Annotated in this window: 109 protein-coding genes, 1 tRNA gene and 1 pseudogene (2 of these 111 running past the window's edge); 46 read left to right on the top strand and 65 right to left on the bottom strand. The window is 59.1% G+C overall.

The features are described from left to right. Window positions 1-1,976, top strand: partial view of a TonB-dependent hemoglobin/transferrin/lactoferrin family receptor gene (locus ACQZ63_RS15720; protein ID WP_113556418.1) — the 3' portion only. Its footprint begins 265 nt before the window's first position; the window shows 1,976 of its 2,241 coding nt (coding positions 266-2,241); its start codon lies off the left edge, out of view; the stop codon is at window positions 1,974-1,976. A gap of 55 nt (window positions 1,977-2,031) precedes the next feature. Here the strand turns inward: ACQZ63_RS15720 and ACQZ63_RS15715 are convergent, their stop codons facing one another. Continuing rightward, a complete protein-coding gene (locus tag ACQZ63_RS15715) occupies window positions 2,032-2,928 on the bottom strand; it encodes an extensin-like domain-containing protein (protein WP_111796046.1) in 897 nt (298 codons plus the stop codon). Window positions 2,929-3,210: 282 nt separating this feature from the next. Between ACQZ63_RS15715 and ACQZ63_RS15710 the strand changes: the two genes are divergently transcribed. Then, entirely contained in the window at window positions 3,211-5,400 is a 2,190-nt protein-coding gene (locus tag ACQZ63_RS15710) for an anthranilate synthase (RefSeq protein ID WP_113556419.1), read from the top strand. Between the two features lie 76 nt (window positions 5,401-5,476). Here the strand turns inward: ACQZ63_RS15710 and ACQZ63_RS15705 are convergent, their stop codons facing one another. Continuing rightward, window positions 5,477-6,421 (bottom strand): HD-GYP domain-containing protein, encoded by a 945-nt coding sequence (locus tag ACQZ63_RS15705; protein WP_113556420.1) that lies wholly within the window; start codon window positions 6,419-6,421, stop codon window positions 5,477-5,479. Window positions 6,422-6,697: 276 nt separating this feature from the next. Between ACQZ63_RS15705 and ade the strand changes: the two genes are divergently transcribed. Further along, complete coding sequence (ade, locus tag ACQZ63_RS15700) at window positions 6,698-8,392, top strand: adenine deaminase (RefSeq protein ID WP_113556421.1); 1,695 nt, start codon at window positions 6,698-6,700, stop codon at window positions 8,390-8,392. Between the two features lie 253 nt (window positions 8,393-8,645). Here the strand turns inward: ade and aac(6') are convergent, their stop codons facing one another. Further along, window positions 8,646-9,101 carry an aminoglycoside 6'-N-acetyltransferase gene (aac(6'), locus tag ACQZ63_RS15695; RefSeq protein WP_041694482.1) on the bottom strand — a complete coding sequence of 152 codons (456 nt, stop codon included), beginning with the start codon at window positions 9,099-9,101 and terminating at the stop codon, window positions 8,646-8,648. Further along, a complete protein-coding gene (gene bglA, locus ACQZ63_RS15690) occupies window positions 9,098-10,762 on the bottom strand; it encodes a beta-galactosidase BglA (protein WP_113556422.1) in 1,665 nt (554 codons plus the stop codon). The genes aac(6') and bglA overlap by 4 nt, the downstream gene beginning before the upstream one ends. A gap of 155 nt (window positions 10,763-10,917) precedes the next feature. Here bglA and ACQZ63_RS15685 point away from each other — a divergent pair, with 155 nt between their 5' ends. Both ACQZ63_RS15685 and ACQZ63_RS15680 read left to right on the top strand, forming a co-directional pair. Next, the gene (locus ACQZ63_RS15685) at window positions 10,918-11,838 is read left to right on the top strand and encodes a sugar kinase (RefSeq protein WP_162763677.1); all 921 of its coding nucleotides are present in this window, start codon (window positions 10,918-10,920) and stop codon (window positions 11,836-11,838) included. A gap of 209 nt (window positions 11,839-12,047) precedes the next feature. After that, window positions 12,048-13,097, top strand: a complete 1,050-nt coding sequence (locus ACQZ63_RS15680; protein ID WP_013636642.1) for a bifunctional monoglucosyl/glucuronosyl diacylglycerol synthase — start codon at window positions 12,048-12,050, stop codon at window positions 13,095-13,097. 190 nt (window positions 13,098-13,287) lie between these two features. Here ACQZ63_RS15680 and ACQZ63_RS15675 read toward each other — a convergent pair whose 3' ends face one another. The 4 genes from ACQZ63_RS15675 to ACQZ63_RS15660 form a co-directional block, all read right to left on the bottom strand. Next, the gene (locus tag ACQZ63_RS15675; RefSeq protein ID WP_111783611.1) at window positions 13,288-13,896 is read right to left on the bottom strand and encodes a DUF2026 family protein; all 609 of its coding nucleotides are present in this window, start codon (window positions 13,894-13,896) and stop codon (window positions 13,288-13,290) included. 206 nt (window positions 13,897-14,102) lie between these two features. Further along, window positions 14,103-15,533, bottom strand: coding sequence for a ribosome biogenesis GTPase Der (gene der / locus ACQZ63_RS15670; protein WP_003513631.1), 1,431 nt, complete (start codon window positions 15,531-15,533; stop codon window positions 14,103-14,105). Window positions 15,534-15,566: 33 nt separating this feature from the next. After that, complete coding sequence (locus ACQZ63_RS15665) at window positions 15,567-16,238, bottom strand: tetratricopeptide repeat protein (protein ID WP_003513632.1); 672 nt, start codon at window positions 16,236-16,238, stop codon at window positions 15,567-15,569. A gap of 154 nt (window positions 16,239-16,392) precedes the next feature. Then, on the bottom strand, window positions 16,393-16,977 hold the full coding sequence (locus tag ACQZ63_RS15660) for an NnrU family protein (RefSeq protein WP_065659129.1): 585 nt from the start codon (window positions 16,975-16,977) through the stop codon (window positions 16,393-16,395). 151 nt (window positions 16,978-17,128) lie between these two features. On the opposite strand from ACQZ63_RS15660, the gene ACQZ63_RS15655 reads away from it, so the two are divergent. After that, entirely contained in the window at window positions 17,129-18,112 is a 984-nt protein-coding gene (locus ACQZ63_RS15655) for a polysaccharide deacetylase family protein (RefSeq protein WP_113556424.1), read from the top strand. 55 nt (window positions 18,113-18,167) lie between these two features. Here the strand turns inward: ACQZ63_RS15655 and sbmA are convergent, their stop codons facing one another. The 4 genes from sbmA to ACQZ63_RS15635 all read right to left on the bottom strand — a co-directional run bounded on the left by sbmA (window position 18,168) and on the right by ACQZ63_RS15635 (window position 22,798). Further along, the gene (gene sbmA / locus ACQZ63_RS15650; protein ID WP_003513636.1) at window positions 18,168-19,436 is read right to left on the bottom strand and encodes a peptide antibiotic transporter SbmA; all 1,269 of its coding nucleotides are present in this window, start codon (window positions 19,434-19,436) and stop codon (window positions 18,168-18,170) included. A gap of 192 nt (window positions 19,437-19,628) precedes the next feature. Continuing rightward, entirely contained in the window at window positions 19,629-20,819 is a 1,191-nt protein-coding gene (locus ACQZ63_RS15645; RefSeq protein WP_080797951.1) for an MFS transporter, read from the bottom strand. A gap of 110 nt (window positions 20,820-20,929) precedes the next feature. Further along, window positions 20,930-21,682 carry a type I methionyl aminopeptidase gene (map, locus tag ACQZ63_RS15640; protein WP_003513640.1) on the bottom strand — a complete coding sequence of 251 codons (753 nt, stop codon included), beginning with the start codon at window positions 21,680-21,682 and terminating at the stop codon, window positions 20,930-20,932. Between the two features lie 54 nt (window positions 21,683-21,736). Next, window positions 21,737-22,798 (bottom strand): LLM class flavin-dependent oxidoreductase, encoded by a 1,062-nt coding sequence (locus ACQZ63_RS15635; protein WP_113556439.1) that lies wholly within the window; start codon window positions 22,796-22,798, stop codon window positions 21,737-21,739. A gap of 232 nt (window positions 22,799-23,030) precedes the next feature. Between ACQZ63_RS15635 and ACQZ63_RS15630 the strand changes: the two genes are divergently transcribed. From ACQZ63_RS15630 to ACQZ63_RS15610, 5 genes are all read left to right on the top strand, one after another. Further along, on the top strand, window positions 23,031-23,807 hold the full coding sequence (locus tag ACQZ63_RS15630) for a 3-hydroxybutyrate dehydrogenase (RefSeq protein ID WP_025594214.1): 777 nt from the start codon (window positions 23,031-23,033) through the stop codon (window positions 23,805-23,807). A gap of 124 nt (window positions 23,808-23,931) precedes the next feature. Next, window positions 23,932-25,401 (top strand): xanthine dehydrogenase small subunit, encoded by a 1,470-nt coding sequence (xdhA, locus tag ACQZ63_RS15625; RefSeq protein ID WP_448799313.1) that lies wholly within the window; start codon window positions 23,932-23,934, stop codon window positions 25,399-25,401. A 3-nt stretch (window positions 25,402-25,404) separates the two neighbouring features. After that, on the top strand, window positions 25,405-27,744 hold the full coding sequence (xdhB, locus tag ACQZ63_RS15620) for a xanthine dehydrogenase molybdopterin binding subunit (protein WP_162763676.1): 2,340 nt from the start codon (window positions 25,405-25,407) through the stop codon (window positions 27,742-27,744). 11 nt (window positions 27,745-27,755) lie between these two features. Further along, window positions 27,756-28,604 carry a xanthine dehydrogenase accessory protein XdhC gene (xdhC, locus tag ACQZ63_RS15615; RefSeq protein ID WP_113556426.1) on the top strand — a complete coding sequence of 283 codons (849 nt, stop codon included), beginning with the start codon at window positions 27,756-27,758 and terminating at the stop codon, window positions 28,602-28,604. A gap of 238 nt (window positions 28,605-28,842) precedes the next feature. Then, window positions 28,843-29,769, top strand: a complete 927-nt coding sequence (locus ACQZ63_RS15610; protein WP_003513655.1) for a LysR substrate-binding domain-containing protein — start codon at window positions 28,843-28,845, stop codon at window positions 29,767-29,769. On the opposite strand, the gene ACQZ63_RS15605 is transcribed toward ACQZ63_RS15610, so the two are convergent. Beyond that, the gene (locus ACQZ63_RS15605; RefSeq protein ID WP_003513656.1) at window positions 29,745-30,083 is read right to left on the bottom strand and encodes a hypothetical protein; all 339 of its coding nucleotides are present in this window, start codon (window positions 30,081-30,083) and stop codon (window positions 29,745-29,747) included. The two genes, ACQZ63_RS15610 and ACQZ63_RS15605, sit on opposite strands and share 25 nt — an antisense overlap. A 557-nt stretch (window positions 30,084-30,640) precedes the next feature. Between ACQZ63_RS15605 and puuD the strand changes: the two genes are divergently transcribed. The 3 genes from puuD to ACQZ63_RS15590 all read left to right on the top strand — a co-directional run bounded on the left by puuD (window position 30,641) and on the right by ACQZ63_RS15590 (window position 34,142). Next, a complete protein-coding gene (puuD, locus tag ACQZ63_RS15600; protein WP_025594222.1) occupies window positions 30,641-31,903 on the top strand; it encodes a urate hydroxylase PuuD in 1,263 nt (420 codons plus the stop codon). Continuing rightward, complete coding sequence (guaD, locus tag ACQZ63_RS15595) at window positions 31,900-33,210, top strand: guanine deaminase (RefSeq protein WP_025594223.1); 1,311 nt, start codon at window positions 31,900-31,902, stop codon at window positions 33,208-33,210. The genes puuD and guaD overlap by 4 nt, the downstream gene beginning before the upstream one ends. A gap of 209 nt (window positions 33,211-33,419) precedes the next feature. After that, window positions 33,420-34,142, top strand: coding sequence for a sulfite exporter TauE/SafE family protein (locus ACQZ63_RS15590; RefSeq protein WP_083807297.1), 723 nt, complete (start codon window positions 33,420-33,422; stop codon window positions 34,140-34,142). Between the two features lie 19 nt (window positions 34,143-34,161). On the opposite strand, the gene ACQZ63_RS15585 is transcribed toward ACQZ63_RS15590, so the two are convergent. Beyond that, a complete protein-coding gene (locus tag ACQZ63_RS15585) occupies window positions 34,162-34,776 on the bottom strand; it encodes a hypothetical protein (RefSeq protein ID WP_233284924.1) in 615 nt (204 codons plus the stop codon). 148 nt (window positions 34,777-34,924) lie between these two features. Here ACQZ63_RS15585 and ACQZ63_RS15580 point away from each other — a divergent pair, with 148 nt between their 5' ends. Further along, window positions 34,925-36,058 carry an alpha-hydroxy acid oxidase gene (locus ACQZ63_RS15580; RefSeq protein WP_065659120.1) on the top strand — a complete coding sequence of 378 codons (1,134 nt, stop codon included), beginning with the start codon at window positions 34,925-34,927 and terminating at the stop codon, window positions 36,056-36,058. A 203-nt stretch (window positions 36,059-36,261) separates the two neighbouring features. Here ACQZ63_RS15580 and ACQZ63_RS15575 read toward each other — a convergent pair whose 3' ends face one another. Then, entirely contained in the window at window positions 36,262-36,606 is a 345-nt protein-coding gene (locus ACQZ63_RS15575; RefSeq protein WP_025594230.1) for a DMT family transporter, read from the bottom strand. Next, window positions 36,603-37,187 (bottom strand): TetR/AcrR family transcriptional regulator, encoded by a 585-nt coding sequence (locus ACQZ63_RS15570; protein WP_019565160.1) that lies wholly within the window; start codon window positions 37,185-37,187, stop codon window positions 36,603-36,605. Before ACQZ63_RS15570 ends, ACQZ63_RS15575 begins: the two co-directional genes overlap by 4 nt. 190 nt (window positions 37,188-37,377) lie before the next feature. Between ACQZ63_RS15570 and ACQZ63_RS15565 the strand changes: the two genes are divergently transcribed. Continuing rightward, window positions 37,378-38,655 (top strand): D-alanyl-D-alanine carboxypeptidase, encoded by a 1,278-nt coding sequence (locus ACQZ63_RS15565; RefSeq protein ID WP_065659118.1) that lies wholly within the window; start codon window positions 37,378-37,380, stop codon window positions 38,653-38,655. A 3-nt stretch (window positions 38,656-38,658) separates the two neighbouring features. On the opposite strand, the gene ACQZ63_RS15560 is transcribed toward ACQZ63_RS15565, so the two are convergent. The 9 genes from ACQZ63_RS15560 to ACQZ63_RS15520 all read right to left on the bottom strand — a co-directional run bounded on the left by ACQZ63_RS15560 (window position 38,659) and on the right by ACQZ63_RS15520 (window position 44,625). Beyond that, a complete protein-coding gene (locus tag ACQZ63_RS15560) occupies window positions 38,659-39,402 on the bottom strand; it encodes a metallophosphoesterase family protein (protein ID WP_003513672.1) in 744 nt (247 codons plus the stop codon). A 5-nt stretch (window positions 39,403-39,407) separates the two neighbouring features. Further along, the gene (gene uraH / locus ACQZ63_RS15555) at window positions 39,408-39,764 is read right to left on the bottom strand and encodes a hydroxyisourate hydrolase (RefSeq protein ID WP_003513673.1); all 357 of its coding nucleotides are present in this window, start codon (window positions 39,762-39,764) and stop codon (window positions 39,408-39,410) included. After that, window positions 39,761-40,261 (bottom strand): ureidoglycolate lyase, encoded by a 501-nt coding sequence (locus ACQZ63_RS15550; protein WP_113157358.1) that lies wholly within the window; start codon window positions 40,259-40,261, stop codon window positions 39,761-39,763. The genes uraH and ACQZ63_RS15550 overlap by 4 nt, the downstream gene beginning before the upstream one ends. A 3-nt stretch (window positions 40,262-40,264) precedes the next feature. Further along, entirely contained in the window at window positions 40,265-40,627 is a 363-nt protein-coding gene (locus tag ACQZ63_RS15545) for a HepT-like ribonuclease domain-containing protein (protein ID WP_019565156.1), read from the bottom strand. Next, window positions 40,624-40,914 carry a nucleotidyltransferase family protein gene (locus tag ACQZ63_RS15540; RefSeq protein ID WP_003513679.1) on the bottom strand — a complete coding sequence of 97 codons (291 nt, stop codon included), beginning with the start codon at window positions 40,912-40,914 and terminating at the stop codon, window positions 40,624-40,626. The genes ACQZ63_RS15545 and ACQZ63_RS15540 overlap by 4 nt, the downstream gene beginning before the upstream one ends. Before the next feature lie 53 nt (window positions 40,915-40,967). Continuing rightward, window positions 40,968-41,465: a 2-oxo-4-hydroxy-4-carboxy-5-ureidoimidazoline decarboxylase gene (uraD, locus tag ACQZ63_RS15535; protein ID WP_112682163.1), complete on the bottom strand. Its 498-nt coding sequence runs from the start codon at window positions 41,463-41,465 to the stop codon at window positions 40,968-40,970. Beyond that, window positions 41,465-42,388 carry an allantoinase PuuE gene (gene puuE, locus ACQZ63_RS15530; RefSeq protein ID WP_003513682.1) on the bottom strand — a complete coding sequence of 308 codons (924 nt, stop codon included), beginning with the start codon at window positions 42,386-42,388 and terminating at the stop codon, window positions 41,465-41,467. The genes uraD and puuE overlap by 1 nt, the downstream gene beginning before the upstream one ends. Window positions 42,389-42,597: 209 nt before the next feature. Next, window positions 42,598-43,305: a DUF1045 domain-containing protein gene (locus ACQZ63_RS15525; protein WP_003513684.1), complete on the bottom strand. Its 708-nt coding sequence runs from the start codon at window positions 43,303-43,305 to the stop codon at window positions 42,598-42,600. A gap of 93 nt (window positions 43,306-43,398) precedes the next feature. Next, window positions 43,399-44,625, bottom strand: coding sequence for an NAD(P)/FAD-dependent oxidoreductase (locus tag ACQZ63_RS15520; RefSeq protein WP_113556427.1), 1,227 nt, complete (start codon window positions 44,623-44,625; stop codon window positions 43,399-43,401). Between ACQZ63_RS15520 and mnmD the strand changes: the two genes are divergently transcribed. Next, entirely contained in the window at window positions 44,624-45,367 is a 744-nt protein-coding gene (mnmD, locus tag ACQZ63_RS15515; protein WP_112752047.1) for a tRNA (5-methylaminomethyl-2-thiouridine)(34)-methyltransferase MnmD, read from the top strand. The genes ACQZ63_RS15520 and mnmD overlap by 2 nt on opposite strands. A 33-nt stretch (window positions 45,368-45,400) precedes the next feature. Here mnmD and ACQZ63_RS15510 read toward each other — a convergent pair whose 3' ends face one another. Next, window positions 45,401-49,099, bottom strand: coding sequence for a response regulator (locus tag ACQZ63_RS15510; RefSeq protein WP_113556428.1), 3,699 nt, complete (start codon window positions 49,097-49,099; stop codon window positions 45,401-45,403). Between the two features lie 465 nt (window positions 49,100-49,564). On the opposite strand from ACQZ63_RS15510, the gene ACQZ63_RS15505 reads away from it, so the two are divergent. Then, window positions 49,565-51,043 (top strand): DEAD/DEAH box helicase, encoded by a 1,479-nt coding sequence (locus tag ACQZ63_RS15505; protein WP_003513690.1) that lies wholly within the window; start codon window positions 49,565-49,567, stop codon window positions 51,041-51,043. An 86-nt stretch (window positions 51,044-51,129) separates the two neighbouring features. Here the strand turns inward: ACQZ63_RS15505 and ACQZ63_RS15500 are convergent, their stop codons facing one another. The 4 genes from ACQZ63_RS15500 to ACQZ63_RS15485 all read right to left on the bottom strand — a co-directional run bounded on the left by ACQZ63_RS15500 (window position 51,130) and on the right by ACQZ63_RS15485 (window position 54,425). Further along, window positions 51,130-52,038 carry an EamA family transporter gene (locus ACQZ63_RS15500; protein WP_113556429.1) on the bottom strand — a complete coding sequence of 303 codons (909 nt, stop codon included), beginning with the start codon at window positions 52,036-52,038 and terminating at the stop codon, window positions 51,130-51,132. A 163-nt stretch (window positions 52,039-52,201) separates the two neighbouring features. Next, complete coding sequence (locus tag ACQZ63_RS15495; protein ID WP_019565150.1) at window positions 52,202-52,597, bottom strand: DoxX family protein; 396 nt, start codon at window positions 52,595-52,597, stop codon at window positions 52,202-52,204. 235 nt (window positions 52,598-52,832) lie between these two features. Beyond that, on the bottom strand, window positions 52,833-53,450 hold the full coding sequence (locus tag ACQZ63_RS15490) for a L,D-transpeptidase (RefSeq protein ID WP_003513696.1): 618 nt from the start codon (window positions 53,448-53,450) through the stop codon (window positions 52,833-52,835). 78 nt (window positions 53,451-53,528) lie between these two features. Then, the gene (locus ACQZ63_RS15485) at window positions 53,529-54,425 is read right to left on the bottom strand and encodes a DMT family transporter (RefSeq protein WP_113556431.1); all 897 of its coding nucleotides are present in this window, start codon (window positions 54,423-54,425) and stop codon (window positions 53,529-53,531) included. 483 nt (window positions 54,426-54,908) lie between these two features. Here ACQZ63_RS15485 and ACQZ63_RS15480 point away from each other — a divergent pair, with 483 nt between their 5' ends. From ACQZ63_RS15480 to ACQZ63_RS15450, 7 genes are all read left to right on the top strand, one after another. Then, window positions 54,909-56,318: a circularly permuted type 2 ATP-grasp protein gene (locus ACQZ63_RS15480; protein WP_003513699.1), complete on the top strand. Its 1,410-nt coding sequence runs from the start codon at window positions 54,909-54,911 to the stop codon at window positions 56,316-56,318. A 3-nt stretch (window positions 56,319-56,321) separates the two neighbouring features. Further along, window positions 56,322-57,263, top strand: a complete 942-nt coding sequence (locus ACQZ63_RS15475; protein WP_003513700.1) for an alpha-E domain-containing protein — start codon at window positions 56,322-56,324, stop codon at window positions 57,261-57,263. Window positions 57,264-57,284: 21 nt separating this feature from the next. Beyond that, window positions 57,285-58,100, top strand: coding sequence for a transglutaminase family protein (locus ACQZ63_RS15470; protein ID WP_003513702.1), 816 nt, complete (start codon window positions 57,285-57,287; stop codon window positions 58,098-58,100). Between the two features lie 4 nt (window positions 58,101-58,104). After that, a complete protein-coding gene (locus ACQZ63_RS15465) occupies window positions 58,105-58,701 on the top strand; it encodes a class I SAM-dependent methyltransferase (protein WP_111790641.1) in 597 nt (198 codons plus the stop codon). A gap of 82 nt (window positions 58,702-58,783) precedes the next feature. Then, a complete protein-coding gene (locus tag ACQZ63_RS15460) occupies window positions 58,784-59,248 on the top strand; it encodes a GNAT family N-acetyltransferase (protein ID WP_065702270.1) in 465 nt (154 codons plus the stop codon). 40 nt (window positions 59,249-59,288) lie between these two features. After that, the gene (locus tag ACQZ63_RS15455) at window positions 59,289-59,699 is read left to right on the top strand and encodes a VOC family protein (RefSeq protein WP_112154087.1); all 411 of its coding nucleotides are present in this window, start codon (window positions 59,289-59,291) and stop codon (window positions 59,697-59,699) included. A 24-nt stretch (window positions 59,700-59,723) separates the two neighbouring features. Next, a complete protein-coding gene (locus tag ACQZ63_RS15450) occupies window positions 59,724-60,356 on the top strand; it encodes a histidine phosphatase family protein (protein WP_448799312.1) in 633 nt (210 codons plus the stop codon). A 62-nt stretch (window positions 60,357-60,418) separates the two neighbouring features. Here the strand turns inward: ACQZ63_RS15450 and araD1 are convergent, their stop codons facing one another. The 4 genes from araD1 to chvE all read right to left on the bottom strand — a co-directional run bounded on the left by araD1 (window position 60,419) and on the right by chvE (window position 65,416). After that, entirely contained in the window at window positions 60,419-61,414 is a 996-nt protein-coding gene (gene araD1, locus ACQZ63_RS15445; protein WP_111783628.1) for a 2-keto-3-deoxy-L-arabinonate dehydratase AraD1, read from the bottom strand. A gap of 115 nt (window positions 61,415-61,529) precedes the next feature. Beyond that, complete coding sequence (gene gguB, locus ACQZ63_RS15440; protein ID WP_003513714.1) at window positions 61,530-62,726, bottom strand: sugar ABC transporter permease GguB; 1,197 nt, start codon at window positions 62,724-62,726, stop codon at window positions 61,530-61,532. Further along, entirely contained in the window at window positions 62,723-64,261 is a 1,539-nt protein-coding gene (gene gguA / locus ACQZ63_RS15435) for a sugar ABC transporter ATP-binding protein GguA (protein WP_003513716.1), read from the bottom strand. The genes gguB and gguA overlap by 4 nt, the downstream gene beginning before the upstream one ends. A gap of 90 nt (window positions 64,262-64,351) precedes the next feature. Then, on the bottom strand, window positions 64,352-65,416 hold the full coding sequence (gene chvE, locus ACQZ63_RS15430; RefSeq protein ID WP_003513717.1) for a sugar ABC transporter substrate-binding protein ChvE: 1,065 nt from the start codon (window positions 65,414-65,416) through the stop codon (window positions 64,352-64,354). A gap of 254 nt (window positions 65,417-65,670) precedes the next feature. Between chvE and ACQZ63_RS15425 the strand changes: the two genes are divergently transcribed. Beyond that, window positions 65,671-66,675 carry a LysR family transcriptional regulator gene (locus tag ACQZ63_RS15425; RefSeq protein ID WP_003513718.1) on the top strand — a complete coding sequence of 335 codons (1,005 nt, stop codon included), beginning with the start codon at window positions 65,671-65,673 and terminating at the stop codon, window positions 66,673-66,675. Between the two features lie 74 nt (window positions 66,676-66,749). Next, window positions 66,750-67,226 carry a hypothetical protein gene (locus ACQZ63_RS15420; RefSeq protein WP_111798817.1) on the top strand — a complete coding sequence of 159 codons (477 nt, stop codon included), beginning with the start codon at window positions 66,750-66,752 and terminating at the stop codon, window positions 67,224-67,226. 35 nt (window positions 67,227-67,261) lie between these two features. Here ACQZ63_RS15420 and ACQZ63_RS15415 read toward each other — a convergent pair whose 3' ends face one another. After that, on the bottom strand, window positions 67,262-67,540 hold the full coding sequence (locus tag ACQZ63_RS15415; RefSeq protein ID WP_019565143.1) for a hypothetical protein: 279 nt from the start codon (window positions 67,538-67,540) through the stop codon (window positions 67,262-67,264). Between the two features lie 193 nt (window positions 67,541-67,733). Then, window positions 67,734-68,240 (bottom strand): MarR family winged helix-turn-helix transcriptional regulator, encoded by a 507-nt coding sequence (locus ACQZ63_RS15410; RefSeq protein ID WP_003513721.1) that lies wholly within the window; start codon window positions 68,238-68,240, stop codon window positions 67,734-67,736. A 522-nt stretch (window positions 68,241-68,762) separates the two neighbouring features. Between ACQZ63_RS15410 and ACQZ63_RS15405 the strand changes: the two genes are divergently transcribed. Further along, window positions 68,763-68,839 (top strand) — tRNA-Arg (locus ACQZ63_RS15405). Window positions 68,840-69,116: 277 nt separating this feature from the next. After that, on the top strand, window positions 69,117-69,356 hold the full coding sequence (locus ACQZ63_RS15400) for a hypothetical protein (RefSeq protein ID WP_025594288.1): 240 nt from the start codon (window positions 69,117-69,119) through the stop codon (window positions 69,354-69,356). A 153-nt stretch (window positions 69,357-69,509) separates the two neighbouring features. On the opposite strand, the gene ACQZ63_RS15395 is transcribed toward ACQZ63_RS15400, so the two are convergent. The 7 genes from ACQZ63_RS15395 to uppW all read right to left on the bottom strand — a co-directional run bounded on the left by ACQZ63_RS15395 (window position 69,510) and on the right by uppW (window position 77,437). Further along, on the bottom strand, window positions 69,510-71,459 hold the full coding sequence (locus ACQZ63_RS15395) for a methyl-accepting chemotaxis protein (protein WP_448799311.1): 1,950 nt from the start codon (window positions 71,457-71,459) through the stop codon (window positions 69,510-69,512). Window positions 71,460-71,886: 427 nt separating this feature from the next. Further along, window positions 71,887-72,801 (bottom strand): homocysteine S-methyltransferase family protein, encoded by a 915-nt coding sequence (locus tag ACQZ63_RS15390; protein WP_065662173.1) that lies wholly within the window; start codon window positions 72,799-72,801, stop codon window positions 71,887-71,889. A 20-nt stretch (window positions 72,802-72,821) separates the two neighbouring features. Then, window positions 72,822-73,511: an ABC transporter permease gene (locus tag ACQZ63_RS15385; RefSeq protein WP_013636681.1), complete on the bottom strand. Its 690-nt coding sequence runs from the start codon at window positions 73,509-73,511 to the stop codon at window positions 72,822-72,824. Between the two features lie 12 nt (window positions 73,512-73,523). After that, window positions 73,524-74,246, bottom strand: coding sequence for an ABC transporter permease (locus ACQZ63_RS15380; protein WP_013636682.1), 723 nt, complete (start codon window positions 74,244-74,246; stop codon window positions 73,524-73,526). A gap of 22 nt (window positions 74,247-74,268) precedes the next feature. Further along, a complete protein-coding gene (locus tag ACQZ63_RS15375) occupies window positions 74,269-75,039 on the bottom strand; it encodes a transporter substrate-binding domain-containing protein (RefSeq protein WP_003513835.1) in 771 nt (256 codons plus the stop codon). Window positions 75,040-75,083: 44 nt separating this feature from the next. Then, on the bottom strand, window positions 75,084-75,860 hold the full coding sequence (locus ACQZ63_RS15370; protein ID WP_013636684.1) for an ABC transporter ATP-binding protein: 777 nt from the start codon (window positions 75,858-75,860) through the stop codon (window positions 75,084-75,086). A 161-nt stretch (window positions 75,861-76,021) separates the two neighbouring features. Then, a complete protein-coding gene (uppW, locus tag ACQZ63_RS15365; RefSeq protein ID WP_111790624.1) occupies window positions 76,022-77,437 on the bottom strand; it encodes a Wzy-type polysaccharide biosynthesis protein UppW in 1,416 nt (471 codons plus the stop codon). Between the two features lie 512 nt (window positions 77,438-77,949). On the opposite strand from uppW, the gene ACQZ63_RS15360 reads away from it, so the two are divergent. Next, a complete protein-coding gene (locus ACQZ63_RS15360) occupies window positions 77,950-79,020 on the top strand; it encodes a hypothetical protein (RefSeq protein ID WP_038492918.1) in 1,071 nt (356 codons plus the stop codon). A 37-nt stretch (window positions 79,021-79,057) separates the two neighbouring features. Here the strand turns inward: ACQZ63_RS15360 and uppG are convergent, their stop codons facing one another. Further along, entirely contained in the window at window positions 79,058-80,137 is a 1,080-nt protein-coding gene (gene uppG / locus ACQZ63_RS15355) for a polysaccharide biosynthesis glycosyltransferase UppG (RefSeq protein ID WP_111784092.1), read from the bottom strand. Between the two features lie 2 nt (window positions 80,138-80,139). After that, window positions 80,140-81,210, bottom strand: coding sequence for a polysaccharide biosynthesis UDP-hexose transferase UppI (gene uppI / locus ACQZ63_RS15350; RefSeq protein WP_113556480.1), 1,071 nt, complete (start codon window positions 81,208-81,210; stop codon window positions 80,140-80,142). Between the two features lie 280 nt (window positions 81,211-81,490). On the opposite strand from uppI, the gene uppH reads away from it, so the two are divergent. Next, window positions 81,491-82,402 carry a polysaccharide biosynthesis endo-1,4-beta-xylanase UppH gene (uppH, locus tag ACQZ63_RS15345; protein WP_013636689.1) on the top strand — a complete coding sequence of 304 codons (912 nt, stop codon included), beginning with the start codon at window positions 81,491-81,493 and terminating at the stop codon, window positions 82,400-82,402. Window positions 82,403-82,410: 8 nt separating this feature from the next. Further along, window positions 82,411-83,355, top strand: coding sequence for a polysaccharide biosynthesis UDP-hexose transferase UppJ (gene uppJ, locus ACQZ63_RS15340; protein WP_113157369.1), 945 nt, complete (start codon window positions 82,411-82,413; stop codon window positions 83,353-83,355). 530 nt (window positions 83,356-83,885) lie between these two features. On the opposite strand, the gene uppL is transcribed toward uppJ, so the two are convergent. Continuing rightward, window positions 83,886-84,701 carry a polysaccharide biosynthesis UDP-hexose transferase UppL gene (gene uppL, locus ACQZ63_RS15335; RefSeq protein WP_034502051.1) on the bottom strand — a complete coding sequence of 272 codons (816 nt, stop codon included), beginning with the start codon at window positions 84,699-84,701 and terminating at the stop codon, window positions 83,886-83,888. 240 nt (window positions 84,702-84,941) lie between these two features. On the opposite strand from uppL, the gene ACQZ63_RS15330 reads away from it, so the two are divergent. Beyond that, entirely contained in the window at window positions 84,942-85,151 is a 210-nt protein-coding gene (locus tag ACQZ63_RS15330; RefSeq protein WP_003513853.1) for a hypothetical protein, read from the top strand. 16 nt (window positions 85,152-85,167) lie between these two features. On the opposite strand, the gene uppM is transcribed toward ACQZ63_RS15330, so the two are convergent. After that, window positions 85,168-86,787, bottom strand: coding sequence for a polysaccharide biosynthesis protein UppM (gene uppM / locus ACQZ63_RS15325; RefSeq protein WP_448799310.1), 1,620 nt, complete (start codon window positions 86,785-86,787; stop codon window positions 85,168-85,170). 259 nt (window positions 86,788-87,046) lie between these two features. On the opposite strand from uppM, the gene uppO reads away from it, so the two are divergent. From uppO to ACQZ63_RS15310, 3 genes are all read left to right on the top strand, one after another. After that, window positions 87,047-88,462: a polysaccharide biosynthesis phosphomannomutase UppO gene (gene uppO / locus ACQZ63_RS15320; protein ID WP_113556496.1), complete on the top strand. Its 1,416-nt coding sequence runs from the start codon at window positions 87,047-87,049 to the stop codon at window positions 88,460-88,462. 135 nt (window positions 88,463-88,597) lie between these two features. Continuing rightward, window positions 88,598-88,999 carry a group II truncated hemoglobin gene (locus ACQZ63_RS15315; RefSeq protein ID WP_013636696.1) on the top strand — a complete coding sequence of 134 codons (402 nt, stop codon included), beginning with the start codon at window positions 88,598-88,600 and terminating at the stop codon, window positions 88,997-88,999. Beyond that, entirely contained in the window at window positions 88,996-89,361 is a 366-nt protein-coding gene (locus ACQZ63_RS15310; protein ID WP_019565130.1) for a DUF423 domain-containing protein, read from the top strand. The genes ACQZ63_RS15315 and ACQZ63_RS15310 overlap by 4 nt, the downstream gene beginning before the upstream one ends. Window positions 89,362-89,368: 7 nt before the next feature. Here ACQZ63_RS15310 and ACQZ63_RS15305 read toward each other — a convergent pair whose 3' ends face one another. The 3 genes and pseudogenes from ACQZ63_RS15305 to ACQZ63_RS15295 all read right to left on the bottom strand — a co-directional run bounded on the left by ACQZ63_RS15305 (window position 89,369) and on the right by ACQZ63_RS15295 (window position 90,856). Then, complete coding sequence (locus ACQZ63_RS15305; RefSeq protein ID WP_113556481.1) at window positions 89,369-89,656, bottom strand: hypothetical protein; 288 nt, start codon at window positions 89,654-89,656, stop codon at window positions 89,369-89,371. Further along, a pseudogene (locus tag ACQZ63_RS15300) lies at window positions 89,637-89,960 on the bottom strand (DUF2325 domain-containing protein); the annotation flags it as partial. The gene ACQZ63_RS15305 and the pseudogene ACQZ63_RS15300, both read right to left, overlap by 20 nt. A 254-nt stretch (window positions 89,961-90,214) precedes the next feature. Next, entirely contained in the window at window positions 90,215-90,856 is a 642-nt protein-coding gene (locus tag ACQZ63_RS15295; protein WP_003513869.1) for a TetR family transcriptional regulator C-terminal domain-containing protein, read from the bottom strand. 262 nt (window positions 90,857-91,118) lie between these two features. On the opposite strand from ACQZ63_RS15295, the gene ACQZ63_RS15290 reads away from it, so the two are divergent. The 10 genes from ACQZ63_RS15290 (at window position 91,119) to ACQZ63_RS15245 (ending at window position 103,769) form a co-directional block, all read left to right on the top strand. After that, the gene (locus ACQZ63_RS15290) at window positions 91,119-92,366 is read left to right on the top strand and encodes a Zn-dependent hydrolase (RefSeq protein WP_113157371.1); all 1,248 of its coding nucleotides are present in this window, start codon (window positions 91,119-91,121) and stop codon (window positions 92,364-92,366) included. Further along, window positions 92,363-93,820: a dihydropyrimidinase gene (gene hydA, locus ACQZ63_RS15285; protein WP_013636700.1), complete on the top strand. Its 1,458-nt coding sequence runs from the start codon at window positions 92,363-92,365 to the stop codon at window positions 93,818-93,820. Before ACQZ63_RS15290 ends, hydA begins: the two co-directional genes overlap by 4 nt. Continuing rightward, a complete protein-coding gene (locus ACQZ63_RS15280) occupies window positions 93,817-94,260 on the top strand; it encodes an NUDIX hydrolase (protein WP_162763682.1) in 444 nt (147 codons plus the stop codon). The genes hydA and ACQZ63_RS15280 overlap by 4 nt, the downstream gene beginning before the upstream one ends. Continuing rightward, window positions 94,257-95,051, top strand: a complete 795-nt coding sequence (locus tag ACQZ63_RS15275) for an ABC transporter ATP-binding protein (protein ID WP_111804598.1) — start codon at window positions 94,257-94,259, stop codon at window positions 95,049-95,051. Before ACQZ63_RS15280 ends, ACQZ63_RS15275 begins: the two co-directional genes overlap by 4 nt. Before the next feature lie 42 nt (window positions 95,052-95,093). Further along, window positions 95,094-95,969 (top strand): ABC transporter permease, encoded by an 876-nt coding sequence (locus ACQZ63_RS15270; protein WP_025594316.1) that lies wholly within the window; start codon window positions 95,094-95,096, stop codon window positions 95,967-95,969. Continuing rightward, complete coding sequence (locus ACQZ63_RS15265; protein WP_013636703.1) at window positions 95,966-96,838, top strand: ABC transporter permease; 873 nt, start codon at window positions 95,966-95,968, stop codon at window positions 96,836-96,838. Before ACQZ63_RS15270 ends, ACQZ63_RS15265 begins: the two co-directional genes overlap by 4 nt. A gap of 21 nt (window positions 96,839-96,859) precedes the next feature. Next, entirely contained in the window at window positions 96,860-97,852 is a 993-nt protein-coding gene (locus ACQZ63_RS15260; RefSeq protein WP_113556482.1) for an ABC transporter substrate-binding protein, read from the top strand. Between the two features lie 365 nt (window positions 97,853-98,217). Further along, complete coding sequence (locus ACQZ63_RS15255) at window positions 98,218-99,411, top strand: efflux RND transporter periplasmic adaptor subunit (RefSeq protein WP_003513881.1); 1,194 nt, start codon at window positions 98,218-98,220, stop codon at window positions 99,409-99,411. A 13-nt stretch (window positions 99,412-99,424) separates the two neighbouring features. Beyond that, window positions 99,425-102,745, top strand: a complete 3,321-nt coding sequence (locus ACQZ63_RS15250; RefSeq protein ID WP_038491998.1) for an efflux RND transporter permease subunit — start codon at window positions 99,425-99,427, stop codon at window positions 102,743-102,745. A 334-nt stretch (window positions 102,746-103,079) separates the two neighbouring features. Further along, window positions 103,080-103,769 carry a Crp/Fnr family transcriptional regulator gene (locus tag ACQZ63_RS15245; RefSeq protein WP_019565122.1) on the top strand — a complete coding sequence of 230 codons (690 nt, stop codon included), beginning with the start codon at window positions 103,080-103,082 and terminating at the stop codon, window positions 103,767-103,769. A gap of 74 nt (window positions 103,770-103,843) precedes the next feature. Here ACQZ63_RS15245 and aidB read toward each other — a convergent pair whose 3' ends face one another. The 15 genes from aidB to ACQZ63_RS15170 form a co-directional block, all read right to left on the bottom strand. Next, complete coding sequence (gene aidB, locus ACQZ63_RS15240; protein WP_113556483.1) at window positions 103,844-104,668, bottom strand: AidB family quorum-quenching N-acyl homoserine lactonase; 825 nt, start codon at window positions 104,666-104,668, stop codon at window positions 103,844-103,846. A gap of 3 nt (window positions 104,669-104,671) precedes the next feature. Beyond that, window positions 104,672-105,283: an urease accessory protein UreG gene (gene ureG, locus ACQZ63_RS15235; protein WP_013636707.1), complete on the bottom strand. Its 612-nt coding sequence runs from the start codon at window positions 105,281-105,283 to the stop codon at window positions 104,672-104,674. Window positions 105,284-105,389: 106 nt separating this feature from the next. Further along, window positions 105,390-106,061 carry an urease accessory protein UreF gene (locus tag ACQZ63_RS15230; protein ID WP_162693343.1) on the bottom strand — a complete coding sequence of 224 codons (672 nt, stop codon included), beginning with the start codon at window positions 106,059-106,061 and terminating at the stop codon, window positions 105,390-105,392. A 3-nt stretch (window positions 106,062-106,064) separates the two neighbouring features. Beyond that, the gene (ureE, locus tag ACQZ63_RS15225; protein WP_026330756.1) at window positions 106,065-106,565 is read right to left on the bottom strand and encodes an urease accessory protein UreE; all 501 of its coding nucleotides are present in this window, start codon (window positions 106,563-106,565) and stop codon (window positions 106,065-106,067) included. Between the two features lie 150 nt (window positions 106,566-106,715). Further along, on the bottom strand, window positions 106,716-107,252 hold the full coding sequence (locus ACQZ63_RS15220) for a peroxiredoxin (protein ID WP_013636710.1): 537 nt from the start codon (window positions 107,250-107,252) through the stop codon (window positions 106,716-106,718). 168 nt (window positions 107,253-107,420) lie between these two features. Beyond that, window positions 107,421-108,089 carry a TIGR02117 family protein gene (locus ACQZ63_RS15215; protein WP_162696504.1) on the bottom strand — a complete coding sequence of 223 codons (669 nt, stop codon included), beginning with the start codon at window positions 108,087-108,089 and terminating at the stop codon, window positions 107,421-107,423. Window positions 108,090-108,098: 9 nt separating this feature from the next. Further along, window positions 108,099-109,808: an urease subunit alpha gene (gene ureC / locus ACQZ63_RS15210; protein WP_013636712.1), complete on the bottom strand. Its 1,710-nt coding sequence runs from the start codon at window positions 109,806-109,808 to the stop codon at window positions 108,099-108,101. A 4-nt stretch (window positions 109,809-109,812) separates the two neighbouring features. Beyond that, complete coding sequence (locus ACQZ63_RS15205) at window positions 109,813-110,457, bottom strand: Urease operon accessory protein (RefSeq protein ID WP_448799309.1); 645 nt, start codon at window positions 110,455-110,457, stop codon at window positions 109,813-109,815. A 5-nt stretch (window positions 110,458-110,462) separates the two neighbouring features. Further along, window positions 110,463-110,873: a lysozyme inhibitor LprI family protein gene (locus ACQZ63_RS15200; protein WP_111804650.1), complete on the bottom strand. Its 411-nt coding sequence runs from the start codon at window positions 110,871-110,873 to the stop codon at window positions 110,463-110,465. A gap of 9 nt (window positions 110,874-110,882) precedes the next feature. Next, on the bottom strand, window positions 110,883-111,239 hold the full coding sequence (locus ACQZ63_RS15195) for a GFA family protein (protein ID WP_113556485.1): 357 nt from the start codon (window positions 111,237-111,239) through the stop codon (window positions 110,883-110,885). A 1-nt stretch (window position 111,240) separates the two neighbouring features. Next, the gene (locus ACQZ63_RS15190) at window positions 111,241-111,546 is read right to left on the bottom strand and encodes an urease subunit beta (protein WP_003491734.1); all 306 of its coding nucleotides are present in this window, start codon (window positions 111,544-111,546) and stop codon (window positions 111,241-111,243) included. 20 nt (window positions 111,547-111,566) lie between these two features. After that, window positions 111,567-111,824 (bottom strand): DUF1272 domain-containing protein, encoded by a 258-nt coding sequence (locus ACQZ63_RS15185; protein WP_112497129.1) that lies wholly within the window; start codon window positions 111,822-111,824, stop codon window positions 111,567-111,569. A gap of 10 nt (window positions 111,825-111,834) precedes the next feature. Further along, a complete protein-coding gene (locus ACQZ63_RS15180) occupies window positions 111,835-112,137 on the bottom strand; it encodes an urease subunit gamma (RefSeq protein ID WP_003513909.1) in 303 nt (100 codons plus the stop codon). Window positions 112,138-112,246: 109 nt separating this feature from the next. Next, entirely contained in the window at window positions 112,247-113,098 is an 852-nt protein-coding gene (locus ACQZ63_RS15175) for an urease accessory protein UreD (protein WP_003513912.1), read from the bottom strand. Then, window positions 113,005-113,603, bottom strand: partial view of a CE1 family esterase gene (locus ACQZ63_RS15170; protein ID WP_019565111.1) — the final stretch only. The gene runs 655 nt beyond the window's last position; 599 of the gene's 1,254 nt are visible here — the last part of the coding sequence; its start codon lies beyond the right edge, outside the window — the gene reads right to left on this strand; its stop codon occupies window positions 113,005-113,007. The genes ACQZ63_RS15175 and ACQZ63_RS15170 overlap by 94 nt, the downstream gene beginning before the upstream one ends.

The raw sequence follows: 113,603 nt of genomic DNA, 5'->3' as shown, positions 1-113,603 counted from the left end.
TCGATTATGTGGATGCCAAGCCCGGCAGGCCCGGCGGCCTGTTCATTCGCGGTCTGGGCGGCGCCCGTGTCGTGACCCTGATCGACAATATTCCCGTTCCCTTCTTCAACAATTTCGCCCGTCAGGGACAGGCCACGACGACCCTGAGTGATACCAGTTCGAGCTTTGATTTTTCATCGCTTTCCACGGTTGACGTTGTACGCGGCGCCGATTCCAGCCGCATCGGTTCCGGCGCCCTTGGCGGCGCACTCGTTCTGCGCACGCTTGAGCCGGAAGACCTGATCGGTGAAGGCAAGGACTGGGGCGGTGTTGCCAAGACCACCTATGACAGCGAGGACAGAAGCGTCGGCGGATCGCTCGCCGTTGCAAAGAAGATCGAAAACACCTCGGTTCTGTTCCAGGGCTCCTACAAGCGCGGCAACGAAACGGACAATAAGGGCTTCGCCGATATCTACGGAACCCGCCGCACCAAGCCCAACCCGGCAGATACCTACGAAAGCAACCTGATGTTCAAGATCCGCCAGGATCTGGAAGGCGGCCACCGCATCGGACTTACGGCCGAGCGTTATTCATTGAGAGATCGCAGCGACATGCGAACCCTGCAAGGCGTCAGCGTATCGGGATCGACTTACCGGATTGGTGACTACAGCGGCTACGAGGTTACGGAGCGCGACCGCGTATCGCTTGATTACGAATATGAAGCGCCGTCGACAGACAGCCTGATCGATGCAGCCAATCTGTCGCTCTACTGGACGCGCCTCTCCAAGGAATCCGGCGCTGGCAACCGGCTGACCAACAACTCGCTCTATATCCGCGAAGACAGCATGCGCAACAGCGCTTTCGGCATCGTCGGCGGCCTTGAATCCGGCTTCGAACTCGGCGGCGTGCAGCACACCGTGCGCTTCGGCGGCAACGCCATGACAACCGATTTCAGCCAGGCACTTTATGCCAACACAGGCGGAGTGACCTCATCGTCACAGTCGGACATGCCTGACGTGAGCGGCAAGAGCCTTGGCCTCTATCTCGATGACGAAATCGCGTTTGGAAACGGTTTCCGGCTGACCCCCGGCCTGCGCTTCGATTCCTACGATTACGATCCGGATGGCTCGGTATCCAGCAACAGCGGTTACAACACCTTCGGCCTGCCAAGCGGCAATAGCGGTTCGCGCTTCTCGCCGAAGCTGCTCGCGACATACGACGTGACACCGGAATTGCAGCTCTTCGCACAATGGTCGATGGCCTATCGCGCTCCGACCATCAACGAGCTTTATCTGAACTTCTCGAATATCAGCTCGGGTTATGCCGTGGTCGGCAACTCCGCGCTCAACCCCGAAACCAGCAACGGCTTTGAAATCGGCGCCAATTACGCATCCGGCGATCTGACGGGGAGCCTGACGCTGTTCCACAACAAGTACAAGAACTTCATCGAGCAATACACGACCTCGACGACGCTGTTCCCCGGCTTCGGCGGCAGGGGCAACGGATCGCTCTTCACCTATCGCAACCGCAACAATGTTGAAATCTCCGGCGTGGAAGCCAAGGTCCGTAAGGAACTCGCAAACGGCTTCTTCGCCCATGCGTCGCTTGCTTATGCTTATGGCAAAGACACAGACAGCAACGAATTCATCCGCACGGTGGCGCCGTTCAAGTCCGTCCTCGGCGTCGGCTACGCACAGGAGACTTGGGGCACGGAATTCACCGGCATCTTCTCCTCGCATATGCGTGACGACAAGGTGGCCACAACCTACGACGCACCCGGTTACGGCATCTTCAACCTGACCGGCTGGTGGGAGCCGGAACAGACCAAGGGCCTGCGTATTCAGGCCGGCGTCTACAACCTGTTCGACAAGCAATACTGGAACGCCGTCGGCGTTCGTGACGTCAACCCCAATGCCGTCAGTACCGTCAACCAGCCTGTCGACTTCTATACGGAAGCGGGACGCACCTTCAAAATCTCTCTGACCCAGAAATTCTAAACCCGGTCGGAACGTCATCTTCAGTCGGGGCGGCCTTCGGGTCGCCCCCTTTTTATCAGCGGCAGTAGAGATAACCTCCCTTTCGCTCCAGCACGTCGAGATGCAGGTGATCCTGATGGGTCGCGTCACTGCCGGGGGAAAGAACGGTGCGGAAGAACAGGCAGGCGGCGGCTGTAATCGTCCGCTGGAAGGCACCTTCCACCGTTCCATCCTCGCCGCGCGGCTTCATCACCAGCGGATCGCCCTTGTCAAAGGAAATGGTGGAAATATCGACAGCATTGCCCTTGGCATGTTCGGAAATCTTGCCGGTTTCGGCACTGTTGCGGTTGCGGCAAATATAGGTCGAGGCATTGGCAATCGCCGTTACCTTTTTGTCCGGCAGGGCGAGAGCCGCAGCCGGCAGCATCATCTCCTTTGTCCAGCGCGATAGCGCAAGGGCAGTTTCGCAGCGCATGGTGCCAGATGGTTCAAGCTTGATGCCCGGCAGCACCACGGAAAGCTCGATCGGCGCTTCGATACCGCACCCCTGCTCTTCGTCGCGGATCGGCTCGAGCTCTTTGAATTCCGCGCCGATTTCCTTCAATGCGCCAAGGCAGGCCTGAAGCTCTGCCGGGTCTTCCGGCTTCACAGGCTCCGGCGGTTTTTCCTCGGGTTTCGTTGCTTCGACAGCCGGAGCTACCGTCTCACCGCCGTTTTGCCCCTTGTCGTCTTTCTTCTTGTCCTCGGCACCCTTCCCTTCCGCGTCGGATTTTCCTTCTTCAGGCGGTTGCGGCTTGGGGGTCGGTTTCGGTGTGTCTTCGGGCGTTTGCGCGCCCTTATCGGCCGGCTTTTCCGTTGTGGCAGGTGCTTGCTGTTCGCCAGGCTTCGGCTGTGGCACCGGCACCTGTGGCGGCGGTTCGGAAGCGGAAATAAGGGCGAGACTCGTCATCAGAAGACACAGGCGATGAAGCATTTTCCGGGGCACTCCTGACTGTTTCGGCAGGACAGGAACGCAACTCGCGCCGGTAAGGTTCATTCCGTCGCCGGAATCCGCTTGCCAAGGCGAATTGTGCAGGCTAACAATTTTCCCATGAACATCGTGTCTATGAACATTGCTAACTGGTGGTGGAGCAGCTTTACGCGGCCTTGACCAGTCATGTCTTCAGACAAAGTCCAAGCCGCCCGAATTTTCAGGCGGCTTTTTTGTTATTCTGCCGCCTGTCATCGGGCCTGAAAAACGGGAAGTGCGAAAGAAATGGTAACGATCATTCAGGATGACGGAGCGGAAACCTACGAGACGAAAGGCGGCATAAAGGTCAGCCGAAAGCGTCGCGCCGCCGAATATGCCAGCGCCATCGACAACTACATCGAAAAGCTCGATGCCCATCGCGGCGCGGTTTTCTCGTCCAACTACGAATATCCGGGCCGCTACACGCGCTGGGATACGGCCATCATCGATCCGCCGCTCGGCATTTCCTGCTTCGGTCGCCAGATGTGGATCGAAGCCTATAACGGCCGCGGCGAAGTGCTGCTCGACCTCATCACCGAAAAGCTGAAGGCGACGCCCGATCTGACGCTGGGCGCATCCTCCGTCCGCCGTCTCGACCTCACGGTCAACGAGCCGGACCGCGTCTTTACAGAAGAAGAACGCTCGAAAATCCCGACCGTCTTCACGGCGCTGCGCGCCATCGTCGACCTGTTCTATTCGAATGCGGATTCGGCCATCGGCCTGTTCGGCGCCTTCGGTTACGATCTCGCTTTCCAGTTCGACGCGATCAAGCTTTCGCTCGCGCGCCCGGAAGACCAGCGCGACATGGTGCTGTATCTGCCCGACGAAATTCTCGTCGTGGACCATTATTCCGCCAAGGCCTGGATCGACCGTTACGATTTCGAGAAGGACGGTGTAACGACGGACGGCAGGTCCTCAGAGATCGCGCCCGATCCCTTCAAGACCACCGACACGATCCCGCCCAAGGGCGATCACCGTCCAGGCGAATATTCCGAGCTGGTGGTGAAGGCCAAGGAAAGCTTCCGACGCGGCGATCTGTTCGAGGTCGTTCCCGGCCAGAAGTTCATGGAGCGCTGCGAAAGCAATCCATCGGCGATCTCCCGCCGCCTGAAGGCGATCAACCCTTCGCCCTATTCCTTCTTCATCAATCTCGGTCATCAGGAATATCTGGTCGGTGCTTCGCCGGAAATGTTCGTGCGCGTCTCCGGCCGTCGCATTGAGACCTGCCCGATTTCAGGCACCATCAAGCGTGGCGACGACCCGATTGCCGACAGCGAGCAGATCCTGAAGCTGCTGAATTCGAAGAAGGACGAGTCCGAACTGACCATGTGCTCGGATGTGGACCGCAACGACAAGAGCCGCGTCTGCGAGCCGGGTTCGGTGAAGGTCATCGGCCGCCGCCAGATCGAGATGTATTCGCGCCTCATCCACACGGTCGACCACATCGAGGGCCGTCTGCGCGACGACATGGATGCCTTCGATGGCTTCCTCAGCCACGCCTGGGCCGTCACCGTCACCGGCGCACCGAAGCTCTGGGCCATGCGCTTCATTGAAAGCCATGAAAAGAGCCCGCGCGCCTGGTATGGCGGTGCAATCGGCATGGTCGGTTTCAACGGCGACATGAATACCGGGCTTACGCTGCGCACCATCCGTATCAAGGATGGCATCGCGGAAGTCCGCGCCGGTGCGACGCTTCTCAATGATTCCAATCCGCAGGAAGAAGAAGCCGAAACCGAACTGAAGGCATCCGCCATGATCGCGGCCATTCGCGATGCAAAAGCCACAAACTCGGCCGCCACCAAGCGCGATGCCGCCAAGGTCGGTACCGGCGTCAAAATCCTGCTGGTCGATCACGAAGACAGTTTCGTGCACACGCTGGCGAATTATTTCCGTCAGACGGGTGCCACAGTTTCCACCGTCAGAACGCCGGTCGCAGCGGAGGTCTTCGACCGCTTCCAGCCCGATCTCGTCGTGCTTTCGCCCGGACCGGGCAGCCCGACGGATTTCGACTGCAAGGCGACGATCAAGGCCGCCCGCGCCCGCGAGCTGCCGATCTTCGGCGTGTGCCTCGGTCTTCAGGCGCTGGCGGAAGCCTATGGCGGCGAACTTCGCCAACTTGCGGTACCAATGCACGGCAAGCCCTCACGCATCCGCGTGCTGGAGCCAGGCCTGGTCTTCTCCGGTCTCGGCAAGGAAGTGACCGTCGGTCGCTACCACTCGATCTTCGCCGACCCTTCCACCCTTCCGCGTGATTTCATCATCACCGCTGAAAGTGAAGACGGCACGATCATGGGCATCGAACACGCCAAGGAACCGGTAGCCGCCGTGCAGTTCCACCCGGAATCGATCATGACTCTCGGCCAGGATGCCGGCATGCGCATGATCGAGAACGTCGTGGTGCATCTGACCCGCAAGGCGAAAACCAAGGCAGCGTAAACATCCTGCATCGGCGGCGTCACTTCGGCGCCGCCGGGCAAGCCTCAAACAGCGCGACTTCGAGATCGCTTGCTGCCTAGCTACGCGGCAGCGATGTGGAAATGCACAGCGCGAATTTCTTCAAAAGTTGCATGTCGAAGTGGCCTTCCCGGCGCAACATCCACGTCAGCGCTTCGTTTGCCGTCCACGGCTTCTTGTAGGGCCGAACCGAGGTTACGGCGTCATAGACATCGCAGATCGCCGCAATGCGCGCGTAAAGACTGATCTCGTTTCCGGCGCAGCCGCTGGGATAACCGCCGCCATCAATGCGCTCGTGATGATTGAAGCAGACATCCAGAACCATGGCCGGCATCTGCTGGTTGCGAGACAAGATATCCCGGCCAAACGTTGGATGAAGATTGATGATTTCCCGCTCGGTGGCGCTTAAACCTTCCGCCTTGTTGAGGATCGACGAAGGAATTTCCACCTTGCCGATATCGTGCAGCAGGCCGCTGATGCCGAGCAGATCGACCGTTTCCTTGTCCAGCCCGAGATAATTGCCAAAATGGATCATCAACCCGCTGACGGAAACCGAATGTACGAAGGTCGTCTCGTCCTTCGACTTCAACCGGGTAACGCCGATGAAAATCGCCGGGTTCGACTGGACCGCATCGGAAATCTTGCCGGCCGCCGCTGTCATGCCCTTGAGCGACACGCAGCCACCGGCTTCGGCAACGGCAAATGTCTCGGCAATGGCATCGGCGGCGGAGCGCACGGCATGGGTGATGGCAGCCATGGTTTCGGGGCCATTGTTTAATCGCGGCGGGACGTTTCCAGAGTACGGCCTACCCTCGACATCGTTTCCCCTGGCCGTATTGATGATGATGCTTTCAGCGCCGCTCAATTTCAATTGACGCATCAACTCTTCATGGCGCAGAAGAAATCGATATCGCTGCAAAAATTCGCTGTTCGAAAGCGCTCCCTCGACCGCTTCGATAAACATGCCAACCGTCAATTGCTGGGTAGAAATTCGTTTGAGCATCAGACGCTTTTATTTTCCTTCCCGGGAATGGTAACCTCCGCTGGCAAATGCTGAAAAGACCGGAACCAACCGGTATCCCTGCAAGGGTAAGTTACGCATTCCTAACATTGTTCAATTTTGGAACTTAAACATAAGATAGCACGAATATGAAAATTTTTTACTCTGGATATATTTAAAACGCAAAGAATCAATTCGATTAAGTCAAGAAACAACCTAAGAATGTAAATACTGAAAATTCTCGCGAACGACGTAAACCAGGAGCCGAAGAAAAGCCGCATGAATTCGAAACTTGAAACGCGCATCGATCAGGGTACGGGCCGTGAACCGGCAGATATAGTTCTCAAGGGCGGACGATTCTTCGACCTCGTAACTGGAGAACTTGTTGCCTCCGACATCGCCATCTGCGGCGATACCATCGTTGGAACTTGCGAAAGCTACAAGGGTCGCCGGGAAATCGACATTTCCGGGAAAATCGTCGTTCCAGGTTTCATCGATACCCATCTCCACATCGAATCATCGCTGGTCACGCCGCACGAATTCGACCGCTGCGTTCTGCCCTACGGCGTTACCACCGCCATCTGCGACCCGCATGAGATCGCCAATGTTCTGGGCGCGGAGGGGCTTCGGTTCTTCCTGGACAGTTCCATGGAAACCATCATGGACATCCGCGTGCAGCTCTCGTCCTGCGTGCCCGCAACCCATCTGGAAACCTCGGGCGCCGATCTGCCGATCGAAAAACTGCTGCCGTTCCGTGATCATCCGAAGGTTATCGGCCTTGCCGAATTCATGAATTTTCCGGGTGTCATCCACAAAGACCCGGTATGCATGGCAAAACTCGAAGCCTTTCAGGGACAGCATATCGACGGACACGCGCCGCTTCTGTCGGGAACGGCGCTGAACGGATATCTGGCAGCCGGCATCCGCACCGAACATGAGTGCACCAGTGCTGCCGAGGCTTTGGAAAAGATCCGCAAGGGCGTGCATATTCTCGTGCGCGAAGGCTCGGTCTCAAAAGACCTGCACGCCCTGATGCCTGTTATCACCGAGCGTCTGTCGCCTTATCTTGCGCTTTGCACCGATGACCGCAACCCCCTCGACATCGCCGAACAGGGTCATCTCGATTATATGATCCGCACTGCAATCGCCAACGGCGTGGAACCGCTCGCCATCTACCGCGCCGCCTCGATTTCCGCCGCAAAGGCCTTCGGCCTGCGCGATCGCGGTCTTATCGCACCGGGCTGGCGCGCCGACCTCGTGGTGATCGACACCTTGCAGAACTGCAAGGCCGGCATGGTCTTCTCCGGCGGCCGTATCGTCGATGACGCGCTGTTTGCCACCCGCAAGCCGGTCGCGCCCGTCGGTCTTGACAGCGTCAAGGCAAGACCCGTGCTCGCCGCCCATTTCGGCGTGCCGGTCGCGCAAGGCGAGACCCCGGTGATGGGCGTGCTCCCCGGCAAGATCATCACCGAACATCGCCGCTACACGCTGCCGACGGACGGCAACCAGACGACTGTCGATCTCGCAAACGACATCATCAAGGTCGCCGTCATCGAGCGCCATGGCAAGAACGGCAACCACGCCAACGGCTTCGTGCAGGGCTTCGGGCTGAAGAAGGGCGCCATCGCCTCCACTGTGGGTCATGACAGCCACAATATCTGCGTTGTCGGCGTTAACGAGGACGACATGGCGCTGGCCGCCAACCGGCTCGGCGAAATCAAGGGCGGTTTCGTGGTGGTCGAAGACGGCAAGGTGACGGGCGAGATTGCGCTCCCGGTTGCCGGGTTGATGAGCCTCGAACCTTACGAAACGGTGCGAGACACGCTCCACACCCTGCGAAAGGCAGCCTATGCGCTCGGCACGACGCTCGAGGAGCCCTTCCTGCAGGTGGCTTTCCTGCCGCTACCCGTCATCCCGCACCTGAAGATTTCCGACATGGGCATGGTGGATGTGGATCGGTTTGCACTGATCTGACGATGGAGTTTATCGGCTGGAAACAGCGTAATCTGCTTATGCCGCGTTTCTGAGACGGCGCGAGCCGTCTCAGGTTTTCGTTTCTGCAGGCCACGTCACGTAATAATATTTGCCCGCGACCCTGCCAAAATAGGCGTGGCGCAAGTTCCCGGAATAAGCATAAAAGAGCCGAGCGACGTCCGCATGAAAATGCCGGTTCAGACAAGGCGAAACGGACGGATTGCTAAATCGGCTGACTTACAGCATCGGCAAGTCATGAATGCGATGGCAGCAGCTTGCGGAAATAAACCACCCGTTCGGTCTCCTCAAACCCCAGCGCCGCGTGCATGCGGTGTGAATCGACATTGGCAATATCGGCATCGGAGGCAAGCTCGCTCACACCCTTGCTGATCGCCCATCGAGTGACCTCGGCGATCAATGCCGCGGCAACGCCCTGACCGCGGAATTCCTCCTCCACATAAACGCCTTCGAGAAACGCAACAGGCGATGTATCGCATCCGTTGACATAATCCCGCCGGAGGCTGACGTCGGCAAAACCAATCGCCATTCCGACCAGATCATAGGCAATGAAACCGGCGTCGTTGTCGGAGAGGTTCTGCAATTCCGCCCTGTGTTCGGCAACAGAGGCATCGGGCCATAAACGGTGGCGCAAAAGGGACCAGTCATCCAGAAATGCTGCGGCGTCCCTGATGGAAAATTGCAGGCTCAAGCGACGACCCCGCAAAACACGTCCAACCCCTCAAGCTTCACGATTCCGGCGTCGAACAGCGGCTCAAAACCCGGCATCGGCAGGATATCCGTGACCTCCATACCCTTCGGGACAGGAAATTCCACCGCCTCACGGGTCAGGTTGAAAACGAACAGTAGTTTTTCGTCACCCTTGTGGCGCGTGAAGGCCAGCACATCGAGATTGGTCTTGATGAAGTCCATATCGCCGTCGCGCAATGCTCCATGGGTTTTGCGGAAGGACAAGACCGCGCGGTAGTGGTTAAGAACCGAGTCCGGCCTGCGCTCCTGCGCATCCGCCGCCTGCATGGCGTGGACATAGGGCACCGGCAGCCACGGCTTTTCCGCGCTTGAAAAACCCGCATTCGGCTTGCCGGTTTCCCACACCATCGGCGTGCGGCACCCGTCACGCCCCTTGAAGGCGGGCCAGAAGCGAATGCCGTAGGGGTCACGCAAATCCTCGAAGGCCAGTTCGGCCTCGGTCAGGCCCAGCTCCTCACCCTGATACAGACATATCGAGCCCCGTAGGCTGGCGAGAACGCAGATGGCGAGCTTCGCAACCCGCGTCTGCTCCTCGGAGCCTTCGGAAAACCGGCTCAGATGGCGCACCACATCGTGGTTGGAAAAAGCCCAGCACACCCAGCCATCCGTCACCACCTTGCCAAAGGTCTCAACCGAGCCCCGCAGGTGTTTTGCGCTGAAATCCGGGCCAAGCAGATCGAAGGTATAGCACATGTTGAGTTTGTCGTTGCCGGATGTGTAGGCCGCGACCGTCTTCAGCGAGCGTGCGCCGTCCCCCACCTCGCCCACGGTGGCGCGGCCCTCATATTCATCGAGAAGCGCGCGGAAGCGCTGGAGGAAGGCCACGTTTTCCGGCCGCGTCTTGTCGTAGAGATGATCCTGCATGCCGTAAGGATTGACGTCGGACGCATCGAGACCAAAGCTTTCGTCGTCCAAAAGCGGCGGGTTGTCGCGCAACAGCTTGTCGTGGAAATAGTGATTGACGGTATCGAGACGAAAACCGTCCACGCCGCGATCGAGCCAGAACCGTACGGTTTCCAGAAGCGCATCCTGAACATCCGGATTGTGAAAATTGAGATCCGGCTGCGAGGCGAGAAAGCTGTGCATGTAATATTGCTTGCGCACGCCATCCCATTCCCATGCCGGCCCGCCGAAAACGGAAAGCCAGTTGGTGGGCGCCGTGCCATCCGGTTTGGGATTGGCCCAGACATACCAGTCCGCCTTGCTGTTGATGCGGCTTGCACGGCTGTCCACGAACCAGGGATGCTTGTCGGATGTATGCGAAATCACCTGGTCGATGATGACTTTCAGCCCCAGCCGGTGCGCCTCGGCCATCAATGCATCGAAATCGGCAAGCGTGCCGAACATCGGATCGACATTGCAATAATCGGATACGTCATAGCCCATATCGGCCATGGGAGAGGTGAAGAAAGGCGAGAGCCAGATGGCATCGACGCCGAGCGAGGCGATGTAGGACAGCCGCTTCGTCACCCCGGCAAGATCGCCGTAACCGTCGCCGGTCGTATCCTGAAAGGATCGCGGATATACCTGATAGATCACCGCCCCCTTCCACCAGTCCGATTGCGCTTGGGATTTGTGGACCGGGGCATGGGTTGTCGGCATGAGCGATCTCCTGATGAGGGTTGGTCCGAGAATATAAAGCAGCTGTCCCTGCGTAAACCGGAACTTCGCAAATGCCCAAAATCACCTCGAAGCGGGCTTGTCAGGCACCTCCTGTCGTCGTAATCCCGAAGGTAAAGCAAGTGGAGGATGACGGCGTGGGCGGACGATTTCTGTCGATTGGCGAATGTATGGTGGAACTGTCGCAGGCCGGAAACGGGCTGCTGCGCAAGGGTTTTGCCGGTGATACCTTCAATACGGCATGGTATGCACGTGCCTGCCTGCCAGAAGACTGGTCCGTCGATTATTTCACGGCACTCGGCGACGATCCTCTTTCGCAGGACATGCTGGCCTTCATTGCAGATGCCGGTATCGGCACGGAAAAAATCCGCCGCATCAAGGGCGGCACACCCGGCCTTTACCTCATCAACCTCAAGGATGGTGAGCGCACCTTCAGCTATTGGCGCAACGCCGCCGCAGCAAGGCAACTCGCAGCAGATGCGGACCACCTGCGCAAGACGGTGGAAAGCGCCGACGTCATCTATTTTTCTGGCATCACGCTCGCCATTCTCGCCTCGCCGCACGATGTAGATACTTTCCTTGCGGAACTGCGCCGCGCCAAGGCAGCGGGCAAGCCCGTGGTCTTCGACCCGAACATCCGCCCGCGCCTCTGGTCCGACAAGGACACGATGCTGGAGACGATTACCAACGGCGCACGCGCCGCAACGCTGGTAATGCCAAGTTTCGATGACGAAGCCAGCCATTTCGGTGACACATCCGTCGAGGCCACAATCGAGCGTTACCGTGCGCTCGGCGTCGCCAACATCGTCGTCAAGGATGGCGCAAAGGGTGCGACACTCGATTTCAGCGGCGCACGCAGCCACGCTCCGGCGGTAGAAGCCGTGGATGTGGTGGATACGACAAGTGCAGGCGACAGTTTCAACGGCGCGTTTCTCGCCCGATATGTAGCCGGCAGTTCGCCGCATGACGCCGCCGTCTTTGCCGCACGGGCAGCGGCAACCGTCATCGGCCATCACGGCGCGCTGATCAGCCCCGAGCTTCTTCCGCTGGTCGGATGATGCCAGACGGAACCGGCTTCCTGATACCTGTGCTTGTCACAGGGATGACCAGGAGAGCGCATTACGGACAGAGCAAGCTTGTGTGTGCCAAGGACACTTATCTACCCTCATCCGCCCTGACATGATCCTGTAACACGCACGCCGCATATACGGGCGGAAGCCGGGTGGTGGGGAATCGCCCGCGCGCAGTCGAGCAGGATCGGTGTTTCATGACGAGAATCACGATTGTCACAGATGCCTGGCACCCGCAGGTCAACGGCGTGGTTCGTTCCATCGAAAATACCAATACGGAACTCGCGCGGCTGGGCGTGGATGTGCACATGGTGACACCGCAGAGTTTCTACAGCATCCCCTGCCCGACCTATCCGGAAATCCGCCTGTCAGTCGCCGGCTATCGCCGTGTCGCGGCGGAGATTGAAAAAAGCCAGCCCTCCTTCGTGCACATCGCCACCGAGGGTCCGCTGGGTTTCATGGCGCGGCGCTGGTGCGTGAAGAACAGGATGCGTTTTTCCACCAGCTATCACACCCGCTTTCCCGAATATGTCGCGGCGCGCTTCCCCATCCCGGAAAGCTGGCTTTACGCTTTCGTGCGCTGGTTTCACAATGGCGGCAACACCTGCATGGTGGCGACGCCAAGCCTCGAGACCGAGCTTGAGGCCCGCGGGGTTCGCAACTTGAAGCGCTGGAGCCGCGGCATCGATGCCGAACTGTTCCATCCACGTCCGAAAACGTCGCTGCCTTTCGATCTGCCGAGACCGATCTTCATGACGGTCGGTCGTGTGGCGGTGGAAAAAAACCTGCCTGAATTCCTCGACCTCGAGCTGCCCGGATCGAAGGTCGTGATCGGCGATGGCCCGGCGCGCCATGAATTGCAGGAAAAATATCCGGACGTGCTGTTTACCGGCATCAAGACCGGGGAAGAACTCGCGGCTGCCTATGCGCAGGCCGATGTCTTCGTTTTCCCGTCCAAGACCGACACATTCGGCAACACCATTCTGGAAGCGCTGGCGAGCGGTGTGCCGGTGGCCGCCTTCCCCGTTACCGGGCCGATCGATATTCTCGGCGGCAATCCCGGGGCAGGCGCGCTGAATGACAATCTTCGCGACGCGTGTCTTGCAGCGCTCCATTGTTCATCGCAGGAGGCCCTGGCGCTTTCCAAAAGCTACAGCTGGGAAAAGGCATCGCGGCAATTCCTCGACAACGTCATTCACGCCGCCGGAAAATCCCTGCCGCTTTTGTCCCGCTCACGACTTGCCTGACGTGGAGACACATTGATCCCCGACATTTTATCGGGGAACGGTGGACGAAACAAAGCAGGAGTGTCACAAGACGATCTGGACGCGACCGCCGTTATCTTTAGAACGGGGTCGGGCTGCTGATTGACGTCAGGCGGCTGCCGCGAGATCACGCTGGCCGTCCTAATTTCACAAAGACTTATCCCGTCTCAGATCACCACGCGCCGACGAGCGCCTGGCCGGAAAGCGGCACCGTCCGCGCCTTGCCGTTCCGCTCCGTGACCGAAAGCGACGGGGACATCTGTTTCGGCGACTTGCGGAACCAGTTCGCGGCGACGCTCGCCAGATCGCCAATCATCGCCTGCTTATGCCAGTCGGCAAAACGCCGCGCGGTGGCTTCCGGCTCGGAGCGGTAGAAGAAATCGCCGGAATGATCGAGATCGTTGATAGAAGCCGCCATGGCCGATAGCGGACGCTGAAACATCTTCGGGGGCACGGAAAGTTCGCGTGCGCTCTGCGAAAAAGCGGGCGCCATGAAATCGATCGCCCATCCCTCCGCTTCGACCCAGCAATGGAAATTATCGCCAGCGCCCGTTACGTAACCATCGTCACGATGGTCCGCAAAAAGCATGACCGTTCCACCAAGATTATAAGCGGCAAGCCCGCCCTTCGGCACAGCTTTCACCTTGTAATGCTGCTGAAGGATGAAGGCGCCGAAGGTGCTGAAATACATGCAGGCCGTAGCCGGGTCGGCATTGTCGTTGACGAGCAGGCTGTTGATGACGCGGTAAATCCGGTGATAGTCGGTCTGCTTGATCAACATGGTTTTTTACTCGCCGGTTTTATGGTTATCGGAAGGCAACGGGAGAGACCGGTTCACCGTCGATCTCGATATTGGTGAGACCTCTGCCCCACGCAACGTCATCCTCGGGCTTGTCCCGAGGATCTACCTCCCGAGTCGCAAAATCGAAAGTTTGCAGATTCTCGGGACTAGCGCGAGAATAACGGAGGGAGGTTTTCAGCAGCCGATTACCGCCTCTTCTTCGCCTTGCTCTCGAACGGATTATCGGAGCCACGATAATGCACGCGGATCGGCACGCCCGGCATGTCGAAATCCTTGCGCAGACCGTTCACCAGATACCGCGTATAGCTCTCCGGAATGGCTTCCGGTCGGGTGCAGGAAATCATGAAGGCCGGCGGTCGCGCCTTTACCTGCGTCATGTATTTCAGCTTGAGGCGGCGGCCGGAAACGGCCGGCGGCGGATGCTGCGTGGTCTGCGCATCGAGCCAGCGGTTGAGCTTGGCGGTCGAGATGCGGCGGTTCCAGATCTTGTCGGTATCGATGATGTTCTGCATCAACCGGTCAAGGCCATAGCCCGTCTGGCCGGACATCGGCACGGCGCGAATGCCGCGGGCCTGCGGCAGAAGCCGCTCGGTCTTTTCACGCAGATCGGCCAGAAACGCCTGCGGATCTTCAACCAGATCCCATTTGTTGAAGGCAAGCACGGCGGCGCGGCCTTCGCGGATAACGAGATCGACCAGCTGCAGGTCCTGCTTTTCGAACGGAATGGTGCTGTCGAACACGATCACCACCGTTTCGGCGAAACGAATGGAGCGCAGGGAATCCGCGACCGAGAGCTTCTCCAGCTTCTCCGTTACCCTGGCCTTGCGGCGCATGCCGGCCGTGTCGAACATCTTGATGGTGCGGCCGCGCCAGTCCCACTCGACGGAAATACTGTCGCGGGTAATGCCCGCTTCCGGGCCGGTTAGCAGGCGGTCTTCACCAAGGAAACGGTTGATGAGGGTGGACTTGCCCGCATTCGGTCGGCCGATGATGGCGACACGCAGCGGCTTGGTCTCGTCATAAACAGGCTCTTCTTCTTCCTCTTCCTCGCTGCCTGGCTCAGTGCGCGGAAGAACGATATCGGTCTCCGCCTCATCCACTTCAGGCGGGAAGGCGACGTCTTCGCCGATCGCCTCGACGATGGCGTCGCGCAGGTCGATCATGCCCTGGCCATGTTCGGCCGAGATGGCGCACGGATCGCCAAGACCGAGCGTAAAGGCATCGTAGAAGCCCGCATCGGAACCGCGCGCCTCGGACTTGTTGGCCACCAGAACCACCGGCTTGCCACGACGGCGCAGCATTTCGGCCAGCGTTTCATCGGCGGGCGTCAGGCCTGCCTTGGCGTCAACGACAAAAAGCGTCACATCGGCTTCGTCGATCGCCGCTTCGGTCTGCGCCCACATGCGGCCCTGAAGCGTCTCCGGCCCGGATTGCTCCAGACCAGCGGTATCGATGATGGTGAAACGAAGGTCGACAAGCTTCGCGTCGCCGGGGCGGCGGTCACGGGTCACGCCCGGCGTATCGTCGACAAGCGCCAGCTTCTTTCCGACCAGACGGTTGAAAAGCGTGGACTTGCCGACATTGGGGCGCCCGACTATGGCGACGGTGAAGCTCATTGATTGTTAATCCTTGGAGGTGGGAAAGCCGTGTTAGACAGCTTTGCCCGAAGCAGTGATATTGTCGAGCATGATCTGCGCGCGGTTCGTCACATTGCGTGGCGCCTGCGCGTCGCTGACGATCTGCTCGAACCATTGTTTGGCCTTGGCGAAATCGCCAGCCTTGTAGGCGGCAAGACCAAGGGCTTCGCGAGCCGATGCACGCATGGTCTGGCCTTCGCCGCTCAATGGCTCCGCTAGTGCAACGACCTGATCATACGTGCCGTTGTCAACCAGCAGCCACGCCGCGCGCACCTTCGCCGTATCGCGGAAGACCTGCGGGGCAGACGTGTCGTTGCCGATCGCGGTGAAGGCAGCGATGGCGCCGGCCGCATCGCCCTTCTGCGAAAGCAGCGTCGCAGAACGGAACTTCGCCAGTACCGGATAATTGCCATGACCGGAGGTTTCAAGATCGGCAAAGGCCTTCAGCGCTTCGTCCGTCTTGTTGTCGGAAGCAAGCTTCAGCGCCGCAATGAACTGGTCGCCGGAATTGGAAGCGCGGCTGGTGTTCCAGTATTCGTAGATGCCAGCACCGGCGGCGCCCACAACCACGAGAACGGCGGCGCCAACGACCACGATACCGTAGCGGCCCCAGAAACGGGAAAGCTGCTCGGAACGGATCTGCTCGTTCACTTCGCGGATAAAGGTATCATTTTCGTTTGCCATCAAATTCTCCGTTACCCGCGCGGAGATCGTCGCCGATCCATCCGTTCGCAGACATACCAAGCCGCTTACCCGGGTCAGCAAAAGTCCGGCCGACGGGTCATGGTCGGCCTTCTAGCCTATTTTGCCTGATATGTAAGGGGGAAACGTTGATTTCCTACATGGCGATGGGCTGAACGCCGATCAACCATTCGTGCAGTTTCAGGATGAAAGCGCCCCAGAGAACGATGCCGCCGACGATGGCCACCAGATCGTAACGGCCCGAGACGAAGGGACGGACCACTTTTTCACCCGCTCTTTCCCGGCGCTTCAGCGAAATCCGCATCACCACACCCCAGGCGAGGAACGATGCAAAGAGAAGAATCGAAGAGGTCTCTCCATTCGCCAGAAGATGGGCGAGCGCCCAGATCTTGACCGCCAGAATGAGCGGATGTTTTGTTCTGGTTGCGATGTGGCCAGCCGGGATGAGGCTGGCGATAAGACAGATCATCGCGGGCAGCATCAGGGTCACGGCGAGGTGGCTCGTCCAGACCGGCGGGTTCCACAGAACGCCGGTTTCCTGTCGCGCCTCGCCAAACGCATAGATGACGAGACCGAGCGTTACGAGGCTTGCGAGAGAATAGACGCCCTTGAACGGTCCTTCTCCCATCTTCGCGATCATCTGCGCGCGAAATTGCGGCGCAAACACCTTCAAAAGATGCGTCAGGAAAAACAAGGCAAGACAGAGTACGAGAAAAAGCATGGAACACGGTCCCCCGGTGGAACGGAATGCGGCCTCATTACCGCGACGCAGAAAAGGAATTAGGCTGAAAGACGTAAAAAAGCCAGTTTATTCAAAGCTTCGCCTTATTCCACACGCAAAAGGCAGCGGTGTTTCACATGACGGATGCCTGATGTTTCGCCCATTGACTGCTTTTTCCCTGTCGCTCTGCCTTGCCCTTCCCGCTTTTGCCGAAAATGCGGAGAAGCCGAAGCAGCTCGTCATCGTTTCTTTCGACGGTGCGGGCGACAATTCGCTGTGGGAAAGAAGTCGGGCGACGGCGAAGGAGGTCGGCGCGCATTTCACCTATTTCCTTGCCTGCACGCTGGTGATGGACCGTAAGACCAGCGCCAAGACCTATCAGGGCCCCGGCCAGAAGGCCGGGCGCTCCAATGTCGGATTTGGCCAGTCGCCGGAAGAGGTGGAGACGCGGCTGCGCAACATCTGGTCGGCCTATCGCGAAGGCCACGAAATCGGCAATCACACCTGCGGACATTTCGATGGCGGCCAATGGACCGCCGAGCAATGGGACGGCGAGTTCACCACCTTCACCAGCACGCTGGAAAATGCCTGGCAGATGATTGGCAAGAAGGGTGAGGAACCCGAAGGCTGGCGCGACATGGTGAAAAACATCGACGGTTTCCGCGCGCCCTATCTTTCGCAGGGGCCGGCGCTGACCGCAGCCCAGAAGAAACACGGCTTCGTTTATGACGCCACCAGCATCACCAAGGGGCCGGAATGGCCGGTGGAGCGCGACGGCATCGAACATTTCGGTCTGCCGCTGGTTCCGGAAGGCCCCGGCAATCGCCCGATCATCGCCATGGACTACAACCTCTTCATCCGCCACTCCATCGGCATCGAGACGCCGGACCGCGCGCAGGAATTCGAGGACCGCGCCTATGCGGCGTTCCGCACCGCTTTCGACAAGCAGTATAATGGCGAACGCATCCCTCTGCAGATGGGCTTCCATTTCGTGAAGATGAATGGCGGCGCCTATTGGAACGCCTATGAGCGGCTGCTGCGCGAAGTCTGCCGCAGCGACGATGTCGCCTGCGTGAGTTACGCCGAGGCCATGCCGATCATCAAGGCGCGCAGGAAGCAGAAGACCGAGGGCTAAGGTCCCCGGATACAATGCAAAAGGGCGGCCAGTCGGCCGCCCTTTTTGTTTTCCGTCAGGGCTTGTTGGCCGCCAGCTCTCCGGCTTCCGCTTCCCGCTGAAGATAACGCTCGTCGATTTCAGGCAGTGGCTTGTCATCGATCGCGGCCTCGAAAGCCACAAGACGTTTGTGGATGGACAGCAGCTCGATGATCGTGGTCCAGGAATTGACCAGATACTGGAACGAATTACTGACCTGACCGAAAGCCGTGGCGATCTGCTGGTAGATACCATAGGTGATCTTGCCCGCCACGATGGTGGGAACAAGCATCAGGAGCAGGAACACGGCATCGGCCTGAATGTAGAAATACCGCGCGACGTTGAAGTAGAGGTAGTGCCAATACATGCGGAAATAGTTTTTCCGCACATTGGAGTAAAGCTCCTTGACAGTCGGCGGCTGGGCGCGGTCGGCGTGATCCTCACCGTAGACCAGTTCCTTGCGATAGGCCGCTTCGACACGCTGGTTGCGGAAATTCAGGCCGGGCAGCTTGATGCCGACCGTCGCCAGAAGCACGGTGCCGAACACGGACCAGACAATCGCCAGCCAGAACAGCGCGTGCGGCACTTCGCCAAGGATCGGCAATTCGGAGACGTAGGACGACAGCGCAAACAGGATCGGCAGAAACACAACAAGCGTCATGACCGAATTGATCAGGGTAATACCCAATCCCTCCAGCGTGGAGGAGAACCGCATCGTATCTTCCTGAACGCGCTGCGAGGCACCTTCGATGTGGCGCAGCTTTTCCCATTTTGACATGTAGAAGTCGTTCATCGCGGTGCGCCAGCGGAAGATATAATGGCTGGTGAAGAAATCCGTGAGGATCGACACAGCCATGCTGAGAAAGGCGATCTTGGCGAAGACAATCTGAAGACTGTAAAAATCCCAGACTTCGATACCCGGCTGTTTGGACAGCGCATTTTGCAGGAGATCGCCGAAAGGCCGCCGGAAATTGTTGATGACGACGGAAATCTGAACGCCGAAATAGGTCACCGCGATAATCAGCAGCGATCCCCATATGGACCAGAACTTCCAAGGGTGATCCTTGGCGAGAACGGTCCAGACAGCCCCGAACAACACCAGGCACAATGCCAGATAGGCGTAGAAGAACAGATTGGCGGGAACCAGAAAATAGCTCAGATCGTAAGGTTCTTGCTCGGGCATCACGTAGCCCCAAGACCTGCCTAGCCCTTCAACGATGAAGTACCATCCAAGAATGGCGACAAAAGCCCAGACGATGGCGGAGGTGAAGAACAATTTAGGTTTGGGAAAGAAAGAATGAAACACGTTTCGAACTCACGCGCGTTTGAAGTCGGCCATTATTGGCGAAGCACTAGATGGCCCGAACCTAGGGCAGAAATTTGTGCACAGCAACGAAGAAGCGACGACCTTAACAAGATGTAAGGCGCAAACGGCGGATCGATCCCGCAAGGAACCCCTGAAATCGCCCCTTGTGAGGCGCAATATGCCCGGGCGGATTTAGCGCCGCTGCTCCGTGGCGAGAACCGGCAGCATCAGGAGAATGCTGGCGACAAGCACGGCAGAGGCGAGAATACTTGGTGCAGTAAAACTTCCCGTCACCTCGGCAATCCAGCCGGCGGCGAGTGGTCCGACGATCTGTCCAGTACCGAAGGCTGCCGTCATCAGGGCAAAGGCGCGGCGTGGGCTTGGGCCTGCAAATTCCCGGCCCAGCTGAAGGCCATAGGCGGTGATGACCATGAAGGTCAGCCCCAGAAGCAGACCGCCGGCAAGCACGCCCGGAACGGGTGGCAGCATGACGGAAGCGAAGACGCCGACGGCTTCCACAGCAAGCACGATCACGAAAGCGCGCTTCAGCCCTTGCGATTTCAAGACCGGCTTCCAGAGGAAAAGCGAAATGGCGGCGGCACATCCCGTCACGAACCAGGCCAGAAATTCCACGAAAGCGCCAGCAGCAGCCATGCGGGCAATCGCAACAATGAAGGTGGCGGTGATGACGTAACCGAAGCCGAACAGCCCATAGGCGAGCGTCGTCAGAAAGAGCGGCTTCGTCCATTTGAGCGGCGGCTCCGACAGCGCAGAGGCATGCCGGGGTGGCCCGGCGGGCATCACCCGCCAGACGAGAAGAAACGTAGCGAAGGAAAAGACGGCACCGGCAATCCACTCCTCCCGCCAGGAGGCACCGCCGCCATCAAAAACGACGCCGATGAGATAGACCACAAGCGAGGAAATCGCGATGCCGGCACCGACGCCGCCATAATGCAGCGCCTGAATATGGTCCTTGCCAGCTTTCATGGCGTGGCCGATGACGATCTGCGACGTGAAGATCATGGTCATCGCACTGGCAACGCCGGCGAAAAACCGGATCAGGGTGAAGGCCGCAACGGAGTTGAAGGCGGCCATGGCAAGCAGCAACGCGCCCGTGGAAAACAAGCCACAAAGGGCGACCAGCCGTTCGCGTCCCGAGCCCCAGGAATAGGCGGCGAGAACCGCCCCCGCGAGATAACCGGCGAAATTTCCAGCCGCGACGATACCCGCATCCCCCGCCGATAGCGGAACATCAGCCATCATGCCGGGAAGAATGGGGGTGAAGGAAAAACGGCCGAAGCCCATGGCGGACGCCATCATCAAGGCGCCGGCGAAACCGAGTGCAGTCAGATGTTTGGGGGAAAGTGGCTTGTCGATGCTCATGTACGGCTTATCGCAACCGCACTGCCACGGAACAAGCGAGTTATTTTGATCGGCAGCATAAGCCGTCTTTATTGGTACGAGATGCGAGATCCCGTCGCCTGCGCATCCCCTCACTCAACCAGCGTCAGCACCAGCGGGCCGTTCTTCGTAGCAACCACGGTATGTTCATACTGCACGGTCGGCGCGCTCGGATCGCTATAGAGCGTCCACGGATCGTCGTCGCCATCTTCGGCCCAATAGGCACCCGTCGACAGGAAGGGTTCAACGGTGAAGACCATGCCCTCCTGCATGATGCGCCGCTCACCCTTGTCCGGCCAGGTCGCCAGTTCCTTCGGCTCCTCATGCAGGGAGCGGCCGATGCCGTGGCTCGCCAGATTGGTGATCAGCGTGTAGCGGTTCTTTTTTGCAAAGGACCCGATGGCATTGCCGATATCGGCAAAGGGCCGACCGGTTTTCACCTGCTGCAAGCCCGTCCACATGGCGCGCTTGCCATCGCGGCACAGCCGCTCGATCTCCTTTTTTACCGGCGGCACGGCGAAAGACGAACCCGTATCGCCGAAGAAACCGCTCTTCACCGCCGAGACATCGATATTGACGAGATCGCCCGCCTTGATGATGCGCGGGCCAGGAATGCCATGCGCAACCTCTTCGTTGACGCTGATGCAGGTCGCGCCGGGAAACTGGTAGCAGAACTCCGGCGCCGATTGCGCGTCGTTATCCTCCAGTACCTTTCGGCCGATCGCATCCAGTTCGGCCGTGGTGATACCGGGTTCCAGCGCATCCGCCATGGTCTGCATGGCCACGGCGCAGATGCGACCGATATCCTTTAGCAAAACCAGTTCTTCGTCGGTGGAGATGACCATGTTTCTGTCCGTCGTTCTAAATGGCGGGTCTGAAGACGCCCGCCTTGGTAATAATCAGGCCGTGGCTTCCACCGGATCGGCACTCCCCGTCAATTCTTTTCTGACAACAGGCGCGACTTTCGTACCATAAAGCTCGATGCCGCGCATGATCTGGTCATGCGGCATCAGGCCGATTGCCATCTGCAACAGGAAACGGTCGTTCTTGAAAACGCCGTGCGCCTTGATGATCTTTTCCGCCACCAGCTCAGGTTCGCCAAGGAAGAGGTTGCCCTCCGGCCCACGCGCCGCATCGAAATGCGCGCGGTTTGTCGGACCCCAGCCGCGCTCGCGGCCGATGCGGTTCATCACCTCTGCCTGCGGTCCGTAAAACTGGTCCGCCGCCTTATCGGTGGTGTCGGCAATGAAGCCGTGCACGTTGATGCTGGTGCGCAGCCTGGTCTTTTCCTGCCCCGCCCGGCGTGCAGCTTCGTGATAGAGATCGAACAGCGGCGCGAAACGGCGATATTCGCCGCCGATGATGGCAAGCGCCACCGGCAGCCCCATGGCGCCGGCCCGCGCCACCGATTGCGGCGTGCCGCCAACCGCGATCCAGACCGGCAGACGCTCCTGAAGAGGACGCGGATAGACCCCGCGCCCATTGATGGCCGGATGTTTGGTGCCGGACCAGGTGACGATTTCGTTCTCGCGCAGCGCCAAGAGCAGGTCGAGCTTTTCCGCAAACAGCACGTCATAGTCTTCGAGGTCGTAACCGAACAGGGGGTAAGATTCGATGAAGGAACCGCGCCCGGCCATGATTTCGGCACGGCCGTTCGACAGGAGATCGACGGTGGAGAATTGCTGGAAGACCCGGACCGGATCATCCGAACTCAGAACCGAGACAGCGCTCGTCAGGCGGATATTCTTCGTCTTGACCGCCGCCGCCGCAAGCACGGTGGAGGGTGAGGACGCGACATAGTCCGGGCGGTGATGTTCACCCAGCCCAAACACATCCAGTCCGACCTGATCGGCAAGCTCGATTTCCTCAAGCAGTTCGCGCAGCCGGCGCGCACCTTCCGGCCCACGGCCATCGGCGGGGTTGGGATTGACATCCGCAAAAGTGTAAAGACCGAGTTCCATAGACGATACCTCTGTTTGATTGTCTGAGAGATAGGCACGGACGGCCCTCCAGACAAATGCAAAATCTGGCGTAAAATCTGGATGCTTAGCTTCGAAAAAGTGGATGGGCGCCGGCGCATTATGCCCCATGCCGGCCTCCCCCGAAATCGCGCCCGAAATCGCGATTGCCAGCCCGCCCCCTTTGGGCATAACCTGCTTAAATATGTGCGAAGTAATGCAAAAAGGGGAAAGCATGCATCGGACAGTTATCGTGACAGGCTCCACAAGTGGCATCGGCCTTGGCATCGCACAGAGATTTGCGAGGGAGGGCGCGAATATCGTGCTGAATGGCTTCGGCGACGAAGACGAAATTGAAAAACTCCGCCTCTTGCTGGAAGCCGAAAGTGGCGGGCGTGTGCTCTACCACCCGGCAGATATGACGAAACCGGACGAGATTGCCGATCTCATCAATTCCGCGCATGAAAAGCTTGGTTCGGTCGATGTGCTCGTCAACAATGCCGGCATTCAGCATATCGCTCCGATCGAGGAGTTTCCGACGGAAAAGTGGGATTGGATCATCGCCATCAATCTGACCAGTTCCTTCCATACGATGCGCGTTGCGATACCCCTGATGAAGAAGGCCGGCAAAGGCCGTATCATCAACATTGCCTCTGCCCACGGTCTCGTCGCCTCGCCGTTCAAATCGGCCTATGTGGCAGCCAAGCACGGCATCATGGGCCTGACGAAGACGGCGGCGCTCGAGCTTGCGCAGACGGGCGTCACCGTCAACGCCATCTGTCCCGGTTATGTGCTGACGCCGCTCGTCGAAAAGCAGATACCGGAAATGGCCAAGGTGCGCGGCATCAGCGAAGAGGCGGTGAAGAACGACGTGATGCTGGAATTGCAGGCGACAAAGCAATTCGTCACCATTGATGACGTGGCGGCAGCGGCGCTGTTTCTGGCAAGCGATGCCGCCAGCAACATTACCGGCACGCATATTTCCGTCGATGGCGGCTGGACAGCGCAATAATCGATGACATCTCTTTCCGTTTTGGAAACAATGAATTGCCAAAACGGAAATCGATATGCGCGCGCGGGCGTGCATAGATAGCAGATTGGGAACCGGCTCAACCGGACAAAAAGCAAGGCAGTGCATGAACGACGCGATCAGCTTCATCCTCAACAGCGAAACCATTTCGCTTAAGGGTTTCGGACCAACAGACACGCTTCTCGATTATCTCCGCCTTCAAAGACGGCTGACCGGGACGAAAGAAGGCTGTGCTGAAGGTGACTGCGGCGCCTGCACGGTGCTGGTCGGGCGGCTTGTTGATGGCTCGCTGCGTTATGAAAGCGTCAATGCCTGCATCCGCTTTTTGGGCTCGCTGCATGCAACCCATATCGTGACGGTAGAGCATCTGGCCGGCCGCGATGGCACGCTTCACCCCGTGCAGCAGGCAATGGTGGATTTCCACGGTTCCCAATGCGGTTTCTGCACGCCGGGCTTCATCATGTCGCTCTACGGCCTGTGGCTTGCCAGCGAAAACCCGTCCCGCGCCGATATTGAAAAGGCACTGCAAGGCAATCTCTGTCGATGCACGGGTTACGAGCCGATTGTACGGGCTGCCGAAAAGATTGCAGCCGCCCGCCCGAGTGCGCTGTTCGACCCGCTGCAACGCGACCGCACCGATATCATGGCAAGGCTCTGGGCGATCCGCGCCAATGAAACCATTACGGTTACCCGCGGCGAAGATCGGACCATCATCCCGGCAACGCTTGCTGAATTGACCGATATCTATGCCGCCGAGCCGAAGGCTACCATCGTTGCCGGTTCCACTGATGTCGGCCTGTGGGTGACAAAGCAGATGCGGGCGCTTAACCCTGTCATCTTCATCAACAACCTCGGTGATCTGCAGGGTATTGCCGTGGATGAGAACGGCGTGACGCTCGGTGCAGGTGTCACCTACAGCCAGGCCTTCAAGACCATTGCAGAACATTTCCCGCCGCTTGCCCGGCTGTTCGATCGTCTTGGCGGCGAACAGGTGCGCAATATGGGAACCATCGGCGGCAACATCGCCAACGGTTCGCCCATCGGCGACACGCCCCCGGCCCTGATCGCGCTCGGCGCCACGCTCACCTTGCGCTCGTCTTCCGGCAGCCGCACCTTTCCGCTGGAAAGCTATTTCATCGATTATGGCAAACAGGACCGGCTGAGCGGCGAATTCGTCGAAAAGCTTTTCATTCCGTTCCAGACGCCGGGAAGTCACTACGCCGTCTACAAGATTTCCAAGCGCCGGGACGAGGATATCTCCGCTCTCTGCGCCGCCTTCCATCTGGCGCTCGACGCCGATGGCACGGTTGAAGACATCCGCATCGCCTTTGGCGGTATGGCCGGCACGCCGAAACGCGCCGCGCATCTGGAGGCAGCACTTCTCGGCAAGCCCTGGTCTCAGGAAACGATCGATGCGGCGCGCGATGCGCTGGACGATGATTTCACCCCGCTAACCGACTGGCGCGCCACCGCCGAATATCGGCAACTGACGGCCAAGAACCTGCTGACGCGGTTTTTCCTCGAGACATCAGGGGAAAAGCAGGAACTTGCCCGCTTCTCGCTGGAGGAGGCTTGAACCATGGACACGACAAGCTTCGATAAGACCAAGACCGAAATCGACGGCCCTGTACACGCCTCGCTCAGGCACGATTCTGCCCATAAACATGTGACGGGCAGCGCCGAATATATCGACGATATTCCCGAACCCGCCGGCCTCGTTCACGGTGCGCTTGGCCTTTCCGACCGGGCCCATGCCGAAATCGTCTCGATGGACCTTTCGGAAGTGGAAGCTGCGCCGGGCGTGTTATGGGTGATGACAGGTAAAGACGTGCCCGGCGAAAACGACGTCTCCTCCGGCGGGCGTCATGACGAGCCGCTGCTGGCCGAAACGAAGGTTGAATTTCACGGCCAGCCGATCTTCGCGGTCTTCGCTGAAAGCCGCGATATTGCCCGCAAGGCCGCCCGCAGGGCGAAAATCGTCTACAAGGACCTGCCGCATTTCACCGATATCGACACGGCGATTGAAAATGGCGGTGCGCTCGTCATCGATCCGATGACGCTGAAGCGTGGCGATGCGAAGCTCGAAATGGACGTGGCACCCCGCCGCCTGACCGGCACGATGCGGATCGGCGGGCAGGAGCATTTTTATCTTGAAAGCCACATCGCCATGGCCGTGCCGGGCGAGGACGATGAGGTGACGCTGTGGAGCTCCACCCAGCATCCGAGCGAAATCCAGCACATTGTCAGCCACATCCTTCAGGTGCCATCCAATGCCGTCACGGTGCAGGTGCGGCGCATGGGCGGCGGTTTCGGCGGCAAGGAAACCCAGGGAAACCAGTTCGCAGCCCTTTGCGCCATTGCCGCCAAGAAGCTGAACCGGGCCGTGAAAATCCGCCCCGACCGCGACGAAGACATGACCGCCACCGGCAAACGCCACGATTTCCGCGTCGATTACGAGCTAGGCTTCGATGAGGAAGGCCGCATCCACGCCGTCGACGCCACCTATGCCGCCCGCTGCGGCTTTTCCTCCGACCTGTCCGGCCCGGTAACCGACCGCGCGCTGTTTCACGCCGATTCCAGCTATTTCTATCCGCATGTGCATCTGACCTCCCGGCCGCTCAAAACCCATACCGTCTCCAACACCGCCTTTCGCGGTTTCGGCGGCCCGCAGGGCATGCTCGGTGCTGAGCGTTTCATCGAGGAAATCGCCTATGCCGTCGGCAAGGACCCGCTCGATGTCCGCAAGCTCAATTTCTACGGCGAAACCGGTTCGGGCCGCACCACGACCCCCTATCATCAGGAGGTCGAGGACAACGTCATCGCCCGCGTCGTCGAGGAACTGGAAGCATCCAGCAAATACCGCGCGCGCAGGCAAGCAATTGTCGAGTTCAACAAGACCAGCCCGATCATCCGCAAGGGCATTGCGCTCACCCCTGTCAAGTTCGGCATCTCCTTCACCATGACCGCCTTCAATCAGGCGGGCGCGCTGGTGCATATCTATAATGACGGTTCGATCCACCTGAACCATGGCGGCACCGAAATGGGCCAGGGCCTCTACACCAAGGTGGCGCAGGTGGTGGCCGATGCCTTCCAGGTGGATATTGGCCGGGTGAAAATCACCGCCACGACCACGGGCAAGGTGCCCAATACGTCGGCCACGGCCGCCTCGTCCGGTACGGACCTTAATGGCATGGCCGCCTATGACGCCGCCCGCCAGATCCGGGAAAGGCTCATCAAATTCGCCGCCGAGAACTGGAACGTGCCGGAAGAAGAGGTTGTCTTCCTGCCAAACCGGGTGCGCATCGGGCTTGAGGAAATCGCCTTCAACGATTTCATCAAACGAGCCTATTTCGCCCGCGTCCAGCTTTCCGCCGCCGGTTTTTACAAGACCCCGAAAATCCATTGGGATCGTGCCGCAGGCCGCGGCACGCCGTTTTATTATTTCGCCTATGGCGCGGCCTGTTCGGAAGTGTCGATCGATACACTGACCGGCGAATACATGATGGAACGCACCGATATTCTCCACGATGTCGGCAAGTCGCTGAACCCGGCCATCGATATCGGCCAGGTGGAAGGCGCCTTCGTGCAGGGCATGGGCTGGCTGACGACGGAGGAATTATGGTGGGACGGCAAGGGGCGGCTGCGCACCCACGCTCCCTCCACCTACAAGATCCCGCTTGCCTCCGACCGGCCGAAGATTTTCAACGTTCAACTGGCGGAATGGTCGGAAAACGCCGAGCCCACCATCGGCCGCTCCAAGGCCGTGGGCGAACCGCCTTTCATGCTGGCGATCTCGGTTCTCGAAGCACTCTCCATGGCCGTCGCGTCCATCGCCGACTACAAGGTCTGCCCACGCCTCGATGCGCCGGCAACGCCCGAGCGGGTGCTGATGGCGGTGGAACGGTTGAAGAAGGTGTGAGGGGAGACACAATGACGTCCCTCTCCCGCTTCCTCGCCAGCTCCGGACCTGCAATCCTCGTGGAAATCGAGGCCGTGAAAGGGTCATCGCCGCGCGAGGCGGGAACCTTCATGCTGGTAAGCCGGAAGGCGCTGTGGGAGACCATCGGCGGCGGGCAGTTCGAATATATGGCGATAGACCATTCCCATGCCATGTTGAAGAACGGTACGACCGAAGACGGCATGGATATTCCGCTCGGCCCCGAAATCGGCCAATGCTGCGGCGGCCGCACCTTGCTCCGCTTCCGGCTGGTAACGCCGGACATCGCGGCAGCACTCGAGGCAAGGCTTAAGGCTGAAACCGAGCAGCAGCCGGCCGTCTTCATTTTCGGGGCGGGCCATGTCGGCAAGGCGCTGGCAGATGCTCTGTCGCTTCTGCCTTTGACACTGACCGTGGTGGAAACCCGTGAAAACGAGTTGCGCGATCTTTCAGCCGGTGTCTTATCCGTGCTGACCCCCATGCCGGAAGCGCTGATCGCGAAAATTCCCGCAAACGGCGCTGCGATCATCGTCACCCACGATCACGCACTCGATTTCCTGATTGCAAAGGAAGCGCTTGCCCGCGACGATCTCGCTTATGTCGGCATGATCGGCTCGAAAACCAAACGCGCCACCTTCGCCCATTGGCTGGAGCGAGAGGGAGAACCCGCTACCCGCCTTCAAAAACTCATCCTGCCGATCGGTGGAAGTAGCGTCAAGGACAAGCGCCCCGCCGTCATAGCGGCCCTTGTGGCAGCCGAGTTGCTGCAAGCATTTTCCGCTGCCGAAACCCGTCGCACCGAAAATCAGCGCGGCCATCCTCAAGACCAAGATCACGCCTGATCCCGTCGGGCAGGCTTTCATCTACCAGATTGTCCGGTCGAAGGCTTTCAAGGGAAAACCGTTCCGCGGTCCGCAGACCCGCGCGCAGGCGGGACCACGCGCGCAAGAGTGCTGTGCGCATGTTCGTCTCCATTTAAAAAATGTCAGAAGCTCAGTTGATGAATTGAGCTAAAAATGCTCTGTTTTCAGGATAAAAACCAATGAAACCTTTGGCAGTTGGCATAAAGAGAACTTATCCATGAAAATGTCCCGCCAGTTCCCCCTGAATGCCCTGCGCGTGTTCGAAGCCGCCGCCCGGCATCTCAGCTTCACCAAGGCCGGTGAGGAACTGGGCATGACGCAGACGGCGGTCAGCTATCAGGTGAAACTGCTGGAAGAGAATGTTGGCGAGCCGCTCTTCATCAGAAAGGCGCGGCAGGTTGTGTTGACCGAGGCCGGGCAGAAACTGGCGCCGAAAGTTGCGGAAGCCTTCAACACTTTACGGGAGGCCGTCGACAATGTCCGTGACACCTCTGACACCACCCTGACCATTCACTCCACCGCGACTTTCGCATCGCGCTGGCTTTCGCGGCATCTGGGCGCTTTCCAGCTTGAACATCCCTCGATCGCCGTGCGGCTCGACACATCAAGCGCATTGATCGATTTCACGCAGTCCGATTGCGATGTCGCCATCCGCTGGAGCAGCGACGATGGCAAAGGACTGATCTATCATCAGTTGCTGCGGGGCGTTTACACGCCGATGCTGCATCCGAACCTCGCCGAAAGCATCGGCGGATTGAAAAAGCCGGAGGATCTTCTGCGCCTGCGTATCATCGATCCGGGTGACATCTGGTGGAGCCAATGGTTCCGGGAAGTCGGCATCGAAAATCCGGGCCTCGACCGTTATCCGCGCAGCCGCCTCAGCGTGCAGGCTTTCGAAGCCGCAGCGGCAATTGCCAGCCAGGGGGTAGCCATGCTCACCCCTGAACTTTATGCGGACGAGATTGCCCTCGGCCGCCTTTATCAGCCCTTCGAGCACCTCAGCAACGAAGGTAAGAACTACTGGCTCGTCTACCCTGAAAACCGCAGGAACATTCGCAAGATAAGGCTGTTTCGCGACTGGATACTGAAGCGGATCGACGAAAACCGGCCGCAAACATCTCAATACCCCATATCAGGCGCATAAAAGCAGCGCGGCGTGTCCTCGTCCGGGAACAGACAGAGATGATATTCTCCATCCTCGGATCGTCTTGCCTCACGCTGCGACCAGCTGAAGACATGGCGCCGCGTCACCAGACGATGATCGCCGGGCGCAAGCGAGACCTCGTAACCATCCTGCGTGACACGAACACTTCGCGTAGGGATCATCTGGCAATCGCCGGTTTCGGCGTCGCCATTGCAGCAGTAGCTTTCATATTTGAACCCCTTGTGGGATTCATGCGCAAGCGCCGTGGCGTTGAACGCCATCAGCAGGAAAAGAACTGTCAGAACAAGGCGCATCGGCACGGTCTCCGTTGAAAACAACGGCGGCTGCCGGAAGGTCATTGCGTCACTTCATTCAAAATCCAAGCATCAACGCATACCCGGACGCAACGGCACCGGGAACTGCAACACCTGCCCCTGATCTGCCCCCCGCCCCCAGGGTTCGCAGCACCCGCTTTCGGAATGAACCGCCAGCGAAAACATGTCATTGAAGCCCTGCGCCTCTGACCGAAAACCGGAAAGAACATGCGCAACATAAATGTGTCAGAGTGCCCTTCGAAGCGTCCATTCGGACGCAGGTCGCTCCAAGGCCCCGCAGCCCAATAGTTTTGCACATCAGCAGACTGCTCAACGGATAATAGCTGAGTCGCGTTAGCCAGCTAAGCACAAACTCAGCGGCAGGACGGCTCCTTGACGATTGGGCGGGGCCGGAAGCGGGGCGTCGCCGCGCCTGCGCCAAAGTTGTGGACACGAGCGCACGGGATTGTGAACAATCATAGTGCGGTGTTTGCTTTTCCCTTTCCTAACGGTCAAATTTCTCGCAAGGTGCGCTGCACAAGGATCAGGGGAACCGAATGTACGAATATGCCATTGCGTGGGAATGGATGGCCTTTGCCGTCCGCTGGCTCCACGTCATCACCGCCATCGCCTGGATCGGCTCGTCCTTCTATTTCATCGCGCTCGATCTTGGGCTGGTCAAACGGCCGCATCTGCCGCCGGGGGCCTATGGCGAGGAGTGGCAGGTGCATGGCGGCGGCTTTTACCACATCCAGAAATATCTGGTCGCCCCGGCCCAGATGCCCGAACACCTGACATGGTTCAAATGGGAAAGCTACGTCACCTGGCTGTCCGGCTTCGCCATGCTGTGCATCGTTTATTACGGCGGCGCCGACCTTTTCCTCATCGACCATTCGGTGCTGGCGCTCACCCAGTTCCAGGCCATCTGTCTGTCGCTGGCATCGCTTGCTGTCGGCTGGCTGTTTTACGATTTCCTCTGCAAATCGCCGCTTGGCAACAATACCTGGGGCCTGATGGTGGTGCTTTACGTCGCGCTGGTGGCGATGGCGTGGGGCTATACGCAGGTCTTCACCGGCCGCGCCGCCTTCCTGCATCTCGGCGCTTTTACCGCCACCATCATGTCGGCGAATGTGTTCTTCATCATCATTCCCAATCAGAAGATCGTCGTTGCCGACCTGATCGCCGGGCGCACGCCGGACCCGAAATATGGCCGCATCGCCAAACAGCGCTCGTTGCACAACAACTACCTGACGCTGCCCGTCATCTTCTTCATGCTGTCGAACCATTATCCGCTGGCCTTTGCGACCGAGTTCAACTGGATCATCGCAGCACTTGTCTTCCTGATGGGCGTCACCATCCGCCACTGGTTCAACACCACCCATGCCCGCAAGGGCAAGCCGACATGGACCTGGCTGCTGACCGCGCTCATCTTCATCGTCATCATGTGGCTTTCCACCGTGCCGAAGGTGCTGACCGGCGAAGAAGAACAGAAGGCGGCAACGCTTTCGCCGATGCAGCAGCAATTCGTCAGCGACGCCCATTTCGCGAGCGCCCGCGATGTCGTTCAAGGTCGCTGTTCCATGTGCCACGCCGCCGAGCCGGTGTGGGAAGGCGTGCCCTTCACGCCGAAATCTGTGAAGCTCGAAACCGACGCGCAGATCGCCGCACACGCCCGCGAAATCTATTTGCAAGCCGGCCGCAGCCATGCCATGCCTCCCGGCAACATCACCGCCATCACCCCGCAGGAGCGCAAAGTGCTGACCGCATGGTATGAAAGCGCCGTTTCCGCGGGCAAAGACGCCAAGGAAAAAACCGAATGAGCATGGTTCTGCTGCGTGGCCGCCTGTTAAGCTTCCGCCGCGCGCCGCTCGCAATCGACGATACGCAAAGCTATCTCTACATCGAGGATGGCGGCCTGCTTATCGAAAACGGCAAGATCGCCGCCATTGGCGACTATGCCGATATTCGCAAGCAGGCACCTGATGACATTGAGGAGAAGGACCACCGCCCTCATCTCATCGTGCCGGGCTTGATCGACATGCACCTGCATTTCCCGCAGATGCAGGTCATCGGCTCCTATGCCGCCAACCTTCTGGAATGGCTGAATACCTATACTTTCCCGGAAGAATGCCGTTTCGTCGAAAGCGCGCATGCCCAGCGCATCGCCACACATTTTTACGATGAGCTTCTGCGCCACGGCACCACCACGGCTGTCGCCTATTGCTCCGTGCACAAGACCTCAGCCGATGCGTTTTTCACTGAGGCCCTGAAGCGCGGCATGCTGATGGTGGGCGGCAAGGTGATGATGGACCGCAACGCCCCGCAGGGCCTGCTGGACACGCCGGAAACCTCCTATGACGAGACCCGGGCCGTCATCGCCGACTGGCACGGCAAGGGCCGCAACCACGTCGCCATCACGCCCCGTTTCGCCATCACCTCTACGCCGAAACAGATGGAAGCAGCCCAGGCGCTGGCGCAGGAATTTCCCGATCTCTTCATCCAGACGCATCTTTCCGAAAATCTGGACGAGATCAAATATACCTGCGAGCTCTACCCGGAAGCGACCGATTACACCGACATCTATGTGCGTTACGGCCTGATGGGCAACAAGACCCTGCTCGGCCACGCCATCCACCTCTCGGAACGTGAGGCGGACGTGCTGTCGGAAACCGGTGCAGTCGCCGTGCATTGCCCCACATCGAACCTCTTCATCGGCTCCGGCCTCTTCCCGATGAAAAAGCTGCAACGGCGCGAAAAGCCGGTGCGCATCGCAGTCGCGACCGATATCGGCGGCGGATCGAGCTATTCCATGCTGCGCACCATGGATGAGGCCTACAAGATCCAGCAATTGCTGGGCGAACGCCTGAACCCGCTGGAAAGCTGGTATCTGATGACGCGCGGCAACGCCGAAGCGCTTTCCATGGTCGACCGCATCGGCACGCTGGACGCAGGCACGGATGCCGACATCACGGTTCTCAACGCCTCTTCCACGCCCGCCATGGCGCTGAAGATGGAAGTGGTGAAAAGCCTGACCGAAGAACTGTTCCTGATGCTGACCATGGGCGACGACCGCACCGTCGTCGAAACCTACGTGGCCGGCAAGGCGATGAAAAGCGCGCTTGCATAGTTCGGTTTAGGCCGAAACATCAGGTCGTCGCCTCATCTATATCAGTACATATTGAAACGAGCGGGCGTCGCCTGTTTTTCTCTCGCCGCCGGGAAAAGAAACAGGCCGCACTCGCCCGTTTCATATGATCGCCTGACAGCCCAAGTCAGCCGAAATGCGAATGACCTCTGGAGTGCGCCGTGCCGGATTTTGAGACAACTACAACGCTCATGATTGTCGCGACATTCATCGTCGCGGGCGTCGTCAAGGGCGTCACCGGCATGGGCCTGCCGACCGTTGCCATGGGCGTTCTCGGCCTTTTCATGCCGCCGGTCGTTGCCGCTGGCCTGCTCATTCTGCCCTCCTTCATCACCAATATCTGGCAATTGCTGGCCGGACCCGATTTCAAGGCGGTCGTCTCGCGACTATGGCCGATGATGATCGCCATTGCCGTCGGCACGCTTCTCGGCATCCGGCTGATGACATCAGGCACCGGCGTCTGGACTACCTCGACACTCGGATTATGCCTCGCGGCTTACGCAGCCTACAGCCTTCTTGCAAAGCCCTTCGCCGTTCCCGCAAGGCTGGAACCGAAACTCTCCCCGGCCGTCGGGCTGGCGACCGGCCTTCTGACCGGCGGCACCGGAATTTTCGTGGTCCCCGCCGTGCCCTATATCCAGTCGCTTGGCTTCAGCCGCGACGATCTCGTGCAGGCGCTTGGCCTGTCCTTCACCGTTTCCACCGTTGCGCTCGCCGCCGGCCTTGCCTCTCAGGACGCCTTCCGCGTCGAGCACATGTCGCTTTCCGCACTCGCCGTCCTGCCAGCGCTTCTCGGCATGTGGCTTGGTCAGAATATCCGCCGCATCGTCACTCCCGCGACATTCAGGCGCTGGTTCCTAATCTGCCTCCTATTGCTTGGGGCTGAGCTGTTTTTGCGAGCATTCTGGAGCTGATTCAAGCGCAGTCGAACCGTCACCGCTTCAGAGGCGCAATCAAATTATAGGCGACAATTTCTTCGTCTTCCGTCCCCTCATCGTAAATCTTCGCCACCGTGGCGCGCAGATCCGGCGAATAAACCGCTGTCCATCGTTCTTCCTCTTTGCCGTTTTTACGAATGTCGTAGGTCACATAAAACACCTCGTAATTGCAGAATTTAATCGGAAAGGCGCGCCGCTTCGTAACTGCAAGGGTCAGTGACCACTTATCCTCGATTTTGGTAGTTTCGAGGGGCAGAAATTCAAAAGTGCGTCGAGCGCCAACTTTCAGAGGCCAGAATGCTTCCAGATTTGACGTAAAGTGCTGGCTGTAATTGCCGTCATCGCCCGAACGCGCCAGCTCGATTAACCCCCGAAAGAGAAAAAGCCTCTGTTTGCCTGCGCCTTGAAAATCATTCTCCACCAAGACGATCGGTCCGGATCGCCTGAATTCGCTGCGCACCTGACCGTGGGCAAGAACAAACTCATCTCCATCATTTTTACCGGAGGGGCACTCGGCGGCGAAAACAATCGCGGGCGAAATAAGAACTGCGATAAATAATCTGAGTAAATAATTTAACATATTAAAATAAGCTATTATTTGAGAAACCATCTGAATTATTATCGAAATACAGTATATTTCAAGCATAATTCCTAGCCATTTGCGAGTGCAAAAAGCACTGCTGCAAAGACGATTGCCATCGCGTAAACGCGATTACCATGTTATGTGAAGCCATCATTCAAATGTGAAGGCTTTATCCATGGGCAAAATCCTCACCATAGCGGACCTGAAGAAACAGGCTCAGCGCCGTGTGCCGAAGATGTTTTTCGACTATGCCGATAGCGGCGCCTGGACGGAAGGCACCTACCGCGCCAATGAGGAGGATTTTTCCAAGATAAAGCTACGCCAGCGTGTGCTGGTGGATATGACCGACCGGTCGCTCGCCACCGAAATGATCGGCCAGAAGGTTTCGATGCCGGTGGCGCTCTCCCCCACTGGACTAACCGGCATGCAGCATGCCGATGGCGAGATGCTGGCGGCAAAAGCGGCGGAAGAATTCGGCGTCCCTTTCACGCTTTCCACCATGAGCATCTGCTCCATCGAGGATGTCGCCTCCGTCACCTCCAAACCTTTCTGGTTCCAGCTTTACGTGATGAAGGACCGGGATTTCGTCAATAATCTGATCGACCGGGCGAAGGCAGCGGGATGCTCGGCGCTGGTGCTGACGCTCGACCTGCAAATTCTCGGCCAGCGCCACAAGGACCTGCGCAACGGCCTCTCCGCCCCGCCGAAATTCACCCCGAAACACATCTGGCAGATGGCCACACGGCCGAAATGGTGCCTCGACATGCTGCGCACCCAGCGCCGCAGCTTCGGCAATATCGTCGGCCACGCCAAGAACGTCTCCGACCTCTCGTCGCTCTCCTCCTGGACGGCCGAGCAATTCGATCCGCGCCTGTCGTGGAAGGATGTCGAATGGATAAAGGAGCGTTGGGGCGGCAAGCTCATACTCAAGGGCATCCTTGACGAGGAAGATGCGCGCGCCTCGCTCGATACCGGCGCGGACGCCATCATCGTCTCCAACCACGGCGGTCGCCAGCTCGACGGCGCGCATTCCTCGATCGCCATGCTGCCGAGGATCGTCGATGCCGTTGGCGACAGGGTGGAGGTACATATGGACGGCGGCATTCGCTCCGGCCAGGACGTGCTGAAGGCAGTAGCACTCGGCGCCAAGGGAACCTACATCGGCCGCCCGTTCCTCTACGGCCTCGGCGCGGATGGCAAGCAGGGCGTGACGACGGCGCTCGAGATCATCCGCAAGGAAATGGATATCAGCATGGCGCTTTGCGGGAAGCGGCTGATTACGGACGTCGATCGCAGCATTCTGGCGTGATGGTGACGACACAGCATACAACGTAAAGATCGAAGCCGATGCTTCGGTAAGAATATCGCCTTTACGCCGCCTCCCTCATTTCTGTGCTTGTCACAGGGATCCAGCGAGCCCAAGCCCTTGGGCTGAAAGGACTATTCTCGTCGCGCAGACGCGCGCCGGCTGGATTCCTGTGACAAGCACAGGAATGAGGTGGAGAAGTCCGCTCAATGCCCCACCGTCTTCGAAAACACATTCACGATCACCACCCCGGTCACGATGAACCCAAGACCAACCACCGCGGCAATATCGAGCGTCTGGCGGAACACGAAATAGCCAATGCCGGAAATGAGCACTATGCCAAGCCCGCTCCAGATAGCATAGGCAACGCCGACCGGCAGCGCCCGGAGCGTGAACGACAGGAGATAAAAGGCCGCACCGTAAAAAAGCGCCATCAGCACCGTCGGCAACAGCTTGGTGAATTGCTGCGATTGCTGCAGAAAGGAAGTTGCGATGACCTCGCAGACGATAGCCGCGACAAGCGCCCCATAAGTCAAAACAGCCGCGTTCATCGTTCCACTTCCTTTTTCGTCTGGGCGATCATCCGGGCCCTCAGAGCCGCCCTGTCGCCACCCGCTTTGCCGTCGTCGGCGAGTAGATCGGCAAACCAGATGCCGTCAGCCGCAAGCCGCACCATCTCCAGGACCACCCCGTCATCCGTTTCTTTATGACGGGCAAGGCGCCCCTCAATCCAGCTGTTCCACATGCGCCGAAGCGACGGTTCACCGACCATGGAAACCGAGATCGCTGCCCATTGCCTGCCCGAATCCCTGCCCCGATCCGAGAAAACCGCGTTCACATAGGCCCTTGTGAAGCTCCCAAAAGCTTCACAATCCTGTGAGATGAGGTCGTCGATCTCAGTGTCCAGAGCCGCCAGAAGGTCAGTCATCACCGCTTCCAGCAGCACCTGCTTGGAGGGAAAATGATGAAACAACCCACCCTTCGTCACCCCGGCGGCATCGGCCACAGCCTGCACGGAAAGCGCCGCAACCCCCTGCTCGGCAGCGAGTTTCGCCGCACAATCGAGAAGATTGCGGCGCACGATCTCAGGCTGCTTTTTGCGTTCATGTGCATTTGTCATGGTCGCAAACATACCGGATGGTTGGTTTCTTTGCAAGGAAATTGTGAGGGCGACGGCCGACTTGAATTTCATACTTAATTAAGCATGAAAGCGATCTCTAAAGTTTTAGCGGTTTTGTTGCCGGAAAGTGTCAGTAAAACTTCGCCCATCGCGGCGATCGAACATAAAGGGGTGGACCATGTCGGGAACGATCAAACGGGGAATGGCGGGCGCATGGGTATTCGCACTCGCCTTCTTTTGCGCGATCCTCTCATTGCAGGCATCGCCTGCGCAGGCCGGTTATGCCCATTTCATCATGGATGCCAATACCGGCAAGGTCCTCGCCGCGCAGAACGCCGATGTGCTGAACCACCCGGCATCGCTGACCAAGATGATGACGCTCTATATGACCTTCGAGGCGTTGCACGCCGGCCGGATTCGCTGGGACCAGAAGATAAGGATGTCCAGGAACGGCGCAGCCGTCATCCCCTCGAAGCTTTATGTGCGTGAGGGCCAGACGTTTACGGTGCGCGAAGCCGTCTACGGCATGATCGTCAAATCCGCCAATGACATGGCGGAAGGCATGGGTGACCATCTCGGTGGGTCCGAGGCGCAATTTGCGCAGATGATGACCCGTAAGGCCCGCCAGCTTGGCATGACCAAGACGGTTTTCCGCAACGCCTCCGGCCTGCCCAGCAAATCGCAGGTGACGACAGCGCGCGACATGGCGAAACTCGGCCTTGCGTTGCAGCGCGACTTTCCGAAAGAATACGGCCTCTTTGCCATGGAATCCTTCAGCTTCCGGGGCAAGCGCATCCGTGGCCACAATAATCTGATGTATCGCTATCAGGGCATGGACGGCATCAAGACCGGTTACACCAATGCGTCGGGCTTTAACCTCGTCAGCGCCATCAATCACAATGGCCGCCGTGTCGTTGGCGTCGTGCTGGGCGGCAAGACCGCGCGCAGCCGCGATGCGCAGATGGCTGCTCTGCTGGACAAGGCGATGCCGCAGGCCTCGAGAAGCCGTAATACCGAACAGCTGGTGGCAAGCGCCAATGTCAGCCGCACCTTCGACGTGCCACCCGCAGCCGTCCCTCCGGCAGCCGTACCACTACCGATGTTTGCCGAGCGTCGCGCCGATCCGATCGCCATGCAGATCGCCACGGCGAACAGCCAGATGGCAGATATGATCCAGGTCTCTGCCATTCCGAGGCCCGCACCCGCTGCAAAAATGACCGGCCAACGCAGCCGCTGGGAAGTGCAGATCGCCGCCACCGACAGCGAAGCTGCCGCCCGCTCGCTGCTCGCCAATGCGCGCTCCAACATCGCCGGCAGCTACTCCGGCATCGCGCCCTATACCGAAGCGGTGCAAAGCGGATCGGCAACGCTCTACCGCGCCCGCTTTACCGGCTTTGAAGACCAGTCCTCGGCGGTTTCCGCCTGTAAGGAGTTGAAGGCGCAGTCTTATGCCTGCGTTGTCATGAACAGCGAAGGGTGAGTTCTACCGCTTGAGCCAACCGTTTTCCAACGCATCGGCCAGATACGGAATGCCGTTGACCTTCGCCATCTCGGCCATGGCAAGATTATCGTAGCGTATCTGCCGGAAATAGACCTGCCAGCCGCGTGCGGTTTCTTCGAGCACGGCATAGCTGGCAAGCGGATGACCGACTTCGACATGATGGTCGAACGGCGTGCCATCCTTCCAGCCGGGGCAGCCGACGCTGCCAGGATTGACGATCAGGCGGCCATCGGAGAGCTGCACGGTGCGGGCGATATGTGTGTGGCCGCACAACATCAGCGGTTGGGTGATGCCATCAGCCATGGCCTCGATTTCGGAAAGCGGTCGCAATTTCAGCACCCCTTCCGTCGAAAGCGTTTCCAGCCAGTATTCCAGATCACCGCGCGGCGAGCCGTGGCAGCAATAGGCGACGTCCTTGAAAACCATGCTGAACGGCAGGGTGTGCAGCCAGTCCAGATGCGCGGCGGTCAGCTGCGCATGCGCCGGCCTCTCCCAGCTGCCCATCTCCTCCGGCGCGCGCTCGATCAATTCGCGATCATGATTGCCGAGAACGCTGGGTATCCAGTTGCCAACCAGCACATCGCCGGTAAAACCCGCTTCCAGCGGACCACTGAAGCAATCACCGAGATTGACGATGTCCTTGATGCCAAGCCTCGCGATATCCTCAAGCACGGCCTCCAGTGCGGCGCAGTTTCCATGAATATCGGCAATGGCGGCAAAGATCATGGCGGTCAGCTTCCTCGATAGGTAGAGTAACTATAGGGCGAAAGCAGAAGCGGCACATGGTAATGGCCGCTCTCGTCGGCAATGCCGAAACGGATGGGGATGATGTCGAGAAACGCGGGTTCCGCCAGGGTGACGCCCTTGCCACGCAGATAATCGCCCGCATGGAAAACCAGCTCGTATTCCCCTGCCTTGAAACTGTCGCCCACAAGTAGCGGCCCGCCATCAACGCGGCCATCGCTATTGGTCTTAACCGTCTTAATCTTCTCGCGACGATCACCCGAGAGCCGGTAAAGCTCGATCGTCAGCCCCTCGGCGGGCGTGCCATGGGCGGCATCGAGGACGTGAGTGGTCAAACCGGTCATAGGCTGGGCTCCGCGATCATGTAGGGCGCATCGAAAAAATGCTCTTCCAGATTGTTGCCCGGCCCCTCGCGATCGGCAACCAGAAAATCCGAAATCGCCTGCAACGGCATCAACGGGTAATGCCAGACGTTGCGGCGGTAGTTCACGCCCTGATCGCCGCCCGCCAGAAAAGCCTGCGGCCGACCAGGCTTACCGCTCTCGTCCTCGGCAACGACGACAAGGAAAGGCCTGCCGGACAGCGGCGAGAAACTCTGGCTGCCGAGCGGATGCCGCTCCATCATCTCGATTGTATGGGGAAAGGTACGCGGCTGTCCGCGGAAAATATTGAGGATGATGCGCGCACCCTCGCCCGCTACCTCGGGTGCCGCAAGCGCATGATGCCGCTCGGTCTGGCCGCCATTGATGTGGCGCATGGAAGAGGGTGTGATTTCGATCACATCACCGAAGGATGCGAACGCCTCTTTGGTGAGAGGCTTGATCTCGAGAAAATCAGTCAAATGTCATTCACCTTGGGCATGCCAGTTTCGGAGGAGTGAGAGACGCGCCTGCAAATCCGGAATGCTCTGCGTTATCGTTTTCCAGACCACCGAGAGTTCCGCCCGGAAATAATCATGCACGATCAAATTGCGCATACCCTTCATCTTTATCCAGGGGATTTCCGGGTGCTGCTGTAAAAACGCGGGGTAATACTTGTCCAGTTTTGCGACCGCCTCGCCAATCAGGGCAAGGCACATCATCACCGCCATCTGGGTTCGCGTATCGGAAGAAAAAGTGGCCTCATCCATATCCTGAATGAAATCCCGTATTCGGGAGGCGGCAACATCCATCTCCTTCAGGTAGAGCAGAAGTCGATCCGTACTCATACTGCTTTGGCTTCCATCAGAACACGCGCCCGGATATCCGAGTGCAGGCCGCCTGAGGTGACGACGTCAACCTCGACACCGAGGATAGTCTTCAGTTCCTCCAGCAATCCGCCAAGATCAAACAGCGTCGTGCCCGGCAACGCATCCACCAGAATATCCAGATCGCTGTCCGGCCTGTCTTCGCCACGGGCGACGGAACCGAACACGCGCGGGTTTGCCGCGTTGAAGCGCTTCGTTGCTTCGCGGATCGCTTCCCTGTTCTTTTCCAGCACCTCGGAGGGTCTCATGGCCTCAATCTCCAGATAGCACGAGTATAGCGGAACGACCGCCGCTCGCCAATTCAGCCCTCGGGCAGCATCGAGGAAAGGCGCAGCCAGGCGATCTTTTCCACCTGCGCCGTCGCCGTCGCAAATTCTGTCGCCGCATCATTGCCGATACGCGTCTCGAAGGCGGAGAGAATATCGTGCCTGTTCAGCCCCTTGACCGCAATGATGAACGGAAAGCCGAATTTTTGCGTATAGGCAGAGTTCAGCTCGGAAAAGCGCGCGTGCTCCTCCGGCGAAAGCCGGTCAAGCCCTGCGCCCGCCTGTTCATTGCGGCTATCGGCGGTCAACTCACCTGCGATTGCGAGCTTGCCGGCAAGATCAGGATGCGCGCGCAAAACACCCAGCCGTTCCGCTTCGGAGGCGGCACGAAACTGCGCGCATAATGCGCCATGAACCGCCTTCGCCGTTAACTCCAGACCTGCGCCTCCGACATCATAGGCCCGTTCGGCGATAAAAGGCGAATGTTCGAACACACCGCCGAAACGGCTGACAAATTCATCCCGCGTCAGCATCAGAGCGTTCCCGGCTTGTGGTTTTCATGCCAGTGACGAGCGATCTCGATACGCTGCGGGATCCACACCTTTTCATGGCCCAGCACATATTCGATGAAACGGCGAAGGGCTGCGGCGCGGCCGGGACGGCCGACGAGACGGCAATGCAGGCCGACGCTCATCATCTTCGGCGCGCCTTCAAGCCCTTCCTGATAAAGAACGTCGAAAGCGTCTTTCAGATAGGCGAAGAACTGGTCGCCGGAATTGAAACCCTGCGGCGTGGCGAAACGCATATCATTGGTGTCGAGCGTGTAGGGAATGATCAGGAACGGTTCATCCTGCAATCCCTTCACCCAATAGGGCAGATCGTCGGCATAGGAATCGGACGAATAGAGAAAACCACCCTCTTCCATGACGAGACGCAACGTATTGTCGGAAGGCTTGCCCTGATACATGCCAAAGGGGCGCTCGCCCGTCAGCTCCGTATGCAGGCGCACGGCTTCGGCAATATGCTTGCGCTCTTCCTCCTCGGAAAAATCCTTGTATTCCAGCCAGCGATAACCGTGGCTGGCGATTTCCCAACCCGCTTCCTTCATTGCCGCAACGGCTTGCGGGTTGCGCGCCATGGCAGCGGTCACGCCATAAACAGTTGTGGTGACGCCGAGATCGGTGAACATGCGCCACAGCCGCCAGAAACCGGCGCGTGAGCCATATTCGTAGATCGATTCCATGTTCAGGTTGCGCTGGCCGGGCCAGGGCTGCGCACCGACGATTTCCGACAGCAGCGATTCCGACGCCTTGTCGTTGTCGAGAATGCAGCTTTCGCCGCCCTCTTCGTAGTTGATGACGAATTGCACGGCGATGCGTGCGCCGCCCGGCCATTTCGGATCGGGACTGTTGCGGCCGTAGCCCACCAGATTGCGGGAGTAATTCTCGGAAATCATTCAGCCACCCAAAACACCTCTCCCGAAGCGGAACCCGCTTCTGGAAGACATGAGCAAAACAACCATCCGAAGGTGTCTGCCCGGAACGGGTAAACACGACACGCTTCAGACATGCGATGCACGGACGGTAGCATCCGCATTCGGAATGTCGAGAGCAATTTTGCCGACATTCCGATGCTTTTTTGTGTACGATTTCTGTGGGGCGCTTCTCAGGCGATCTTTCGGGCGGAAACACGACCCATGGGATGCAGCGAATGCACCCGGAAAGGCGCGCCGGGTTCATCCTCGATGAAAAGCGCAAGGCTGGAAAATGACAGAGGCCGAGTGAGCAGCGGCTCGAAAACCTTGCGCACGGCACGCTCGATCCTCTGGCTGCTGGAAGGCTCGACACCGCCCGTCAGCGACATCTGAAAACGGAACTCGTCCATCACATGCGGACTGCCCCAGCGATGCAGATTGGTCAGCTGCGAAGCCGAAAGCCGGTCGGGATCCGCCCGCTCGATTTCCGCCTCGGAGAGCGGCGCGCGGTAGCGGTCGAATTCCTGCACCACACGGGCTGCGAAAAAATTCAGCACTTCGCAGGGGCGCTCGGGAACGAGGCTGAAGACATTGTCATGCCGCGCCACTATAAGTTGTGGCAGCGTGAAGGGGTCCTGCCTGCCGGAAAAATACATCAGGTCGCGTAACAAGGCGGCCTCGGAATGACCTTCGGCAAGACGGAACGGGGCCTTTATGGTGCCGTGGAAACCATAACGGCGCGGCAGGGCAGTATGGTAGGAAATCTCCTGCATGCCGAGATCGATCGTGCCCGGCGGCTCCACCGCATGGCCTGAATAGGCATCGCGTCCCAGCCACGCGGCAGCCGCCTGCGTCAGCGGGTCGTTGGGGGAAGGCGTGAAATGGATGGCGTATCGCATGCGCTATCACCTCGCCGCAAATGCGGCCAAACGGGGCTCTTTGCAGGCCAGCAAGTAAGCGATTTGCGTGACAGATTAACGACGTGGACCAAACTAATCAGAAGTTTCTAAAGTCCGGACGGCAATACTCACGTGTTCTTGAAGGCGAAAACCGGAAGGCACGTCCGGCGTGTGGCCACACACGGCCTGCAACGCAGCATCTGCAAGACAGTGGGCAAGGCCGAAGCTGACCTTGAAGCCGCCCGATAACGCCACGAGCCGCGGATATTCGGAAATTATACCCACCATCGGGTCCCGTCCAACCGCCTTCGGCCGCAGCCCGGCCCAGCGTTCGAGCACCGGCGCACGGCTAAGCGACGGCACCACGGCGCATGCATCCGCGAGCAATTTTTCCAGCTTTTCGTCGGTGCTGAATGGATCGGAAAAACAATCTTCGCTGGTACTGCCGATGGCGACGGTGCCATCCTCATGCGGCACGATGTAGAGGCCGTTCAGAAACACGACCGGCATGGCCGGATCGGCCGCAGCATCCAGAAGGGCGGCCTGCCCCTTCACCGCCTGTCCAAGCACAATGCCGGGTTCCAGACCGATGGCATCGCGGATCAGCGCGAAGGAACCATGGCCGTTCGCGACGATCACATGATCAAAGGCGACCTCGTCGCCCGACGACAGCACCGCCCGCCCTTTATCCGGATCGAGCGAGACGACGCGGCACTGTTCCGCCACCCGCACATGCCGGGCGTTGCGGAGGAAAGCCGACAGAAGGGCGATCATCGCCCGGGGAGAAACCCTTGCAGCCAGCGTATCCAGCACGAAGCCCGCTTGTCCCGCCGCATCGTCCACCCATCCGGCAACGGAAGGGCTGTCACCGACATGCCAGTGGAACCGGCGCCCGTCTGAAACCCAGTTTTCCCCGGCATCCCGCTCGTGCCGTGCGGCAATGCTGCGCAAATGTGGTTTCGGCAGGGGAATGATCCGGCCGCAGCGCCGGTAACCGGCGGAAAGCCCGGTCTCGGCTTCCAACTCGGCGATCTGTTTTTCCAGCGCAACGAGAGCGTCGAACTGGAATTGCTTCTTGTCCGACCAGCGGTCCGGCATATGCGGCATCAGTGCGCCCAACAGCCCGCCGCTTGCACCATCTCCAAGACGGCCCGCTTCCAGCAGCAGGGCGTTTATGCCCATCCTCTCTGCCTTGACGGCAGCCCACAGCCCCATAATGCCGCCACCGACGATGAGGAGCGGCACCGAGCCAGGCAATCTTGGCGCTCGCAATCTTGGTGATTGACCAGATTCGAAAGCGGGACTATCGGCATTAGTCATGACACATTCCAAGGAAAACACCGCAGATATCGGTTCGGCAGCCGACAATCCGCCCGCCGCGCTCGACTGGCGTGAGGGGGATATGCCCTATTCGCTAGCCTTTGACGATCATTTTTATTGCCAGACGGATGGCAGGCTGGAATGCGGCCATGTCTTTCTGTCCGGAAACGGCCTGCCGCAGCGCTGGCTTGAGCGAGAGAGCATCTTCCGCATCGGCGAACTTGGCTTCGGCACCGGTCTCAATCTCTGCGAGACCTGGCGTCAATGGAAAGAGGTGCGCAACGGTCACTCCAAGCTGCATTTCATGTCCTTCGAACTCTACCCGATGAAGGCGGACGAGATCGACCGGGCGCTTTCCCGCTGGCCGGAAGTTGATACCGAACGCAAGGCACTGGTCGCCCGCTGGCCGGCGGACCCGAAAGGCGAGGTCGATATCGAACTGGACGACCAGACGCGCCTGACAGTGGTGTGCGGCGAAGCGCTCACCGGCATTTCCGGCAGAAGCGAAGGCTTCGACGCCTGGTTTCTGGACGGTTTCGCCCCTGCCCGCAATCCCGACATGTGGTCGCTGGAAATCATGCAGACGCTGTTCGGCAAAACGGTACCGGGGGGCACATTCGCCACCTATGCCGCCGCTGGCTTCGTCCGCCGCAACCTCATCGCCGCCGGTTTTGAACTGGAGCGCCGCAAAGGGTTTGCCGGAAAGCGTGAGATGCTGTGCGGCACCAAGCCATCCCACTGAGACGGCTCCCACAGCAGCAACCGGCCTTAACTGTCAGGCGGTCGGCACGTCGCGGCGTGGCATCGCTTCTCCCAGCCATTGCGCGATCTTGTCCTCGAGAATTTCGGGGCTGATGGGCTTCGACAGATAATCATCCATGCCTGCTGCGATGCAGAGCTCGCGGTCCGCGTCCTGTGTATGCGCGGTAACGCCGATGATCGGAACATGCCGGCCGTCGGCAGCCGCCTGTTCGGCGGCGCGGATTGCCATTGTCGCCTGATGCCCGTTCATCACCGGCATCGACACATCCATAAGGATGACGGCGGGATTGTGCTCCTCCCACGCCTGAACGGCCTTCTTGCCATTGCCGACGATCAGGAACCGCAAACCCGCCTGCTGCAAGATCTGGGTAAAGACGATCTGGTTGACGTCGTTGTCCTCGGCCACCAGCACATCCACAAGGCAGGGTCGGCGCCGGCCTGGAACCGTCGTCGGCGGTGACACAACCCGCCGCTTCTTGTCCGTCGGGCCATTGTCTGGCCGCACCGGCGCATCGCTGCCGCCTGACCCCATCCCCTGCGAATCCTGCCGGGCGCGTTTCTGCCGCACATCCCGCACCACATCAAACAGGGTGGAACGCAACAGACGCGCCCGCGCCGGCTTCATCAGATGCGCCTGCACGCTGAGATCGGTGAAAAGGCTCTCGTCACCCACGACATCCATAGACGTCAGGAACACGATGGCGATATCGTCGAAACGACTATCCGCCCTGATCCGCTCGACCACATCCAGCCCGTTCATAACAGGCATGTGATAATCGAGAATGATGGCGTCGATGGCAAAATCGAGGGATGCAGCCTCCTGCAGCACGGCAATGCCTGATGGCCCGTCCTGCACAGCATGGCCGTCGATTCCCCATGTCTTCAGCTGCTCCGTCAATATGCGGCGATTGACGTCGTTATCGTCGATGACGAGTACGCGTATATCCTCGATCGCCATGGCAAGAAGCGGAGCGTCGCGCCGCTTTTCCGTAACGTGAAACGGAATATTGACCTCGAAGGTCGATCCCTTGCCGACTTCGCTCACCACATTGATCGTACCGTCGAAAAGACCGACAAGACCGACCGTGATCGCCAGTCCCAATCCCGTTCCCTCGTGCCGCCGCGTCGCTGAGCCGTCGACCTGGCTGAATTTGTCGAAGATGGTTTCGAGCTTGTCTGCAGGAATGCCGATGCCGCTATCTTCGACGCGCAGCGACAGAATGGTCTCCGACGCTTCCGCCGACTGCGCCGAAAGTTCGATCAGCACATGCCCCATTTCCGTGAACTTGACGGCGTTTCCGACAAGATTGGTGACGACCTGGCGGAACCGCCCGGCGTCCCCCATGACCTTGCCGAAAACCGACGGATCGATCCGGACGACCAGCTCTATGTTCTTTTCCAGCGCCGCTGAGGACAGGAGGGAAACCACATCCTCCACCGCTTCCGCCGGATCGAAAGGCACGCTGCGCAGCTTCATCTGCCCGGCCTCGATCTTGGAGAAGTCGAGAATGTCGTTGATGATCGTCAGTAGCGCATTGCCGGATTTGACGATGATATCGGTGAAGGTTTTCTGGCGCGTATCCAGATTGGATTTGGCCAGAAGTTCCGCCATGCCGAGCACGCCATTCATCGGCGTGCGGATTTCATGGCTCATATTGGCAAGGAATTCAGATTTGGCGCGATCTGCCGCTTCCGCGCGGGAAAGCAGCCGCTGCAACTCCTCCTCGCGCATCTTCATCTCGGTGACGTCGGTGACGATGATGAGCCAGTAATTGCCGGAACTGTTGGTCGCTTCCAGATTGAGCCACGTCTTTCCGGCAATATGGATCAGCCAGGAGAACGGCCTGTTGGCGGCTATGTGCTCTCTCCAGGCGGTCAGCGTCGCGGCCGCCTCCTCTTTGGTGCCAAAATCTCCGCGCCCGGCACAATGGGCAAAGAACCCCGACCAGTTGCAGCCCTTTTCCAACAGCTGCGGCGGCACGTCGAACATTCGCGCCACAGCCTCGTTGGACATGATGATGGTTCCCTGCTCGACCAGCACCAGCCCCTGCGCCATGGCGCGCGTGGCGCCCTGCATATATTCGCCGACACGCTCAAGTTCGGCCTTTGCCTCACTGATCTCGGCGTCGCGCATGCGCACGTCGGTCACATCGGCATAGGTGCTGAGGATTTTTCCGCCGTCGAGGCGGGTCTTGGAAATGACGGTGACCTTGCCGCTTTTGCTGCGCACCTCGCGCGGCGTGAAGACCTTGTCGTTGAGCAGCCGTTCTGCGCGCTGGTTGTAGAGCTCCTCGAAGGGTATATCGCCATAGTCATAAAGGCCGCTTTCGAAATTCGCCTCCATGAATTCGCGATAGCTTTTGCCGACAAGCGACTTCTCGCCGCCGATTTCGCCCCATAACGTGTCGAAGCACGGATTGACATATTCGATGACGAGATCCGCGTTGAGGAGTAGTACGCCAACCGGCAGGGCATGAAGAACCATTTCGAACTGGCGATGCAGCGCTTCGGCCTGCGCCTGCGCCGCGATCAGCGCATTTTCCCGCTCCTTCAGCAGGCTGACATCTGTGACTGAACCCACCAGATAATATTCGTCATCGGGCGTCGTGACCCGGCCGAGCCGGGTTATGACCGGAACGGCGCCGCCATCCGAAAGCGGAATGGTTCCCGTCTTTTCAATCGCCTCTCCGGTTTGCAGGATATGCTCGTTTTCCCGCTGGAACTCTGCGCCCTCCTCCGGAAACATCTCGCATTCGGTCTTGCCCAAATAGTCGGCGAGGCTGCCGCCCCGGAACTTCTCAAAGGCCGCATTGGCAAAGGTCAGCCGCCTGTCCTGATCCCGCAGGAACACGCCCACGGGCAATTGCTCAAGCGCGGCGCGCAGCAGCCAGGTCTCGCGAATCTGCTTGCTAAGCAGGGTCTCATGCGCCTTGAACTCCGTCACATCGACGCGAAGCCCCACCAGCATGCCGTTTTCCAGCCGCTTGTTGACCATACGCACCCACCGGCCATCGGCAAACTGCTCCACCCTTTCGAGATAGGGCAGGGAAAAATCCCGCAACTGCTTCTGCAGCCATGCCTGGTAATCCGGATCGTCCGATTTCACGCTGCGGTAGCCGCTCGAGAAATAGACCGCCTCCATCAGCGTCTCAAGCCGGGTGCCGGGCTTTAGCTGGAGGTTGAAATCACTGTAGAATTCCACGAAACGCGCATTGCAATAGACGAGCCGGTTTTCACGGTCATAAATTACGATACCGGCATCGATGAGGTCGATAACGCCGCTGTCGAACAGCAGGTCGGCGCTGCCGCCGTCCGAAACACCCTTCACGACAGAGGGCGCCTCTTCGAACACCTCAAACAGGAACAGACTGCCGTCATCGCCGGTGAAACGTTCGCAACGCAGCTTGTAAGGCCCTGAAGACGCTGCACCATGGCATGAAATCACTTCGTCCGTGGCAAAGACCAGCGAGCGGCGCTCCCTGTCCTCGCGCTCGGCATCGCGAATATCGGCGGAAAGGGCAAGGCTGGTGTGGCCCGTGAACGCGGCGGGCGGACGCCCCATGACCCGGCCATAGGCTGCATTGACCATGAGGTAGCGAAGCTCGCTGTCCTTGATGCACGCGGGCAAATCCAGGGCGGCGATGGCCCCGTAAGCTTTTTCCAGCAACCCGCATCCTTGGGTCAAGCGATACTCCACACCGTGCAGTTCCATCCTTGTCGAATCAAATATTTCCAGACGTCGTTGCAAAAACGTTATGTGAGAAAACCGCTATTTGCTATGTGCGGAATGGTCGCTTTACCCTTTTTTAACCATAATTATTCGCAAGCCTCCGCGCCTCGCCGGCAATCGCCAGCCTGCCTTCTGCATGGCAGCCATGCGCCGCGGGACGGCAGCGTTACAAAACTATTGCTTGACTTTACGCCATAAAACGCCCACATGCCGGTCAAGCTTTCACCTTCGGCAGCCGCGTGAGCTGCAGCACATGACCAAGATGACTTGGCCCGCATGAAGGAAAAGCGCAACGAATACAGAAGACGGCGTTTTGCCGCACTGATGCGCAGAAAGTTATTCCAACCCACAAGTTCCCAATTCACGCGGGGTTCTTGACGCCGAAACCGCCGGACAGCAGCAACTGCTCCGGACGATTGGTTTTTGGCGCCCCGAAAGGCATTACTATTGACCAGTTTTAGCGAACTCGGCCTCTCTGAAAAGATTGTGGCCAGCGTTACCCAGCTCGGCTACACAACCCCCACCCCCATTCAGGCAAAGGCCATTCCGCTGCTGCTTGAAGGCCGTGATCTCATCGGCCTCGCACAGACCGGCACGGGCAAGACGGCAGCATTCGGCCTGCCCATCATCGAAATGCTGATGAAGCAAGCCGACCGCCCGGCAAACCGCACCACCCGCACCCTCATCCTCGCACCGACCCGCGAACTGGTGAACCAGATCGGCGAAAACCTGCGCTCCTTCGTGAAGAAGACGCCGCTGCGCATCAATCAGGTTGTCGGCGGCGCGTCGATCAACAAGCAGCAGCTTCAGCTCGAAAAAGGCACGGACGTCCTGGTGGCGACACCCGGCCGCCTGCTGGACCTCATCGCCCGCAACGCGATCTCGCTTTCCAAGGTCACCTATCTGGTGCTTGATGAAGCCGACCAGATGCTCGATCTGGGCTTCATTCACGATCTGCGCAAGATTTCCAAGATGGTTCCGGCCAAGCGCCAGACCCTGCTGTTTTCGGCAACGATGCCGAAGGCGATTTCCGAGCTTGCCAGCAACTTCCTGACGGACCCGATCAAGGTCGAGGTAACACCTCCGGGCAAGGCCGCCGACAAGGTCGAGCAGTACGTGCATTTCGTCGCCGGCAAGAACGACAAGACTGACCTTCTCAAGAAGTCGCTCAACGAAAACCCGGATGGCCGCTCTATCGTTTTCCTGCGCACCAAGCACGGCGCGGAAAAGCTCTACAAGCATCTGGAACATATCGGCTTCAAGGTCGCTTCCATCCACGGCAACAAGAGCCAGGGCCAGCGCGAGCGGGCACTGAAGGGCTTCAAGGACGGTGAGATCAAGGTTCTGGTCGCAACCGACGTTGCTGCCCGCGGCATCGATATTCCGGCCGTGACGCACGTCTTCAACTACGACCTGCCGGAAGTGCCCGACGCCTATGTCCACCGCATCGGCCGTACCGCCCGTGCCGGCCGCGACGGCATTGCCATCGCGTTCTGCGCACCGGACGAAACACGTCTGCTGCACGATATCGAAAAGCTGATGAAGATCGATATCCCGGTTGCATCCGGTGAACGTCCAGCCGGTCTTGCCAGCCCGACGCGCCCGAACAACAACAACCGTGGTCGCAACAACAATGGCGGCCAGCCGCGTGGACCCCGCGAAGGCGGACGCCACAATGGCGAGCCCCGTCCCTCGCGTCACCACGCCCCGCGTGATGCGGACAACGATCTGGAAGTCACGTCAGACTTCAAGCGCGTGAAGACGGCGGAAGGTGACGCAGGTCGCCCGGCCGGCCCTCGCAAGCAGCGCCGCCCTGCCCGCAAGCCCGGCGGCAGCGGTGGCAACCGTCACGCACCTGCTGGCGGCAACGGTCAGGAAAAGCGCGCTTCCGGCAACGGAAACGGCAATCGCGGCCGTAACCGCTAAGTAACTCTGCGCGAGCCGATTACTCGGTATCGCGTGTCTACCTTCAAACCCCGCAAGCGCAGGCTTGCGGGGTTTTCTTTTTGCTCTCAACCGCCCTGCGCCAAAGACCGGCGCCGCGACGGCAGGGTCATGGCCAGCACCCCGGCAATCACGCAGACAAGACCCACCCACATGGCAGGCGTCGGCACTTCTCCAAGAAACACCATGCCAATGGCGACACCGATCGGAACCCGCAGATACGCCTGCGACGTGGTACCGACCGAACCGAGCGTCTGCATCAGCCGGAAATAGACCATGAAGGCGAGCGCCGTTGAAAAGACGCTGAGGCACACAAGTGCGGTGAGCGACGCCGGAGATGGCGACAATGTCCAGGGCCGGTCAACGATCACGCTCACCGGCAACAGAAGCACGGCGCCGCAGATCAGCGAGCCGGCGGCAGGCATGACGGGATCGAGACCCCTGAAGTTTTTGCTGAAGATGGCGGCACAGGCGTAGGAAAAGGCTGCAGTCAGCACGGCAATCTGGCTCCACAGCGCCTCACCCGCCTCGTTCAACGCATCCAGACCGATGATGAGACAGACACCTGTCATTCCCGCAACGGTGCCGAACAGCTTGCGCCCGCTGACCTGCTCATGCCGGATGATCAGCGCGGTGAGAAGAAAGGTGAAGATCGGCGTCGTCGCATTGAGGATGACGGCGAGACCGGCATCGATGCTCTGCTCCGCCCACGCGATCAGCGTGAAAGGCAATACGCTGTTGATGCAGGCCTGAACGAAGAAGAGCCGCCATGTGGCGAAATCCCGCGGCAACCGCAGCCCGCGCAGGCGAATGACCGCCAGCAGCAACAGACCGGCAATCAGGGTTCTTGCCGCAATGAAGGTCAGCGGTGGTATGGTTTCCACCCCGATCTTGATGAAAGTGTAGGATGCGGCCCACAGAGTGGACAACAGGGCAAGCAGCAGCAATTCGCGGGCGATAGGGTTTTGACTGGTCACGGATCAATTTTCCAACTGCGTTCAGGATGAACCGTTCCTAACCCGAAAACAAGCACCTATGCTTCGGTGACGGCCGAAGTTTCCAACGCTTCAAAAGCATGAAGCCCCGCACGGTACCAGCCATGCGGGGCTTCAATGACAGACCGGTGATTGCAGCGGCCGATCAGGCCCGGCGTTCATCCACCGAGAAAGCACCCGGACCGGCAAACACGAGATAAAGGAAGATGAAGCAGAACAGGATCGCGGCGTCGCCCCCATTGAGAGCGGGGAAGAAGCTCTTAGGCCCGTGCGCAATGAAATAGGCAACAGCCATCTGGCCAGACAGGATGAAGGCAACCGGACGCGTGAAAAGGCCGACCAGCACGAGAATGCCGCCAACGGCTTCCAGAAGCGCCGCCACCAGCAGCATCGTCGGCAGGGAGCCGTCCATCTGTGATGCCGGGAAACCGAACAGCTTCTGCGTTCCATGCGAAATGAAAAGCAGCGCCGTCATGATGCGCAGCGCCCCGAGTGCCTGCGGGCGGTAGCGGGAGAGATTGTCTAAAATTGCCATGTTCATGTGTCCCCGTTGAAGTGGTGCGACGCTCGATACAGCGCAATCATGCCTTTATGGATACACGTCTCGAACACCGAAAATCACATTTCCGATATAGCAGAACTCCCTTAAATACATAAAGGGAGTCATTCTACACATGGTTGATTTTCCACCATAAAACTGGACTCATGTGGAAAAAATAAACCCAAGGATACAGGCATTTTTTCGAGTGGCAAAGGCGGAAAAATCCGCCTCTCCGTCAGGCCTGCAACACCACGACCCTGGAGCCAACCGGCACGCGGCTGTAAAGATCGATGATGTCGTGGTTCAGCATCCGGATACAGCCGCTTGACATGGCGTGGCCGATGGATTGCGGCTGGTTGGTGCCGTGCAGACGGAACATGGTGTCGTTGCCGCCGCGATAGAGGTAGAGCGCTCGCGCGCCGAGCGGGTTGTTCGGCCCCCCCTCCATGCCGCCGGCGTATTTCAGATTGCGCGGATCACGGCGCATCATGTTTGCGGTCGGCGTCCAGGAAGGCCATTCCGACTTCCGGCCGATATAGGCGTCGCCCTTCAGCGCAAGGCCCTGGCGACCGACGCCGACGCCGTAACGCATTGCCCGTCCATCGCCCAGTACGTAGTAAAGACGCCGCGCGGGCGTATCCACAATCACGGTTCCAGCCGGATGCGCGGTATCGTATGCCACTTCCTGCCGGCGCAGCTCGGGCTTCACCTTGTCGAGATGCATTTCCGGAAGCGGAAACTTCTCGTCCGGCTTCGCCGCATAATTAAGCCTCTGCTGCCCGATGCCGGAACTTGCGCAGCCGGCCAGCAACAGCGGCAATCCGAACAGAACACCACGACGTGAAATAGACATGTAACCCCCGCCAAATCTCTAGATTAACGAGAGGTATAATTTTATGGTTAACAAATCTCTAATATGAGGTTGTAGGAATTAACGTGCCTCAACCGGCGCTGCGGGCCGGCGGTTGGCCAGATACACCCCCGTTACCGCCAGGACCGTGCCGGCAATCATGGCCGGCGTCAGCGTTTCCCCGAAGAGCAGGGCCGCTTCCAGGGCGGCAAGCGGTGGCACGAGATAGATCAGCGAGGCAGCGCGCGAGACCTGCCCGCGCCGGATGAGATAGAGCAGCAGAGCCACCGCACCGATGGAGATCGCGCCCACCGACCAGACGAGCGTGGCGGCAAGCCCGAGGCCCCAGTCCACATGACCATCCTCCAGCAACAGCGCGAAGGGAACGGTGACGATGAGGGCGCCGACATATTGCAGCGTGGCGACCGCCATGATGTTTCCGCCATGGACGTATTTCTTCTGGTAGAGGGTGCCATAGGTCACGGACGTCATGCCCAGCACATTCACCGCCACGGCATAAAGCGGCACGGAAAGGCCGAGCGCGCCTGACGCCATGACCTTCGGCAGCACGGCGATGGCAATGCCGACAAAGCCGAGAAGCAAGCCGGCACGCTGCACCGGAGAGATCTTTTCGCCGATCATGTAACGGGCGGCAACCGCCGTCATCAACGGCTGCAAACCGGCAATAATGCCGCCGATCGCCGCCGGCACGCCCTGCCCTATCGCCCACCAGATCATGCCAAGGTAAAGGCCGTGCAGGAACACGCCGGACAAGATTGCCCGGAAAACATCGATGCGCCGTTCAGGCCATTGAATGGAGGAAAACCGGCAGATCGCCCACAATATCGCACCCGCCAACAGGTAACGCAGACAGAGGAAGGTCAGCGGACCAGTATAATAAACGGCATATTTCGCGGTGACCCAGCCGGTCGACCAGAGAAAGACGAAGATGGCCGGAGCCAGACGGTCGAGCGACATGGGAACTTCCCCTGTGCCGCGTGATGCCCCGCAACCGGACATGGGCCCGGGACATAAGGCATGCGGCGAATTGACATTTTTACGACTTGAAGCAACCGGTGAACTACCCGGCCGGATCTCGGCGCGCACCCCTTGGCGAAACACAGCCGTCCAAGCTAGCCGGTATCCCCATCCCCGCAAAAGGTCAAAAGTGTTTTGGTGATCGCATCTTTCAGATTTTCTGATGCCACACCCAAAACCCATCAACCGAAAGCGAACGAACAAAATTTGTGCATTCGCCCACGGCGCACACAGTGCCACCACCCCGTTCCACCCCACCTTGCCCTGCAACCAATTTGCCAATGCCGCATTTATAGGCTGAAAGCGAAAAAACGCTTCTTTTTTAAAACTCTAGGGCGGTAAAAAATCTTCACGGAGGCCTCCGCATAGTTCTTGCATTGCATTTGTCGTTGTATTCATATGGCAAAAAAGGGGACATCGAAGTTGGCATTTGACGAAATGATAAATGCGGACAACGCGCCGCGAAGCCCATATGAAAACTATAACGAGTGGTACAGCCGGCAGGACAGGGCACACCTGATCCAGAAGTCTAAAGACGCGGAAAACATCTTTCGAAAAACCGGCATTACTTTCGCAGTCTACGGCCACGCCGACAGTTCAGAAAAACTGATCCCCTTCGATATCATTCCGCGCATCATTTCCGGGCGCGAGTGGCGCAAACTGGCCCAGGGTATCGAACAGCGCGTTCTCGCTCTCAACGCTTTCCTCGACGATATCTACCACAAGCAGGAAATCATTCGCGCCGGGCGCATTCCTCGCGAAATCATTGAGAAGAACGTCGCATTCCTCCCGGAAATGATCGGTTTCACGCCACCCGGCGGCGTTTATACCCACATTGTCGGCACGGATATCGTCCGCACCGGCGAAGACCAGTTCTATGTTCTGGAAGACAACGCCCGCACGCCTTCAGGTGTCAGCTACATGCTGGAAAACCGTGAAACGATGATGCAGATGTTCCCGGAACTCTTCCATGAAAACCGGGTGCAGCGGGTGGAGGACTACCCCTATCAGCTGCGCCAATCGCTCGCCTCGCTTGCACCCCCCGGCTGCACCGGCAAGCCGCGCGTCGCGGTGCTGACCCCCGGCATCTACAATTCCGCCTATTACGAACATTCCTTCCTGGCCGACATGATGGGCGTGGAGCTGGTGGAAGGGTCCGACCTGCGCGTCATGGACGGCAAGGTCAAGATGCGCACTACCCGTGGCTACGAGGCCATCGACGTGCTTTACCGCCGCGTCGACGACGACTTCCTTGATCCGCTCACCTTCCGGCCGGATTCGGCGCTCGGCGTACCCGGCATCATGGATGTCTACCGCGCCGGCAACATCACCATCGCCAATGCGCCGGGCACCGGCATTTCCGACGACAAGGCAATCTATTCCTACATGCCTGAAATCGTCGAGTTCTACACCGGCCGCAAGCCGCTTCTGGAAAACGTGCCGACATGGCGCTGTTCGGAGCCGGACAGCCTGAAATACGTTCTCGACAACCTTGCCGAACTGGTCGTCAAGGAAGTTCATGGTTCGGGCGGTTACGGCATGCTGGTCGGTCCCACCGCGTCGAAAAAGGAACGGGCGCTTTTTGCCGAAAAGCTGAAAGCCCGCCCCTCCAATTACATCGCGCAGCCCACGCTGTCGCTTTCCACCGTGCCGATCATGGTGAAAAACGGCATCGCGCCGCGCCATGTCGATCTGCGTCCTTATGTGCTGGTTTCAGACAAGGTGAAGATCATTCCCGGCGGACTGACCCGTGTTGCCCTCAAGCAGGGCTCGCTGGTGGTCAATTCCAGCCAGGGCGGCGGCACCAAGGATACATGGGTACTGGAGGACTAAGCCATGCTGGGCAGAACGGCAAACGGGCTCTACTGGATGTTCCGGTATATTGAGCGCGCTGAAAACATCGCCCGGCTTATCGATGCGGGCCTGCGCGTTTCCCTGACGCGCAGCGGCAGCGGCGATGAGGACTGGGACGGCGTGTTGCAGAGTGCCGGCGTGCACGAAGCCTTTCTCGAAACGCGCGAGAAGGTGACGGCGGCCAATGCGATCGATTATCTCCTGCGGGACAAGGCAAACCCTTCGAGCGTCATGTCCTGCATCGAGGCAGGCCGCAACAATGCCCGCATGGTGCGCACCGCGCTGACGCGCGAGACATGGGAAGCCACCAACGAATTCTGGATCGAGCTGAAGAACATCCTCGGCCGCAAGCTCAGCCATGCCGAACTGCCGCAGACCATCGATGTCATCAAGCATCGCGCCGGTCTGGTGCGCGGCGCCTTCCACGGCTCGATGCTGCGCAACGATCTCTATAATTTCTCCCGCATCGGCACCTTCATCGAGCGCGCCGACAACACCGCCCGCATTCTCGACGTAAAATATTACGTGCTGCTGCCGGCCGTGGCGCATGTCGGCTCCTCGCTGGACAACGCCCAATGGGAATCCATCCTGCGCTCGGTCTCGGCGCACCGCTCCTATGGCTGGGTCTATGATGCGGAATACAAGCCCGCCAACATTGCCGACTTCCTCATTCTCAACGGCCGCATGCCGCGCTCGCTCGCCTATTGCTATGAGAAGATCACCAGCAACCTCAATTACATAGCTGAGGATTACGGTGAAAAGCACAAGGCGCATGAAACGGCGGAAAGCATTCGCGACAGTCTGCGCAAGACGACGATCGATCGCGTCATGGATGAAGGCCTGCACGAGTTTCTGGAGAGATTTGTCAACCGGAACGGGCAGCTGGGGCAGGAAATCATGGAAGGCTACCGCTTTTATCTGTAAGCGCGTGGACGGGGACAGCTTATGCGTCTGAAAATCACCCATACGACCGAATATGTCTATGACGAGCCGATGCCTTATGCATTGCAGCGGCTGCGCCTGACGCCACAGACCGGCCCGTGCCAGACGGTGGAGGACTGGGATGTATCGGTCGACGGCGCCACCGTCGAAGTGAGCTATGACGACCATTTCGGCAACCGTGTCGCACTGGTCGAGACCGAAGGCCCGCAACGCAGGGTCAAGGTCGTGGCTGGTGGCCTCGTCATAACCGAAGACAGGGCCGGCATGGTCGGCCCCCACACCGGCAGTGCGCCGCTATGGCTCTTCCTGCGCGAGACGCCGCTGACGAAGCCCGGCAAACTCGTGCGCGAACTGGCGAAGGCCAGCACCGGCAACAGCGAGCTAGAGCGCCTGCACGACCTGATGGAGAAGATCAACAGCAAGGTGGAATATGTGCCGGGTTCGACCGACACCGAAACCACCGCCGAACTGGCACTCGAAGCCGGCAAGGGCGTCTGCCAGGACCATGCCCATATCCTCATTTCCGCCGCCCGGCTGATGGGCCTGCCCGCCCGCTATGTTTCCGGTTATCTGATGATGGAAGACGTGGCGGAGCAGACGGCAACCCATGCCTGGGCCGAGGTGCATCTGCAGGGCCTCGGCTGGGTTGGCTTTGACGCCGCCAACAATATCTGCCCTGACGATCGCTACGTGCGCATTGCCCTTGGCCTCTGCTACCGCGACTGCGCGCCGATATCGGGCATGCGGATCGGCCCGGCCGGCGAAACGCTGAACGTTTCGGTGACCGTGCAGCAATCGCAGAGCCAATCGCAAAGCTGAGACAATGGCCGGCAGAGACGACGAAACGATCGGCTTTTATACGGATAATGCCGGAGCCTATACGTCGAGAGGGCAAACGGCGGACCTTCCCCATCTGGAAAAATTCCTGACGCGCCTGCCCAAAGGCGCGACCATCCTCGAACTGGGGTGCGGTGGCGGGCAGGACAGTGAATTCATGCTCGCTGCAGGCTTCGACGTGCGCCCGACGGACGGCACACCCGAAATCGCCAAGGCGGCCGAAACTCGGCTCGGCATTCCCGTCGCAACATTGCTGTTCGAAGATATCGGCGACGTGGAGACCTATGGCGGCGTGTGGGCCAATGCCTGCCTGTTGCATGTGCCGCGCCCTGCCCTTTCCGGCATCATCCGCCGCATCCATACGGCGCTGAAACATGCCGGTGTTTTTTACGCCAGCTTCAAGGCCGGGGAAGCGGAAGGCCGCGACACGTTCGGCCGCTATTACAACTATCCTTCGAAAACCTGGCTTGAGGACCTGTACGGGCATTTCGCCTGGGCAGGGGTGGAAATAGAAGCACGGCACGGCAGCGGTTACGACAAGCTGCCAACCGACTGGCTGCATGTGATGGCAACGAAACCCTGATCCGCTTTCAACAACCTGTGGGTTGCGAAAGCCCGCCGTGACCGGTTAAATCGCCGCAGCAACCGATCAGGGAGAGGGCTTTTTGTACAGTATTTCCGACTATCGCGACTGCCAGTCCCATGGACCCATCATTGCGGAACGGGTCTGGACGGCATGGTGGCAGGATAGTGGCCTCCAGGTCGGCGATGTGGCTGAACATCTGAAGGATATGGTGAACCCCCATGCCCTGCCGACCGGCTTCGTCGCCCATGACGACAAGGGTTACGTCGGCTCCGCCTTTCTTATCCATTGCGATCTGGAGGAGCGGCCACAATATCTGCCATGGGTTGCCGCACTCTGGGTGGAGGAAAACAGCAGACGCTCAGGTGTCGCCCGGGCGCTGATGCAGGCCGCAACACAACGGGCCGCCGAACTTGGTCACGACATCAGCTACCTGTGCTGCCAGCGCCGTCTCGAAACCTATTATACGAACTGCGGCTGGACCGTTCTGGAACGTGGTGTTGGCAAGCACGACCTGACGGTGCTGACCTACAGCACGAAAACATAGACTGTCCGCTATATCCGTTGCCGGACATCGGGGAGGAACCATGAAACCGCCAGCCGCCCTTATGGAAACGGCGATCTACGCCGACGATCTCGACGCCGCCGAGGCCTTTTATCGCGATGTCTTCGGGCTGGAGGTGGTGCGCAGGCTGCCGGGCCAGTTCGTGTTCTTCAAATGTGGCCGGCAGATGCTGCTGGTCTTCGATCCGCAACAATCGCGCACGGCCACCCCCGACAATCCGATCCCGCGCCACGGCGCCACCGGACAAGGCCATTTCTGTTTTTATGCGAAAGACAAGTCGGAAGTGGACGACTGGAAAGCCCGCTTCGAGGAGCTTGGAATTCTCATCGAACACTATCACCGCTGGCCGAATGACAGCTATTCCGTCTACATCCGCGACCCGGCCGGCAATTCCGTGGAGGTGGGCGAAGGCAGGCTGTGGGGGTTCGAGTGAGCCCCAGATACCCGGAAGAAAACTATGAAGAACATTTTTGTCGTCACGCACACCCAGTCCGTCCATCATGTCGAGAACAAGGTTGGTGGCTGGTATGATACCGAACTGACACCCAAGGGAAAAGCCGATGCGCAGGCGACGGCCGAGAAACTTGTGGCCTTGATCGGCAACGCATCAGTCGAAATCTTCAGTTCCGATCTTCTGCGGGCCTCCCAGACTGCGGCAATCATTGCTGAACACCTCAAGTCCCCTTTTGAAACCACGGATGGCCTGCGGGAAATCAGCTACGGTTCGGCGGGTGGTATGCCGCAGGAATGGCTCGACGCTCGTCAGATACCGGCCCCCCATCACGACCGGATGGATCATCGTGGCGGAATTGCTGATGGCGAAACGAGACGAGAGTTGGCCGAAAGAGTGTACCGCGCCGTGGACACGATTATATCGCGCCCTTGCCCCACGCAGATCATCGTTACCCATGGCTTCGCTCTTACCTTCGTCATCGCGGCATGGATCAAAATGCCGATCGATAGCGTCGGTTATGTCAGCTTTCCGACGTCTTCCGGCAGCATTACGCACCTAAGACAAGACGATTACTGGCAAAACCGCGGCGTTATCGCTTTGGCGGATGTGTCCCACCTGAAGACAAGCCGGGGATGACGTCGAGAGGGGGACGCTGAGCGACCCCCTCCCTCAACCGTTTAACGTGCAGCCCCGGTAGATCAGATCTGCCGAACCGTGATTTCTTCTTCCGCATTAACCGCAAGCGGGTTCCTCAGCGGCAGGCCGAAACCAGCGGCCTCGATCTCGAACACGTCACCCGCTTCCGGCTTGATGCCCTCCGCAAAAGAGAGCGTCGCGGTGCCGAACATGTGCACATGGACGTCACCAGGTGCGCGGAACAGGCCGTATTTGAAGTGGTGATATTCGAGGTTCGCGAAGGTGTGGGACATGTTGTCCTCACCCGAAACAAACGGCTTTTCGAAAATGACCTTGTCGCCACGACGGATGCGCGAGGTGCCGCGAATATCCGACGGCGCAACGCCGACGCGGATTTCCGGGCCGAAGCTTGCCGGGCGCAACTTCGAATGGGCGAGGTAGAGATAGTTGATCCGCTCGGTGACGTGATCGGAAAATTCGTTCGACACGGCAAAGCCGATGCGCACGGGTTCGCCCTTGTCGGAGATCACGTAGATGCCGGCCATTTCTGGCTCTTCGCCGCCATCAAGCGCGAAGGACGGAGAGGTGAGAGCAGCACCGGGTGCCGCTGCGACATAGCCGTTGCCCTTGTAGAACCACTCGGGTTGAACGCCCTTTTCGCCAGCCTTCGGCTTGCCATTTTCCAGACCCATGCGGAACATCTTCATGGAATCCGTCAGGCTTTCCTCGGCGGCTTCCGTGGTCTTCTTGTGCATGCTGTCGCGGGTAGCAGCAGAGCCGAGATGGGTCAGGCCCGTGCCTGTCAGATGCAGATGCGCCGGATCGGGATGGGTGATCGGCGGCAGAAAGCGACCTTCAGCGTAAGCCTTTTCAAGATCGACGGCATCGCCGAGACCATGGGCGGACACAACATCGGCAAGGCTCTTGCCACTATTGGCAGCTTCCATGGCCAGCGCGTAAACCGATTGAGCGCCGTTGACGGCGTGCGCCTGTCCGCCTTCTTCGCGAACGGCGACGGTGATTTTGCCACTGGCATCCTTGATCTGTGAAATGAGCACGGGATTTCCTTCCTGCGGCGCAACGCGCCTTATCTTCTTCGGCGCGTTGCGCCTTCACCTTATGAAAGTGGCCGGAAACCGGCCACTTTTTTGACTTGCTATATTGGCTGGGCAATCAGCCCTTGTTCTTGTTGTAGACGTCGAAGAACACGGCAGCGAGCAGCACGAGGCCCTTGACCATCTGCTGGAAGTCGATGCCGAGGCCGACGATCGACATGCCGTTGTTCATGACGCCCATGATGAAGGCACCGATAACAGCACCGGTGATCTTGCCAACGCCGCCGGAGGCCGAAGCACCGCCAATGAAGCAGGCCGCGATCACATCAAGCTCGAAGCCAACGCCTGCCTTCGGCGTTGCCGAGTTGAGGCGTGTCGCGATGATCATGCCGGCCAGACCGGCCAGTACACCCATGTTGACGAAGGTTAGGAAGCTCAGGCGTTCGGTGTTGATACCGGAAAGCTTGGTCGCCTTCTCGTTGCCGCCCATGGCGTAAACGCGGCGGCCAATGGTCGTGCGGCGCGTCACGAAGCTGTAAAGCGCAATCAGAACCAGCATCACGATCAGGACGTTAGGCAGGCCACGATAGGTGGACAGCTGGTAGCCAAGGAACAGAATAGCGCCTGAGATGAGCAGGTTCTGCACAATGAAGAAACCGAACGGCTCCACGTCGATGCCGTGCTTCACGTTCACCACGCGACGGCGCCACGCCAGATAGAACAGCACGACCGTAATCACCAATGTCAGGATCATCGACGTCGTGTTCAGACCTTCGATGCCACCGATATCAGGCAGGAAGCCGGTGCTGATGATCTGGAAATCCGTCGGGAACGGGCCGATGTTTTTGCCGCCGAGCACAAAAAGCGTGAGGCCGCGGAACACAAGCATGCCCGCCAGCGTCACGATGAACGACGGGATGCGATGATAGGCGATCCAGTAACCCTGGGCAGCACCGATGATGCCGCCGATGACAAGACAAATCAGCGCCGCGAGAAACGGGTTCATGCCCCACTGCACAGTCAATATGGCCGCAATCGCGCCGACGAAGGCGACGATGGAACCGACCGAAAGGTCGATATGTCCGGCCACGATGACCAGCAGCATGCCAAGCGCCATGATGACGATGAACGAGTTCTGCAGGATGAGGTTGGTCAGGTTAACGGGCCGGAACAGAATGCCGCCGGTGTAGAACTGGAAGAAAACCATGATAGCGACGAGCGCGATCAGCATGCCGTATTCGCGGATATTGGAGCGAATATACGACCCGACCGAGATGACGTTGCTTTCTTCGTTTGTGGTGTTTGCCGAACTCATGAGTTCTTCTCCCCTGAGCGCATGATAGCGCGCATGATGCTTTCCTGGCTCGCCTCTCCCTTCGGCAATTCAGCGACGATGCGGCCTTCGTTCATGACGTAGATGCGGTCGCAATTGCCGAGCAATTCAGGCATTTCCGATGAGATCATCAGAACGCCTTTGCCGTCGGCAGCGAGCTGGTTGATGATGGTGTAGATTTCGTATTTCGCGCCAACGTCGATACCGCGTGTCGGCTCGTCGAGGATCAGGACATCAGGATTGGAGAAGAGCCACTTGGAAAGCACGACCTTCTGCTGGTTGCCGCCCGAAAGATTGACCGTTTCCTGAAAGATGCCTGAAGAGCGGATGCGAAGGCGTGTGCGGAAATCGCTCGCCACCTTCATTTCCTTGATGTCGTCGATGACGCTGGCCTTCGACACGCCGGCCAGATTGGCAAGCGTGGTGTTGTGCAGAATATTGTCGTTGAGCACCAGACCGAGATGTTTGCGGTCTTCGGTCACATAGGCAAGGCCGGCATCGATTGCCTTGCGAACGGTGCTGACATCCACGGGCTTGCCGTCGATCAGAACGTCGCCGGTGATCTTGTGCCCGTAGGACTTGCCGAACACGCTCATGGCGAATTCCGTGCGCCCTGCCCCCATCAGCCCGGCAATGCCAACGACTTCGCCCTTGCGCACGGTGACGTTGATGTCGTGCAGGACCTTCCGGTCGCGGTGCTGCTGGTGATAGGCGTTCCAGTTCTTCACTTCGAGAATGGTCTCGCCGATCGGCACGTCGCGCGGCGGATAACGATCTTCTAGATCGCGTCCCACCATGTTGCGAATGATGACGTCCTCGCTGATTTCTTCCTGATGACAGTCGAGCGTCTTCACCGTCATGCCGTCGCGCAGCACGGTGATCTGGTCGGCCACCTTGCGCACTTCGTTAAGCTTGTGGGTGATGATGATCGACGTCATGCCCTGCTTGCGGAACTCGATCAAAAGGTTGAGCAGAGCCTCGGAATCGCTCTCGTTGAGCGAGGCGGTCGGCTCATCAAGGATGAGAAGCTTCACGCTCTTCGACAACGCCTTGGCGATTTCGACCAGCTGCTGCTTGCCGACGCCGATATCCGTAATCAGCGTCTCCGGCGATTCCTTCAGGCCCACCTTCTTCAGAAGTTCGCGGGTACGGTTGAAGGTCTGCTGCCAGTTGATCACGCCGCCCGAAGCGACCTCGTTGCCAAGGAAAATATTTTCGGCAATCGACAGGAGCGGCACAAGCGCAAGCTCCTGATGAATGATGATGATACCAATATCTTCGCTGTCGTTGATGGCGCGAAAATTTCGCACAGCACCTTCATAGTGGATCTCGCCCTCATAGGTGCCAGCGGGATAAACACCGGAAAGGACCTTCATCAAGGTCGACTTTCCAGCGCCGTTCTCGCCAACGAGCGCGTGGATCTCACCTTCCTTTACCTTAAGGTTGACGTTCTCAAGCGCTTTTACGCCCGGAAACGTCTTGGTGATGTTCCGCATTTCGAGAATGGTATTGGCCATATCGCAATCCAGCGCCCGATTAATTCAGGCGTTTTTATTTTTATGGAAAAACGGGGACGGCGCCAAGCCATCCCCGCATGTGTTGCAGGCTTATTTCAGCTGGTCTGCGGTGTAGTAACCACCGTCGACGAGAACCTGCTTGTAGTTGTCCTTGGTCACGGCAACCGGCTTGAGCAGGTAGGACGGAACAACCTTGACGCCATTTTCATACGTCTTGGTGTCGTTCACCTCAGGCTCTTTGCCCTGCAGAACGGCGTTGACCATGCCAACAGTAACCTTCGCGAGTTCGCGAGTGTCCTTGAAGATGGTCGAATACTGTTCGCCAGCAATGATCGACTTGACCGACGGAACTTCAGCGTCCTGACCGGAAACGACCGGCAGCGGCTGGTCCTTCGTGCCATAACCAACGCCCTTCAGCGAGGAGATGATGCCGATGGACAGACCGTCATAGGGCGACAGAACAGCGTCAACCTTTGCGTCCGTGTAATAAGCCGACAGGAGGTTATCCATGCGAGCCTGGGCCGTTGCCGGATCCCAACGCAGCGTACCGACCTTGTCCATGCCCATCTGGCCCGACTTTACGACCAGCTTGCCGCTGTCGATGTAAGGCTTCAGAACCGACATCGCGCCATCGTAGAAGAAGAAGGCGTTGTTGTCGTCAGGAGAACCGCCGAACAGCTCGATGTTGAACGGACCCTTGCCGTCCTTCAGGCCAAGCTTGTCGACGATCGAAGTTGCCTGCAGAACGCCAACCTGGAAGTTGTCGAAAGTGGCGTAGTAGCTGACGTCGCCGCTGTTGCGGATGAGACGGTCATAAGCGATGACCTTGATGCCCTGCTGACCAGCCTGCTTCAGAACGTCCGACAGGGTCGTGCCGTCGATCGAAGCAATCACGAGGACCTTAACGCCCTTGGTGACCATGTTTTCGATCTGGGAAAGCTGATTCGGAATATCGTCGTCGGCGTATTGCAGATCGGTCGTGTAACCGGCTTCCTGCAGCTGCTTGACGATATTGTTGCCGTCATCGATCCAGCGCGCGGAAGACTTTGTCGGCATGGCGATACCGACAGAACCCTTGTCCTGCGCGAAAGCCGGCGCTGCAAAGGAAGCAGCACCGATGGCACAAGCCGCCATCAGCGAAATAATGGACTTCATTAACTCTCTCCCTTGAACCCTCTTTGGTACCCGCTTGTTGCGTTGCACCATAAAATTCATGCCATCAGAGGAAGAAGCCGCATTGCGCCCGTTCCGATCTCGCAACTGCGAAATGGAACAGATGCCGCTCCTCCCCGGCATTCCGCAAATTGTTCTGAATCCATATAACTGTCAAATAGAATAAATCAGTTTACGTATATCAATTATGATATATTAAATCGATACAATAACCATTGAGGGGTATAAGCCGGCGAATGAGCAACCAAAAAGTGTATGAGCAGACGCAAACAGCGGATGCGCTCTTCGTCTTCGAAGACAACCCTTTGCTGCGCGCCGGCTTGAAGATGAGCCACCTGCGCATGCTGGTCATGATCGAGGAGCACGGGCAGGTCAGCGCCGCCGCCGCCGCCATGAACATGACGCAGCCGGCGGCATCGCGCATGCTCTCGGAAATGGAAGCAATCGTCAAAAGCCCGCTCTGTCAGAGAGCGTCGCGTGGTGTGGTGCTGACCAAGTTCGGCGAGGCGCTGGCGCGGCGCGCCCGCACCATATTGCTGGAGCTGCGTGAGGCGAGCCGCGAACTCAACCAGATGAAATCCGGCAGCGGCGGATCGGTTTATATCGGCGCCGTCACCGCGCCGGCCATCAGCCTGGTCGTGCCCGCCATAAGACGGGCGATGGACACCTATCCCGGTATCGAGATCAACGTGCAGGTGGAAAGTAGCAACGTGCTGGCGCGGGAACTTCTGGCCGCACGTCACGATTTCATCATCGGCCGCATCCCCGATGATTTCGACCCCGGCCTGTTCTCCATCCATGAAATTGGCATCGAGCGCGCCTGCCTGGTGGTTCGCGAGGGCCATCCCCTGCTCCACGGCGAGCCCGTGACATTGCAGGATCTGTCCGGTTACGACTGGGTCTTCCAGCCGCCCGGCGCGCTTTTGCGCAGAACGATGGAAGACGTATTCCTTACTCACGGCGTCGCCATGCCGCGCAACGTCATCAACACGCCATCCGTGGTGCTGACGCTTGCCCTTATCTGCAACACGGATGCAATTGCGCCAATCGCGCAGGACATGGCCGAGTTCGTGGCCGGTCAGCAGGCCGATATCGGCCGCACCCGCATCCTGCCGACGGATTTCGAGCTTGTCGTCAAGCCCTACAGCATCATCACCACCAAAGGCCGCGTTTTGCCGCCCAGCGCCCGGCTGCTCTACGATCTGGTTCTGGATGAAAGCCGCAAACTGACGGGCTTTTGAGGAAGGCAAGCCAGACGCCAACTTCATTGTATATAGAGGCCGGATTTATCGGGACTTGCCCAGGGAATAGCCGCATGCTTTTCGGACAATCCGTCTTCGAGTCGGTCGTTGAAAGACTGAGACAGGAAAAAGAAGACGAGAGCGCGGAGCCGACGCCGCCCACCGGTCATCGTATTGTGGGTTTCAGCTCTGGCTTCGTCGTGGATACCTATCCGGATGCACCGCAACCGGGAAACGCCAGTCTCGACGCCTATCTGGCCTTTCTGCCGGAGCCCGTTGCGCTTGCCGAGCCCCAGCCGGAACCCCAACCCGAACCCATGCCGGCCCATCTCGAAAAGACCTCGCTCGCGGATGTTTCAGCAGAACTGGCCATCCATGAAACCGACACCGCCGCAACGCTTGCGGAAAAGCGCCGCGCCTTCGCAAGGCTCAATCATCCCGACGGAGTGAGACCGGAATTCCGGCACAATGCGACGCTGCGCATGACAGCGGCAAATCTCCTGATTGACCAGGCGATCCGGATGCTGCGAACCCGTGAACATTTCCAGTAGAGGCAGGTAGCGGTTTTACGCCCGGAAAGCTCGCCTCAGCCGGCGTCGTTTCTATCCGTGGGTGCGCTTTCCACTGGCTCGTCTGAATCGTCCCTGGCCGCGTCAGCCTTGCCTCCAGCGTTCTCCTCGCTGGCGGGCTTGAACTTCAGCAACAACTCATAGGCCGCATAGACCGCCACGCCGCCGACAACCGTGCCCCAGAAAAATTCGCGATTGACGAATTCGATGACGGACCAGGCGGCGCAGAAGCCGACGATGAGCAATCTGACCCACAAGCGGCGATAAAGCGGATGGCTCGTATCGATAATCAGCATGGCGTTCCCGTTTCGGGCCTCTCCAGAACATTGCGCAGTTGCGGCATGACGCGCGCCAAAGGCGTTGGCACGTCCAAGGCGTCTTGGCCGTTTCGCAGGAAAATTGCAACGCAAATCGACCCCCTACCAATCAGACCCTCGTGAAAGGGAGAGGCAGGGGATTGCCGACCGGCTTGACCGATACCGCTACCGCTCAGTCCCGCAGGCGTCCAAGCAGGGCCAGCAGCTGGTCACGGGCTTTTTTGCCGCCGATCCGGTCGATCAGCTTTTCCTCGCGGTCACGCCATGCATCGGAAAGGCGCTCAAGAAGGCTGCTGCCCTCATCCGTCATGTCGAGGAAATGAACGCGCCTGTCCTCTTCCGACCTGCGGCGGACAAGCAATCCCTTGCTTTCCATGCTATCGACGATCGCGACGAAATTGGCACGCTGTATGCCAAGTGCCTCGGCCACATCGCTCTGCTTGAGGCCCGGATTGCCGCCGACTATGACGAGAACGGAAAAATCGGCCGGCCGCAATCCCATCTCCGCCAGCACGTCGGAAAAGCCGTTTGCCACGGCAAGTTGCGAGTGCCTCAAATGATAACCGATCGCGGTCGTCAACAATCCATAGTCGATAGCGTTTAAATGTTCCGCCTGCGTGCCGCCGCTTTCGGCCTTTTCCGCCCGTGGCCCGTTGCTATGTGCCAATTGCAAAGCCATCCGATCCCCCGCCTGATTCGTTCCTTAACCCTGCCGGAATGATAACCGACAACAGGACTAAACTGTATCCCAAATAAATGTAGATGATACTAATATTGTATAATAATTTGACAGTTAATACCCATTGCGACAACCCCTGTCTCGTAATCACCATCGGGCGCAAAAGAAAAGTATGATTATTTACCCACCGATTTTTAGGGTCAGAAACCGCCTCCCCCGCCTAGTTTGAAAGGCAATACGACAATCAACCCGCCTGTGTACAAAAGCGCCAGGACAGCCGCTGGATGCGGACGTAAAATACTACTTAAAAGGGAAACGCCTTATCAGGAAGAAACGCAATACCGCAAACAACATACCGCCCTGCTATCGCAAACATGCAGACAGCAGCCCTCGCAGCAACCCAGGCTCTCCCCCACACCGGAAAACAGGCCCCATTTCGTAAATCTTTGATTTTTAGACATTGATGCGGAAAGAAAGCTGGGGTATGAACCAACCGCTGCACGCGATTCAAGCGTGACCGCTGCACCCGTAGCTCAGCTGGATAGAGTGTTGGATTCCGATTCCAAAGGTCACAGGTTCGAATCCTGTCGGGTGCGCCATTTTATTGCAGAGTACGGAATAAAGAACGACCTCGAAAACACTGAGCCGAATATAACGGACGCTCAGCGTTGAGTTCGTAAGCATGTAATTGGGAAGCTCGGCCCATCGTAACGACTTCAACCTGTTACGTGTAAAACTCTTCCGTTCGCGTCGAAATTCACCCAATGCTTCCAATAGTACTGTAGAACTTTGGCGGCCCCAAAAACGGGGCGTAACACCATGTTGAATCTCTTATATAACTAGAACATTTAAAGAACAAACGAGAGTGCACGAGATATGTCAGACGCTGAAAAGATTATTGTAGTGCAGTTCAAAAAGGGACGCGGGGGCATTGTGCCGGGCGAAATGCGGCAGGCTTCCAATGCGGCGTCCGCCGAAAAGATAGCGAGCGCCATGGCATCGCGCCACATCGGCGTTGCGGCTTATGCTGTTACCGTCGACGAGGAAAGCGGCAGCATGACAAACCCGCGCCTGCTGGTCTCACATGGGCAGATTTCCGATTTGATGCCAGACTGATTTACCGACGCGGCGGCACGCGCCTCCTTCAGCCATGCCGCGCAAGCAATCGGACCCTGCGCGGCATGTTTTTAAATCACGGCCCGGATGTCAGGCCCGCAAGCCTTGCGTCATCTCCGGGCGTGGATCGGCATGATGCCAATCGTATGGCGATCAAAACTCCTGCCAGTCGTCCTTTGACGTATCGACAGCAGCGTTACCGGAGAATGCGGATGCAATCTTGCGGCCAAGCGCGCGTACGGGGGATGCCACGTATCTGTCGTTGCCGCCGGCATTGCGAACCGGAGCGGGCTGGCTCTTCTGCTGATAGGCGGTATCGGCGAGCTTGAACTGCGCGAGAAGCTGGTTGAGCGAAGCTACCTCCTTGGCCAGATTGTGGCTGGCGGCGTTGGTCTCTTCCACCATGGCAGCATTTTTCTGCGTGTCCTGGTCCATCTGGTTGACCGCGGTATTGATCTGCTGGAGGCCGGAGGATTGCTCCTGCGCGGATTCCACGATGGAGACGACGTGCCGGTTGATTTCCTGCACTTCCGATACGATCGTCGCCAGTGCCTTGCCGGTGTCGCCCACCAGCTGAACGCCCTGCTGCACCTGATCGTTCGAGGTGGTGATCAGCGCCTTGATTTCCTTGGCCGCATTGGCGGAGCGTTGCGCCAGTTCGCGCACCTCCTGCGCGACAACGGCAAAGCCCTTGCCCGCCTCGCCCGCACGCGCAGCTTCCACGCCGGCATTCAGCGCAAGAAGGTTGGTCTGGAAGGCGATTTCGTCGATCACGCCGATGATGTTGCTGATCTCGTTAGCGGATTTGGAGATCTGCTCCATGGCGACCACGGCACGGCGTACCACTTCGCCGGATTGTTCGGCACCTGCCTTGGCGCGGCTGACGATCAGGCCGGCCTCCTGCGCTCGCTTGGTGGAATCCTTCACTGTCGTGGTGATCTCTTCCAGAGCGGCAGCGGTTTCTTCCACGGCTGCTGCCTGCTGTTCGGTACGCTTGGCCAGATCGTCGGCGGCCGATTTGATCTCGTTTGCGCCCGCGCCGATGCCACCGGCATTCTGCGCAACCCGGGTCAATGCCGATTGCAGCTTTTCGGCGGACATGTTGAAGTCGTTACGAACGCCGTCGAGTGTCGCCGTGAACGGCTGGCCGATGCGGTAGGACACATCGCCATCCGAAAGCTTCGAAAGACCGGTTGCAAGATTGTCGACGGCAAATTTGACGTCGGCAGCTTCCTTGGCCTTCTGCTGCTCGCGCGCGATGCGTTCCTTTTCCGAAAGGCTGCGATTGGCTTCGGTTTCCTGTTCGAGACGAATGCGCTCTATCGCACTCTCGCGGAACACCTGAACGGCAACCGCCATCTGGCCGACTTCGTCCTTGCGGTCCATGCCATCGATCTCGGCTGCCGTATCGCCGCCTGCCAGCGACACCATACGCTCCCGCAGGCGGGCGATCGGCGTTGTGATGCCACGCGAGGCCACGAACAGCGCGAGAATGATGCCGGCTGCAAAGCTGATGCCAACCACAACAAGCGAGGTCAGGATCGTGGAATTCGTCTGATCCGTCAGATCGTCGCTGCCTGTCGCAACACCCTTGGCAAGCTTGTCCAGCAATGCCGTTATGATGGCTGACGTTCGTTGGATGGAGACGTCTGCGTGGGCGAGTTGCACGGCGGATTCCGCATTTCTGTTCGCCATTCCAAACTCGACAGCCTTGTCGGTAATTTGCGCGATGGACTGGGATTGCGCGATCAAGGTATCGACAGCAGCGCTCTCTTCCGGAAACACTGTCTTGACATTGCCCAGCCGCTCCAGAAGCTCGCGTTTGCTGTCAATATAAGCCTGCTTGGCAACGTTGATTTCCGCAGCATTCGCATCGTAAGCCATGACCTGATAGGCGCCATATGCCAGGGCGACGAGATTACGGTTTGCCCGCGCAAGCTCCACCAGCGCAGCATTATCGCTGGCGATGAATTCGGAATAAAGCGTGTCGGCTTCCTTGTAACGCGTTGCCATGAACGCGGTGGCCCCGAGACCGACGATGCAGAGTGGCAAAATGAGTGACAGGATTTTGGTGCGGATACGGGCATTTTGAAGAAAGGACACGGGAAGCTCCTGAAATGGATGCCGCTCCTTTCCCGTGCCGGAGGTGTTCGGCAAAAATGACATTGCACGTCTAAAGCCTTGATCATCAAGGCCCCATCAGCCGGATCATCGGCCCTTGTCGCAAACTGCATCATGCATCTGGCCCGCAGGGGGATGCCTGCCCTGAAATTTATGCAAGCACCTGTTCCGGGAATCCGGCGGCTACGCGACAGACGGAAAAGACTGGCCGCAACAGGAAGAAGATCAAGGGACAGTACTTTATAATATTCTTTTATTTACTTACAAATACAACAATTATACTTTAAAACTTTAAAATTCCTTTATGCCGCATGATCTGCTTCGAATTTGCACGGGACAAAAAAACGGCAGGCCTTTCAGCCTGCCGCATGCATTCCCGATAGTGGCGTTGGGAGCGCTCGCGGTAGCGTCAGGCGGCCGCGCGCCGCAATGCCGTTGCAACCGTGTGGATATGGGCAGCGCCAATGCCGCAGCAGCCGCCGATCATGGTTGCGCCGGCATCCGCCCAGGAGCAGGCGAACCGCGAATAGACATCGTCGGTCAGGTCGGTGCGCGTGCCGTGCAGACCTTCATTGGCGGCGGAATCGCCCTGTTCACCTTCGAAGGCATTGGCATAAACGCCGATCTCAAGCGAAACGCCCTTTTCCGCAAAGACAGCGGATGCCGTTTCCACGGCGGCTTTCATGATTTCCGGCTTGCTGCAATTGAACAGAAGGGCGGCAGCACCAGATTGCGCCGCCCATTCGGCCGCCGCCTTTACCGTTTCACCAGAGCGCAGCGCAGGCTCGCCACCGCCTGTCGCAGCCGCATCGTCGTTCAACGTGAAGGAAATCCAGAACGGTTTGCCGGTTGCGGCCACGGCTTCCCGCACCGCTTCGCCTTCGGCGATCAGGCTCAGCGTCTCACCCAGCCAGACATCGACGAAGGGCGCGAGATTGTCGACCAGCACCTTCAGATAGTCCTGCACCCTCGTGGCATCGAAATTCTGCGGCTCATAGGAGCCGAAGATCGGCGGCAGCGAACCGGCCACCAGCACGTCGCGGCCGGAGGCATCCGCAGCCTCACGTGCCAGCCTGCCGGAAAGGGCGATCAGCGATGCGCCATCCTTCTGGAAACGCTCCTCGCCGATATGGAACGGCACCAGCGCATAGGAATTGGTGGTGACGACATCGGCACCGGCCTCGATGAATTCCTGATGCACCTGCCGCACGATATCAGGTGAATTGATGAGCGCCAGCGCCGACCATTCCGGCTGTTTCAGCTCGGCGCCGAGCCGCTGCAATTCGCGGCTCATGCCGCCGTCGAGAATACGGATAGTGCCCATGTTCATGCTCCTTGAACGGTTTACCGCCGGACCGGCACCTGCTGTTCGATAAGACCGAAACAGCGGGCGATGATGGCGGTGAGAATGAGATAAAAGACGGTTACGACGATCAACGGCTCATAGACGAGCAGCGTGTCCTGCCGCACCTTGTAGGCGACGGCGTAGAGGTCCATCACCGTCACGGTAAAGGCAAGCGGCGTGGCTTTGAGCTGCATCACCACCTCGCCCGCAATTGTCGGCAGCGCGATGCGGATGGCGCGCGGCAGCCAGATGCGGCGAATAAGGGTGAAACGGCCCATGCCGAAAGCCCGGCCGGCCTCCAGCTCACCCTTTGGCACAGCCAGCAACGCGCCGCGCAGAACCTCGGCCTCATAGGCCGCGTAATTCAGTGTGAAGCTGACGGCGGCGAAAAAGAAGCCCTCGCGCAGCACCGGCCACATGAAACTCTGACGTAAGCCGGGGATCATCGGCAGAAACGAGCCGACGCCATAATAGAGCAGCCAGAGCTGGATCAGAAGCGGTGTGCCGCGAAAGAAGGTGCAATAGGCGCGCGCCAGAATTTTTGTCACCCGCCCGCCGCTGACCTGCGCGAAGGCAAGCCCGATAGCGAGAAGAAAACCAATGCTGACGGAGATCACGAGCAGCGCAAGCGTTTGCCAGGCACCGGACAGAAGCAGCGGCCAATATTTGGCGATCCATGAAAAATCCATGCAGCTTCCCCTTTATGCCAACGCCGGCTGGCCGCGCCGCACACGGCGCTCCAGCAGCGAAAAGACGAGGTTGGAAACCAGCGTAATGGCAAGGTAAAGCAGGGCTGCGGCAAGAAAGAACAGGAAATATTGCTTGGTGCTGGCCCCCGCCAGCCGTGTCGCAAGCGCCAGTTCCTGATAACCGACAACCGCCACCAGCGCGCTATCCTTCGTTACCGCAAGCCAGAGATTGGCAAGGCCCGGCAGGGCGTTCGGCAACAGTGCCGGCAAGACCACACGGCGGAAACGCAAGGCCGGCGACATGCCGAAGGCGCGCGCCGCCTCGATCTGCCCGTTCGGAATGGCAAGGATCGCACCGCGCAGCACCTCGGTCATATAGGCACCCTGCACGAAACCCAGAACCGCAACAGCAGCAACGAAACCGTTGACTTCCAAAGGCGGCAGGCCTGCCAGTTGTAGCAGCCGGTTCAGGCCATCAGTACCGGCGTAATAAAGCCCGACGATGAGGATCAGTTCGGGAACGGCGCGGATTGCCGTCGTGTAGAGATTGAGCAGAAGGCCAAGCGGCCTGTTGCCGGAGAGCTTGCCAAGTGCACCGGCAAGCCCGATGACGATGCCGATCAGATAGGCACCGGCGGAAATGGCAAGCGTCGACGCCGCACCCTTCAAAAGGGTGCCGCCCCATCCCGGAGGATAGGGCGACAGCAGTTGCAGCGTGGTTTCAAGGCTTGCCATTTATGTGACCGGTCAGGAGAAATTACTTACCGTAGATATCGAAGCTGAAGTATTTCTTGGTGATCTCGTCATACTTCCCGCTGGCGCGAACGGCAGCGAGAGCAGCGTTCAGCTTGTTCTTGAGTTCGGTGTCGTCCTTGCGCAGGCCGCCGGAAACGCCAAGGCCGAGGATTTCCTTGTCATCCGCAACGTTGCCCATGTCGGCGCAGCAATCCTTGCCGGCATCGCTCTTCACGAAGGCATCGAGAACGAGCGAGTCGCCGAACACGTAGTCGATACGGCCGGCTGCGAGATCCTGAAACGCCTCGTCCAGCGTCTGATAGGTCTTTTCGTCTGCGACAGCAGCGAAATATTTCTTGTAATATTCGGACTGGATGGTCGCGACCTGAATACCGATGGTCTTGCCCTTGACGTCTTCCGGCGCCGCACCCGGCTTGCCATCCTTGGCGCCGATCAGCTTGCTCGGCGTGTTGTAATATTTGTTGGTGAAATCGATGACCTTCTCGCGTTCTTCCGTGTTGGACATGGACGACCAGATAACATCGAACTTCTTCGTCTGCAGAGCCGGGATGAGGCCATCCCAGGAAAGCTCGACGATCGAGCATTTTTCCTTCATTTCCGCGCAGACGGCGTCCATGAGATCGATTTCCCAGCCCTGCCACTTTCCGCTGGCATCCTTGGCGAAGAAGGGTGGGTAGGATTCGTTCATGATGCCGAACCGGACATCGGCGCTGGCGGTGAAGGCGGAAACCGCAAATGCCGTTCCGGCAAGCAGCGTGGCGAAGAATTTCATTTAAAGTCTCTCCTGTTAAAACAAACGGCGAAGCGAAACGGCCATCACGCCAGCGCGCCGGTAAATTCCCTGCAACGGGCGCTTACGGGATTGCCGAACACCTGCGCCGGTGGCCCCGCTTCCTCCACACGGCCCTGATGCAGAAACATCACCTCGGTGGAAACATCGCGCGCAAAGCGCATCTCGTGAGTAACGAGCAGCATGGTGCGGCCTTCCTCGGCCAGATCGCGGATGACCTTCAGCACCTCGCCCACAAGTTCCGGATCGAGCGCCGAGGTGGGTTCGTCGAACAGCATCACCGCCGGCTCCACGCAGAGCGCGCGCGCAATCGCGGCGCGCTGCTGCTGCCCGCCGGAGAGGAACGCCGGATAGGCATTTTTCTTGTCGTAAAGGCCAACCTTGTTCAGCAGGGCTTCGGCCTTTTCCACCGCCTCCTGCCGCTTGACGCCGAGAACGTGAACAGGCGCTTCGATGACATTTTCCAGAACGGTGCGGTGGGCCCAGAGATTGAAATTCTGGAACACCATGCCAAGCCCTGTACGCAGCTTTTCCACTTGCCGCCAGCTTTTCGGCACAGCCTTGCCGTCCCTGCCAATCTTCATGGCGATCTCCTCGCCATTGACGATGACCCGGCCGCGATCCGGCGTTTCGAGAAAGTTGATGCAGCGCAGGAAGGTACTCTTGCCGGAACCGGACGAGCCGATGATCGATATCACATCGCCTTTGTGGGCCTTCAGCGAAACGCCCTTCAAAACTTCGTGTGTGCCGAAGCTCTTGTGGATGTCATCCGCTTCGAGCGCACAGGCGCCTGTATCTGCCATTTATTGACCTTGCCGATCCGGTTCATTGCGTGTCGAGCAAAATGCGGAGCGGTTTTGCGACAGGACATGCATAACAACAAAGACTTAAGCCACGCATGTTTAGCGAAACCTGCTGCAAACGCGCGCAATATCAGGCTCTTTTACACATTTGAAACGAAAAATCATTTCAAAATATCATCTGCGAGCAACGATCTGCGCGATTTGCCCCTGATGCGCCTCGCCACGCTGGCCGCGTTACTGCCAGTCAGGGCCAATTGCGGCTCCGCCTGCGCCTCATCCTCGACAAGGCTGGCATTCGCTTGCAAACGCAGGCCCATCACGGCAACGACGAGGAAAAACCAGACGAAACCGGTACTGAGGAAGAACATCGTTTCCAGAAAGCCGTAGAGCAGGACATAAAGCCAGACGCCGACATAGAGCTTCGTCAGCGGGCTTTTGCGCGTGGCCTCATCCATCTTGCCGAGATCGCGAAGCGGCATCAGACAAATCCACGTCAGCACCAGAATAAGACCTGGCACGCCGCCGCCAAGCACAAGGTCGAAATAGCCATTGTGGGAATCCGGCGCCGTCGTTGCCCAGGTATTGTTCTCGGTGAAGCTCGTCATCAGGGTGTCGCTGCGCCAGAAGGCCTGGTAGCCGTATCCGACGATCGGGCTTTGGCGGATATAATCTATCGAGACGGTCCAGATATCGGTTCTGCCGGTGAAACTGGCGTCGATCCCCAGTTTCGTCAGCATCTGTGAAAAGACCGGATCAACGGTCGTGCCGACGATCACCACGGCGAAGGTTCCCAGAAGCACGGTCACAACAGCGTAACGCCATCTGGGCCAGCCCACGATGAACCAGCCCGTGGCGATGATGATCGGCATCAGGCCGAGCGCGGTCTTGCCACCCGACTTGACGAGAAAGATCAACGACAGCAACAGCACCGCCAGGCCGCCGATAAGGGACCAGCGCTTGCACAGATAAATCCCGACGATCATCAGCACCGCCATGATCGAGGCTGCCTCGTTCTTGTGGCGGAAGACCCCACGCCAGTTGCCTGCGAGGAGCGGCTCCAGCGCATCGCTTGCCTGATGGATCGACCGCGACGGCAGGACAGCAACGCCGAAATAACAGAGGAACAGGATGATCAGCACGCATGTGGCAAGCAGCGTGGTGAAATGCCGCTCGGTGCGCGGCAATTGCAGGAAGCAGCTGGCGAGCACGCAGATGATGGCGCACATGGCAAGCCGCCGCAGCGAAAACACCGGCGCGCCGCCCACCACTGAGGTGAAGATATACCAGCCGAAGATCGCGAGCATCAGCAAACGCGGCGTAAAGACGATGGAAGACGACCGCTCCTTTGCCATGAACGCCACGAAACTGATGAGCAGGATGATCGCGGTGAGCTGGTTGAGGAGGTTGGACCCGGCCGCCATGGCGGACCCCAGATAGGTCGAGGAAAGCGAGATATAGGGCGAGAAGCCGACCGTGAAATAAAAGAACGTCACATAAAACAGTGCATTCCGCCAGGCGGCACTCGCCTGCTCATCATGCGCTGCATCCATCAGGTAATTTTCTCTACCTTTTTCCATACTTTCTCACATCGTACCCGATGCTTCGTCTCGGTAAAATGAATATCCCGTCAAAACCCTATTTTTTAGTTATCCATAATACACGGAGGAATAGCGCCGGGACTTGCCGCTTTTTTTCTTCAGGAAATCGGAATCGGCAGACAAGGGACACCACCCTCGCATCTGGAAGTTAAATTCCAAAACTCAAAAATAACAGCAAAATCGCTCCATATTTCGTCCATTAGTTGCTTGTTTAAGTATATTTTGTTAACCTAACGCAATACGGGCGGCATCCACTAACAGATTGAAACAAGGCGATTTATTCTCCGGATGATATTTACGGTACCGCAGAATTGCAAGTTTTATACCTATATTAATATATTAAAATCTACACTGCCTATGGTTGATTTCATAAACGCGTAAATAGCTGGAAACCGACGGTGGACGTTCCGATACACACCAATATGGACGATAGCAACAACGAAGGGGCGACACAACGCCCGGTTCAGCCAGCTGCGCCCGGCGTTCGACCCATGCGCAGGGACGATCTTCCGGCTGTCGAGGTTGTGCTCAACAGCGCGTTCAAAAAGACCGGGCTTGATAGAAACTTCGACTTCGGCGCTTACGTCGAAACATTGTTTTTCAGCAGTCCTGTGTTTGATCCCGAATATGGCAGCGTTGTCTACGATGCTGGAGAGAGCGGGGTTACCAGCGTTATCCTTGCCGTCCCCATGCGGTTTGTCGCGAACGGAAAACCCATTACCGCAAGGTTGTTATGTGCTTTCGCGTCGAAAGGAAAACTCGGCGCACTCGGCGCCGCGCGCCTGTCCCGCGGCATGCGCGCGACGAAACACGATATGCTGTTTTCGGACACGGCCTCCCCCGTCAGCGCCGATCATTGGCTTGCGATCGGCGGCAGCATGTTGCCGATGGAAAGCCTGCAATGGCACAAGGCGCTCAAGCCTTTCAGCGCGATTGCCCTGCGCATGCCGCGCCGTTCACAGGTAGTCAAATCCAGGCCCGGACTTATGGCGCTTGGATTTGTGGACCGTATCCTGCGATCGTGGAAAAAGGGCATAAGGCCCAATGAAGTTGCCGGCACCACGGTCAGACCGGTGGATTTCGAGACGTTCCGACGAAACGCGCTGACAATGATCGAGCGTTTTTCCGTCCGCCCGGAATGGTCCCACGAGGAATTCCACTGGCTGATCGAAATGAGTAAAACCAACGGCACCCTTGGTGAATTGAGCAGCCTGGCGATCGAAAATGCCGAAGGCCGCATCATCGGCGCTGCCCTGTATTTCGGACAGGCGGGACGGACCGCCTATGTGCTGAACCTCGTCTGCGATGCCGGTCGCGAAAACGACGTGCTCGGTGCGCTGTTCCGCCATTTCGATGATGAAAACTATGCCCATGTCACCGGCATGTCGCAACCGTTTCTCATGAACGCGCTCTACCGTCAGAACCACGTGACCTTCCATCATCGCGGTTATTTCTGCATGGCCACCCGGGATGAAGCCCTCCGGGATCGGGCGCTTGCCGGCGATATCTATATTGGCGGGCTAAGCTCGGAAAGCTGGAGCAAGCTCATCACAGATTTCTAAGGCACTTGCGCCGGTTGTGAAGAAAGTGCCGAGCCTTCTATGCCCCAGTGAAGCGCTGGACATTCGCTGAAATCAGGTGACGCAGCGCCTTCGCATATCGTTTGGAGCGCGTCTTGGCCGCAAGGGCGCTCGACCAGTCCACCATCGATCCGTTGATATCGAAATCTCCGAGCTGGCCCTCGGGAACGTCACCCTTTTCGATACGCTCGACGATGGAGCCCAGCGCCGCGTAAAACTCGGGCGAGCGATAGGGCGGATGCAGCGAATACATGCCGTTGCCAGTGCCGAGAAAATCAAGCCGGTATACGCCGATGCGCATCATATTGTCGCTCAGCACCTCTTCGGCAGGCATTGAGACCGGTTGCTGATTATAGGCATAGGAGCGGATGCGCCGTTTGACGTCGGGTCTCAGCAGTTCGAGCGAGCCGATACGCTTGGCGAAACGGTCCATGTCGATCATGAACAGGCGGGTAGAAACGGTCGCGAACCGCCATGTGGGAACGCGGCTCGGCAGCTTGCGCGGTTCGGGAATGTTCTTCACCCCCGGCATGCCGACATGGCGGGAGATATCGAGATCGCCGCGCACGGTGGGCGGCCCGGAAAACGGCGTGATGCAGAGCGCGTCCGGGTTGGCCTTCTGCAGCGCAATGGCTTCGTTGAACCAGCTCTGGCTGCCGCCGCCAAACATCATGTCGCTGTCCATATGCAGCACATAACGGGCGTTGGCACGTTTCAACCCGTGGAAATAAACATGGAAAGGCCCGCCGTCGAAAGCCTTGGCGGGATAAGGAACCGGCGAGCGCGAAAAGAACGTCTCCGCCACCGCACTGCGCGCCGCATCGCTATAGTCGGCAATATCCACATGCAGATGCGGATAGTTGGCCTGCATTTCCTCCAGCATGTCAAACAGGCGTTTGCTGGCGGCCTCGAAACCGTTGCCCTTGTAGCGGCCGGCTCCAACCTGGCCGGTATCCACCGTCAGGAGAATGCGGTCCACCTGCCCGCCCCAGACCCGCAGCTGATGCGGAACGGTCAGGGCCGCATGCGGTGCGTCGAAGGGATGCAGATTGATTTGCAGCGCCTTATGTACGGGAGGAAGCGGCATTTCAGCAGTCATAATTACGCACCACGGTTCCGGAATTCATTGATGACGGCCATCATGGGTTTTTCGTTGAAGCTCCAGTCGAGCGGCAGCGGCCGGTTCGCGGTGCCATCCCGGCGGGGATAGGCCCAGCGAATCCAGGTATATTGGTCCGAAATGCCCCATGTGGTGATGGAGGAAAGCGGGCCGCCTTCGCACGCCGCTTCGAGAAAATCGCGGACCTGACCGTTTATCAGCATGTCGCGCTCGGCTTCCGGGGCGGGAAGCGTCTGGTCCATCGCATCCAGTTCCGTCACCAGAACGGCAAGACCATAACTGCGCATTTCCTTGGTAAAGGCCGCAAGCTCGTCTTTCGCAATGGGCCAGCCACCGCGCAGATGCCCCTGCAGGCCGATAGCGTTGATCGGAGCGCCTTTCTCTAGCAACTCGAGAATGAGATTGCGGAAGGCCGCGCGCTTGGCCGGCGATTTCTCGACCGCAAATTCCACATCATATTCGTTGAGGACGAGCTGGGCCTTCGGATCGACGGAATGGGCGATGTCAAAGGCCTTTTTGATGGCGTCAGGGCCTGCGCCATAATACCAGGCGTCGCGGCGCGAGCGCACATTGCCGGGCACGTCGGGGATAGGCTCATTGACCACATCCCAGCTGTGTATCACGTCCTTGTACCGTTCCATCACCTTGACGATGTGGGTTTCCATCAACTTCTCGACCTTCGCGCCGCTGCCGATGCTGGCAAGCCAGGGCGCGTTGGAAGCGTACCAGATAAGCGGATGACCATGCATGGTGAGTTTGTTCTGGCGCGCGAAGTTCGCAAGCGCATCGGCAGCGGCAAAATCGAAAACGTCTGCCGAAGGCCGCATGACCTCCCATTTCATTTCAGTAACGGGTGTGATGCGCGAGCAATATTTGACCACCGCTTCGCCGATGCGGCTATCGGCGGTAAGGTCCGGCAGATAGATGGCCGCACCGTAAGGGGCAATCTTTGTCGACGTTTTCCTGGTCGCGGCAACGCCCTGCCCGGCCATGGCATGCAACAGGCCCGCGCTTGCAGCGCCACTCAGAAAATTCCGCCGCCCGATCCGCATTCGCCCGCCTCCACAACCCCGGTGCATCGGCCTGAAAATCGAAAGCGATTTTCGAAAGGAACGATGCGCATATCACAACTGTCAGAACGTCATTGATGCGTCCCAATGGCCGCACGACGCTCTATTTCTCAAAACATAACATCTTGATCATGCCAAAAGGATATTAAAGATTTGCAAGGTTAACTGACGCTATACCACGTCACAATTGGCGCAAGCCGGCTTAATCCGGTAGTAACTTCAGTGTGAGAATTGTTGACCCGCCCCTGATGGAGTAAAAATATTGGTTTCCGTCTCGATTGTCATTCCCGTTCGCAACGGCGAGCGTTACATCGTGGAAGCGATCGAAAGCGTGTTGTCTCAGGGGAAAACCGTTTGCGAAGTGCTCGTCGTCGATGACGGCTCCACCGACACAACGGCGCAAAAGGTGCAAAGTTTCGCCGATCCCCGCGTAAAACTGCTGGCCCGGCCGCAGGGACGGCAGGGCGTTTCCGCCGTGCGCAATTTCGGCCTGTCGCAGGCGCGCGGTGAATGGACGATGTTTCTCGATGCCGACGACCGCGTGAAGCCGGGCGCGATCGCCGCCCTATGCGCCGGCATCTCCGGACCGGATGTCGTTGCCGTCTACGGTGATTATGAGCGCATTGACGAGAATGGCGCCAAGATCGGACGGCGCAACCTCATCAGACGGCGGGAAAAACCTGATGGTTTCATCCTCCAGCCGCTTTTGGGCGGAAACTTCATCGTCAATGGCGGCATCATGCTGGTCAAAACCCGCATCTTTCAGGATTTTGGCGGTTTCGACGAGACATTGCGTTATGCGGAAGACTGGTATGGCTGGTGCCGGCTGGCTGCCTCCGGCCGTTTCGCCTATCTGCCCGGCCGCCACGTGCTGGATTACCGGGTGCACCGGACAAGCGTGATGATGAACCGCCTTCTGACATTCCGGGATTGCGAACCGGCGATCGAAGCGGTGTTTTCCGATCCCGCCATCGTCGCCGCCATTGCGCCGCAGGAATTGCGCCGGCTTCGCCGCAAATCCGAAAATCACATGAATGCCTATACCGTGGCGCAGGCCTTTCGCGCCCGGCGCTATCGCGAGGCCTTTTCGGCGCTTGCCGATACATTTGTCAATCGCCCGCGCCAAAGCCTGCGCGCCGTCGTGTTTTCCGCCGCAGCCCTTGCCGGAATTTAGGAGTGTCCATGTCCGAAATCATGCCGGAAGCGGTGGTGTGCATTCCGAGTTTCCGCAGGCCTGCAGGTTTGCAGAAGACGCTGAACTCGCTGGCAGCCCAGAAGGTCGATTTCCCCTTCGCCATCGTCGTCGTCGATAATGACGGGGTGGGCCAGGCGGGGCTGGCCGTCGCGCGCGCTTTTTTTGCCGAGAGCGGAATGATGGGCCAGACGCTGGTTGAGCCGACGCAGGGCAATTGTTACGCCATCAACACGGCATTCCGCACGGCGCGGCAGAACTATCCATCCGCGCAGTGGTTTCTGATGATCGATGACGACGAAGCGGCCTCGCCCGTCTGGCTCGCTGAAATGGTCTCTGCCGCAAAATCCTTCGGCGTCGATATCGTCGGCGGGCCGGTCGATCGCGAATTCGATGCGCCCGCACCCAAGGCGGTTCTGGCACACCCGCTGTTCGGTTCCATCGAGGCACCCACCGGCGTAGTCGATCAAATCCATGGGTCCGGCAATTGCCTGATCTCGAGGCGGGTTTTCGAAACGCTGGAAAAGCCGGAATTCGATGTACGGTTCAACTTCCTTGGCGGCGGCGACATGGATTTCTTCACCCGTTGCCGAAAGGCGGGTTTCAAATTCGCCTGGAACGCTCAAGCCCTCATCATCGAATATGTGCCGGAAAACCGCATGGCGCCGCGCTGGATCATGGAGCGCTCGCTCCGAACCGGGATCATCAATTACAGCATCGACCGCGCCCGACGCCCCGGCCTGAAGGGCGGGCTGCTGCTTGCCGCCAAAAACGTCGTCAGCCTGTGCCTGTCACTGGTCCGCGCCGTTTCCGCATTCCTGAAAACCGGTGCGCTGCTGCCCGCCACGCATCCACCGCTGATGTCCATCGGCCGCGTCATGGCGAGCCTCGGTATTACGCTCACGCCCTATAAGGCGCCGGCGAAAAAGGCCTGAACGCGGGCTCGTCCGGCAGTTAATATCAGCTTTTCAGCTCAGGGTTTTTTCCCTGCGCAGAGAGATCCCATTCACATGCCGTTTCTGGGAAGCGAATGACGAAAAAACGGCTGCAAGAATGAGAAGCGGCACAAGAACCGGCCAGAAGAAACAAAGGATGATACCGGTCACCCGGTAAAAGTCCCAATCCTTGTCGCGGCGGGCGCCTTCTATATAGGTCATGGCAAGAGAAGTAACGGTGCCAATCCCATATACGAAAAGAGAAATGGACGTAATTACCATCGCTGTCCTCAATATATTTCTGATTCGAATAAATATGTAATATCCGCTCAGTGTACCGCCGTTACGCCCACTTGCAACGATTTTCCGCGGAAAGACACCTCCACCCCGATACGTTAGAGCGACCTCATATAGCGCGACTCCATATGATGATTGCATGCGCCGGCAGATGCCGCTCACATGATATCGATCCTGAACCGGTCAGACGGTCAGGGGAAATTCGGTAAAAAATTAACGAGAATGCGCAGATTTCAGACCTTGCCGGCCCCGAACCCGTAGCGGTGCTTCAGCAGCGAATATATGGCGATGGGATTGGTCAGCAGGTAGCGCTTGCCGAGACGCCTCGGCTCAAGCATGGCCCTGTAGAGCCATTCGAGCCCCATATCCTGCATCCATTGTGGCGCCCTGCTGTTCTTGCCCGCGAGAAAATCGAACAGACCGCCGCAGGTCTTGATCACCGCAATGTCGGAAAGCCTGTCGAGATTGCGCGCGACGAAACGTTGCTCCAGCGGTATGCCGAAGCCCACCCAGAGAATATCGGTCTGCGATGCGACGATATCGGCAAGGATCGCCTCCTCGTCGCCGGGTCTGAAATAACCATTGCGCCGACCGGCAAAAACAAGCCGCGGATAGAGCTTTTGCATTTCCTCGACTGCCGCGCGGTTCACCTCTTCGGAACCGCCGAGGAAATAGAACCGCGTGCCGGTCGCCTCAGCCCTCCGGGCCACCGCATGAACGAGGTCCGTCGTCGCCACACGTTCCCGCAGCGCCCTTACGCAGAACTGGCGGGAAAAGATCACCAGCGACATGCCGTCGGCATGAATCTGGTCCGCCTGCCGCAGCAGGGCTTCGAATTCCTTGTCTTGGTGACAGAGTGCGATGACCTGACCGTTCGCCGATGTCGAATAGAACGGCTTTGCGCCGGCCGCGCGTTCACGTTCCGCCCGCAGGATAAAATCCTGCGCCGTCTCTTCGATGGTCGCATCGGTGATGGGCAAAGCCGCAAGCGGAACAACCGGCCAGTGTGTGCCAGGCCCTTCCGCATGCGGGACATCTCTCCCTGTCATATTCTGTCCGGTGTCCAAGATAGGCATCGTTTCACTGTTATATTCACGCATAGGATTAAGGTATAAGGCTTCAAACACTACGAATAACTATCATTAATATTCTTATAAATCTGACGCTTGAATCAAACAATTATACGCCCGGGGGTTGAGTGACCACCCCAACCTCTCCTCACCCTATTCCGGTTTTGCGGTTGATGGGTTAAGGGACGACGAAACCACACCATAGAAAAGGTCCCGGCCATGGAAACCATATCGATCGACAACCGCGGCGATTTCGGCCTTTGGGCCATCGAACGGGCAAAAGAAATCGTCGCCAATGAGGCGTCCGATCTTGCCGTTTCGGTCCGTGACGGCGACGAGACAGGCATTCGCGATGCGGGTAATGCGCTGGGTGCCGCCATCGCCGCCGCCCTGCTCGAAGTCTATGACGGCCTGATGTCCGAGGAGTAATCGGCGGTCGCAGCCCTCAGGCGTAGCGTTCCGCGTGATCTGTCCGGCGCAGAAAACCCAAAAGCCCAAGTGCGATGGCAATTCCGAGACCAAGGAACAGACCGCCCACGCCACCGGCGATCAGGAAGATCAGCTTGCCGGGCGGCCAGCTTCTGGAATTGGGCGCTACCGGCTGCGAAATCACCCGCACATTGGTGGAATCGATTGTCTGCTGCTCGGCGATCTGGCGTGATCGGTTGAGATAGGTCTCGTAGATCGCGGCAGCTGAGTTGGCGTCTCGCTCCAGATCGCGCAGCCGCACCTGCGCCTCATTGTCGGTGAAGACGTTGGCGCGTTCCGCAACCGCCTTCAGCCGCAGGGCATCAAGCGAGGAGCGGGCCTCGGCGACATTGGTCTTGGCCGCCAGCAAAATCCGCTGCGCCTCATCCGCAATGCCGCGTTCCAGCATGTCGCGTTCCGCCCCCGCCGTCGCCAGACGCGGATGGCGGGCGCCATAGGTCAGCGTCATCGCCCCGATCTGCTGCTGCAAGGTGCTGTATTGCGCACGGATGGTGTTCATGGTCTGGCTGTCGAAGATCGCGTCGCTCTGGGTGCGGTTCTGGGCAATCGCCGCCTGCATCTGCTTGAGGCGCGACTCCTCCTGAATGACGCGCTGCTGCGCGGCAAGAACCTGCGCATTCAGCTCTCCTGATGCCAGATTGCTGACCAGCTGGCCGTTATTCTCCTGCAGGCCGTTTTCGCGGCGGAAATCGGCGACGCGCTTTTCGGCAACCGTCACGTTCTGGCGCATTTCCTCAAGCCGCTTCTTTAGATCATCGACGATACGCAGGCTGCTGTCGGAGGTCGTCTGGAACAACTCGCTTTCGAAAGCCTTCACCATCGCCTTCGAGACTGTCACGGATTTGTCCGGATCATTGGTCCAGACCGCAAGCGTCACCACGAAGGAACGCGGATCCCGTTCCGCCGCAACCCGTTCGCCCAGCGAACGAAGCGCGCCGACCTTGTTGTCACCATCTTCCGGCTTGGGTGAAAAAAATGCTTTCAGCCGCGCAAGAGGCGGTGGGGATATGAATTCCGGGTCCTCATCCAGTTTCAGCCCGTCCACCACCCGCGCCAGCACGTTGCGCGACGTGACGGTACGCAGCTTGCTCTCCACTTCGAGAATCTGGGTGTCGCGCTGCTGGTTGGGCGAAAATACCCCGTCATTAACGACATTCAGGTTGGAGGGATTGACGACGATATCCGTATAGGCGGTGTAACGCGGCGGCGTCATATAGGCGTAGGCGAGTGCAGCCGCGACGCAGATAATGATCGCAAGCACAATCCAGACGATCCCGGCACGCAGCCAGCCGAGTACCTCGTCGACACCGATCCGGTCGATATATTTCAGGCCCGGCAGCGTGGCCGCGAAACTGTTGCTTGGCGATGTCGGCCTTGTGGGCTTTTCAGCCGGAGCGGGTTCGGCAACGGCAGCCGCCGGCTTCGGCTCAAGATGCTCTTTCAGCACCGTGCGCTCGAAAACCTCATCCTCATCCACCAGATCGTCCAGCAGGGAACCGTGGGGTCTGGCGGCGGGCGCCGCTTTTTCATCCAGCGGACGTGCCTGCTTATGTCCCGCCTTTTGAAGCCTGTACATCAGCCAATCCAACTTGAACGAACCACAAAAAAGGCCTGCAACAGATGGTTTTCATCGTCGCCAGAACCACTATTAACCGGCAAGTCTAGATATAACGGGTGAATTTTAGGTTACCCGCATCATCCCCCGCCATCATCACCTATTCGCCGCGTCCATGAAAGAGATGATTGACTTGAATGGATCGATACGGTTCTTTCTGGCGTTATATTTTTGTATTATCCATTTGAACCTCAAAGATTTTATCGAAACGGAGTTTGGCATGAGCCTGAAATTTGGAACGAGCGGCCTTCGCGGCCTGTCTGTCGATCTGAAAGGAAAGGCCTCGGCCGTCTACGCAACGGCATTTGCAAGGCACCTTCTCACATCGGGTCAGGCAAAGGCGGGCGACCCCATTCTCGTGGCCCGCGATTTCCGCGATTCGAGCCCGGATGTTTCCGCAACCTGTATCGCCGCGCTGAAAAAGGCCGGCCTCGCACCGCTCGATTGCGGCACGGTGCCGACACCGGCACTGGCGCTTTACGGACTTTCCCTCAAGGCCGGCGCGCTGATGATAACGGGTTCGCATATTCCGGCCGACCGCAACGGCATCAAGTTCTACCGCCCGGACGGCGAGATCGACAAACAGGACGAAACGGCGATCGCCGCACTCGCAGCCGAAGTCGAGGCTGAAGGGATTAACGACGAGGCCGAAACGGCGGACGACCATTCCGCAATTGCAGCCGAGCTCTTTTATGAGCGCAATGCCGCACTCCTGCCGGAAAAGGCGCTGTCGGGCCTGAAGATCGGCGTTTACCAGCACAGCACGGTGGCGCGCGATCTCTTCGTCGACGTTCTCGCCCACTATGGCGCCGAAGTTGTGTCGCTCGGCCGTTCCGAGACCTTCATTCCGGTCGATACCGAGGCGGTCTCCCGTGAAACGCTGGAGCTTCTCAAAAAATGGGCACCGGAACACGGCCTCGATGCCATCGTTTCCGCCGATGGTGACGGCGACCGGCCCCTGCTTGCCGATGAAAACGGCGTGCCGCTGCGCGGCGACCTGATCGGATTGATCACGGCGAATTTTCTCGATGCCGGCGTGGTCGTCACCCCCGTCACCTCCAATTCCGGCATTGAGGCGAGCGGTTCGTTCAAGGTCATCCGCACCAGGGTCGGTTCGCCCTTCGTGATCGCCGGCATGGCACAGGCCCTTGCCGAAGGAAACAACGGCGTCATGGGTTTCGAGGCCAATGGCGGCCTTCTAACAGCCTCCACCTTCACATTGAACGGCAAACCGCTATCGCCCCTGCCGACTCGGGACAGCTTCCTGCCCATCCTCGCCGTATTGCTTCTCTCCGCCGAGCAGAAAAAGCCGCTATCGCAGATTGCCGCCGCCTATAACCTGCCGGTCGCGGCTGCCGATCGTCTGGAAAACTTCGCACAGGAAAAGAGCGCTGCCCTGATGACGCATCTGCGCGCCTCGCGGGATAATCTCGAAACCTTCCTCGCCCCCGTGGGCACGGTCAAGGCGCTGAGCGACATTGACGGCCTGCGCGTGGCGCTGACAGACGGCAGCACCATCCATTTCCGCCCTTCCGGCAATGCTCCGGAAATGCGCTGCTACGTCGAGGCTGCCAATCAGGACGAAGCCGAAACGCTGCTCAACAAGGGCCTCGATCTCATCCGCAACTTTGGATGAGTGGATGGCGCTGAACGCTTGAAGCGGACGGCCACCATGAATGTCCCAGTGTCGCAAATGTCGCATCCCGTCTTTGCCTGTTGCTCTTCCCGCTCCGGAAAGCGATAAGGGCCGCAGGGTTCAAGGAGGCGGGATGTGAGCGGCGAGACCATTACCCTTTATGAAGCGATCGGCGGCGATGCCACAGTCAGAGCACTGACCCGGCGCTTCTACGAATTGATGGACACCCTGCCAGAGGCGGCGCATTGCCGCGCCATCCATCCAGCCGATCTTTCCGGCAGCGAAAGCAAGTTCTACGATTATCTGACCGGATATCTTGGCGGACCGCCGGTCTATGTCGAAAAACACGGCCACCCGATGTTGCGCAGGCGTCATTTCGTGGCCCCTATCGGACCCGCCGAGCGGGACGAATGGCTGCTCTGCTTTCGCCGCGCGATGGACGAGACCATCGAGAACGCAAAGCTCCGGGACATCATCTGGGGACCGGTGGAGCGGCTGGCCTTCCACATGCAAAATCAGGAAGCGAATAACCCATGACGACGGAAAGATTGCGCGCCTTGATTTTGCTGCTGGGCAGCCTTTTGGGTGCTGCCGGCGTCATGCTTGCCGCCGCCGCCACCCATACCGGCGAAACCTATATGCTTGGCAACGCCTCGACCATGGCGCTCGCCCATGCGCCTGTGCTTGTGGCACTGCATATCGGCGCGGACCGCATCAGAACCGCCATTCCGGCAGGGCTGATTCTTGGCTTCGGCACGGCGGTTTTTGTTGGTGATCTCGTCACCAGACATTTTTCCGGTCACAGCCTGTTTCCCTACGCGGCCCCCTTGGGTGGCCTCGGCATGATCGCGGGATGGCTGGTGCTTTGCGCCGGTGCATTTTTGAAGCCGAGGGGCTAAATCGGCATCAACGCCGTTTCCAGCGAAACGACAGGATGTTGCCGCCACGTTGAGCCGCGTCACCGATCTCGAAGAACGGCTTTTCGCCCGGCTGGCGGGTGCGCAGATAGGGAAAAGCCAGCACATTGCCGCCGTCAGCTGCGGCGCGGTTGCGCCGCTCGCGTTCGCCGACGACTTCATACATCTCCCTCAGGGCCGGATCGGCGCCCTGATCGGCCATCTTGTGCAGCTCCACGTGGCAGGCCTCAGCCACCGCCTGCTCTGCATCCTTGAAATTATTGCGCTCGTCGCTCATCGTTTAAGGTCCGTTCATTCATCGTCTGCAGCGCCCGCTCCAGACTGGATTTGCTGCCATTGCGCAGCGGAATGAACGTCTTGCCGAATTTCTTGCAACCGGACTTCACCCGCAGACACGCATCGTGGCTGATACAGTCGATCGGGCAGAAAACGCAGTCGACGGAGGGAAGAACAGTGTCGATACGCGAGACCGCCTCACGCAATCCGCCATCGTGATGGATAAGCTCGGCGCCGAAATTGCTGGCGATCTGGCGAAGATGGGCAACCTGACAGTCACGGCCGCCAACATAAAGAAAGCTCTTCGGACCGGAAAGCTGCTGTTCGGCCACATCCTTTTCAGGTTGAGGCGCGCCCTTGCCCTGCTTGCCGCCGCGTTCGGCTTTCTTCTTTTCCTTGCGTGCCATTCCCTCACCTGCCGGTTGATTTTTTCATGCCCCGACGTTCGGGATGCCGGCACCATAATAAAGATGAGTTTTGGAGTAAAGTATAAAGGTGATAATTTTCCTCATGTTTTGGCATAAAGAATCGATCACATATTCGCGATAACCTCACCAGATCAGTTGTTGATCTTCAATCCACCCATGAAAAGCTGCTCCAGGTGCCGGGCTGCATCCTCAAACCGGCCTTCGCCACCGTTTTTGTCGCCCAGCACGGCCCGCACCTGCACGTCGAAATCCGCATAGTGCTGCGTGGTCGACCAGATCGAGAAAATCAGGTGATAGGGATCGCATTTCGCCATCCGCCCGGCCTTGATCCAGACGCGGATTACCTCCGCCTTTTCATCCACCAGTTGCTTCAGCGGACCCTTCAGCTCATCCTCGATATGTGGCGCGCCCTGCAGGATTTCATTGGCAAACAGGCGGCTCTCGCGCGGAAAATCGCGCGACATTTCCAGCTTGCGGCGAATATAGGAGCGGATTTCGCTTTCAGGATTGCCCTCGGCATCAAAAGCCCTGAGCGGATCCAGCCAGGTATCCAGCACCCGCTCGATCAACGCGCGATGCATCGCCTCCTTGGTGCGGAAATAATAAAGTACGTTCGGTTTCGACATGCCGGCCGCCTCGGCAATCTGGTCGATGGTGGAACCGCGAAAGCCGTTGGTGGAAAACACACTCAGCGCGGCCTCAAGAATCGCTTCCTGCTTTTCTTCCTGAATGCGGGTCCGCTTCTGTGTTTTCGCTGCGCGCGGTATGGCCATACTCTGCTCTCTGTGTTTCTTTTCGATGCAATTGCCGCTACAGTATGCTTAAAAAATAATCGCCGCGTACAGTTTAGGCAAAATTAGTGCGATTCGTCACGAAAATCCCTTGCTGACGTCATGGCGAATTTGCAATGTTTACCAGCCGGTCAATTTATCCACCATCGCCATCACAAGGCAATGGCTGTTATCTTAACCGGCAAAAACGGGAACGGCACAAGCTTTGCTTCGATAAAAACAAAACAGGTGAGGACGACACTTCATGGCAGCGGGTAAGAACTTGACGGTCAATGGCGACCGTCTGTGGGACAGTCTGATGGACATGGCGAAAATCGGCCCCGGCATTGCCGGCGGCAATAATCGCCGCACGCTGACGGATGAAGATGCTGAAGGCCGCAGCCTGTTCAAGCGCTGGTGCGAAGCGGCCGGCCTCACGATGGGCGTCGACAAGATGGGCACGATGTTCGCCACCCGCCCCGGCGAGGACCCGGATGCACTGCCGGTCTATATCGGCAGCCATCTCGACACCCAGCCAACCGGCGGCAAGTTCGATGGCGTTCTCGGCGTGCTGGCTGGACTGGAAGTCGTGCGAAGCCTGAACGATCTCAACATAAAGACGAAACACCCTGTTGTCGTTACCAACTGGTCCAATGAGGAAGGCGCGCGCTTTGCCCCGGCCATGCTGGCTTCCGGCGTCTTCGCCGGCATTCACGATCTCGATTACGCCTATAGCCGCACCGATACCGACGGCAAGACCTATGGCGACGAGCTGAAGCGCATCGGCTGGCTGGGTGAGGAAGAGGTGGGCGCCCGCAAGATGCACGCCTATTTCGAATATCATATCGAACAGGGACCGATCCTCGAGGCGGAAGGCAAGCAGATCGGCGTCGTTACCCATGGTCAGGGCCTGTGGTGGCTGGAAGTGACGCTGACAGGCAAGGAGGCGCATACCGGCTCGACGCCGATGGCCATGCGCGTCAATGCTGGCCTCGCCGCCGCCCGCATCCTCGAAAAGGTGCAGGAAGTGGCGATGGCCCACCAGCCGGGCGCTGTCGCCGGCGTCGGCCAGATGATCTTCACGCCCAATTCCCGCAATGTGCTGCCCGGCAAGGTGGTTTTCACCATCGACCTCAGAACCCCCTCGCAGGCGAAACTCGACAACATGCGCGCCATCTTCGAACGCGAGGTGCCCGTTATCGCCGAAGAACTCGGCGTCGGCTGCTCAATCGAGGCCATCGGCCATTTCGATCCCGTCACCTTCGATCCGGTGCTGGTGGGCCGCGTGCGCGCTGCTGCCGAAAAGCTGGGCTACAGCCATATGGACATCATTTCCGGCGCTGGCCATGATGCTTGCTGGACGGCAAGGGTTGCCCCCTCCACCATGATCTTCTGCCCCTGCGTGGACGGTCTTTCCCACAATGAAGCCGAAAACATCTCCTCCGAATGGGCCGCCGCGGGCTGCGACGTGCTGCTGCATGCGGTGCTGGAAACTGCGGAGATCGTGCAATGACCGCCACCATTATCAAGAACGGCACCATCGTCACCGCCGACCTGACCTACAAGGCCGATGTTAAAATCGAAGGCGGCAAGATCACAGAGATCGGACCCGATCTGACCGGCGGCACAGTGCTCGATGCCACGGGATGTTACGTCATGCCCGGCGGCATCGATCCGCATGTGCATCTGGAAATGCCCTTCATGGGCACCTATTCCGCCGATGATTTCGAGAGTGGCACGCGTGCCGCCCTTGCCGGCGGCACGACCATGGTGGTGGATTTTTGTCTGCCCGATCCCGGCCAGTCGCTGCTCGATGCCCTGCAAAGATGGGACAACAAGGCAACGCGCGCCAACTGCGATTATTCCTTCCACATGGCCGTTACCTGGTGGGGCGAGCAGGTCTTCAACGAGATGAAGACTGTGGTTCAGGAAAAGGGCATCAATTCGTTCAAGCACTTCATGGCCTACAAGGGCGCGTTGATGGTGAATGACGACGAGATGTTCGCCTCCTTCTCGCGTTGCGCCGAGCTTGGCGCCATTCCCTTCGTTCATGCGGAAAACGGCGATATCGTTGCGCAGATGCAGGAAAAGCTGATGGCGGAAGGCAATGTCGGCCCGGAAGCGCATGCCTATTCCCGGCCGCCCTCCGTCGAAGGTGAGGCCACCAACCGCGCCATCATCATCGCCGATATGGCCGGTGCGCCGCTTTATGTCGTTCATACATCCTGCGAGCAGGCACATGAAGCCATCCGCCGTGCGCGTCAGAACGGCATGCGCGTTTATGGCGAACCGCTGATCCAGCACCTGATCCTCGACGAAAGCGAATATGCCAATGCCGACTGGGACCATGCTGCCCGCCGGGTCATGTCGCCACCCTTCCGCAACCGCCAGCATCAGGATAGCCTCTGGGCGGGTCTCGCCTCCGGCTCGCTGCAATGCGTGGCGACCGACCATTGCGCCTTCACCACCGACCAGAAGCGCTTCGGCCTCGGTGACTTCCGCAAAATCCCCAATGGCACCGGCGGGCTGGAAGATCGCATGCCGCTGCTCTGGACCCATGGCGTGGCGACCGGCCGGCTGACGATGAACGAATTCGTCGCCGTCACCTCCACCAACATTGCGAAGATTCTCAACATCTATCCGAAAAAGGGCGCGATCCTCGTCGGCAGCGATGCCGATATCGTCGTCTGGGACCCGGCGCGAGAAAAGACCATCCGCGCGGAAAACCAGCAATCGGCCATCGATTACAACGTGTTCGAAGGACAGAAGGTCAAGGGCCTGCCGCGCTTCACCCTGTCGCGCGGCATCGTCAGCATCGAGGAAAGCACGGTCAAGACGCAGGAAGGTCACGGCACGTTCGTCGCCCGTGATCCCTATCCCGCCGTCAGCAAGGCGCTGTCCACATGGAAAGAGCTCGTCGCGCCACGCAAGGTAGAACGCAGCGGCATTCCGGCATCGGGTGTATGACCTTGAGCACCGATCCGAAACGCGAAATCGTCATCGCTGCCGCCGTTCTCCTGAATGCGCGGCGGCAAATGCTTGTCGTGCGCAAGCGCGGCACCACGCAATTCATGCAGCCGGGCGGCAAGATCGATCCGGGTGAAACGCCTGAGCAGGCGCTTCACCGTGAACTTGCCGAGGAAATCGGCCTCACGCTTCCTGAAAATGCCGCGCGATATGAGGGCATCTTTCGGGAGGAGGCCGCCAATGAGACAGGGGCGGAGGTCGTGGCCCATGCCTTCGTCGCCCAACTGAATGTCGACGTTATCCCACAGGCCGAGATAGAGGAGGTGCGCTGGCTCGATCTGGATGCGGCCTCCAATCTGCCGATCGCCAAACTCACGGAAACACGTATGCTGCCGCTGGCACGCGCAGCCCTGACGGAAAGTGGAAACAAGCCACGATGAACCAAGCCTCGTCCTATTCCGTCGTTTCCGCCAGAAATCTCGGCCTCACCTTCGAAACCGCCGATGGCCCGGTGCACGCGCTTTCCAATGTCGATCTGGAAGTGGGCAAGGGCGAGTTCGTCTCCTTCATCGGCCCTTCCGGCTGCGGTAAGACCACGTTCCTGCGGGTGATTGCCGATCTCGAAAAGCACACATCCGGCGATATCACCGTCAATGGCACCACGCCGGAAAACGCCCGCAAGGACCGGTCGTACGGCTATGTCTTTCAGGCCGCCGCACTCTATCCCTGGCGGACCATCGAAAAGAACATTGCGCTGCCGCTCGAAATCATGGGCTATACGAAGGCCGAACAGAGGGAGCGCATCGACCGCACGCTCGATCTCGTCAATCTCAGCGGTTTCAGCAAGAAATACCCATGGCAGCTTTCCGGCGGCATGCAGCAGCGCGCCTCCATCGCCCGCGCGCTGGCCTTCGATGCCGACCTGCTGTTGATGGACGAACCCTTCGGCGCGCTGGACGAGATCGTCCGCGACCATCTGAACGAACAGCTGCTGAAACTGTGGGATACGACCGGCAAGACCATCTGCTTCGTCACCCACTCCATCCCGGAAGCCGTTTATCTCTCGACCAAGATCGTCGTGATGTCACCACGGCCCGGCCGGGTAACGGATATCATCGAATCCACGTTGCCAAGGGAAAGGCCGCTTGAGATCAGGGAGACGCCGGAATTTCTGGCAATTGCGCATCGCGTGCGTGAGGGATTGAAGGCGGGGCATAGCTATGAGGGGTGAGGTCAGCGCCAGCACTACCCCCCATCAACCGAGGGCAACCCGATGACCCTCCTCCGCCACCGCGTCCTCCCCATCCTCACCGTCCTCCTCGCCATCCTCATCGTCTGGCACCTTTGCGTCATCTACCTCAACATGCCCTTCGTCCGCGATCAGGCAAACCGCGCCGGCCAGACGCCGAGCTTCATGGAGCTTCTGCCGCAAACCTTCACGCAGGAGCGCCCGGTTCTCCCCGCCCCGCACCAGATCATCGCGGAACTGTGGGACACCACCGTCAACAAGGCCATCACCTCCAAGCGCAGCCTCGTTTATCACGCGGGCGTCACGCTTTCGGCCACGCTCCTCGGTTTCGCCATCGGCGCGGTGCTCGGCATCCTGCTCGCCGTCGCCATCATCCACAATCGTGCCATGGACCGCTCGGTCATGCCGTGGATCATCGCCAGCCAGACCATCCCCATCCTTGCTGTCGCGCCGATGATCATCGTCGTCCTGAATTCCATCGGCATTTCCGGGCTGTTGCCCAAGGCGCTGATTTCCACGTATCTCTCGTTCTTCCCGATTGTCGTCGGCATGGTGAAGGGCCTCAGAAGCCCCGAAACCATCCAGCTGGACCTGATGCACACCTATAATGCCTCGCCCGCACAAATCTTCTGGAAGCTGCGCTGGCCGTCTGCCCTGCCCTATCTCTTCACCTCGCTGAAGATCGCCATCGCGATTGCGCTGGTCGGGGCCATCGTCGGCGAATTGCCGACGGGCGCCGTCGCAGGCCTCGGTGCGCGTCTGCTCTCCGGCTCCTATTACGGCCAGACGGTGCAGATATGGGCAGCGCTGTTCATGGCCGCCGGTGTGGCCGCCATTCTGGTCTCGATCATCGGCATCGCCCACGCAGCCGTCCTCAAGAGAATGGGAGCGCGGCCATGACAAATCCCGTCTGGTTTATTGGCGCAATCCTGTTCTGGCTTGCCGCCTGGGCCTCCAACGAATGGCTGGTGCGCCACACCTTCGCATCACAGTCGGCAAAGCGAATGAGCCGCATGGCCGTACCGCTTCTCTTCGGGCTGGCCATTCTCGCGCTTTGGGAAGGTGTGGTGCGCGGCTTCTCCGTCCCGCCCATCCTGCTGCCTGCCCCGAGCGCCATCCTCGCCCGCCTTCTCGGCTCGCTACCGATCCTCTGGGCGGATTTCCGCCAGACCTTCCTCAAATCGGTGCTGACAGGTTATGTGCTCGGCTGCGGCCTAGGTTTCCTCGTCGCCATCCTCATCGACCGCTCGCCTTTCCTGCAACGCGGGCTGCTGCCCATCGGCAATTTCGTCTCCGCTTTGCCAGTGGTCGGCATCGCGCCGATCATGGTCATGTGGTTCGGCTTCGACTGGCAGTCGAAAGTGGCTGTCGTCGTCATCATGACGTTTTTCCCGATGCTGGTGAATACGGTTCAAGGGCTTGCTGCCTCCAGCCACATGGAACGCGACCTGATGCGCACCTATGCCGCAGGCTGGGGGCAGACATTGCTGAAACTGCGCCTGCCCGCCGCCTGGCCCTTCATCTTCAACGCCCTGAAGATCAATTCCACACTGGCGCTGATCGGCGCCATCGTCGCGGAATTCTTCGGCACGCCCATCGTCGGCATGGGTTTCCGCATCTCGGCGGAAATGGGCCGCAGCAATGTCGATATGGTCTGGGCAGAAATTGCCGTGGCGGCGCTCGCAGGCTCAGGATTTTATGGTCTGGTGGCGCTCATCGAACGCGCCGTCACCTTCTGGCATCCGTCCGTCCGTGGGGGACGAACGTAAATAACGAAAAAGGGAACAGCGATGAAAATGAAACTTGCCTCCATGCTTCTTGCCGGCGCGTCACTTCTGAGCGCATTTGAGGCTCAGGCCGCCGACAAGATCACCCTGCAGCTGAAATGGGTCACCCAGGCGCAGTTCGCCGGTTATTACGTCGCCAAGGACAAGGGCTTTTATGAAGCCGAAGGCCTCGATGTCGATATCAAGCCGGGCGGACCGGATATTGCGCCTGCGCAGGTTCTGGCCGGCGGTGGCGCGGATGTGATCGTTGACTGGATGCCATCGGCACTCGCCACCCGCGAAAAGGGCGTGCCGCTCGTCAACATCGCCCAGCCGTTCAAAACGTCAGGCATGATGCTGACCTGCCTCAAGGAAACCGGCATTACCAAGCCGGAAGATTTCAAGGGCAAGACGCTCGGCGTCTGGTTCTTCGGCAATGAATATCCGTTCCTCTCGTGGATGGCGCACCTGAAAATCCCGACCACCGGCGGCGCGGATGGCGTCACCGTCCTCAAGCAGGGTTTCAACGTCGATCCGCTGCTGCAAAAGCAGGCCGCCTGCATTTCCACCATGACCTATAATGAATACTGGCAGGTCATTGATGCCGGCATCAAGCCGGAGGAACTCGTCACCTTCAAATATGAGGACGAAGGCGTCGCAACGCTGGAGGACGGGCTCTACGTTCTCGAAGACAAGCTGAAGGACGCCAAGTTCAAGCAAGACATGGTCAAATTCGTCCGCGCTTCCATGAAAGGCTGGAAGTGGGCGGAAGAACACCCTGACGATGCAGCAGATATCGTTCTTGAAAATGACGCCTCCGGCGCCCAGACCGAAAAGCACCAGAAGCGCATGATGGGCGAAGTCGCCAAGCTGACCGCCGGCTCGAAGGGCGCGCTGGACAAGGCGGATTACGAGCGCACCGTCAAGACGCTGCTCGGCGGCGGTTCCGATCCCGTCATCACCAAGGAGCCGACAGGCGCCTACACCACTGAAATCACCGATGCGGCGCTGAAATAGTCACGTCGAAGCCGAAAACATGGAAACGCGCGGCCATCGCCGCGCGTTTTTTTGCGCGCTGGTGACCCGTTTGATGAATTACAACACTCGGCCATATACAAAAATGTATATCAACCCTCGAGGCTATGCGGATTGATTTGTATAGCAACAACAATTAGAGTCCCCGCCAACAAGACTGCCGAATTTGATCTTGTAAAAAAGCACGAGGCAAAGGTGCTTAAGATTCGCGTTGAGGGGCGTTTGAATCGGGAGGATCGAGAAGGAAGTATTGTGATCCCTTGTTTCACATTCGTTGCCGCATGACCTTTTAAAACACGCCTTCAGGCTGAAGGACATGCGATCGAATATTGCGCGAGCCAAGACACATGCAGCATAAAGTCACGTTTAACCGCTTTGTTTTCCTTCTTCTTTCCGCAACGGCCCTGCCATTTTCGGCCGTGGCCGAGGGAGAAGTGCCGGAACCGGTCAAACAGCAGAACCTGCCTTCCATCATCGTCGCGCACGCCGCAACACGCGATCTCGTGGACCGCATCATCGCCACCGGCACCATCAGGCCCGTGGACGAAATTTATGTACAGCCGCTGGTCGACGGCCTGTCGATCGACGAACTGAACGTCGATATCGGCGACAGGGTCGAGGCCAATGCGGTTCTGGCCGTGCTTTCCTCGGACAGTCTTCTCCTGCAAAAAAGCCAGCTTGAGGCCAACAGGGCCAAGGCGCAGGCCGCCGTTGCGCAATCCAAGGCGCAGGTTTTGGAGGCTGAGGCCAACAAGGCCGATGCCCTTCGCCAGCGCGACCGCGCCGCCAAGCTCGGCCAGAGTGGTTCCGGTTCCGTCTCCGAGACGGAAAAAACCGAGGCCGCTGCCCAGGTTGCGCAGGCACGCCTTGATGCCGCCAAGCAGACCGTTTCCGCCGGAGAGGCAGACATCAAGGTCGTCGACGCGCAGATTGACGACATCAATCTGAAACTGACGCGCACGGGTGTGAAAACCCCCGTCACCGGCATCGTTTCCGCCAAGAATGCCAAGGTCGGCGCCATCGCCAGCGGTGCGGGAAACCCGCTTTTCACGATCATCAAGGACGGCGCGATCGAGCTTGTCGCCGATCTTTCCGAGACTGACATCCAGCGGGTGAAGGCCGGCCAGAAAGCTTTCTTGACGGTTGCCGGCGGAGCCAAAAAAATTGAGGGCAAGGTGCGTCTCGTTTCGCCGACCGTCGATCCGGCAACGCGCCTTGGTTCCGTGCATGTTGTGCTGCCGACGGACAGCCCGGCACGGTCGGGCATGTATGCCAGCGCGGAGATCATCGTAAAAGAGACGAACGCGCTTGCCCTGCCGCTTTCGGCCGTCACCTCCGGGCGTGAAGGCTCGACCACCCGCAAGGTGGAAGGCGACATCGTCAAGCAGGTGAAGATCGAGACCGGCATTGAAGACAGCGGTTTCATCGAGATTGTCAGCGGACTTGCCGCTGGTGACAAGGTTGTCGAGAAAGCTGGAGCATTCGTGCGTGATGGTGACCGGATAAGACCGGTGGAAGCCCAGACGGCTGCGTCCAACTGACTGAGGGAACGAAATGAACTTCTCCGCATGGTCAATCCGTAACCCGATTGCGCCGCTTCTCGGCTTCGCGCTTTTGATGTTCCTCGGCATCCAGGCCTTCAACGCCCTGCCGATCACCCGTTTTCCGAATATCGACGTTCCCGTCGTTGCCGTCACCGTGACCCAGAGCGGCGCTTCGCCGTCCGAGCTGGAAATGCAGGTGACGAAGGAGATCGAAGACGCTGTCGCTGCCATTAGCGGCGTCGACGAAATCCAGTCGACCGTCACCGACGGACAATCCCTGACAACCGTCGTCTTCCGCATCGAAAAGCCGACGGAAGAGGCGGTTCAGGACGTCAAGGACGCTATCGACAAGATCCGCAGCGATCTGCCATCCGACATCGAAGTGCCTGTTGTCAGCAAGATCGACGTGGAAGGCCAGGCAATCCAGACCTTTGCCGTCTCCTCGCCGAACATGACGCTGGAAGAACTGTCCTGGTTCGTGGATGACACCATCAAGCGTTCGCTGCAGGGCAAGTCCGGCATCGGCAAGGTCGACCGTTACGGCGGCGCCGACCGCGAAGTGCGCGTTTCGCTCAGCCCCGAAAAGCTCGACGCCTACGGCATCACCGCAAGCGAAGTGAACGGCCAGCTGCGCGGCACCAATATCGACCTCGGCTCCGGCCGCGGCCAGGTTGGCGGCAACGAACAGACGATCCGCACGCTGGGCGACACCCGCGACGTCACCCAGCTTGCCAACACCACCATCGCGCTCTCCAATGGCCGTTTCGTAAAGCTCGCCGAACTTGGCACCGTCACGGACACCTATGAGGAGCAGAAGTCCTTCTCGCGCTTCAACGGCAACCCCGCCGTTACCTTTGCGGTGTTCCGCTCCAAGGGCGCCAGCGAGGTTTCGGTCGCCAAAACCGTGGCCGAAAGCCTCGATCAGGTCCGCAAGGACCATCCCGACGTCGCGATCCAGATGGTCGATGACGCCGTCTACTTCACCTATGGCAACTATACGGCAGCGCTCGATACGCTGATCGAAGGCGCGGTCCTCGCCGTCATCGTGGTTCTGCTGTTCCTCAGGAACTGGCGCGCTACCCTGATTGCCGCCGTGGCCCTGCCGCTCTCCGCGATCCCGACATTCTGGATCATGGACATCATGGGCTTCTCGCTCAACCTCGTCAGCTTCCTCGCATTGACGCTCGCCACGGGTATTCTCGTGGACGACGCCATCGTGGAAATCGAGAACATCGCCCGCCACATCAAGATGGGCAAGACGCCGTATCGCGCCTCGCTGGAAGCCGCAGACGAAATCGGCCTTGCCGTCATCGCCACCAGCTTCACCATCATCGCCGTCTTCGTGCCCGTGTCGTTCATGCCCGGCATTCCCGGCCAGTACTTCATCCAGTTCGGTCTGACGGTCGCCTTCTCGGTGTTCTTCTCGCTGGCGGTCGCCCGTCTCATCACGCCCTTGATGGCCGCCTACCTGATGCGCGCCGAAGACGCGATGGACGACCATGCCGACAATGACGGCTGGCTGATGAAAGCCTATACGCGCATGGTTTCCGCCACCACCTCCAAATGGTGGGCGCGTTACCTGACGCTGGTCGGCGCCATCGGCTTCCTCATTGCTTCCGTCATGCTTCTAAGCCAGGTGCCGGGCAGCTTCCTGCCGCCGGACGACGCCTCGCGCGTAACGCTTTCGGTGGAACTGCCGCCGAATGCGACGCTGGACGAGACAGACCGGACGACGACCGAAATCTTCCACGCCATCCGCGATATCAACGGTGTGGAAAGCGTCTTCATCCTCGGCGGCGCCTCGCCCAAGGGCGATCTGGAGCTTCGCCGCGCCACCGTCAACGTCATTCTCCAGCATATCGACCATTCGCTGCTGAAAACCCTTGTCAACAAGGGTCTCGGCTCGCTTCCGCTTGTCGGCCAATATCTTCCGAAGATCGAGGAAAAGGGCCGTGTCCGTCCGCAGTGGGATGTGGAGCGGGATATCTTCGCCAAGGTCCACAGCATTCCGGATGTGCGCATCATCAAGCTGAACGACCGCGCGGAACGCGAACTGAGCTTCAACTTCCTCTCGTCCAACGAGAAGGATCTGAACGACGCCGTCGGCATTCTCGAAAGCCGCCTGCGCGCCTCGCCCATCCTTGCCAATGTCAGCTCGGAGGGAGCGCTTCCCCGTCCTGAACTGCAGATCCGCCCGCGCAAGGACGAGATCGCCCGCCTCGGAATCACGCCGCAGCAGATTTCGCAGACGGTGCGTGTCGCCACCATCGGTGACATCGACGCACAGTTGACGAAAATCTCGCTGGACGACCGGCAGATCCCGATCCGCGTGCAGGCATCCATCGATACCCGCCGTGACCTCGCCACCATCCGCGCGCTGAAGGTCAAGACCGCATCCGGTTCGCTGGTGCCGCTCTACAGTGTTGCCGATATCGATTATTCGGAAGGTCCAAGCTCGATCAAGCGCAACGACCGCAACCGCGTCGTCTCCATCGGCTCCGATGTACCGTTCGGCACAGCGCTCGATACATCGACGGCGGAGTTCAAGCGGATCGTTTCGGAAACCGAACTGCCGGCAAGCGTTCGCCTTGCCGAAAGCGGTGATGCCAAGGTGCAGGGCGAAATGCAGCAGGGCTTCGTCAACGCCATGCTGCTCGGCCTGCTGCTGGTGCTGGTGGTACTTATCCTTCTGTTCAAGGATATCATCCAGCCCTTCACCATCCTGTTCTCACTGCCGCTCGCCATTGGCGGCGTGGCTGTGGCGCTCATCATCACGCAGAACGCGCTTTCCATGCCTGTTCTCATTGGCATCCTGATGCTGATGGGTATCGTGACGAAAAACGCCATCCTGCTGGTGGATTTCGCCATCGAAATGCGCCGGCACGGCATGGAACGGGTGCATGCTATGGTCGAGGCCGGCCGCAAGCGCGCCCGCCCGATCATCATGACCTCCATCGCCATGTCGGCGGGCATGTTGCCCTCGGCACTTGGCGTCGGCGAAGGCGGCTCCTTCCGCGCGCCGATGGCGATTGCGGTGATCGGTGGCATCATCGTCTCCACGGTGCTGTCCCTGATCGTGGTCCCCGCCTTCTTCCTGATCATGGATGACCTGTCGCGCCTGCTCGCCCACCTCTTCGGCCGCTTCGTCGGCAAGAAGGAAGAGGAGGAAGAGTCGCTCTCCAACGAAAAACTCTCGGAGATCGCCCGCGAAAACAGCCTGGCGCTCTCCTCGCTGGAAGCGCGCGTCGCCGGCATGGAAAAAGGCTCCGGTGAAAAATCCGGTGACAAGGGCAGCAATATATTGCGGTTGCCGCCGCTCGCTGCCGAGTGAAAGTTGAAACGCCGGGTCCAGCGCCCGGCGTTTCCTTTTGTGGTGAATTTGCTTGGTCGCGACTGCGTTGCGGCTGGCTTCTTCTCCACGTCGGGGAGAAGAGATAGGCCGCACCCACTCGCTCCACATTTCCCTGCTCCCCGCACAACAACGCCAAACCCATTTGATCGAAATCAATTCGCTTTTCAGGTGAACTGCTAATCTCCCTCGCATCGGGAATTGCCGGTCGAAGGATAATGCGATGAGCTCTTTTCAGATAGGCGTGAGGGAAAAGGAACATCCCCGGTTTCGTATCGCTTCGGACAACCCGGCAAAAGGTTTGAGCGGGAGCCGGATGGACGTGAACAAGACCGTAAAGCTGAGCAACAGGGACAGGAACATTCTGCTGCGCGTGCCCCTGATAGGGATTGCGGATGAAGCGGCGGCGTTGAAATTGATGGAGGCGGCGACCGTCACCAATCTCAATGCCCGCCATGTGCTCTTCAAGGAGGGCGAGGCAGCGCAATATTTCTACTGTGTGCTGTCGGGCTATGTCCGCCTCTACCGGCTGGACAGGCACGGGCGCGAGGCGGATGTGCGTGTCAGCGGTCCGGGCGATACCTTCAACGAATGTCTGATCTTTGGCAGCGACAGCTATCGTTACAGCGCGCAGGCGGCGGAAAGCTGCACGGTGGCGCGTTTCGAACTGGCAAGAATCCGCAGCCTTGTGGATCAGGAACCGGCAATCGCCAAGGCCGTGATGCGCTGCCTCTCCAACAGCCTGCTCGGCACCATGGATTGCATTGCCAACGACCGGCTGCAAACCGCGCCGCAACGCGTTGCCCATTACCTGATCAATCAGGGGCCGCGCGACGCTACGTCCTTTTCGCTGCGTCTGCCGTTCCAGAAAAGCCTGCTCGCCGGCAAGCTCGGCCTTGCACCGGAAGCGCTGTCGCGCGCTTTCTCCGCACTGAAAAAGGCGGGCGTCACCGTTCGCGGCCGCATCGTGCAGGTCAATGATGTCGCGGCGCTGAAGCAGATTTGAAGAAGTACCGGGGAGAGGAAGAGGACGGGACGCCTACGGGTATCCCGTCCTCTAATTTTTTGTCGAGCAGGATATCAGACCGGCTGCGGCACGAAGCGGAAGCGATCGCCCTCTCGCTCGACGCGGAAAAACCCGCCAAGATGGCCGCCGGAAACCAGCCAGCCGTGATCGGCAACCTGGGTCAGCGCATCGAGACGTGTCGAATAGGCAGTTTCGGAATCGATATCATAGACGAAACCGATACCCGGATCGTCCGCCTGCAACGCGCTCACATGCAGCACATCGCCCCACAATAACAGCCGGTCATCGCCGTTACCGATGAGATAGCCGGTATGGCCAGGCGTATGGCCGGGCATGGCGATGGCTTCCATACCCTCGGCAATCCTGCCAGTTGGGATTGGCCGCAGCATGGCACCACAAATGTCGAGCAGCCGGGCGGCAATATCGAACGCGCCCTGCCGCGCAGGCGGCAATGTCTTGCGCGCATCCTCGCTGGTGAAAAAAGCAAGATCGGCCTCGGGCACCCATATGTCCGCATTGGGAAAATAAGGCCGGTCGCCGTCGATAAGTCCCAGCGCATGGTCGCCGTGAATATGGGTGAGGATAACTCGGCTGACATCATCAGGCTGGATCCCAGCGGCAATCATCCCCGCACGGGCATGGCCGTAGGTCGGCCCCCAGGCCGTGCCGCAACCGGTGTCTATCAGCGAAATACCATCAGGCCCTGACAGCACAAAACAGTTGACGTCCATATCCACCGTTTCGCCCTCATGCCCGGCAAGCGCCGCCGCCAGCGCATCCGCGCCCTGCCGGTGGATGAGGTGGCCGACAGGCGCCTTGTAGACACCATCGACAAAACGGGAAACGTCATAGGGACCAAAACGGAGGGGCGTGGTCATGTCTCAGAGACCGCCCTGCTCTTTCAGGAAACCGACGATGCGGTCAACACCCTCGCCGCGCTTCATGTCGGTAAAGACGAAAGGCATGGCATTGCGCATGCGGGTGGCATCACTGTCCATCACCGTCAGATCAGCGCCGACGTAAGGGGCAAGGTCTTTCTTGTTGATGACCAGCAGGTCCGAGCGGGTGATGCCCGGCCCGCCCTTGCGCGGAATTTCCTCGCCCTGACAGACGGAGATCACATAGATGGTGATATCGGCAAGATCGGGCGAGAAAGTCGCCGCAAGATTGTCGCCACCGGATTCGATGAAGACAACATCGAGATCGGGAAAGCGCGCATTGAGACCGGCAATCGCCTGCAGATTGATCGTCGCATCCTCACGGATGGCGGTATGCGGACATCCGCCCGTCTCCACTCCAACGATACGCTCGGACGGCAGCGCCTGCATGCGCACCAGCGCTTCCGCATCCTCCTTGGTGTAGATATCATTGGTAACGACGGCGACGGAGTAATCGGCGCTCATCGCCTTGCAAAGCTTTTCCGTCAGCGCGGTCTTGCCGGAACCGACCGGTCCGCCAATGCCGACGCGCAGCGGACCGTTGCCCGATTTCATGCCCGATGTCACAACCATGTTCCCTTCAATATGCTTTGATGTTGTCCCACCATAACGCTTCGCACGACCGCTTCAAGGGCGGCAATGCTGCATTGCGGCGAGATATTCAGGAGCGGAAAAGCCGCGTTCCCTGCATCTCGTGCCGCATGGTCGCGGTGTCGGCGATAACAGTGGCACTGCCGAGATCGTCGGGCGTGGATTGCACGGCCCGTGCTGCCATTTCGCCGATCGACGCCTCGCTTTCGGCGAGAATGGCAACGCCATCCTTCTGCCCCGCGACGCCGAGGCGGATACCGGCGGAGACGATCTGCGAGACACCGGCATGCAGGAATGCGGCAACCGTTTCCCGAAGCGGCACGCCATGCCCTGCCGCCACCGCACCTATGGCAACAGGATAAGGAACCTCTTTCGGCAACAGCTCAAGAACCGCGTGCGGCCAGGCGCCGGCGGCGGCAACGAAGGCATCGCCGAGGAGCACCGTCTCGCGGTAGCGCTCCGCAGAACCGGCGAGCGCGCGAGCCAGATCCGCCGCTTCACTCAGGGCGACGGCGTCCGTTCCATTACGCCAGGCATCAGCCAGAAATACCGCATCGTTCCACAGACTGCCGGAACGCAGAAGCACCTCCACCCAGCCGTAAAGACCGGCGGCATCACTGACGCGCCGGTCCTCGACCGCCTTTTCAAGGCCGCCAGAGTAGGAAAAGCCGCCGACAGGAAAGGCCGGCGACATCCAGGCCATGAGCCGCAGCAGCGCGGCAACGCCGCGATCTTCGCTCATGCCTCAGCCATGGTCGTGATGGTGACCATGGTCATGCCCGTGCCCGTGCCCGTGACCGTGGGAATGGCCGCCATGGGCGTGGTAAGCACCGCGCGCCGGCTGGAAAGGTTCTTCCACATCACGCACTGTTGCGCCAAGGCCTTCCAGCATCGCGCGGATCACGTGGTCACGCAGGATGAGAATACGCTCCTCCTCGATCTGCGCCGAAAGGTGCCGGTTGCCCAGATGCCAGGCAAGCTCGATCAGGTGAAGACGGTCCTTCGCCTTGATTTCGAACAGCTTTTCGTCCGCAGCGCGAACCTCCACCAGATCACCGTTCTCCACCACCAGCAGGTCGCCATGGGCAAACAGCACGGCTTCCTTCAAATCCAACATCACCATCTCGTCATTCTGCAAATGCAGAAGTTTGCGGCGCAGATGCCGCTGGTCATGCGCGAGAGTGACATAACCTGAAGGTTCGTCGGCTGGAGTTCCGGCGGGGTGATAGGACGTGACGCGCAGCATGGGATGATCCAATTCAGAAACAGTCTTGGGGTTCCGATTGTTGACGGATAGCCCGGCCGATTTCAAGGCGTGTTTTCAGGTCGAACGCATCTCGGAAAACGAAAAAGCCCGGCATCGCTGCCGGGCCTTGTCAAAAAAAGCAAACCGCAATCAGGCCGCAGCGCGGCTCTTCAGGTTTTCCAGAATGTTCTGCGGCGAGGAAACGCCGTAAGGGTCGGTATCGCTATTGTCGCAATAGCCCTCTTCCTCAAACCACTGCTCCACCAGACCGTCGTTGATGACGGCGGCGTAACGCCAGGAGCGCATGCCGAAACCGAGATTGTCCTTGGCGACCAGCATGCCCATCTTGCGGGTGAACTCGCCCGAACCGTCAGGAATGACCTTGACGTTTTCGAGGTTCTGGCCCTTTGCCCAGGCATTCATCACGAAGGCGTCGTTGACCGACAGGCAATAGATTTCATCGACGCCGAGCGCGCGGAATTCGCCCGCGAGCTTTTCGAAATCGGGAAGCTGGTAGGTCGAGCAAGTCGGCGTGAAAGCGCCGGGCAACGAGAAGAGAACGACCTTTTTGCCCTTGAAGTAATCGTCGGAGGTCATGTCCTGCCAACGGAAAGGGTTGGGGCCACCAACGGCCTCGTCGCGAACACGCGTGCGGAAGGTAACGGCGGGCACTTTTTTGCCGAGCATGTCTTGTCTCCTGATCTGTCTTCAATTTTCTGGCGTTTTGCACGGATCGCTTGGGACCGATCCGCACGGAATTCTTTTGCCGTTTCTTTAGCGCAAGATGCGCTGCGGTGCAGCATAAAAATCGGATTACCAGACGTCAAATCAACGAAACGTCGCACCGCGGGAAGATCAATTGTGCAGCGCTACCGACCAGCGCAACAGTGGCGGCAACGGTGTCCACCAGCCGGTGCGAATGCCGGCTTGCCGCAGCATGGCGGCAGACCACGTGTTGCAGCCGGCCAGCGCATTGAACCAGCCATTCGCCTCGAAAAATCCATCCGTCAGGCTGTAGGAAGCACCGGGTATAAGCTGAACTTTGCCATTGTCCCGCAGGAAGCTCGCACGAATGCCCGCCACAAGTCGCTGATATCCCGCTTCGGAAATGCGAAGGCGCTTCACCCCGGCAAGGTCGGCGGGAAAATCCCCAGTCACATCCACATGCATCACCGACTGGTCGAGTGTCAGAGAGCGCACGACCGGCATCGGCTTCAGGTCGGCCCATGTCGGCGTCTGTATGTAAAACGACCGGCCACCCCAGCCAAACACCAGATAGGCAGCAGCCGGATGGTTGACCGCGATACCGCCCTCCTGCAATTCGGAAAATACCCGCCGCAGATCGTCATCAACAGGCAGGGCGATATCGGTATGGATCGGATTGGATAACAGCAATATCTCGCGATCCCTCACGCCGCTTGTTTCATCGGCAAAAAAGGGTCGCGGCACGACGGTGCCGAGCACAAGAAGCAGGATGATCAGCAGCAGGCCACCGCCGATCCACCTTGTGATAAATCTCACCACGAAAAGCTGTTAAAACAGGAAATAACGCTGCGCCATCGGCAGCACCGTCGCCGGTTCACAGGTCAGAAGCTCGCCATCGGCGCGCACCTCATACGTTTCCGGGTCAACCTCGATATGCGGGGTCAGCGAATTGTGGATCATCGAGGCCTTGGAAATACCGCCGCGCACGTTCTTCACCGCCATCAGCTTCTTGGCAACACCAAGACGGCCTGCAAGGCCGGCATCCAGCGACGCCTGACTGACAAATGTAACCGAGGAATTGGTGCGCAGCTTGCCATAGGCGGCAAACATCGGGCGGTAATGCATCGGCTGCGGCGTGGGAATGGAGGCATTCGGATCGCCCATCGGTGCCGCGGCGATGGAACCGCCGAGCAACACCATTTCCGGCTTCACGCCGAAGAATGCCGGGTTCCACAACACCAGATCGGCACGCTTGCCGACTTCGATGGAGCCGATCTCATGGCTGACGCCCTGCGCGATGGCCGGGTTGATGGTATATTTGGCGATGTAACGGCGGACGCGGAAATTGTCGTTTTCGCCGGTCTCTTCCTTCAGGCGGCCGCGCTGGCGCTTCATCTTGTCAGCTGTCTGCCAGGTGCGGATCGCCACTTCACCGACACGGCCCATGGCCTGGCTGTCGGAGGAAATGATCGAGAACGCGCCGATATCGTGGAGAATATCCTCCGCCGCGATGGTTTCCTTGCGGATACGGCTTTCGGCGAACGCGATATCCTCAGGGATGGACGACGACAGGTGGTGGCACACCATCAGCATATCCAGATGTTCGGCCAGCGTATTGATGGTGTAGGGCCGCGTCGGGTTGGTGGAAGACGGGATGACGTTCGGATTGCCGCAGACCTTGATGATATCAGGCGCATGGCCGCCGCCTGCCCCTTCGGTGTGGAAGGCATGGATGGTACGGCCCTTGATGGCGGCAACCGTGTCTTCCACGAAACCGCTCTCGTTCAGCGTATCGGTGTGGATCATCACCTGCACGTCATATTCGTCAGCCACCGTCAGGCAATTGTCGATGGCGGCGGGCGTCGTGCCCCAGTCCTCGTGCAACTTCAGCGATGAGGCACCGGCAAGGATCATCTCTTCCAGCGGCGCGGGCAACGAAGCATTGCCCTTGCCCGCCAATGCGAGGTTCATCGGGAAAGCGTCGAAGCTCTCGATCATCCGCTCAATGTGCCACGCGCCGGTGCAGGTGGTGGCAAGCGTGCCATGCGCGGGGCCGGAACCGCCGCCCAGCATGCAGGTAACGCCGCTCATCAGCGCTTCCTCGATCTGCTGCGGGCAGATGAAGTGGATATGTGCATCCATGCCGCCGGCAGTCAGAATCTTGCCTTCGCCGGCAATCGCCTCTGTCGAAGGGCCGACAATGATTGTCACGCCCGGCTGCGTATCGGGGTTGCCCGCCTTGCCGATGGCGTGGATGCGCCCGTTCTTCAGGCCCACATCCGCTTTGTAGATGCCGCTATGGTCGACGATGACGACGTTGGTGATGACGGTGTCGACAGCGCCTTCGGCCCGCGTCGCCTGGCTCTGGCCCATGCCGTCGCGAATGACCTTGCCACCGCCGAATTTCACTTCCTCGCCATAGGTCGTGTAGTCCTTCTCGATCTCGATGAAGAGTTCGGTATCGGCAAGACGCACCTTGTCGCCGACGGTCGGGCCGAACATGCCGGCATAGGCGGCGCGGGAAATCTTGTAAGGCATGGGTTCAGGCTCCTTCGGACGCGGAGAAAATCGATATGGGAGAAATTCGTGTCAGCCGGCCCTCGTGTGTGAGGGCCTCTACAAGCTGTTTTTCGGCGGCAAACGGATGCCCGTTCCAGCCGTGATGACCAAAGCCCGCAATCAACACCTCGTCATCGCCGCCGCTCACGGTCTCCAGAACATGGGCGATGGCAAGAAGCCCGGTGCTCGGGCAGACATAAGGGGCCGGCGCATAGACCTGCAATGCGTGATCAAGCCGCTCATGCACCCCGCGCGGAATGACGAGGTGGCTCTTGCCGGTCTCTTCGGCTAATGCTGCGAAACCGGCGGTATAATCGGCACAAAAATCGGTCAGTTCGGGCCAGCGAGCGCGGATATCCGGCTCCATCTGCGAAAATTTCGCGGGATCGCGCACCGACCAGATGGCGGAAGCCTGCTGCACCCCCTCATTGTCGCGCCACGCGGCCCCTTCGCTCATCTCGCGGCCCGGCCGGCCGGTGTTGCAAACGGCCACCACATCCGTGCGGCTGCCGCCAGCGCCCAGCGAACGGCAATCGTTGAAGCGGATGACAATGTCGGAAAGGTCGATGAGATCAGCCACGCCCTGCGGCATTTCTCCGTTTCCGACAATCATGATCCGCCGCCCCATACCGTTCAGAAACCTTCGGACAACTGGCGCAATTCATCAGCGCGCTTGTTGCTCATATCGGCCAGGCATGAGGAAACCAGCATCGGCTCCATCGTGCCGCCACGCGCCTGAAACCCGAAGGCATCACAATTGGCATCGCGAAACGCCACCCAGGCACGCTGGGCGGCAACCAATGCATCCACGGCACCCTTGCCGCTCTCGTCTGCCGTCTTGTCACGCTCGGCAAGCTGCTTGCGGACCTTCTGGTAGGCGGCGTTCAACTGCTTGTCGGCCTTTTCGTAATCCTTGCCGGCGCAGATGGTCATATCGGCCTGCGTTTGCGGCGAGGTGCAATCGGGCGCGTCATCGGCAAATGCGGAAGACGCCGCAAGAGACAGCAGGACGGCCGCACCGAAACAGAGTTTTTGCGAAGTCATGGCCATCACTCAGGCAGCCGCGCCATCGAAAGCCTGCGGCTTCAGCGCACGCGGATCGACACCATCAAGGCAATTGGTATTCACCGCCACCATCGGCGTCCCATCCGGCCCATCGGCATAGGCAAAACTCTCAATGCCGCAGGTGGAGCAGAACAGATGATGGATCTTGTGCTTGTTGAAGAGAAATTCCGTCAGCTTGTCGTCGCCGGAAAGCAGGGTGAATTTTTCGCGAGGCGCAAAGGCAAGCGTCGAGCCCAAGCGCTTGCAGCGCGAGCAATTGCACACGACCGTGTGGTCGAGATCGGCATCGACCTCGAAGCTCACGTCGCCGCATTGGCAACTTCCGTGATAATGTGCCGTCGCCATCTCATAACCTCCCCATGATCTGTTGACGAAACCCGTAAACCTCACGCTTGCCGGAAAGCGGCACCAGCGTCACTTCCCGCTTCTGGCCGGGTTCAAAACGAACCGCAGTACCAGCCGGAATGTCGAGACGCATGCCGCGCACCTTATCGCGGTCGAAGACAAGACCCGCATTGGTCTCGAAGAAATGGTAATGGCTGCCCACCTGAACCGGCCGGTCACCGGTATTGGCAACCTCGATCGTCACCGTCGGCTGGCCGGCATTGAGTTCGATGGTGCCCTCTGCGGCAATGATTTCGCCTGGTTTCATGGTGCTCCCCTTTGTCTCTCTCAAGCAGCGGTGGCTGCCGCGCAGCCTTCAGCCTTCAGCACCCGTGTCGTCGATGCCGGATTGTTGACGAGTTTGGCCGCCGGGCGGATGGGCCTGCGAACCAGCTCGCCGCCGCAATTCGGGCAGGCGCCTTTGAGCACATCGGCCGCGCAATCGGCGCAAAAGGTGCATTCGAACGAGCAGATCATCGCATCCCGGCTGTCGGGGGCAAGATCACGGTCGCAGCATTCGCAATTGGGCCGAAGCTCCAGCGCCATATCGTCCCCCTCAGCGTATCGGTTCGTGAACGGTCACAAGCTTGGTGCCGTCGGGAAATGTTGCTTCCACCTGCACATCATGGATCATGTCGGCGATGCCTTCCATAACCTGATCGCGGGAAATGACATGCGCGCCGGCTTCCATCAGGTCGGCCACCGCGCGACCATCGCGGGCGCCCTCGACAACGAAATCGGTAATCAGCGCAATCGCTTCCGGGTAATTCAGCTTCACGCCACGCTCCAGCCGGCGGCGCGCCACCATGGCGGCCATGGAAATCAGCAGCTTGTCTTTTTCTCTCGGAGTAAGGTTCATCGTCGTCCCGCAGCTTTCGCACCTGCCCCGCAAAACACAGTGTTTCAGGGGCTGATCCGACTTGTTTGACAGACCCCGGAAGGTCGCCTGTCGCGGGCGATCCGGAGCTTTACAGATTCCAGACTTTCGGCACTGGCGCGCCGTTTCGCAAGAGCGAAATGATCGGAAAAAGTATTTTTCTAAGGGAGAAACCGTCGGCGGCGGACACGCGCACGACAAGCTTGCCCTGCCATTCGCTGGCGCCGCCGCTTTCCCCGGCAATAGCCCGGATTTTAGGCAAAAGCGCCTCGGCCAGAGGCCCGATATAAAGAAGCGTGGCAAAGGCCACCTGCCCGGCAAGCACCGCCGGTTTTGCAGTCAGCTCCGCCACTTCTCCCGCAAGCAACAGCTCTTCGGCATGTACCAGCCGGCCGCCATGGCGAATGCGCCATCGATCCCGGAACAGGCCATGCTGCATCGCTTCGCCCATGGCCTGACGCCCGAGCAGCACGGCTTCGACGGCGATGAATTCGGAGGTTGCGTCGAGATCGGCTTCCAGCCTGCGGGTCAGCGACGCGCGGTCGAAAAGAATGGTTTCCTGCGGCAGCCAGTGCAACCGGGCGCCCGGCCCTGCGGAAACGCGGGCGGTGACGGTGGCGGTTCCGGAGGATGCCTTGTAGACCTTCTCGCAGGCCTGCGTCGTCACCACCAGCGAGGTGCCGGCTCCGGCAACAGCCTGCCATTCCATTTCATCTCCGCCGGTCAATCCGCCGGAGGAGTTGATGAGGATGGCCTCGATCTCGTTGGAAAACGTATCCGGCAGGCGGATCTTGGCGCAACCTTCCTGGAACAATTGGTCCAGCCGGCTGCGCCCTTCGACAGCCTTGGTTACAATGCGTCCTCTGCCACGGGCGCGCTGCTGCCGGGCAGGTTCGCCGTCTTCGAGACCGGAAGGGCGGATGGCTTGCTGTTCTGGCTGCACGCGGTCTCCGAAACGGTTGCGGAAGCGGACCCGGCCTTGGCGCCGCAATCTTTTTTGACGACGGCATCCACCACCATCTGTCCTTCCGTGTTGCGGAAGAAATCCCACATTCTTTCCGCCGCATCAACCGTGCGCGTCACTTCGCCTGTGGGCATCTTGCGCTCCACGGCAGGTTCCGCCTTCGGCGTCTGCTCGCCACCCGGCTTGCGGGTAAGGACCGCCGACGCTGCCAGCACTTCCGCCTTCATGGTGGCGCGCGGCCAGGCATGGTCCCAATTGTCAATGACGTAGGACTGGATACGTGCCCCGCCCTTGCAAACGTCATAGGAATTGACGGTGAAGCTCTCGCCCGGTCTGGTTTTCGCGCCGCCCTTGCAGCCGTCCATTTCCGCCCAGCGTTTCAGCGCCGTCTCGCCGCCATATTGCCAGTAGGACTTGCCACCACCCTGATAGGGATTGGCCGGATCCTTCAGACCCGCAAAGGCGATGATCGACATTGGCCGCG

The sequence above is a fragment of the Agrobacterium sp. CG160-95 genome (genome assembly GCF_053521725.1).
Note: the sequence above shows the minus strand (reverse complement) of the source record. Positions and strands in the feature narration are given on the sequence as shown.

Bases quoted from the DNA above. Each gene is read 5' to 3' on its own strand.
- ACQZ63_RS15715 (WP_111796046.1), bottom strand. From the start codon at position 2,928: ATGCTTCATCGCCTGTGTCTTCTGATGACGAGTCTCGCCCTTATTTCC.
- ACQZ63_RS15710 (WP_113556419.1), top strand. From the start codon at position 3,211: ATGGTAACGATCATTCAGGATGACGGAGCGGAAACCTACGAGACGAAA.
- ACQZ63_RS15705 (WP_113556420.1), bottom strand. From the start codon at position 6,421: ATGCTCAAACGAATTTCTACCCAGCAATTGACGGTTGGCATGTTTATC.
- ade (WP_113556421.1), top strand. From the start codon at position 6,698: ATGAATTCGAAACTTGAAACGCGCATCGATCAGGGTACGGGCCGTGAA.
- bglA (WP_113556422.1), bottom strand. From the start codon at position 10,762: ATGCCGACAACCCATGCCCCGGTCCACAAATCCCAAGCGCAATCGGAC.
- ACQZ63_RS15680 (WP_013636642.1), top strand. From the start codon at position 12,048: ATGACGAGAATCACGATTGTCACAGATGCCTGGCACCCGCAGGTCAAC.
- ACQZ63_RS15675 (WP_111783611.1), bottom strand. From the start codon at position 13,896: ATGTTGATCAAGCAGACCGACTATCACCGGATTTACCGCGTCATCAAC.
- der (WP_003513631.1), bottom strand. From the start codon at position 15,533: ATGAGCTTCACCGTCGCCATAGTCGGGCGCCCCAATGTCGGCAAGTCC.
- ACQZ63_RS15665 (WP_003513632.1), bottom strand. From the start codon at position 16,238: ATGGCAAACGAAAATGATACCTTTATCCGCGAAGTGAACGAGCAGATC.
- ACQZ63_RS15660 (WP_065659129.1), bottom strand. From the start codon at position 16,977: ATGCTTTTTCTCGTACTCTGTCTTGCCTTGTTTTTCCTGACGCATCTT.
- ACQZ63_RS15655 (WP_113556424.1), top strand. From the start codon at position 17,129: ATGTTTCGCCCATTGACTGCTTTTTCCCTGTCGCTCTGCCTTGCCCTT.
- ACQZ63_RS15645 (WP_080797951.1), bottom strand. From the start codon at position 20,819: ATGAGCATCGACAAGCCACTTTCCCCCAAACATCTGACTGCACTCGGT.
- map (WP_003513640.1), bottom strand. From the start codon at position 21,682: ATGGTCATCTCCACCGACGAAGAACTGGTTTTGCTAAAGGATATCGGT.
- ACQZ63_RS15635 (WP_113556439.1), bottom strand. From the start codon at position 22,798: ATGGAACTCGGTCTTTACACTTTTGCGGATGTCAATCCCAACCCCGCC.
- ACQZ63_RS15630 (WP_025594214.1), top strand. From the start codon at position 23,031: ATGCATCGGACAGTTATCGTGACAGGCTCCACAAGTGGCATCGGCCTT.
- xdhA (WP_448799313.1), top strand. From the start codon at position 23,932: ATGAACGACGCGATCAGCTTCATCCTCAACAGCGAAACCATTTCGCTT.
- xdhB (WP_162763676.1), top strand. From the start codon at position 25,405: ATGGACACGACAAGCTTCGATAAGACCAAGACCGAAATCGACGGCCCT.
- xdhC (WP_113556426.1), top strand. From the start codon at position 27,756: ATGACGTCCCTCTCCCGCTTCCTCGCCAGCTCCGGACCTGCAATCCTC.
- ACQZ63_RS15610 (WP_003513655.1), top strand. From the start codon at position 28,843: ATGAAAATGTCCCGCCAGTTCCCCCTGAATGCCCTGCGCGTGTTCGAA.
- ACQZ63_RS15605 (WP_003513656.1), bottom strand. From the start codon at position 30,083: ATGCGCCTTGTTCTGACAGTTCTTTTCCTGCTGATGGCGTTCAACGCC.
- puuD (WP_025594222.1), top strand. From the start codon at position 30,641: ATGTACGAATATGCCATTGCGTGGGAATGGATGGCCTTTGCCGTCCGC.
- guaD (WP_025594223.1), top strand. From the start codon at position 31,900: ATGAGCATGGTTCTGCTGCGTGGCCGCCTGTTAAGCTTCCGCCGCGCG.
- ACQZ63_RS15590 (WP_083807297.1), top strand. From the start codon at position 33,420: ATGATTGTCGCGACATTCATCGTCGCGGGCGTCGTCAAGGGCGTCACC.
- ACQZ63_RS15585 (WP_233284924.1), bottom strand. From the start codon at position 34,776: ATGGTTTCTCAAATAATAGCTTATTTTAATATGTTAAATTATTTACTC.
- ACQZ63_RS15580 (WP_065659120.1), top strand. From the start codon at position 34,925: ATGGGCAAAATCCTCACCATAGCGGACCTGAAGAAACAGGCTCAGCGC.
- ACQZ63_RS15575 (WP_025594230.1), bottom strand. From the start codon at position 36,606: ATGAACGCGGCTGTTTTGACTTATGGGGCGCTTGTCGCGGCTATCGTC.
- ACQZ63_RS15570 (WP_019565160.1), bottom strand. From the start codon at position 37,187: ATGTTTGCGACCATGACAAATGCACATGAACGCAAAAAGCAGCCTGAG.
- ACQZ63_RS15565 (WP_065659118.1), top strand. From the start codon at position 37,378: ATGGCGGGCGCATGGGTATTCGCACTCGCCTTCTTTTGCGCGATCCTC.
- ACQZ63_RS15560 (WP_003513672.1), bottom strand. From the start codon at position 39,402: ATGATCTTTGCCGCCATTGCCGATATTCATGGAAACTGCGCCGCACTG.
- uraH (WP_003513673.1), bottom strand. From the start codon at position 39,764: ATGACCGGTTTGACCACTCACGTCCTCGATGCCGCCCATGGCACGCCC.
- ACQZ63_RS15545 (WP_019565156.1), bottom strand. From the start codon at position 40,627: ATGAGTACGGATCGACTTCTGCTCTACCTGAAGGAGATGGATGTTGCC.
- ACQZ63_RS15540 (WP_003513679.1), bottom strand. From the start codon at position 40,914: ATGAGACCCTCCGAGGTGCTGGAAAAGAACAGGGAAGCGATCCGCGAA.
- uraD (WP_112682163.1), bottom strand. From the start codon at position 41,465: ATGCTGACGCGGGATGAATTTGTCAGCCGTTTCGGCGGTGTGTTCGAA.
- puuE (WP_003513682.1), bottom strand. From the start codon at position 42,388: ATGATTTCCGAGAATTACTCCCGCAATCTGGTGGGCTACGGCCGCAAC.
- ACQZ63_RS15525 (WP_003513684.1), bottom strand. From the start codon at position 43,305: ATGCGATACGCCATCCATTTCACGCCTTCCCCCAACGACCCGCTGACG.
- mnmD (WP_112752047.1), top strand. From the start codon at position 44,624: ATGACACATTCCAAGGAAAACACCGCAGATATCGGTTCGGCAGCCGAC.
- ACQZ63_RS15520 (WP_113556427.1), bottom strand. From the start codon at position 44,625: ATGACTAATGCCGATAGTCCCGCTTTCGAATCTGGTCAATCACCAAGA.
- ACQZ63_RS15510 (WP_113556428.1), bottom strand. From the start codon at position 49,099: ATGGAACTGCACGGTGTGGAGTATCGCTTGACCCAAGGATGCGGGTTG.
- ACQZ63_RS15495 (WP_019565150.1), bottom strand. From the start codon at position 52,597: ATGAACATGGCAATTTTAGACAATCTCTCCCGCTACCGCCCGCAGGCA.
- ACQZ63_RS15490 (WP_003513696.1), bottom strand. From the start codon at position 53,450: ATGTCTATTTCACGTCGTGGTGTTCTGTTCGGATTGCCGCTGTTGCTG.
- ACQZ63_RS15485 (WP_113556431.1), bottom strand. From the start codon at position 54,425: ATGTCGCTCGACCGTCTGGCTCCGGCCATCTTCGTCTTTCTCTGGTCG.
- ACQZ63_RS15475 (WP_003513700.1), top strand. From the start codon at position 56,322: ATGCTGGGCAGAACGGCAAACGGGCTCTACTGGATGTTCCGGTATATT.
- ACQZ63_RS15470 (WP_003513702.1), top strand. From the start codon at position 57,285: ATGCGTCTGAAAATCACCCATACGACCGAATATGTCTATGACGAGCCG.
- ACQZ63_RS15465 (WP_111790641.1), top strand. From the start codon at position 58,105: ATGGCCGGCAGAGACGACGAAACGATCGGCTTTTATACGGATAATGCC.
- ACQZ63_RS15455 (WP_112154087.1), top strand. From the start codon at position 59,289: ATGAAACCGCCAGCCGCCCTTATGGAAACGGCGATCTACGCCGACGAT.
- ACQZ63_RS15450 (WP_448799312.1), top strand. From the start codon at position 59,724: ATGAAGAACATTTTTGTCGTCACGCACACCCAGTCCGTCCATCATGTC.
- gguB (WP_003513714.1), bottom strand. From the start codon at position 62,726: ATGAGTTCGGCAAACACCACAAACGAAGAAAGCAACGTCATCTCGGTC.
- gguA (WP_003513716.1), bottom strand. From the start codon at position 64,261: ATGGCCAATACCATTCTCGAAATGCGGAACATCACCAAGACGTTTCCG.
- chvE (WP_003513717.1), bottom strand. From the start codon at position 65,416: ATGAAGTCCATTATTTCGCTGATGGCGGCTTGTGCCATCGGTGCTGCT.
- ACQZ63_RS15425 (WP_003513718.1), top strand. From the start codon at position 65,671: ATGAGCAACCAAAAAGTGTATGAGCAGACGCAAACAGCGGATGCGCTC.
- ACQZ63_RS15420 (WP_111798817.1), top strand. From the start codon at position 66,750: ATGCTTTTCGGACAATCCGTCTTCGAGTCGGTCGTTGAAAGACTGAGA.
- ACQZ63_RS15415 (WP_019565143.1), bottom strand. From the start codon at position 67,540: ATGCTGATTATCGATACGAGCCATCCGCTTTATCGCCGCTTGTGGGTC.
- ACQZ63_RS15410 (WP_003513721.1), bottom strand. From the start codon at position 68,240: ATGGCTTTGCAATTGGCACATAGCAACGGGCCACGGGCGGAAAAGGCC.
- ACQZ63_RS15400 (WP_025594288.1), top strand. From the start codon at position 69,117: ATGTCAGACGCTGAAAAGATTATTGTAGTGCAGTTCAAAAAGGGACGC.
- ACQZ63_RS15390 (WP_065662173.1), bottom strand. From the start codon at position 72,801: ATGGGCACTATCCGTATTCTCGACGGCGGCATGAGCCGCGAATTGCAG.
- ACQZ63_RS15385 (WP_013636681.1), bottom strand. From the start codon at position 73,511: ATGGATTTTTCATGGATCGCCAAATATTGGCCGCTGCTTCTGTCCGGT.
- ACQZ63_RS15380 (WP_013636682.1), bottom strand. From the start codon at position 74,246: ATGGCAAGCCTTGAAACCACGCTGCAACTGCTGTCGCCCTATCCTCCG.
- ACQZ63_RS15375 (WP_003513835.1), bottom strand. From the start codon at position 75,039: ATGAAATTCTTCGCCACGCTGCTTGCCGGAACGGCATTTGCGGTTTCC.
- ACQZ63_RS15370 (WP_013636684.1), bottom strand. From the start codon at position 75,860: ATGGCAGATACAGGCGCCTGTGCGCTCGAAGCGGATGACATCCACAAG.
- uppW (WP_111790624.1), bottom strand. From the start codon at position 77,437: ATGGAAAAAGGTAGAGAAAATTACCTGATGGATGCAGCGCATGATGAG.
- ACQZ63_RS15360 (WP_038492918.1), top strand. From the start codon at position 77,950: ATGCGCAGGGACGATCTTCCGGCTGTCGAGGTTGTGCTCAACAGCGCG.
- uppG (WP_111784092.1), bottom strand. From the start codon at position 80,137: ATGACTGCTGAAATGCCGCTTCCTCCCGTACATAAGGCGCTGCAAATC.
- uppI (WP_113556480.1), bottom strand. From the start codon at position 81,210: ATGCGGATCGGGCGGCGGAATTTTCTGAGTGGCGCTGCAAGCGCGGGC.
- uppJ (WP_113157369.1), top strand. From the start codon at position 82,411: ATGTCCGAAATCATGCCGGAAGCGGTGGTGTGCATTCCGAGTTTCCGC.
- uppL (WP_034502051.1), bottom strand. From the start codon at position 84,701: ATGACAGGGAGAGATGTCCCGCATGCGGAAGGGCCTGGCACACACTGG.
- ACQZ63_RS15330 (WP_003513853.1), top strand. From the start codon at position 84,942: ATGGAAACCATATCGATCGACAACCGCGGCGATTTCGGCCTTTGGGCC.
- uppM (WP_448799310.1), bottom strand. From the start codon at position 86,787: ATGTACAGGCTTCAAAAGGCGGGACATAAGCAGGCACGTCCGCTGGAT.
- uppO (WP_113556496.1), top strand. From the start codon at position 87,047: ATGAGCCTGAAATTTGGAACGAGCGGCCTTCGCGGCCTGTCTGTCGAT.
- ACQZ63_RS15310 (WP_019565130.1), top strand. From the start codon at position 88,996: ATGACGACGGAAAGATTGCGCGCCTTGATTTTGCTGCTGGGCAGCCTT.
- ACQZ63_RS15305 (WP_113556481.1), bottom strand. From the start codon at position 89,656: ATGAGCGACGAGCGCAATAATTTCAAGGATGCAGAGCAGGCGGTGGCT.
- ACQZ63_RS15295 (WP_003513869.1), bottom strand. From the start codon at position 90,856: ATGGCCATACCGCGCGCAGCGAAAACACAGAAGCGGACCCGCATTCAG.
- ACQZ63_RS15290 (WP_113157371.1), top strand. From the start codon at position 91,119: ATGGCAGCGGGTAAGAACTTGACGGTCAATGGCGACCGTCTGTGGGAC.
- hydA (WP_013636700.1), top strand. From the start codon at position 92,363: ATGACCGCCACCATTATCAAGAACGGCACCATCGTCACCGCCGACCTG.
- ACQZ63_RS15280 (WP_162763682.1), top strand. From the start codon at position 93,817: ATGACCTTGAGCACCGATCCGAAACGCGAAATCGTCATCGCTGCCGCC.
- ACQZ63_RS15275 (WP_111804598.1), top strand. From the start codon at position 94,257: ATGAACCAAGCCTCGTCCTATTCCGTCGTTTCCGCCAGAAATCTCGGC.
- ACQZ63_RS15270 (WP_025594316.1), top strand. From the start codon at position 95,094: ATGACCCTCCTCCGCCACCGCGTCCTCCCCATCCTCACCGTCCTCCTC.
- ACQZ63_RS15265 (WP_013636703.1), top strand. From the start codon at position 95,966: ATGACAAATCCCGTCTGGTTTATTGGCGCAATCCTGTTCTGGCTTGCC.
- ACQZ63_RS15260 (WP_113556482.1), top strand. From the start codon at position 96,860: ATGAAAATGAAACTTGCCTCCATGCTTCTTGCCGGCGCGTCACTTCTG.
- ACQZ63_RS15255 (WP_003513881.1), top strand. From the start codon at position 98,218: ATGCAGCATAAAGTCACGTTTAACCGCTTTGTTTTCCTTCTTCTTTCC.
- ACQZ63_RS15250 (WP_038491998.1), top strand. From the start codon at position 99,425: ATGAACTTCTCCGCATGGTCAATCCGTAACCCGATTGCGCCGCTTCTC.
- ACQZ63_RS15245 (WP_019565122.1), top strand. From the start codon at position 103,080: ATGGACGTGAACAAGACCGTAAAGCTGAGCAACAGGGACAGGAACATT.
- aidB (WP_113556483.1), bottom strand. From the start codon at position 104,668: ATGACCACGCCCCTCCGTTTTGGTCCCTATGACGTTTCCCGTTTTGTC.
- ureG (WP_013636707.1), bottom strand. From the start codon at position 105,283: ATGAAATCGGGCAACGGTCCGCTGCGCGTCGGCATTGGCGGACCGGTC.
- ACQZ63_RS15230 (WP_162693343.1), bottom strand. From the start codon at position 106,061: ATGAGCGAAGATCGCGGCGTTGCCGCGCTGCTGCGGCTCATGGCCTGG.
- ureE (WP_026330756.1), bottom strand. From the start codon at position 106,565: ATGCTGCGCGTCACGTCCTATCACCCCGCCGGAACTCCAGCCGACGAA.
- ACQZ63_RS15220 (WP_013636710.1), bottom strand. From the start codon at position 107,252: ATGCTCGGCAAAAAAGTGCCCGCCGTTACCTTCCGCACGCGTGTTCGC.
- ureC (WP_013636712.1), bottom strand. From the start codon at position 109,808: ATGCCTTACAAGATTTCCCGCGCCGCCTATGCCGGCATGTTCGGCCCG.
- ACQZ63_RS15205 (WP_448799309.1), bottom strand. From the start codon at position 110,457: ATGGGGCGGCGGATCATGATTGTCGGAAACGGAGAAATGCCGCAGGGC.
- ACQZ63_RS15200 (WP_111804650.1), bottom strand. From the start codon at position 110,873: ATGACTTCGCAAAAACTCTGTTTCGGTGCGGCCGTCCTGCTGTCTCTT.
- ACQZ63_RS15195 (WP_113556485.1), bottom strand. From the start codon at position 111,239: ATGGCGACGGCACATTATCACGGAAGTTGCCAATGCGGCGACGTGAGC.
- ACQZ63_RS15190 (WP_003491734.1), bottom strand. From the start codon at position 111,546: ATGAAACCAGGCGAAATCATTGCCGCAGAGGGCACCATCGAACTCAAT.
- ACQZ63_RS15185 (WP_112497129.1), bottom strand. From the start codon at position 111,824: ATGGCGCTGGAGCTTCGGCCCAATTGCGAATGCTGCGACCGTGATCTT.
- ACQZ63_RS15180 (WP_003513909.1), bottom strand. From the start codon at position 112,137: ATGAACCTTACTCCGAGAGAAAAAGACAAGCTGCTGATTTCCATGGCC.